Annotated in this window: 119 protein-coding genes, 5 tRNA genes, 2 pseudogenes, 1 riboswitch and 1 other annotated feature (1 of these 128 running past the window's edge); of the genes and pseudogenes, 56 read left to right on the forward strand and 70 right to left on the reverse strand. The window is 49.0% G+C overall.

The features are described 5' to 3' along the window. Positions 1–137 (forward strand): annotated as a pseudogene (locus tag FEK46_RS23665) (hypothetical protein); the annotation flags it as partial. Between the two features lie 517 nt (positions 138–654). Continuing rightward, positions 655–1,788 (forward strand): acyltransferase, encoded by a 1,134-nt coding sequence (locus FEK46_RS09245; RefSeq protein WP_135559450.1) that lies wholly within the window; start codon positions 655–657, stop codon positions 1,786–1,788. A 101-nt stretch (positions 1,789–1,889) separates the two neighbouring features. Here FEK46_RS09245 and fliE read toward each other — a convergent pair whose 3' ends face one another. Further along, positions 1,890–2,204, reverse strand: a complete 315-nt coding sequence (gene fliE, locus FEK46_RS09250) for a flagellar hook-basal body complex protein FliE (protein WP_130259938.1) — start codon at positions 2,202–2,204, stop codon at positions 1,890–1,892. A gap of 214 nt (positions 2,205–2,418) precedes the next feature. Between fliE and fliF the strand changes: the two genes are divergently transcribed. The 14 genes from fliF to rcsA all read left to right on the forward strand — a co-directional run bounded on the left by fliF (position 2,419) and on the right by rcsA (position 13,782). Further along, the gene (gene fliF / locus FEK46_RS09255) at positions 2,419–4,077 is read left to right on the forward strand and encodes a flagellar basal-body MS-ring/collar protein FliF (protein ID WP_130223611.1); all 1,659 of its coding nucleotides are present in this window, start codon (positions 2,419–2,421) and stop codon (positions 4,075–4,077) included. Beyond that, positions 4,070–5,065, forward strand: a complete 996-nt coding sequence (fliG, locus tag FEK46_RS09260; RefSeq protein ID WP_032184453.1) for a flagellar motor switch protein FliG — start codon at positions 4,070–4,072, stop codon at positions 5,063–5,065. The genes fliF and fliG overlap by 8 nt, the downstream gene beginning before the upstream one ends. Next, positions 5,058–5,744 carry a flagellar assembly protein FliH gene (gene fliH / locus FEK46_RS09265; RefSeq protein ID WP_130259939.1) on the forward strand — a complete coding sequence of 229 codons (687 nt, stop codon included), beginning with the start codon at positions 5,058–5,060 and terminating at the stop codon, positions 5,742–5,744. Before fliG ends, fliH begins: the two co-directional genes overlap by 8 nt. Then, positions 5,744–7,114: a flagellar protein export ATPase FliI gene (gene fliI / locus FEK46_RS09270; RefSeq protein WP_135559449.1), complete on the forward strand. Its 1,371-nt coding sequence runs from the start codon at positions 5,744–5,746 to the stop codon at positions 7,112–7,114. Before fliH ends, fliI begins: the two co-directional genes overlap by 1 nt. Before the next feature lie 21 nt (positions 7,115–7,135). After that, positions 7,136–7,579 (forward strand): flagellar export protein FliJ, encoded by a 444-nt coding sequence (fliJ, locus tag FEK46_RS09275; RefSeq protein WP_130208591.1) that lies wholly within the window; start codon positions 7,136–7,138, stop codon positions 7,577–7,579. Beyond that, positions 7,576–8,703 (forward strand): flagellar hook-length control protein FliK, encoded by a 1,128-nt coding sequence (locus FEK46_RS09280; RefSeq protein ID WP_135491543.1) that lies wholly within the window; start codon positions 7,576–7,578, stop codon positions 8,701–8,703. The genes fliJ and FEK46_RS09280 overlap by 4 nt, the downstream gene beginning before the upstream one ends. Before the next feature lie 104 nt (positions 8,704–8,807). Further along, the gene (fliL, locus tag FEK46_RS09285) at positions 8,808–9,272 is read left to right on the forward strand and encodes a flagellar basal body-associated protein FliL (protein WP_135491544.1); all 465 of its coding nucleotides are present in this window, start codon (positions 8,808–8,810) and stop codon (positions 9,270–9,272) included. Positions 9,273–9,276: 4 nt separating this feature from the next. Then, positions 9,277–10,281: a flagellar motor switch protein FliM gene (gene fliM, locus FEK46_RS09290; protein WP_135559448.1), complete on the forward strand. Its 1,005-nt coding sequence runs from the start codon at positions 9,277–9,279 to the stop codon at positions 10,279–10,281. Beyond that, positions 10,278–10,691, forward strand: coding sequence for a flagellar motor switch protein FliN (gene fliN / locus FEK46_RS09295; RefSeq protein ID WP_135559447.1), 414 nt, complete (start codon positions 10,278–10,280; stop codon positions 10,689–10,691). The genes fliM and fliN overlap by 4 nt, the downstream gene beginning before the upstream one ends. A 2-nt stretch (positions 10,692–10,693) precedes the next feature. Continuing rightward, positions 10,694–11,059: a flagellar biosynthetic protein FliO gene (fliO, locus tag FEK46_RS09300; protein ID WP_135407268.1), complete on the forward strand. Its 366-nt coding sequence runs from the start codon at positions 10,694–10,696 to the stop codon at positions 11,057–11,059. Beyond that, positions 11,059–11,796: a flagellar type III secretion system pore protein FliP gene (gene fliP, locus FEK46_RS09305; RefSeq protein ID WP_130208599.1), complete on the forward strand. Its 738-nt coding sequence runs from the start codon at positions 11,059–11,061 to the stop codon at positions 11,794–11,796. Before fliO ends, fliP begins: the two co-directional genes overlap by 1 nt. A gap of 9 nt (positions 11,797–11,805) precedes the next feature. Continuing rightward, the gene (gene fliQ / locus FEK46_RS09310; RefSeq protein WP_000187358.1) at positions 11,806–12,075 is read left to right on the forward strand and encodes a flagellar biosynthesis protein FliQ; all 270 of its coding nucleotides are present in this window, start codon (positions 11,806–11,808) and stop codon (positions 12,073–12,075) included. An 8-nt stretch (positions 12,076–12,083) separates the two neighbouring features. Then, positions 12,084–12,869, forward strand: coding sequence for a flagellar biosynthetic protein FliR (gene fliR / locus FEK46_RS09315; protein ID WP_130259943.1), 786 nt, complete (start codon positions 12,084–12,086; stop codon positions 12,867–12,869). A gap of 289 nt (positions 12,870–13,158) precedes the next feature. Next, a complete protein-coding gene (gene rcsA, locus FEK46_RS09320; RefSeq protein WP_130208603.1) occupies positions 13,159–13,782 on the forward strand; it encodes a transcriptional regulator RcsA in 624 nt (207 codons plus the stop codon). 43 nt (positions 13,783–13,825) lie between these two features. Here the strand turns inward: rcsA and dsrB are convergent, their stop codons facing one another. Then, positions 13,826–14,014 carry a protein DsrB gene (gene dsrB, locus FEK46_RS09325; protein WP_000867217.1) on the reverse strand — a complete coding sequence of 63 codons (189 nt, stop codon included), beginning with the start codon at positions 14,012–14,014 and terminating at the stop codon, positions 13,826–13,828. A gap of 163 nt (positions 14,015–14,177) precedes the next feature. On the opposite strand from dsrB, the gene yodD reads away from it, so the two are divergent. Then, on the forward strand, positions 14,178–14,405 hold the full coding sequence (yodD, locus tag FEK46_RS09330) for a peroxide/acid resistance protein YodD (RefSeq protein WP_000844800.1): 228 nt from the start codon (positions 14,178–14,180) through the stop codon (positions 14,403–14,405). Between the two features lie 296 nt (positions 14,406–14,701). Beyond that, the gene (locus FEK46_RS09335) at positions 14,702–15,517 is read left to right on the forward strand and encodes a mannosyl-3-phosphoglycerate phosphatase-related protein (protein ID WP_135407110.1); all 816 of its coding nucleotides are present in this window, start codon (positions 14,702–14,704) and stop codon (positions 15,515–15,517) included. Here FEK46_RS09335 and dgcQ read toward each other — a convergent pair. The 3 genes from dgcQ to FEK46_RS09350 form a co-directional block, all read right to left on the reverse strand. Then, complete coding sequence (dgcQ, locus tag FEK46_RS09340) at positions 15,514–17,208, reverse strand: cellulose biosynthesis regulator diguanylate cyclase DgcQ (RefSeq protein WP_130208607.1); 1,695 nt, start codon at positions 17,206–17,208, stop codon at positions 15,514–15,516. The two genes, FEK46_RS09335 and dgcQ, sit on opposite strands and share 4 nt — an antisense overlap. A gap of 315 nt (positions 17,209–17,523) precedes the next feature. Beyond that, positions 17,524–17,706, reverse strand: coding sequence for a DUF2158 domain-containing protein (locus FEK46_RS09345; protein ID WP_130208609.1), 183 nt, complete (start codon positions 17,704–17,706; stop codon positions 17,524–17,526). Positions 17,707–17,784: 78 nt separating this feature from the next. Then, complete coding sequence (locus tag FEK46_RS09350) at positions 17,785–18,702, reverse strand: DUF808 domain-containing protein (protein ID WP_130216453.1); 918 nt, start codon at positions 18,700–18,702, stop codon at positions 17,785–17,787. A gap of 171 nt (positions 18,703–18,873) precedes the next feature. On the opposite strand from FEK46_RS09350, the gene yedA reads away from it, so the two are divergent. Further along, on the forward strand, positions 18,874–19,794 hold the full coding sequence (yedA, locus tag FEK46_RS09355; protein WP_130216451.1) for a drug/metabolite exporter YedA: 921 nt from the start codon (positions 18,874–18,876) through the stop codon (positions 19,792–19,794). Here the strand turns inward: yedA and vsr are convergent. From vsr to drpB, 4 genes are read right to left on the reverse strand one after another with little or no spacing between them, the layout of a single operon-like run. Then, the gene (gene vsr, locus FEK46_RS09360; protein WP_130259948.1) at positions 19,783–20,253 is read right to left on the reverse strand and encodes a VSPR family DNA mismatch endonuclease; all 471 of its coding nucleotides are present in this window, start codon (positions 20,251–20,253) and stop codon (positions 19,783–19,785) included. The two genes, yedA and vsr, sit on opposite strands and share 12 nt — an antisense overlap. Further along, entirely contained in the window at positions 20,234–21,652 is a 1,419-nt protein-coding gene (dcm, locus tag FEK46_RS09365) for a DNA-cytosine methyltransferase (protein WP_135407114.1), read from the reverse strand. The genes vsr and dcm overlap by 20 nt, the downstream gene beginning before the upstream one ends. Positions 21,653–21,694: 42 nt before the next feature. Then, positions 21,695–22,414: a phosphohydrolase gene (locus FEK46_RS09370; RefSeq protein ID WP_135492739.1), complete on the reverse strand. Its 720-nt coding sequence runs from the start codon at positions 22,412–22,414 to the stop codon at positions 21,695–21,697. Positions 22,415–22,453: 39 nt separating this feature from the next. Further along, positions 22,454–22,735: a cell division protein DrpB gene (drpB, locus tag FEK46_RS09375; protein ID WP_246769576.1), complete on the reverse strand. Its 282-nt coding sequence runs from the start codon at positions 22,733–22,735 to the stop codon at positions 22,454–22,456. Between the two features lie 648 nt (positions 22,736–23,383). Here drpB and ompC point away from each other — a divergent pair. Continuing rightward, complete coding sequence (gene ompC, locus FEK46_RS09380) at positions 23,384–24,565, forward strand: porin OmpC (RefSeq protein WP_130208623.1); 1,182 nt, start codon at positions 23,384–23,386, stop codon at positions 24,563–24,565. An 89-nt stretch (positions 24,566–24,654) separates the two neighbouring features. On the opposite strand, the gene FEK46_RS09385 is transcribed toward ompC, so the two are convergent. Then, positions 24,655–25,188, reverse strand: coding sequence for a universal stress protein (locus tag FEK46_RS09385; RefSeq protein ID WP_240731116.1), 534 nt, complete (start codon positions 25,186–25,188; stop codon positions 24,655–24,657). Positions 25,189–25,751: 563 nt separating this feature from the next. Here FEK46_RS09385 and hchA point away from each other — a divergent pair. Then, positions 25,752–26,603 carry a glyoxalase III HchA gene (gene hchA, locus FEK46_RS09390; RefSeq protein ID WP_131161099.1) on the forward strand — a complete coding sequence of 284 codons (852 nt, stop codon included), beginning with the start codon at positions 25,752–25,754 and terminating at the stop codon, positions 26,601–26,603. A 291-nt stretch (positions 26,604–26,894) separates the two neighbouring features. Next, positions 26,895–27,959, forward strand: a complete 1,065-nt coding sequence (locus FEK46_RS09395) for a glycosyltransferase family 9 protein (RefSeq protein WP_135559455.1) — start codon at positions 26,895–26,897, stop codon at positions 27,957–27,959. 83 nt (positions 27,960–28,042) lie between these two features. Here the strand turns inward: FEK46_RS09395 and FEK46_RS09400 are convergent. Both FEK46_RS09400 and mtfA read right to left on the reverse strand, forming a co-directional pair. Further along, positions 28,043–28,118 (reverse strand) — tRNA-Asn (locus tag FEK46_RS09400). Positions 28,119–28,218: 100 nt separating this feature from the next. Beyond that, positions 28,219–29,016, reverse strand: coding sequence for a DgsA anti-repressor MtfA (gene mtfA / locus FEK46_RS09405; RefSeq protein ID WP_130259958.1), 798 nt, complete (start codon positions 29,014–29,016; stop codon positions 28,219–28,221). Between the two features lie 93 nt (positions 29,017–29,109). Between mtfA and FEK46_RS09410 the strand changes: the two genes are divergently transcribed. From FEK46_RS09410 to amn, 3 genes are all read left to right on the forward strand, one after another. Beyond that, positions 29,110–29,199 (forward strand) — tRNA-Ser (locus tag FEK46_RS09410). Between the two features lie 307 nt (positions 29,200–29,506). Then, positions 29,507–30,823 carry a shikimate transporter gene (gene shiA / locus FEK46_RS09415; RefSeq protein ID WP_135559446.1) on the forward strand — a complete coding sequence of 439 codons (1,317 nt, stop codon included), beginning with the start codon at positions 29,507–29,509 and terminating at the stop codon, positions 30,821–30,823. A 101-nt stretch (positions 30,824–30,924) separates the two neighbouring features. Continuing rightward, complete coding sequence (gene amn / locus FEK46_RS09420; RefSeq protein ID WP_135407118.1) at positions 30,925–32,379, forward strand: AMP nucleosidase; 1,455 nt, start codon at positions 30,925–30,927, stop codon at positions 32,377–32,379. 94 nt (positions 32,380–32,473) lie between these two features. On the opposite strand, the gene FEK46_RS09425 is transcribed toward amn, so the two are convergent. Next, a tRNA-Asn gene (locus tag FEK46_RS09425) sits at positions 32,474–32,549 on the reverse strand. A 130-nt stretch (positions 32,550–32,679) separates the two neighbouring features. Further along, positions 32,680–34,137, reverse strand: coding sequence for a toxic metabolite efflux MATE transporter YeeO (gene yeeO / locus FEK46_RS09430; protein WP_286364556.1), 1,458 nt, complete (start codon positions 34,135–34,137; stop codon positions 32,680–32,682). A gap of 160 nt (positions 34,138–34,297) precedes the next feature. On the opposite strand from yeeO, the gene FEK46_RS09435 reads away from it, so the two are divergent. Beyond that, positions 34,298–34,373, forward strand: a tRNA-Asn gene (locus tag FEK46_RS09435). A gap of 36 nt (positions 34,374–34,409) precedes the next feature. On the opposite strand, the gene cbl is transcribed toward FEK46_RS09435, so the two are convergent. After that, a complete protein-coding gene (gene cbl / locus FEK46_RS09440) occupies positions 34,410–35,360 on the reverse strand; it encodes an HTH-type transcriptional regulator Cbl (protein WP_130208637.1) in 951 nt (316 codons plus the stop codon). A gap of 101 nt (positions 35,361–35,461) precedes the next feature. Then, a complete protein-coding gene (nac, locus tag FEK46_RS09445; protein ID WP_130208639.1) occupies positions 35,462–36,379 on the reverse strand; it encodes a nitrogen assimilation transcriptional regulator NAC in 918 nt (305 codons plus the stop codon). 324 nt (positions 36,380–36,703) lie between these two features. On the opposite strand from nac, the gene FEK46_RS09450 reads away from it, so the two are divergent. Next, positions 36,704–36,779: transfer RNA gene (locus FEK46_RS09450), tRNA-Asn, on the forward strand. A gap of 55 nt (positions 36,780–36,834) precedes the next feature. Here FEK46_RS09450 and ldtA read toward each other — a convergent pair. From ldtA to pduF, 7 genes are all read right to left on the reverse strand, one after another. Further along, positions 36,835–37,770, reverse strand: coding sequence for a L,D-transpeptidase (gene ldtA, locus FEK46_RS09455; protein ID WP_130259961.1), 936 nt, complete (start codon positions 37,768–37,770; stop codon positions 36,835–36,837). Positions 37,771–37,831: 61 nt separating this feature from the next. Next, positions 37,832–38,911: a nicotinate-nucleotide--dimethylbenzimidazole phosphoribosyltransferase gene (gene cobT / locus FEK46_RS09460; protein WP_135407123.1), complete on the reverse strand. Its 1,080-nt coding sequence runs from the start codon at positions 38,909–38,911 to the stop codon at positions 37,832–37,834. Between the two features lie 24 nt (positions 38,912–38,935). After that, a complete protein-coding gene (gene cobS / locus FEK46_RS09465) occupies positions 38,936–39,679 on the reverse strand; it encodes an adenosylcobinamide-GDP ribazoletransferase (RefSeq protein WP_135559445.1) in 744 nt (247 codons plus the stop codon). Beyond that, complete coding sequence (cobU, locus tag FEK46_RS09470; RefSeq protein WP_130222270.1) at positions 39,676–40,221, reverse strand: bifunctional adenosylcobinamide kinase/adenosylcobinamide-phosphate guanylyltransferase; 546 nt, start codon at positions 40,219–40,221, stop codon at positions 39,676–39,678. Before cobU ends, cobS begins: the two co-directional genes overlap by 4 nt. A 134-nt stretch (positions 40,222–40,355) precedes the next feature. Beyond that, on the reverse strand, positions 40,356–40,790 hold the full coding sequence (locus FEK46_RS09475; protein WP_135559444.1) for a cobalamin biosynthesis protein: 435 nt from the start codon (positions 40,788–40,790) through the stop codon (positions 40,356–40,358). A gap of 217 nt (positions 40,791–41,007) precedes the next feature. Next, positions 41,008–41,183: riboswitch (cobalamin riboswitch) on the reverse strand. 83 nt (positions 41,184–41,266) lie between these two features. Further along, positions 41,267–42,181: a regulatory protein PocR gene (pocR, locus tag FEK46_RS09480; protein WP_135407131.1), complete on the reverse strand. Its 915-nt coding sequence runs from the start codon at positions 42,179–42,181 to the stop codon at positions 41,267–41,269. A 204-nt stretch (positions 42,182–42,385) separates the two neighbouring features. Beyond that, entirely contained in the window at positions 42,386–43,195 is an 810-nt protein-coding gene (gene pduF / locus FEK46_RS09485) for a propanediol diffusion facilitator PduF (RefSeq protein WP_130257612.1), read from the reverse strand. A 511-nt stretch (positions 43,196–43,706) separates the two neighbouring features. Here pduF and pduA point away from each other — a divergent pair. The 19 genes and pseudogenes from pduA to FEK46_RS09580 all read left to right on the forward strand — a co-directional run bounded on the left by pduA (position 43,707) and on the right by FEK46_RS09580 (position 58,234). Further along, a complete protein-coding gene (gene pduA / locus FEK46_RS09490; protein ID WP_001183614.1) occupies positions 43,707–43,991 on the forward strand; it encodes a propanediol utilization microcompartment protein PduA in 285 nt (94 codons plus the stop codon). Beyond that, complete coding sequence (gene pduB / locus FEK46_RS09495) at positions 43,988–44,788, forward strand: propanediol utilization microcompartment protein PduB (protein WP_135559443.1); 801 nt, start codon at positions 43,988–43,990, stop codon at positions 44,786–44,788. The genes pduA and pduB overlap by 4 nt, the downstream gene beginning before the upstream one ends. A gap of 18 nt (positions 44,789–44,806) precedes the next feature. Next, a complete protein-coding gene (gene pduC, locus FEK46_RS09500; RefSeq protein ID WP_130259966.1) occupies positions 44,807–46,471 on the forward strand; it encodes a propanediol dehydratase large subunit PduC in 1,665 nt (554 codons plus the stop codon). A gap of 9 nt (positions 46,472–46,480) precedes the next feature. Further along, positions 46,481–47,149, forward strand: coding sequence for a propanediol/glycerol family dehydratase medium subunit (locus tag FEK46_RS09505; RefSeq protein ID WP_130208657.1), 669 nt, complete (start codon positions 46,481–46,483; stop codon positions 47,147–47,149). A gap of 14 nt (positions 47,150–47,163) precedes the next feature. Beyond that, on the forward strand, positions 47,164–47,682 hold the full coding sequence (pduE, locus tag FEK46_RS09510; protein ID WP_131161073.1) for a propanediol dehydratase small subunit PduE: 519 nt from the start codon (positions 47,164–47,166) through the stop codon (positions 47,680–47,682). A gap of 9 nt (positions 47,683–47,691) precedes the next feature. Next, positions 47,692–49,532 (forward strand): annotated as a pseudogene (locus tag FEK46_RS09515) (diol dehydratase reactivase subunit alpha). Next, entirely contained in the window at positions 49,522–49,872 is a 351-nt protein-coding gene (locus FEK46_RS09520; RefSeq protein WP_135559442.1) for a glycerol dehydratase reactivase beta/small subunit family protein, read from the forward strand. The pseudogene FEK46_RS09515 and the gene FEK46_RS09520 overlap by 11 nt, the downstream one beginning before the upstream one ends. 19 nt (positions 49,873–49,891) lie before the next feature. Next, on the forward strand, positions 49,892–50,167 hold the full coding sequence (gene pduJ / locus FEK46_RS09525) for a propanediol utilization microcompartment protein PduJ (RefSeq protein ID WP_001057752.1): 276 nt from the start codon (positions 49,892–49,894) through the stop codon (positions 50,165–50,167). A gap of 23 nt (positions 50,168–50,190) precedes the next feature. Then, positions 50,191–50,613 (forward strand): BMC domain-containing protein, encoded by a 423-nt coding sequence (locus tag FEK46_RS09530; protein WP_165488980.1) that lies wholly within the window; start codon positions 50,191–50,193, stop codon positions 50,611–50,613. A gap of 2 nt (positions 50,614–50,615) precedes the next feature. Further along, positions 50,616–51,248 carry a phosphate propanoyltransferase gene (locus FEK46_RS09535; RefSeq protein ID WP_135559441.1) on the forward strand — a complete coding sequence of 211 codons (633 nt, stop codon included), beginning with the start codon at positions 50,616–50,618 and terminating at the stop codon, positions 51,246–51,248. After that, positions 51,245–51,736, forward strand: coding sequence for a microcompartment protein PduM (gene pduM / locus FEK46_RS09540; protein ID WP_135410121.1), 492 nt, complete (start codon positions 51,245–51,247; stop codon positions 51,734–51,736). Before FEK46_RS09535 ends, pduM begins: the two co-directional genes overlap by 4 nt. 3 nt (positions 51,737–51,739) lie before the next feature. Further along, complete coding sequence (locus FEK46_RS09545) at positions 51,740–52,015, forward strand: EutN/CcmL family microcompartment protein (RefSeq protein ID WP_130208669.1); 276 nt, start codon at positions 51,740–51,742, stop codon at positions 52,013–52,015. Positions 52,016–52,026: 11 nt separating this feature from the next. Further along, positions 52,027–53,034, forward strand: a complete 1,008-nt coding sequence (pduO, locus tag FEK46_RS09550) for a two-domain cob(I)yrinic acid a,c-diamide adenosyltransferase PduO (protein WP_135559440.1) — start codon at positions 52,027–52,029, stop codon at positions 53,032–53,034. Further along, entirely contained in the window at positions 53,031–54,416 is a 1,386-nt protein-coding gene (gene pduP, locus FEK46_RS09555) for a CoA-acylating propionaldehyde dehydrogenase PduP (protein ID WP_135559439.1), read from the forward strand. Before pduO ends, pduP begins: the two co-directional genes overlap by 4 nt. A gap of 10 nt (positions 54,417–54,426) precedes the next feature. Next, on the forward strand, positions 54,427–55,539 hold the full coding sequence (locus FEK46_RS09560; protein WP_135494131.1) for a 1-propanol dehydrogenase PduQ: 1,113 nt from the start codon (positions 54,427–54,429) through the stop codon (positions 55,537–55,539). Further along, a complete protein-coding gene (locus FEK46_RS09565) occupies positions 55,536–56,897 on the forward strand; it encodes a 4Fe-4S dicluster domain-containing protein (protein WP_135559438.1) in 1,362 nt (453 codons plus the stop codon). Before FEK46_RS09560 ends, FEK46_RS09565 begins: the two co-directional genes overlap by 4 nt. Next, positions 56,882–57,436: a propanediol utilization microcompartment protein PduT gene (gene pduT, locus FEK46_RS09570; protein ID WP_130208679.1), complete on the forward strand. Its 555-nt coding sequence runs from the start codon at positions 56,882–56,884 to the stop codon at positions 57,434–57,436. The genes FEK46_RS09565 and pduT overlap by 16 nt, the downstream gene beginning before the upstream one ends. Continuing rightward, a complete protein-coding gene (gene pduU, locus FEK46_RS09575; protein ID WP_130208681.1) occupies positions 57,436–57,786 on the forward strand; it encodes a propanediol utilization microcompartment protein PduU in 351 nt (116 codons plus the stop codon). The genes pduT and pduU overlap by 1 nt, the downstream gene beginning before the upstream one ends. Before the next feature lie 4 nt (positions 57,787–57,790). Beyond that, entirely contained in the window at positions 57,791–58,234 is a 444-nt protein-coding gene (locus FEK46_RS09580) for a EutP/PduV family microcompartment system protein (protein ID WP_130208683.1), read from the forward strand. A gap of 109 nt (positions 58,235–58,343) precedes the next feature. Here the strand turns inward: FEK46_RS09580 and FEK46_RS09585 are convergent, their stop codons facing one another. From FEK46_RS09585 to dacD, 4 genes are all read right to left on the reverse strand, one after another. Then, positions 58,344–58,673 carry a DUF496 family protein gene (locus tag FEK46_RS09585; protein WP_000450409.1) on the reverse strand — a complete coding sequence of 110 codons (330 nt, stop codon included), beginning with the start codon at positions 58,671–58,673 and terminating at the stop codon, positions 58,344–58,346. A gap of 171 nt (positions 58,674–58,844) precedes the next feature. Further along, on the reverse strand, positions 58,845–59,903 hold the full coding sequence (locus FEK46_RS09590; protein ID WP_135559437.1) for an FUSC family protein: 1,059 nt from the start codon (positions 59,901–59,903) through the stop codon (positions 58,845–58,847). 202 nt (positions 59,904–60,105) lie between these two features. After that, positions 60,106–60,579, reverse strand: coding sequence for a DNA gyrase inhibitor SbmC (gene sbmC / locus FEK46_RS09595; protein WP_130208687.1), 474 nt, complete (start codon positions 60,577–60,579; stop codon positions 60,106–60,108). 118 nt (positions 60,580–60,697) lie between these two features. Next, positions 60,698–61,864, reverse strand: coding sequence for a serine-type D-Ala-D-Ala carboxypeptidase DacD (gene dacD / locus FEK46_RS09600; protein WP_130257598.1), 1,167 nt, complete (start codon positions 61,862–61,864; stop codon positions 60,698–60,700). A gap of 211 nt (positions 61,865–62,075) precedes the next feature. Here dacD and sbcB point away from each other — a divergent pair, with 211 nt between their 5' ends. After that, entirely contained in the window at positions 62,076–63,500 is a 1,425-nt protein-coding gene (gene sbcB, locus FEK46_RS09605) for an exodeoxyribonuclease I (RefSeq protein WP_130259982.1), read from the forward strand. A gap of 75 nt (positions 63,501–63,575) precedes the next feature. Here the strand turns inward: sbcB and plaP are convergent, their stop codons facing one another. The 6 genes from plaP to yefM form a co-directional block, all read right to left on the reverse strand. Next, positions 63,576–64,934, reverse strand: coding sequence for a putrescine/proton symporter PlaP (gene plaP, locus FEK46_RS09610; protein WP_000019197.1), 1,359 nt, complete (start codon positions 64,932–64,934; stop codon positions 63,576–63,578). Continuing rightward, complete coding sequence (gene yoeI / locus FEK46_RS09615; RefSeq protein ID WP_010723108.1) at positions 64,924–64,986, reverse strand: membrane protein YoeI; 63 nt, start codon at positions 64,984–64,986, stop codon at positions 64,924–64,926. The genes plaP and yoeI overlap by 11 nt, the downstream gene beginning before the upstream one ends. A 214-nt stretch (positions 64,987–65,200) precedes the next feature. Next, the gene (locus tag FEK46_RS09620) at positions 65,201–66,130 is read right to left on the reverse strand and encodes a LysR substrate-binding domain-containing protein (RefSeq protein ID WP_131161060.1); all 930 of its coding nucleotides are present in this window, start codon (positions 66,128–66,130) and stop codon (positions 65,201–65,203) included. 45 nt (positions 66,131–66,175) lie between these two features. Continuing rightward, a complete protein-coding gene (locus FEK46_RS09625) occupies positions 66,176–67,000 on the reverse strand; it encodes an SDR family oxidoreductase (protein ID WP_130208695.1) in 825 nt (274 codons plus the stop codon). An 82-nt stretch (positions 67,001–67,082) separates the two neighbouring features. Next, the gene (gene yoeB, locus FEK46_RS09630; RefSeq protein WP_135559436.1) at positions 67,083–67,337 is read right to left on the reverse strand and encodes a type II toxin-antitoxin system mRNA interferase toxin YoeB; all 255 of its coding nucleotides are present in this window, start codon (positions 67,335–67,337) and stop codon (positions 67,083–67,085) included. After that, the gene (gene yefM / locus FEK46_RS09635) at positions 67,334–67,585 is read right to left on the reverse strand and encodes a YoeB-YefM toxin-antitoxin system antitoxin YefM (RefSeq protein ID WP_087906931.1); all 252 of its coding nucleotides are present in this window, start codon (positions 67,583–67,585) and stop codon (positions 67,334–67,336) included. Before yefM ends, yoeB begins: the two co-directional genes overlap by 4 nt. A gap of 283 nt (positions 67,586–67,868) precedes the next feature. Here yefM and hisL point away from each other — a divergent pair, with 283 nt between their 5' ends. The 9 genes from hisL to hisIE all read left to right on the forward strand — a co-directional run bounded on the left by hisL (position 67,869) and on the right by hisIE (position 75,098). Then, positions 67,869–67,919, forward strand: coding sequence for a his operon leader peptide (hisL, locus tag FEK46_RS09640; RefSeq protein WP_001364200.1), 51 nt, complete (start codon positions 67,869–67,871; stop codon positions 67,917–67,919). Then, positions 67,895–68,018 (forward strand) — a sequence feature (His leader region). (Overlaps the previous gene by 25 nt.) A 46-nt stretch (positions 68,019–68,064) precedes the next feature. After that, positions 68,065–68,964, forward strand: a complete 900-nt coding sequence (gene hisG, locus FEK46_RS09645) for an ATP phosphoribosyltransferase (protein WP_130208697.1) — start codon at positions 68,065–68,067, stop codon at positions 68,962–68,964. Between the two features lie 5 nt (positions 68,965–68,969). Next, complete coding sequence (gene hisD / locus FEK46_RS09650; protein WP_135559435.1) at positions 68,970–70,274, forward strand: histidinol dehydrogenase; 1,305 nt, start codon at positions 68,970–68,972, stop codon at positions 70,272–70,274. Beyond that, positions 70,271–71,341 carry a histidinol-phosphate transaminase gene (gene hisC, locus FEK46_RS09655; RefSeq protein ID WP_131161058.1) on the forward strand — a complete coding sequence of 357 codons (1,071 nt, stop codon included), beginning with the start codon at positions 70,271–70,273 and terminating at the stop codon, positions 71,339–71,341. Before hisD ends, hisC begins: the two co-directional genes overlap by 4 nt. Continuing rightward, complete coding sequence (gene hisB / locus FEK46_RS09660; protein ID WP_130208703.1) at positions 71,341–72,408, forward strand: bifunctional histidinol-phosphatase/imidazoleglycerol-phosphate dehydratase HisB; 1,068 nt, start codon at positions 71,341–71,343, stop codon at positions 72,406–72,408. The genes hisC and hisB overlap by 1 nt, the downstream gene beginning before the upstream one ends. Continuing rightward, positions 72,408–72,998, forward strand: a complete 591-nt coding sequence (hisH, locus tag FEK46_RS09665) for an imidazole glycerol phosphate synthase subunit HisH (RefSeq protein WP_130208705.1) — start codon at positions 72,408–72,410, stop codon at positions 72,996–72,998. Before hisB ends, hisH begins: the two co-directional genes overlap by 1 nt. Further along, entirely contained in the window at positions 72,998–73,735 is a 738-nt protein-coding gene (gene hisA, locus FEK46_RS09670) for a 1-(5-phosphoribosyl)-5-[(5-phosphoribosylamino)methylideneamino]imidazole-4-carboxamide isomerase (protein ID WP_135559434.1), read from the forward strand. Before hisH ends, hisA begins: the two co-directional genes overlap by 1 nt. After that, on the forward strand, positions 73,717–74,493 hold the full coding sequence (hisF, locus tag FEK46_RS09675; RefSeq protein ID WP_000880155.1) for an imidazole glycerol phosphate synthase subunit HisF: 777 nt from the start codon (positions 73,717–73,719) through the stop codon (positions 74,491–74,493). The genes hisA and hisF overlap by 19 nt, the downstream gene beginning before the upstream one ends. Further along, complete coding sequence (hisIE, locus tag FEK46_RS09680) at positions 74,487–75,098, forward strand: bifunctional phosphoribosyl-AMP cyclohydrolase/phosphoribosyl-ATP diphosphatase HisIE (RefSeq protein ID WP_000954922.1); 612 nt, start codon at positions 74,487–74,489, stop codon at positions 75,096–75,098. Before hisF ends, hisIE begins: the two co-directional genes overlap by 7 nt. 200 nt (positions 75,099–75,298) lie before the next feature. Here hisIE and FEK46_RS09685 read toward each other — a convergent pair whose 3' ends face one another. From FEK46_RS09685 to wza, 37 genes are all read right to left on the reverse strand, one after another. Further along, positions 75,299–76,279 carry an IS110-like element IS621 family transposase gene (locus tag FEK46_RS09685; protein ID WP_135559433.1) on the reverse strand — a complete coding sequence of 327 codons (981 nt, stop codon included), beginning with the start codon at positions 76,277–76,279 and terminating at the stop codon, positions 75,299–75,301. 277 nt (positions 76,280–76,556) lie between these two features. Further along, positions 76,557–77,537 carry an LPS O-antigen chain length determinant protein WzzB gene (gene wzzB, locus FEK46_RS09695; protein WP_135559454.1) on the reverse strand — a complete coding sequence of 327 codons (981 nt, stop codon included), beginning with the start codon at positions 77,535–77,537 and terminating at the stop codon, positions 76,557–76,559. Between the two features lie 144 nt (positions 77,538–77,681). Continuing rightward, positions 77,682–78,848 carry a UDP-glucose 6-dehydrogenase gene (gene ugd, locus FEK46_RS09700; protein ID WP_138194674.1) on the reverse strand — a complete coding sequence of 389 codons (1,167 nt, stop codon included), beginning with the start codon at positions 78,846–78,848 and terminating at the stop codon, positions 77,682–77,684. A 244-nt stretch (positions 78,849–79,092) separates the two neighbouring features. Next, entirely contained in the window at positions 79,093–80,499 is a 1,407-nt protein-coding gene (gndA, locus tag FEK46_RS09705) for an NADP-dependent phosphogluconate dehydrogenase (protein WP_135559432.1), read from the reverse strand. Positions 80,500–80,609: 110 nt separating this feature from the next. Further along, positions 80,610–81,017, reverse strand: a complete 408-nt coding sequence (locus FEK46_RS09710) for a WbuC family cupin fold metalloprotein (RefSeq protein WP_135491590.1) — start codon at positions 81,015–81,017, stop codon at positions 80,610–80,612. After that, complete coding sequence (locus FEK46_RS09715; RefSeq protein ID WP_135559431.1) at positions 81,008–82,219, reverse strand: glycosyltransferase family 4 protein; 1,212 nt, start codon at positions 82,217–82,219, stop codon at positions 81,008–81,010. Before FEK46_RS09715 ends, FEK46_RS09710 begins: the two co-directional genes overlap by 10 nt. Further along, a complete protein-coding gene (gene wecB, locus FEK46_RS09720; protein WP_135491591.1) occupies positions 82,219–83,349 on the reverse strand; it encodes a UDP-N-acetylglucosamine 2-epimerase (non-hydrolyzing) in 1,131 nt (376 codons plus the stop codon). Before wecB ends, FEK46_RS09715 begins: the two co-directional genes overlap by 1 nt. Continuing rightward, positions 83,346–84,452, reverse strand: a complete 1,107-nt coding sequence (locus FEK46_RS09725) for a capsular polysaccharide biosynthesis protein CapF (RefSeq protein WP_135559453.1) — start codon at positions 84,450–84,452, stop codon at positions 83,346–83,348. Before FEK46_RS09725 ends, wecB begins: the two co-directional genes overlap by 4 nt. Position 84,453: 1 nt before the next feature. Next, positions 84,454–85,488 (reverse strand): UDP-N-acetylglucosamine 4,6-dehydratase/5-epimerase, encoded by a 1,035-nt coding sequence (gene fnlA / locus FEK46_RS09730; RefSeq protein WP_135491592.1) that lies wholly within the window; start codon positions 85,486–85,488, stop codon positions 84,454–84,456. A gap of 11 nt (positions 85,489–85,499) precedes the next feature. Then, positions 85,500–86,294, reverse strand: a complete 795-nt coding sequence (locus FEK46_RS09735) for a glycosyltransferase (protein ID WP_135491593.1) — start codon at positions 86,292–86,294, stop codon at positions 85,500–85,502. Between the two features lie 15 nt (positions 86,295–86,309). Then, entirely contained in the window at positions 86,310–87,332 is a 1,023-nt protein-coding gene (wzy, locus tag FEK46_RS09740) for an O26 family O-antigen polymerase (RefSeq protein ID WP_135559430.1), read from the reverse strand. A gap of 65 nt (positions 87,333–87,397) precedes the next feature. Then, the gene (gene wzx / locus FEK46_RS09745) at positions 87,398–88,660 is read right to left on the reverse strand and encodes an O26 family O-antigen flippase (RefSeq protein ID WP_135559429.1); all 1,263 of its coding nucleotides are present in this window, start codon (positions 88,658–88,660) and stop codon (positions 87,398–87,400) included. Beyond that, a complete protein-coding gene (gene rfbC / locus FEK46_RS09750; RefSeq protein WP_135491595.1) occupies positions 88,660–89,202 on the reverse strand; it encodes a dTDP-4-dehydrorhamnose 3,5-epimerase in 543 nt (180 codons plus the stop codon). The genes wzx and rfbC overlap by 1 nt, the downstream gene beginning before the upstream one ends. 4 nt (positions 89,203–89,206) lie before the next feature. After that, positions 89,207–90,085, reverse strand: coding sequence for a glucose-1-phosphate thymidylyltransferase RfbA (rfbA, locus tag FEK46_RS09755; protein ID WP_135559428.1), 879 nt, complete (start codon positions 90,083–90,085; stop codon positions 89,207–89,209). A gap of 58 nt (positions 90,086–90,143) precedes the next feature. After that, positions 90,144–91,043, reverse strand: a complete 900-nt coding sequence (rfbD, locus tag FEK46_RS09760) for a dTDP-4-dehydrorhamnose reductase (protein ID WP_135559427.1) — start codon at positions 91,041–91,043, stop codon at positions 90,144–90,146. Beyond that, positions 91,043–92,128 carry a dTDP-glucose 4,6-dehydratase gene (gene rfbB / locus FEK46_RS09765; RefSeq protein WP_138194676.1) on the reverse strand — a complete coding sequence of 362 codons (1,086 nt, stop codon included), beginning with the start codon at positions 92,126–92,128 and terminating at the stop codon, positions 91,043–91,045. The genes rfbD and rfbB overlap by 1 nt, the downstream gene beginning before the upstream one ends. A 372-nt stretch (positions 92,129–92,500) precedes the next feature. Beyond that, positions 92,501–93,394, reverse strand: a complete 894-nt coding sequence (gene galF / locus FEK46_RS09770; RefSeq protein ID WP_000183029.1) for a UTP--glucose-1-phosphate uridylyltransferase GalF — start codon at positions 93,392–93,394, stop codon at positions 92,501–92,503. 174 nt (positions 93,395–93,568) lie between these two features. Next, positions 93,569–94,963, reverse strand: coding sequence for a colanic acid biosynthesis protein WcaM (wcaM, locus tag FEK46_RS09775; RefSeq protein WP_135559426.1), 1,395 nt, complete (start codon positions 94,961–94,963; stop codon positions 93,569–93,571). A gap of 10 nt (positions 94,964–94,973) precedes the next feature. Then, positions 94,974–96,194 (reverse strand): colanic acid biosynthesis glycosyltransferase WcaL, encoded by a 1,221-nt coding sequence (wcaL, locus tag FEK46_RS09780; RefSeq protein ID WP_130206915.1) that lies wholly within the window; start codon positions 96,192–96,194, stop codon positions 94,974–94,976. After that, complete coding sequence (gene wcaK, locus FEK46_RS09785) at positions 96,191–97,471, reverse strand: colanic acid biosynthesis pyruvyl transferase WcaK (protein WP_135559425.1); 1,281 nt, start codon at positions 97,469–97,471, stop codon at positions 96,191–96,193. The genes wcaL and wcaK overlap by 4 nt, the downstream gene beginning before the upstream one ends. 179 nt (positions 97,472–97,650) lie before the next feature. Then, on the reverse strand, positions 97,651–99,129 hold the full coding sequence (gene wzxC / locus FEK46_RS09790; protein ID WP_135559424.1) for a colanic acid undecaprenyl disphosphate flippase WzxC: 1,479 nt from the start codon (positions 99,127–99,129) through the stop codon (positions 97,651–97,653). Position 99,130: 1 nt separating this feature from the next. Beyond that, positions 99,131–100,525, reverse strand: a complete 1,395-nt coding sequence (wcaJ, locus tag FEK46_RS09795) for an undecaprenyl-phosphate glucose phosphotransferase (RefSeq protein ID WP_135559423.1) — start codon at positions 100,523–100,525, stop codon at positions 99,131–99,133. A 54-nt stretch (positions 100,526–100,579) separates the two neighbouring features. Then, entirely contained in the window at positions 100,580–101,950 is a 1,371-nt protein-coding gene (gene cpsG, locus FEK46_RS09800) for a colanic acid biosynthesis phosphomannomutase CpsG (protein ID WP_135559422.1), read from the reverse strand. Positions 101,951–102,142: 192 nt separating this feature from the next. Continuing rightward, positions 102,143–103,579 carry a mannose-1-phosphate guanyltransferase gene (gene cpsB / locus FEK46_RS09805; protein WP_135559421.1) on the reverse strand — a complete coding sequence of 479 codons (1,437 nt, stop codon included), beginning with the start codon at positions 103,577–103,579 and terminating at the stop codon, positions 102,143–102,145. Between the two features lie 2 nt (positions 103,580–103,581). Next, on the reverse strand, positions 103,582–104,805 hold the full coding sequence (wcaI, locus tag FEK46_RS09810; protein WP_135559420.1) for a colanic acid biosynthesis fucosyltransferase WcaI: 1,224 nt from the start codon (positions 104,803–104,805) through the stop codon (positions 103,582–103,584). Beyond that, the gene (gene gmm, locus FEK46_RS09815) at positions 104,802–105,281 is read right to left on the reverse strand and encodes a GDP-mannose mannosyl hydrolase (protein WP_135407274.1); all 480 of its coding nucleotides are present in this window, start codon (positions 105,279–105,281) and stop codon (positions 104,802–104,804) included. The genes wcaI and gmm overlap by 4 nt, the downstream gene beginning before the upstream one ends. 2 nt (positions 105,282–105,283) lie before the next feature. Next, a complete protein-coding gene (fcl, locus tag FEK46_RS09820) occupies positions 105,284–106,249 on the reverse strand; it encodes a GDP-L-fucose synthase (RefSeq protein ID WP_135559419.1) in 966 nt (321 codons plus the stop codon). A 2-nt stretch (positions 106,250–106,251) separates the two neighbouring features. Further along, positions 106,252–107,373, reverse strand: coding sequence for a GDP-mannose 4,6-dehydratase (gmd, locus tag FEK46_RS09825; RefSeq protein WP_000048207.1), 1,122 nt, complete (start codon positions 107,371–107,373; stop codon positions 106,252–106,254). Between the two features lie 26 nt (positions 107,374–107,399). Further along, positions 107,400–107,948 carry a colanic acid biosynthesis acetyltransferase WcaF gene (wcaF, locus tag FEK46_RS09830; RefSeq protein WP_135491604.1) on the reverse strand — a complete coding sequence of 183 codons (549 nt, stop codon included), beginning with the start codon at positions 107,946–107,948 and terminating at the stop codon, positions 107,400–107,402. A gap of 15 nt (positions 107,949–107,963) precedes the next feature. Further along, positions 107,964–108,710 carry a colanic acid biosynthesis glycosyltransferase WcaE gene (gene wcaE, locus FEK46_RS09835; protein ID WP_135559418.1) on the reverse strand — a complete coding sequence of 249 codons (747 nt, stop codon included), beginning with the start codon at positions 108,708–108,710 and terminating at the stop codon, positions 107,964–107,966. A gap of 125 nt (positions 108,711–108,835) precedes the next feature. Next, a complete protein-coding gene (gene wcaD, locus FEK46_RS09840) occupies positions 108,836–110,056 on the reverse strand; it encodes a colanic acid polymerase WcaD (protein ID WP_135559417.1) in 1,221 nt (406 codons plus the stop codon). Beyond that, positions 110,031–111,248, reverse strand: a complete 1,218-nt coding sequence (gene wcaC / locus FEK46_RS09845) for a colanic acid biosynthesis glycosyltransferase WcaC (RefSeq protein WP_135559416.1) — start codon at positions 111,246–111,248, stop codon at positions 110,031–110,033. The genes wcaD and wcaC overlap by 26 nt, the downstream gene beginning before the upstream one ends. Beyond that, on the reverse strand, positions 111,245–111,733 hold the full coding sequence (gene wcaB / locus FEK46_RS09850; protein ID WP_000888753.1) for a colanic acid biosynthesis acetyltransferase WcaB: 489 nt from the start codon (positions 111,731–111,733) through the stop codon (positions 111,245–111,247). Before wcaB ends, wcaC begins: the two co-directional genes overlap by 4 nt. Before the next feature lie 2 nt (positions 111,734–111,735). Further along, a complete protein-coding gene (gene wcaA / locus FEK46_RS09855; protein ID WP_000654503.1) occupies positions 111,736–112,575 on the reverse strand; it encodes a colanic acid biosynthesis glycosyltransferase WcaA in 840 nt (279 codons plus the stop codon). A 92-nt stretch (positions 112,576–112,667) separates the two neighbouring features. Further along, entirely contained in the window at positions 112,668–114,830 is a 2,163-nt protein-coding gene (gene wzc / locus FEK46_RS09860) for a tyrosine-protein kinase Wzc (protein ID WP_130260012.1), read from the reverse strand. Positions 114,831–114,832: 2 nt separating this feature from the next. Then, positions 114,833–115,276, reverse strand: coding sequence for a low molecular weight protein-tyrosine-phosphatase Wzb (gene wzb / locus FEK46_RS09865; protein ID WP_130206940.1), 444 nt, complete (start codon positions 115,274–115,276; stop codon positions 114,833–114,835). Positions 115,277–115,281: 5 nt separating this feature from the next. Continuing rightward, positions 115,282–115,343, reverse strand: partial view of a polysaccharide export protein Wza gene (wza, locus tag FEK46_RS09870; RefSeq protein ID WP_000978094.1) — the 3' end only. 1,078 nt of this gene lie beyond the right edge of the window; only the last 62 of its 1,140 coding nucleotides appear in the window; its start codon lies off the right edge, out of view — the gene reads right to left on this strand; its stop codon occupies positions 115,282–115,284.

The following is a 115,343-nucleotide window of genomic DNA, read 5'->3' on the forward strand; positions in this document are numbered from 1 at the left end:
CTGAATTACCGATCCACTACAATCAACTTTATCTCAAACATGGCTTCACTGCCTGCGAGCCCTTCGCTGATTATAAACCGGATCCAAATAGCCGTTTTATGACCTTGAACTTATATGAAAATCATCAATTGTCATGACTGGTAGCCCAACCAACTGCGGCAGGGAATGCTGATTATGTGTTTACAACTCTTTTTTGTGCTTGCAGGCAGCTTCATATAAAGGTTCGATCACTTCATACTAATGAATACTCATTACCTTCCGGTGCGGCCCCGAAAGTGATTAATCAGTCGCCCATTACCTATTGTTCCAATGTAAATAGGACATCATACCCCCACTCTCACCATTGCTCGTACTGCCAACAACTTAGCTTTAGTGCACTCACCCCACTGTAAGCAAGTTAAATAACTCTGACAAAAACAGGGAACGTGCCATTTGCTCGTTATTTCTGCATTTTTATGAATATTGATTAAGTAATACCACCGGGGAATAAAATAACAAAATCGAGAATTAATATCACCTAAGTTAAATGATAAAGCACAGTTGTTTTCTATGGGATTACAATCTGATACTCTAGCTGAACTCTAAAGTAATCCATACCCATTCATATAGATTACTGATTATTTTTAACATTTGCTGAAGAAGAGTTTTGTTCATATGAACCTGTCATTTTCATTTATTTTAGCATTTTTCTGTATCGTAGGTGCATTAATCGCATTCAGCTTGCCAATATTTAAATTTCTTGATAACGACATTCAGCCAAACAGAGTCAATAGACTTGATGGCATGCGTTTTTATCTTGCATCTTTTGTTATATTCCATCATATGGACTGCGCTTACTCATATTTCACAACTGGCCAATGGGCTCCGATATCCCAATGGCTTTTAATTATGGGGAAGAATGGCGTAGCATTGTTTTTTATGACAACCGCTTATATATTTTGGGGAAAAATTAGGGACAAAGATAATATAGACTGGATTGATTTATATAAAAAAAGACTCCTTAGAATTGTCCCGTTAGCTTTCTTTTGCTCATTCCTGGCTATTTCTCTCCTTTTCATATTTACGGAAAAAATCCCATTCACCGCAACGACTATATCTAATTTACTGACCTGGTTTGATGGTGGTTTATGGGACAATAAATTACCAGTGACGGCTTTTCATACTCCCTTTATTGTATTAGCCGGAGTTACGTGGACATTAAAATGGGAATGGATGTTTTATTTCTCTCTTCCATTGCTATTTATTCTCAATAAAAGACCTATGGAACTGAGCATTGTCCTTTTTGCATTTTCATTTTATTTCTTACCTTCCTTCACGAATACAGCATATCTTTGGTCATATTTCTTTGCAGGAATGCTTTGTAAGGAATTGAAAGAAAGGGTTATCCTATCAAAGACCACTGCAAATTGTATTTTATTATCTACAATACTGCTGACCTATCTGTCAGCACCTACATTATATAGCTCGCCAGAAACTGCTTTCCTTGCTATTATTTTCTTTTGTATCATCTCTGGAGCCGAACTATTTGGTGCATTAACAACCAGAGCAGCTAAAAGATTAGGGGCGATTAGCTACAGTTTGTACCTCACGCAGGGGTTAGTACTTTTCCCAGTTTACAACTATCTGGCATCTGCAAAAATGATAGCTATTGGCCCCTTACTACTTTCGATACTTATTATAGCCTTCTTCGCTATTTGCCTTCTATCCACTTTCACTTACCATTTTATAGAGTTACCATTTATCAAAAAAATAAAGACTAACTCACCATCCTCATTACATGAAATATAAAAAATAATGAGAGTGTACTTATCTGCATTCACTAACCGCCTACCCAGGTTTCATAGACCAGTTGTTTTTGTTGTATCGGCAGGACGCCTCAGTTACAAAACCTACACTTGCATGGACATCATTTCCTGGTACGCCGCCACCAGCTTATTACGCACCTGAATCCCCATTTGCATTGAAACTGAGGCTTTTTGCATATCGGTCATCACATCGTTTAGCGCTACGCCGGGTTCGCCGAGGGTGAATTTTTCTGCCTGAGTGCGGGCGGCGGTTTGCGTATCACTTATACGATCGAGCGCGGCATGAAACTGTCCGGCAAAACTGATGCCAGGTTGTGGTAGTGATTCCTGCGCACGGGCACTCATCGCCGTAGCCTGTAACTGGCTGATAACCCCTTCAATCCCCTGTATGGCTGACATATTCATCTCCTGGACCATTTCTGGTAGCAGAGATTAACAGTAAGTCAATAAGATAAAGGCGTTAAATAACGATAAAAAACCGGGTTAATTGGCGCATAGAAAAAAATAAAACCACAAATAATGAGGCCGTCAATTTTTCGAGTTTGCTGACCCGGGAGTGCGTCTTGTTCCACTTTGCTAATAACGCCGTCTTTCATCTGCCGCGAGGTGCACGATGAATACGACTGCAGCCCAGACAAAATCTCTTGAGTGGCTTAATCGCCTACGCGCGAATCCGAGAATCCCTTTGATTGTTGCTGGTTCCGCTGCAGTGGCAGTGATAGTCGCGTTAGTTCTATGGGCAAAAGCCCCTGATTACCGCACGTTATTCAGCAACCTTTCCGATCAGGATGGTGGCGCGATCGTCAGCCAACTGACGCAGATGAACATCCCTTACCGCTTTAGTGAAGCCAGTGGTGCAATTGAAGTTCCGGCGGATAAGGTTCACGAATTGCGTCTGCGTCTGGCGCAGCAAGGCTTACCTAAAGGCGGGGCGGTCGGCTTTGAGCTGCTCGATCAGGAAAAGTTTGGTATCAGCCAGTTCAGCGAACAGGTGAATTATCAGCGAGCGCTGGAAGGCGAACTTTCTCGTACCATCGAAACCATCGGCCCGGTAAAAGGGGCGCGCGTGCATCTGGCGATGCCGAAACCGTCTTTATTTGTTCGTGAGCAAAAATCCCCTTCCGCATCGGTAACGGTGAATTTATTGCCAGGACGAGCGCTGGATGAAGGGCAAATTAGCGCCGTTGTGCATCTGGTTTCCAGTGCAGTAGCTGGGCTGCCACCGGGTAACGTTACACTGGTGGATCAAGGTGGGCATCTGTTAACCCAGTCCAACACCAGCGGGCGCGATCTCAATGATGTTCAGTTGAAATATACCAGCGATGTCGAAGGCCGCATTCAGCGTCGTATTGAAGCAATTCTGTCGCCTATTGTCGGCAACGGCAATATTCATGCGCAAGTCACAGCGCAGCTGGATTTCGCCAGTAAAGAGCAAACAGAAGAGCAGTATCGCCCTAATGGCAATGAGTCACAGGCAGCACTTCGTTCCCGTCAACTGAATGAAAGCGAGCAAAGCGGTTCCGGTTATCCGGGCGGCGTGCCGGGGGCATTATCTAATCAGCCCGCGCCCGCAAATAACGCGCCGATCAGTACGCCTCCGGCAAATCAAAACAATCGCCAGCAACAGACGAGCACCACCAGCAATAGTGGACCGCGCAGCACACAGCGTAATGAAACCAGCAACTACGAAGTCGATCGCACCATTCGTCATACCAAAATGAACGTCGGCGACGTGCAACGTCTGTCTGTCGCGGTAGTGGTGAATTACAAAACGCTGCCGGATGGCAAACCGTTGCCACTGAGCGCCGAACAGATGAAACAAATTGATGATCTGACCCGCGAGGCAATGGGCTTTTCGGAAAAACGCGGTGATTCGCTCAATGTCGTCAACTCGCTGTTTACCAGTAGTGATGAAAGTGGTGGTGAGTTGCCGTTCTGGCAACAACAAGCGTTTATCGATCAGTTACTGGCTGCCGGACGCTGGTTGCTGGTGATACTGGTGGCGTGGCTGCTGTGGCGTAAAGCGGTGCGTCCGCAATTAATCCGCCGCGCTGAGGTGGTGAAAGCCGTTCAGCAACAGACACAAACTCGCCAGGAGACGGAAGATGCAGTGGAAGTACGCCTGAGCAAAGACGAACAACTGCAACAACGCCGCGCTAACCAACGTCTGGGGGCTGAGGTAATGAGCCAGCGCATCCGCGACATGTCTGATAACGATCCGCGCGTAGTGGCGCTGGTCATTCGCCAGTGGATAAATAACGATCATGAGTAACCTGACAGGCACCGATAAAAGCGTCATTCTGCTGATGACCATTGGCGAAGACCGGGCGGCAGAGGTATTCAAGCACCTGTCCCAACGAGAAGTGCAAACCCTGAGCGCGGCAATGGCGAACGTCTCGCAGATCTCCAACAAACAATTAACTGAAGTACTGGCAGAGTTTGAACAAGAAGCCGAACAGTTTGCCGCACTGAATATTAACGCCAATGATTATCTGCGTTCAGTGCTGGTCAAAGCGCTGGGCGAAGAGCGTGCCGCCAGCCTGCTGGAAGATATTCTCGAAACCCGCGACACTGCCAGCGGTATTGAAACGCTCAACTTTATGGAGCCACAGAGCGCCGCCGATCTGATTCGCGATGAACATCCACAGATTATCGCCACCATTCTGGTGCATCTGAAACGCGCTCAAGCCGCCGATATTCTGGCGTTGTTCGATGAACGTCTGCGCCACGACGTGATGCTACGTATCGCCACCTTTGGCGGCGTACAACCTGCTGCACTGGCTGAACTGACAGAAGTGCTGAATGGCCTGCTCGATGGCCAGAACCTCAAACGCAGCAAAATGGGCGGCGTGAGAACAGCAGCCGAAATTATCAACTTGATGAAAACTCAGCAGGAAGAAGCGGTTATTACCGCCGTACGTGAATTTGACGGCGAGCTGGCGCAGAAAATCATCGACGAGATGTTCCTGTTCGAAAATCTGGTGGATGTCGACGATCGCAGCATCCAGCGTCTGTTGCAGGAAGTGGATTCCGAATCGTTACTGATCGCGCTGAAAGGTGCAGAACAGCCACTGCGCGAAAAATTCCTGCGCAATATGTCGCAACGTGCTGCCGATATTCTGCGCGACGATCTCGCCAACCGTGGTCCGGTGCGTCTGTCGCAGGTGGAAAACGAACAGAAAGCGATTCTGCTGATTGTGCGCCGCCTTGCCGAAACCGGCGAGATGGTGATTGGCAGCGGCGAGGATACCTATGTCTGATAATCTGCCGTGGAAAACCTGGACACCGGACGATCTCGCGCCACCACAGGCGGAGTTTGTGCCGCTGATGGAGCCAGAAGAAACCGTCACTGAAGAGGTCGAACCCAGCCTTGAGCAGCAACTGGCACAACTGCAAATGCAGGCCCACGAGCAAGGTTATCAGGCGGGGATTGCCGAAGGTCGCCAGCAAGGCCATGAACAAGGCTATCAGGAAGGTCTGGCTCAGGGGCTGGAACAAGGACTGGCACAAGCAAAATCCCAGCAAGCGCCGATTCATGCCCGGATGCAGCAACTGGTCAGCGAGTTTCAGACCACCCTTGACGCGCTTGATAGCGTGATTGCTTCACGCCTGATGCAGATGGCGCTGGAGGCAGCGCGTCAGGTGATCGGCCAGACGCCAACGGTGGACAACTCGGCACTGATCAAACAGATTCAACAGTTGTTGCAGCAAGAACCGCTATTCAGCGGCAAACCGCAGCTACGCGTGCACCCGGATGATCTGCAACGTGTTGATGAGATGCTCGGCGCAACCTTAAGTTTGCATGGCTGGCGCTTGCGCGGCGACCCGACCCTGCATCCTGGCGGTTGTAAAGTCTCCGCTGATGAAGGCGATCTCGACGCCAGTGTCGCCACCCGCTGGCAAGAACTCTGCCGTCTGGCAGCGCCAGGAGTGGTGTAATGACCACGCGGCTGACTCGCTGGCTAACCTCGCTGGATAACTTCGAAGCCAAAATGGCGCAGTTGCCTGCGGTGCATCGCTACGGGCGATTAACCCGCGCCACCGGGCTGGTGCTGGAAGCCACCGGATTGCAACTGCCGCTCGGCGCAACCTGTGTCATTGAACGTCAGAACGGCACCGAAACGCACGAAGTAGAAAGCGAAGTGGTTGGCTTTAACGGTCAACGGCTGTTTTTAATGCCGCTGGAGGAAGTGGAAGGCGTGCTGCCCGGCGCACGCGTTTACGCCAGAAATATCTCCGGCGATGGGCTGCAAAGCGGCAAGCAGCTACCGCTCGGTCCGGCGTTATTAGGTCGCGTTCTGGACGGCGGTGGTAAACCGCTCGATGGTCTGCCCTCCCCCGACACGACTGAAACAGGCGCCCTGATTACCCCGCCGTTTAACCCGTTGCAACGTACACCGATTGAGCATGTGCTGGATACGGGCGTGCGCCCAATTAATGCCCTGCTTACCGTTGGGCGCGGGCAGCGTATGGGGCTGTTTGCCGGATCTGGCGTTGGTAAAAGTGTGCTGCTGGGAATGATGGCACGCTACACGCGTGCCGATGTGATCGTCGTTGGTTTGATTGGTGAACGTGGGCGAGAAGTAAAAGATTTTATTGAGAATATTCTCGGTGCCGAAGGGCGTGCGCGCTCCGTGGTGATTGCCGCTCCGGCGGATGTTTCTCCGCTCCTGCGAATGCAGGGTGCCGCCTATGCCACGCGCATTGCCGAAGATTTTCGCGATCGTGGTCAGCATGTATTGCTGATTATGGACTCCCTCACCCGCTACGCGATGGCCCAGCGTGAGATTGCGCTGGCGATAGGCGAACCACCCGCCACCAAAGGTTATCCGCCGTCGGTATTCGCCAAATTACCGGCGCTGGTCGAACGTGCCGGAAACGGAATCAGCGGCGGCGGCTCGATTACCGCGTTTTATACCGTGCTCACCGAAGGCGATGACCAGCAGGATCCGATTGCTGACTCCGCGCGGGCGATCCTCGACGGTCACATTGTGCTTTCTCGTCGTCTGGCGGAAGCCGGGCACTATCCGGCAATTGATATTGAAGCCTCAATCAGCCGTGCAATGACGGCGTTGATCAGCGAGCAGCATTACGCGCGGGTACGTACATTCAAGCAGCTGTTGTCGAGTTTTCAACGTAACCGCGATCTGGTCAGCGTCGGCGCGTATGCCAAAGGCAGCGATCCAATGCTCGATAAAGCTATCGCCTTGTGGCCGCAGCTGGAGGGCTATTTGCAACAAGGCATTTTTGAACGCGCGGACTGGGAAGACTCTCTCCAGGGGCTGGAACGTATTTTTCCGACGGTGTGATTACGCAGGAGATAACAGCAGATGGCAGAACATGGCGCCCTGGCGACCCTGAAAGATCTGGCAGAAAAAGAGGTGGATAATGCGGCCCGCCTGCTGGGTGAAATGCGTCGCGGATGTCAGCAGGCGGAAGAACAACTCAAAATGCTGATCGATTATCAAAACGAATATCGCAGTAACCTGAACAACGACATGAGTGCAGGAATGACCAGTAATCGCTGGATCAACTACCAGCAGTTCATTCAGACGCTGGAAAAGGCCATTACCCAGCACCGCCAGCAGCTTAATCAGTGGACGCAGAAAGTTGACATTGCTCTGAACAGCTGGCGAGAAAAAAAACAACGTTTGCAGGCCTGGCAGACCCTCCAGGAACGGCAATCCACGGCGGCCCTGTTAGCAGAAAACCGCCTCGATCAGAAAAAGATGGACGAGTTCGCCCAGCGCGCCGCCATGAGGAAAACTGAATGATTCGTTTAGCGCCCTTGATTACCGCTGACGTTGACACATCCACATTGCCCGGTGCTAGCGCCACTGACACGGCACAGGATTTTCTTGCGTTGTTGAGCGGGGCATTAGCAGGAGATGCAGCACCAGGCAAAGCTTCGCCATTGCTTCAGGTTGCAGTGGATACCCCACACGCGCAAGGTAAAGAACGCGCCAACGAAATTCTGGCCGGGGTATTGCCGTCTGATTTACACATCGCTACTGACGAAACGCTGGCTGAAATAACCGCAGCACGACCCGATACAACGCCGCTGACGACGGCTCTGGTTAATACGCTGGCAGCCATGCCAGAAAAGGAGACGGTCGCCGACGATAAAACGGATGACCTTAATGAAGATGCTGTCGCCAGCCTGAGCGCCCTTTTTGCTATGCTGCCCGGTTTTGACAATACCCCCAAAGTGACTGATGCGCCTGTCACAGCGTTACCGACGCAGAAGCAAGCACTCTCAACAAAACTGACTACCGCGCAACTCGCAACAGCACAACCTGACGACGCCCCTGGTGCGCCAGATCAGCCATTAACACCGCTGGTCGCTGAAGCCCAGAGTAAAGCGGAGATCATCAGCACGCCTTCACCTGTTACTACTGTCACCAGTCCGCTAATTACTCCGCACCAGACGCAGCCACTGCCCACCGTCGCAGCGCCTGTTTTGAGCGCACCGCTGGGTTCCCACGAATGGCAACAATCCTTAAGCCAGCATATTTCGCTGTTTACCCGCCAGGGGCAACAAAGTGCCGAACTGCGTTTGCATCCGCAAGATTTAGGCGAAGTGCAAATCTCCCTTAAGGTGGATGACAACCAGGCGCAAATTCAGATGGTTTCACCGCATCAGCACGTGCGCGCCGCTCTGGAAGCGGCTTTGCCGGTACTGCGCACACAACTGGCAGAAAGCGGAATTCAGTTGGGGCAGAGCAATATCAGCGGTGAGAGTTTTAGCGGTCAGCAGCAGGCAGCTTCCGAGCAACAACAAAGTCCACGCACAGCAGGCCATGAACGCCTGACAACCGAGGATGACGATGCATTGCCAGTTCCAACAACTCTTCAGAGAGTTTCATCGGGCAATAGTGGCGTCGATATTTTCGCCTAACGTCAGAGGTAGCACCTTAATCCGCGTCTTTTCCCCGCTTTGCCACACTTAAGACGCAGGATAATTAGCCGATAAGCAGTAGCGACACAGGAAGACCGCAACACATGACTGATTACGCGATAAGCAAGAAAAGCAGGCGATCGCTTTGGCTCCCGATCCTGGTATTCATCACTCTCGCGGCTTGTGCCAGCGCGGGTTACAGCTACTGGCATTCGCAACAAGTGACCGCTGGCGACAAAGCGCAGCAACACGTCGTGCTCTCACCTGTCTTCTATGCGCTAGACACTTTTACAGTCAATCTTGGCGATGCAGATCGCGTGCTTTATATCGGTATAACGCTGCGACTGAAAGATGAAGCCACCCGTTCGCGGTTGAGCGAGTATTTGCCGGAAGTCCGCAGTCGCTTGCTGTTACTGTTTTCGCGCCAGGATGCCGCCGTGCTGGCAACGGAAGAAGGCAAGCAACAACTGATTGCCGCAATTAAAGCCACACTTTCCCCCCCGCTTGTTGCCGGGCAACCGAAACAGGATGTCACCGACGTGCTGTATACCGCTTTTATTCTGCGATAACGACATGGGCGATAGTATTCTTTCTCAAGCTGAAATTGATGCGCTGTTGAATGGTGACAGCGAGGTCAAAGACGAACCGACAACCAGTGTTAGCGGCGAAAGTGACATTCGTCCGTACGATCCTAATACCCAACGACGGGTTGTGCGCGAACGGTTACAGGCGCTGGAAATCATCAATGAACGTTTTGCCCGCCATTTTCGTATGGGGCTGTTCAACCTGCTGCGCCGTAGCCCAGACATTACCGTCGGGGCCATTCGCATTCAGCCGTACCATGAATTTGCCCGCAACCTGCCGGTGCCAACCAACCTGAACCTTATCCATCTGAAACCGCTGCGCGGCACAGGGCTGGTGGTGTTTTCGCCGAGTCTGGTGTTTATCGCCGTGGATAACCTGTTTGGCGGCGATGGTCGCTTCCCTACCAAAGTAGAAGGTCGTGAGTTTACTCATACCGAACAGCGCGTCATCAATCGCATGTTGAAGCTGGCACTTGAAGGCTATAGCGACGCGTGGAAGGCGATTAATCCGCTGGAAGTCGAGTACGTGCGTTCCGAAATGCAGGTGAAATTTACCAATATCACCACCTCACCGAACGACATTGTGGTTAACACGCCGTTCCATGTGGAGATTGGCAATCTGACCGGCGAATTTAATATCTGCCTGCCATTCAGCATGATCCAGCCGCTGAGGGAATTGTTGGTTAACCCGCCGCTGGAAAACTCGCGTAATGAAGATCAGAACTGGCGCGATAACCTGGTGCGCCAGGTTCAGCATTCACAGCTGGAGCTGGTTGCCAACTTTGCCGATATTTCGCTGCGCCTGTCGCAGATTTTAAAGCTGAAGCCCGGCGATGTCCTGCCGATAGAAAAACCCGATCGCATTATCGCCCATGTTGACGGCGTTCCGGTACTGACCAGCCAGTACGGCACCATCAACGGTCAGTATGCGTTACGGATAGAACATTTGATTAACCCGATTTTGAATTCTCTGAACGAGGAACAGCCCAAATGAGTGACTTGAATAATCCGGCCGATGACAACAACGGCGCAATGGACGATCTGTGGGCTGAAGCGTTGAGCGAACAAAAATCAACAAGCGGCAAAAGTACGGCTGAAGCCGTGTTCCAGCAGCTTGGCGGCGGCGACGTCAGTGGAACATTGCAGGATATCGACCTGATTATGGATATTCCGGTTAAGCTGACCGTCGAACTGGGCCGCACACGAATGACCATCAAAGAGTTGTTGCGTCTGACGCAAGGGTCAGTCGTGGCGTTGGACGGTCTGGCGGGCGAACCACTGGATATTCTGATCAACGGTTATTTAATTGCTCAGGGCGAAGTTGTCGTAGTCGCTGATAAATATGGCGTGCGGATCACCGATATCATTACCCCGTCCGAGCGGATGCGCCGCCTGAGCCGTTAGTGATGAATAACCACGCTACTGTACAACCTTCCGCGCCGGTTTCTGCTGCTCCGCTCCTTCAGGTGAGCGGCGCGCTAATTGCCATTATTGTCCTGATCCTCGCTGCGGCCTGGCTGGTAAAAAGGCTGGGATTTGCTCCCAAACGTAATGGCACGAACGGGCTGAAAGTCAGCGCTAGTGCCTCGTTGGGGGCGCGTGAACGGGTTGTGGTGGTCGATGTGGAAGATGCGCGACTGGTGCTCGGTGTTACTACCGGGCAAATCAATCTGCTGCATAAACTTCCCCCTTCTGCGCCAACGGAAGAGTTACCTCAAGCCGATTTTCAGTCGGTCATGAAAAATTTGCTTAAGCGTGGCGGGAGAGCCTGATGCGTCGCCTCTTGTCTGTCGCACCGGCCCTTCTCTGGCTGCTTACTCCCCTCGCCTTTGCTCAACTGCCTGGCATCACCAGCCAGCCGCTGCCTGGCGGTGGACAAAGCTGGTCACTCCCAGTGCAGACGCTGGTGTTCATCACCTCGCTGACTTTTATTCCGGCAATTTTACTGATGATGACCAGCTTCACCCGCATCATCATTGTTTTTGGTTTATTGCGTAACGCACTGGGAACGCCCTCCGCGCCGCCCAACCAGGTTTTGCTGGGGCTGGCGCTGTTTTTGACCTTTTTTATTATGTCTCCGGTAATCGACAAAATTTATGTCGATGCGTACCAGCCATTCAGCGAAGAGAAAATTTCAATGCAGGAGGCACTGGAAAAAGGGGCGCAGCCACTGCGTGAGTTTATGCTGCGCCAGACCCGCGAGGCGGATTTAGGGTTGTTTGCCAGGCTGGCGAATACCGGCCCGTTGCAGGGACCTGAAGCAGTGCCGATGCGCATTTTGCTCCCGGCCTACGTGACCAGCGAGTTGAAAACCGCCTTCCAGATAGGCTTCACGATTTTCATTCCGTTTTTGATTATCGACCTGGTTATTGCAAGTGTGTTGATGGCATTGGGGATGATGATGGTTCCCCCCGCGACCATTGCCCTGCCGTTTAAACTGATGTTGTTTGTACTGGTGGATGGCTGGCAATTGCTGGTCGGCTCGCTGGCACAAAGCTTTTACAGCTAGAGAGGCCAAATGACACCCGAATCGGTCATGATGATGGGGACAGAAGCGATGAAAGTCGCGCTGGCACTGGCTGCCCCGCTGTTGCTGGTGGCGCTGGTCACCGGTCTTATCATCAGCATTTTGCAGGCCGCCACGCAGATTAACGAAATGACGCTGTCGTTCATTCCGAAAATCATCGCCGTATTTATCGCCATTATTATTGCCGGACCGTGGATGCTCAACTTGTTGCTGGATTACGTTCGTACCTTATTCACTAACCTACCGTATATCATCGGGTAATCGATGCAATGTTGCAGGTAACAAGCGATCAATGGCTTTCCTGGTTAAGCCTGTATTTCTGGCCATTACTGCGCGTGCTGGCGCTGATCTCCACCGCGCCCATTTTGAGCGAACGCAGCGTGCCAAAACGGGTAAAACTGGGCCTCGCAATGATGATCACGTTCGCCATTGCTCCGGCAATACCCGCCAACGATGTGGCTATTTTTTCGTTCTATGCCCTATGGCTGGCGGTGCAGCAAATCCTGATTGGCATTGCTCTCGGCTTTACCATGCAATTTGCCTTCGCCGCTGTGCGCACCGCTGGCGAAATTATCGGTCTGCAAATGGGGCTGTCATTTGCGACATTTGTCGATCCTGGCAGTCATCTCAATATGCCCGTCTTAGCGCGCATTATGGATATGCTGGCGCTACTGTTGTTCCTGACATTTAACGGTCATTTATGGCTGATTTCGTTGCTGGTCGATACATTTCACACTCTACCCATTGGTGGCGAACCGCTGAACAGCAATGCATTTCTGGCACTCACCAGGGCAGGGAGTTTGATTTTTCTTAACGGGTTGATGCTGGCGTTACCGCTCATTACCCTGTTGCTGACGCTGAATCTCGCATTAGGTTTACTGAATCGTATGGCCCCGCAATTATCAATCTTTGTTATTGGTTTTCCATTAACGTTGACTGTCGGCATCTCATTAATGGCGGCATTAATGCCGTTAATTGCTCCTTTTTGCGAACATTTATTTAGTGAAATTTTTAATTTGCTGGCAGATATTATCAGCGAATTACCTGTAATATGATTCCCTAATGTTTATCTTGTTATCCTAAGGATTATCCGAAAAATAATACCAGCGAACATCTTCCAGGATACTCCTGTGGCGAAATATTTGTTTTAACCTCACTCACATATCGCAACATTTACTTTACTTTAAGACAATTCCAGGCAAATTATACAACGCTTTACGGGATAGTAAGTCCGCCTGAAAAATCGCGAGAGTGGCGCATTAGGTGACCCATGTCGTTCCGTTTAGTCATGATGAAATATTCAGGTAAGGGGAATTATCGTTACGCATTGAGTGAGGGTATGCCATGTCAACGATTATTATGGATTTATGTAGTTACACCCGGTTGGGTTTGACCGGGTATCTGTTGAGTAGAGGGGTGAAAAAAAGAGAAATCAACGACATTGAAACCGTTGATGACCTTGCCATCGCTTGTGATTCACAGCACCCTTCAGTGGTGTTTATTAATGAGGACTGTTTTATCCACGATGCTTCTAACAGTCAACGTATCAAGCACATCATTAATCAACATCCCAATACGTTATTTATCGTTTTTATGGCAATTGCCAATGTTCATTTTGATGAATATCTATTGGTCAGAAAAAATTTATTGATCAGCTCAAAATCGATTAAGCCGGAATCTCTTGATGATATCCTTGGCGATATTCTGAAAAAAGAGACAACGATGGCCAGCATTTTAAATATGCCAACGTTATCATTAAGCCGGACCGAATCAAGTATGTTGCGAATGTGGATGGCTGGCCAGGGAACGATTCAAATATCTGACCAAATGAATATTAAAGCCAAGACCGTTTCATCGCATAAAGGCAATATTAAACGTAAGATCAAAACGCATAATAAACAGGTTATCTACCATGTCGTCCGACTGACCGATAATGTGACAAATGGTATTTTTGTTAACATGCGCTAAGGCATACTGACTGGTGGGATACCACCAGTCAGGCTGGCAGAAATTACTCGGCTTTCTCCACAAAGATACCATCCTGATGCCCTGCTTCATTAAAGAACCAGATGCCGAGCGGGTAGTCTTCCAGCGAAACCAGGTACATTGTGCCTTCACTAAACTCCTCAACTGCCAGTACCACGCCAGGACGACGCGGACCGCCATCCGTTTTGACTGTTACCCGATCATTCACCTTCATCGTTTTCCTCCTGTGGCTTTGTGCCAGTTTAGAACAATTTCGTTTTTCTGACAGCGCCGGGCGCGTGCGAGTGCTGATTTTCTCAACGGTCTATACTTAAGAAATGCTTGGCTGGCATGACGTGTCGGCAGCAACATATAAGCAACGGTTGCGAGGAAAGATGATGAAAACCGCAAAAGAGTACAGCGATACCGCAAAACGTGAGGTCAGCGTCGATGTCGATGCCCTGCTGGCGGCGATCAATGAAATTAGCGAAAGCGAAGTTCATCGCAGCCAGAACGATTCGGAACACGTTAGCGTCGATGGCCGTGAATATCATACATGGCGTGAATTAGCCGATGCCTTTGAACTTGATATTCATGACTTTAGCGTCTCTGAAGTGAATCGCTAAATGCGTGATAAAAAAATCCCGACCCTTGTTGGGGTCGGGATCAAACTTGCTTAAGCAAGAAGCACTTAAAAAATTCGTTACACCAGGAAATCTGATGCGTTCATCACCTTATCCGCAATTTTTTAGGCTGACAAGAAAATATTCTTGATATGAATGATTAACGTCACTAATGAATGGAAGTGTGATCCGCGTCACCCCTTGGAGGCTATGGCGTTCACGTGATCGCTCCCAAAAAACGATTTTTTATAATTCGTGCTGTTTTAAGAAATATCCGGCAAAGGGAGTACTGCGCGATCATGCTTTCAATTCATCAACCGCTGCTGATTTTCACCGATCTTGATGGCACCCTGTTGGACAGTCATAGCTATGACTGGCAACCTGCCGCCTCCTGGTTAATCCGCCTGCGGGAAGCGGAGATCCCCGTGATCCTGTGTAGTAGTAAAACCTCGGCTGAAATGCTGTACCTGCAAAAGATGTTAGGTCTGCAAGGGTTGTCACTCATTGCAGAGAACGGTGCGGTGATCCAACTGGATCAACAATGGCAGGATTTGGACGATTTTCCGCGCATCATCTCGGGTATTGCTCATAGTGAGATCAGCCAGGTATTAAATACGCTGCGTGAGAAAGAACACTTCAAATTCACCACCTTTGATGACGTCGATGATACAACCATCGCTGAATGGACTGGCTTAAGCCGCAGCCAGGCCGCACTGACGCAGTTGCATGAGGCTTCGGTCACGCTTATCTGGCGCGACAGTGACGAGCGGATGGCACAATTTACCGCTCGCCTGAATGAACTGGGCTTGCAGTTTGTGCAAGGTGCGCGTTTCTGGCATGTGCTGGATGTCTCAGCCGGGAAAGATCAGGCAGCCAACTGGATCATTGCGGCATATCAGCAATCGCGTGGAAAACGTCCGACCACGCTTGGCTTAGGCGACGGCCCAAATGACGCACCATTACTGGAAGTGATGGATTATGCGGTGATCGTAAAAGGGCTAAACCGGGAAGGCGTGCATTTGCAAAATGAGGATCCGGCCCGTGTCTGGCGGACACAGCGAGAAGGACCGGAAGGATGGCGCGAAGGGCTGGATCACTTTTTCACGGCCAGTTAAAGGCTATCACTCGCGCAGACCTGATTGCGCCCCGCTTGTTTTGCGAGATACAACCGCCGGTCGGCCAGAGACTGTAATTGCTCAAAATCATAATCGCCGGTTTCCTCGCTGCTACTCACCCCCAGCGAAGCACTGATGCGTAGGGTCGTGCTCTTGGCGATCAACATCTCTTTTTCATTCAGCTTCAGGCGAATACGTTCGGCCACTTCCGTTGCCTGCGCCAGGTTAGCGCCAGGCAGAATCACACAAAACTCCTCGCCGCCCACGCGGCCTGCAACGTCCTGTGAACGCAATGAACGACTGATTAATCCGGCAGCATGCGACAGCACACGATCGCCTGCCTGATGACCAAAGCGGTCATTAATCGCTTTAAAATGGTCAAGGTCGACCTGTATGACAGAAAACGGATGTTTGTGTATCTGACACAATTCGGCAAGCGGACGCGCTTTTTCGAACAATGCGCCACGGTTATACAAGCGCGTTAAGGTGTCATGCCACGCCTGCCACTGCAACGAGCTTTGCAGGACATACATATTGCTGACCATCTGGCGAATCACATACCATGAGATAAGTAACATCGTCGTAAAGAGCGCCCACAGAAGGGTTAACGCAATGCTGATGCTGCCGAAATCACCACGCACACCTTCACTAAGCGTATGAATGCGCACTAATGCGCCGTCAAAATGGTCCAGTCGCTCCCAGCTAACATAGCGACTGTTCATCCTAATACCACCGCGCGTATCGTGTTCCATAGCCTGCGCCAGAGATGCCAGCTCTCGAGGATCAAAAAGGTCCTCCGCCGAGTGTTCCGGGTTAGATGAAGTCAATAATTTTAGTTTGCTGTCGTAGAGCTGGTATTCTCCATCCAGTTTTTTATCAATAGCGTTTTTTAGAAATTGCTGCATCGAGCGCACAGGGATACTCATTCCCAACACGCCATACCAGTAATTATTACTGTCGACCGGTACGCTTACGGTGACCTGCGGTTCAGTAACATTGTTATGGTCATGCTGAGAGGTAAACCAACGTACGCCACGTTGACGATTTTCTCGTTCTGATTGGCCGATAAACCAGGGTTGTGTGACAAATTCGTAGTAACGTGTAGGGATATTTCGGGTAAACAACGTCGGCTGCGTCGAAACGTAGAATCCGGCGCGTGAGACATACATTGCCTGTTCAACCATCGAAGTAGAGTTGTGCGCCAGTCGTAGTAAGTAGCCGACCTCCAGTGCGGCAGTAATTTCATTGTCGAGTAATTCATTTTCGCGAGAAAGCTGATTTCCCTCGCTCACTAACGCATCCGAGACACCGTTTACTGACAGAGTGCGTCGTCTGTTGAGTTCGATTTGCCAGGCGTGCTCGTCACGATGTTGTTCAAACTCGACAACAGCGTTACGCATAGAGGTGAAATCCAGCGGCGCAACAAGGGCTTCACGCATTCCATTACGCAAAAAAATCAGTTTATCGACGTTATATTGCAATTGCTTGTCGAGCGCGTTGGCAACGTTTTCCAGATGATTACGCTGACTGGAGATATAGGCGTCTTCCAGCACCACGACTTCACGCCAGGTGAGCAAAGTGGAGAAGATCAACACCACGATAAAACACAGATTAACGACATGACCTGGCCCCAGGCGGCGCGCGAGTTTTTTTAGCCAGCTCTGGTTTTCCATTTTTGTCTCGTGCTGCACCCTGACGACTCCCAACCTGCTTTTTAATGATTCTGGCATAACCTGGCGATAGCGTACCGCCAAACAACGATAATTTTATAATGTTGGCATGATACGAGGCATCAGGCCTTCGATATTGACGCTGGCAGGACTGCCGGATGCGGCGTGAACGCCTTATCCGGCCTACTTTTGATTCTATCGCCAGATATCGATTATTTGTATAACCCAGGCATGATAAGACGCGACAGCGTCGCATCAGGCATTCCATGCAGACGCTGGCACAACTGCCGGATGCGGCGTGAACGCCACATCCGGCCTGGTGTTAATTGCACACTTTCAAACTTCTTCCGACGAACAACTCCCCTCCCCCGGAACAAGCTCGGTTTCATGAAAAGCTTCCCGCTTGACCCCATAACCGTCATACCACCGACACTCAACCATACCGCTGGAATACCCGGTGACAATCATCCGCGGGCCGCCCTCTTTTACCGTGACTTCCTCACTAACCATAAAGCTCATACTCGCCTCCTTTTTTCGAGTGAAACTTGTTCACCTTAGTCGAGGATGGCGAATTTTGCATAACAGCCAATGTGAATTTTAATGTGCCTGGCCGCGCATTTTCGCTACCACTTTCACTCCCAGCACCACGATGCCACCGATGATAAATCCAAGAATCAGATTTAAAACAGTCGGTAATATCATCGCCACCAGCGCGTTCTGCTGTCCGGCAAAATGTTCAATGGCATGATGCAGCGGCGCGATGCCATGCACCACAATGCCGCCACCAACCAGGAACATCGCCAGCGTGCCGACAACCGATAATGCTTTCATCAGCCAGGGCGCGATAATCAACAGCCCCTTACCCAACGCCTGCATCAACGTACTGGACTTTTCTGCCAGCCAGTAGCCCAGGTCATCAATCTTAACGATAATCCCCACCAGGCCATACACGCCAATCGTTACCACCAGAGCAATCCCTGAGAGCACCAGCACCTGATTAATCAGCGGCGCTTCCGCCACAATACCCAGCGTTATGGCGACAATTTCCGCAGACAAAATAAAATCGGTGCGAATGGCCCCTTTTATTTTGTCCTTTTCAAACTTGAGCGGGTCTTGCTCCGCCAGTTTTTCCAGACGCTGCTGACTCTGCGCCGGATCCTCTTTGTGTTTACGCGCCTCCAGCATATGTAACACTTTCTCTACCCCTTCAAAGCAGAGAAACGCACCACCAATCATCAACAGTGGCGTAATTGCCCACGGGATAAATGCACTGATGATCAGCGCCAGCGGCACCAGAATCACTTTATTGATTAGCGATCCCTTCGCCACGCCCCAGACCACAGGAAGTTCCCGGTTGGCACGCACGCCTGAAACTTGTTGCGCGTTGAGCGACAAGTCATCCCCTAATACGCCGGCGGTTTTCTTCGCCGCCAGCTTGCCCATCACGGAGATATCGTCCAGCAAAGTGGCGATATCATCGAGCAACGTCAATAAACTACTCCCGGCCAAAAGCATTCCCTCTCATTTTTTCGTTGACGCGCTAAGTATGAAGCAAAATCGGCTTGCCTGATACTGTGCTTCACAGGTCAACATTTTTTTAACAATCAAGCACAATTATATCTCTCGCCAGCAGAATGATTTTCACGTTTACTATGAACCACCTTTTTATTTCCACCGTGAGGGATTATGCGTTTCCGCCAGTTGTTACCGCTTTTTGGCGCGCTGTTTGCGTTGTATATCATTTGGGGCTCGACCTATTTTGTCATTCGGATTGGCGTTGAAAGCTGGCCACCGTTAATGATGGCGGGAGTGCGATTTTTGGCAGCAGGTATTTTATTGATGGCGTTTTTACTGCTGCGTGGGCACAAATTGCCGCCGCTGCGTCCCCTGCTCAACGCCGCGCTTATTGGCCTGTTACTGCTGGCTGTCGGTAACGGTATGGTGACGGTTGCCGAACATCAAAACGTCCCTTCCGGCATTGCCGCCGTGGTGGTGGCAACTGTGCCACTCTTTACTCTTTGCTTCAGCCGCCTGTTTGGCATTAAAACGCGCAAACTGGAATGGGTGGGTATCGCCATTGGGCTTGCCGGGATCATCATGCTCAATAGTGGCGGTAATTTAAGCGGTAACCCGTGGGGTGCAATGCTGATTTTAATCGGCTCAATTAGCTGGGCGTTTGGGTCGGTTTATGGCTCGCGCATTACCTTGCCGGTAGGGATGATGGCAGGCGCCATTGAGATGCTGGCAGCAGGCGTAGTGTTAATGATTGCGTCGATGATTGCGGGTGAAAAACTGACAGCAGTCCCTTCGCTTTCTGGTTTCCTTGCAGTCGGCTATCTGACGCTGTTTGGCTCGATTATCGCCATCAACGCTTATATGTATTTAATCCGCAATGTCAGTCCGGCTCTGGCCACCAGCTACGCCTATGTTAATCCCGTGGTCGCGGTATTGCTGGGTACGGGTCTGGGCGGCGAAACGCTGTCGAAGATTGAATGGCTGGCGCTAGGAGTGATTGTTTTCGCCGTGGTGCTGGTCACGTTGGGGAAATATCTCTTCCCGGCAAAACCCGTTGTCGCTCCCGTCATTCAGGATGCATCAAGCGAGTAAATGAATCCCCAGAGTGTCGATCTGCGCGCTGGCGCCCTCGCCGCAGATCCACTCTTCCAGACGCTCGGTAAGTGCCGCGTCCGTTAATTTCTCCCGCCCGCGTAACGCACATTCCCAGACAATCAACACACGCCAGCCGAGTTCCTGCAAACGACTGATATCGCGCCGATCGCGCTCGACATTTTTACCTATCTTCTCAAGCCAAAAATCTGTTCGCGTGGCGGGGACGTTAAACAGATAGCAATGGTGATGGTGCCAGAAGCAACCGTGGGCAAATATCACACAGCGAAATTCATCAAGGACAAAATCCGGACGTCCGGGAAGACTGGCTTCCTGAACACGAAACGCCAGCCCCTGCTCAGTTAACAGGCTGGCGAGACGTTTCTCGATTGCCGTATCGCGCGTGGCAATCGCGCGCATATTTTTGCTGCGCGTGGCCTTATCGTGAACGTCGGCCATGTTGTGTTTCTCGCTGACGCAACGCCACCGCTTGTCTGATTTTTGGCTCGAGCAGTTTTGCCACCGCGGCAAAAACCGGTACTACCACCGAATTACCGAACTGACGATAGGCTTGCGTATCAGAAACCGGTATACGGAATTTTGCTTCTCCCGGCGCTTCAAAACCCATCAGGCGCGCGCATTCACGAGGCGTTAATCTGCGTGGGCGATGTTGCTGATTCTGCGGATCGTCAAAGTCTTTCTCACCTGTCGCCATATCCCAGCCGCGATCGATTAAGATTTCCGCGCCGTCTTTATAATAACGGGCAGAAAGCGTGCGCGTGACACTTTGCGGATTGTTCGGATAAACCATCCCATAACCGAAGCCGTTACCGCGCGCCTGATGCTTTTTCGCATAGCGATAGAGATACTTCCATAGCACCGGCGTCAGGATATATTTCGCTTCGACCATCGGGTCCAGCAACTGCGCCAGCGTCACTCGCTGCACCGGGAAACAATCGCTAATATCACGCAGGGTGAAATCTTCTTTCAGATTAAGATCGCGACGGAAGCCCACCAGCACGATGCGCTCACGGTGCTGCGGTAGAAAATGTTTGCCATCGATGATTTTCGGATCGTCCGGGCCGTTATCTTCTGCGTCGGCAACGTCATAGCCCAGTTCGTCCAGCGTCTGCATGATGATGCGAAACGTTTTACCCTGGTCGTGGCTTTTCAGGTTCTTAACGTTTTCGAGCACAAAAATCGCCGGACGACGAGCGTCGATGATGCGCACCACATCAAAGAACAACGTCCCCTGGGTATCGCAGGCAAAACCGTGCGCCCGCCCAAGCGAGTTCTTTTTCGATACGCCAGCCAGTGAAAACGGCTGGCAAGGAAAACCGGCTAGTAAAACATCGTGTTCAGGAATGTGCTGACGGATATGTTCCGCCGCCGCGTCATCACTTACGCCCTCTTTATGGCTCAGGGTAATGTCGCGGATATCTTCATTAAAATGATGAGTCGCCGGGTCGCAATAATGGTTGGCTTTATAGGTGCGCACCGCATGTTTATTCCATTCACTGGTAAATACGCACTGACCGCCAATTGACTCAAAACCGCGACGGATACCACCAATCCCGGCAAAGAGATCGATAAAGCGAAACGCATAATGCGGATGATGTGCTGGCGGTTTGGGTAGCAACGTTTGCAGGTGGGCGAACTCATTTTCACTTAAACGGTGCCATACCGAATCATTAGCCAGAGCACGTTTTAAAATCGCCGCGCTCCAGTGGTTCTCACCCACACCATTAAGTTGCGCCACCAGCGTTTTAACATCATAAATTTGCAGCAGTTTCTCCAGCATTGCCTGTGCGGCATTCCCGGTGCTGTATGAATCGGTTACTGAAATATTTTCCTGCATAGATTTAACCGGCCATATGAGATGGCCGACAGGTTAACATAATTACATCGGTTTAGGGCCACGCGCACAGTCAGCTGGCGAAAACGCATCAATCACGTTGTGATCGATACCTTCATTCTCCCCCGCCAGTTCAGCACTAAGTTTGGCCATAAACTCCACCAGAAAACGGGCGTTGTGTTGCGCCAGTTGTTTACCTTTTGTGGTTTGCATCGTTTGAGGTAGTTTTAGCAGCTTGGTCTGGAAGTGGTCCAGCGCGTAACGTTTATCATCGAGCGGGCGATGCTGCGCGAACGGATCTTCGCCATCAAACAGCGCCACACCTAACGCGCCTGAAACCGCAAACACACGCGCCAGGCCAATCGCGCCTAATGCTTCCATCCGGTCCGCATCCTGCACGATTCTAGCTTCCGCCGTTAAGGGCGTAATTTGCGCACTGAAACTGTGTGCGGCAATAGCATGACAAACGGGCTCTATTTTCTCCGCTGGAAATTGCGCAAACTCTTCACATAGCAGGCGACGCGTCTCTTCTGCTGCCAGCATTGAAGATTGCTGCCGTTGCGGATGATTTTTCGCCAGACTCACGATATCGTGAAAATAACAGGCGGTTAAAATCACCAGCATGTCCACGTCTTCATCTACCGCCAGTTTTTGTGCCGTCGCCCAGACGCGGCGAAAATGACACAGGTCATGGGCCGCGTCCTGATACTGATGATGGCTCTTCAACCAGTTCTCGAATTGTGCCTGCCAGTGTTGTAAGTCCATATGCGCTCCGCTGCCAAAGAGCCGCAACCTTAGCAGTTTTTACTCATAGCGTCTGCTACGTACGGGGCGAGGTCGCGTGTACCAGGCAATGCCGCCTAACAACGCACCGACCATGGCCATAAACAAAAACCCCACTAACGCACCTAGCCACTTCCCCGCAGTTGAACCTAAATCACTTTCAAATCCAGACACGGGGGCATCGGGGATGCGGCTCATTACCCAGATGTAACGCGCCATTACCCAGACAAAATAACCACACCAGGTATAGAAAGCCCATAAAGCCAGTTTGCCGCCAGGGCTACGAGAGAGTCTTTCTTCCATTGCTGTCGAACCATACTCCATTTTGAGATAACCCGGAAAATTCAGACTTATACTGTTATGTGATAAAAGTCACATTTTTCCACATCGGTCGAGCCAGTCAAGTCTCACTCATTTTTTGAACAAATATATGAATCTTAACCACTGACATTATGTGCAGAAAAAACAAGTCGGAAGGCATTTGTTTTTTGTTTGGGCATAATTGATTAATTCATATTTTGAATATATTGGCATTGAATACAATTATACCTTTTTTGTTTTCTGTGTCATGATGACTACGTTATTAGCCTTTTATCGTCTTGTTTATATTTTTTGGGCCGGCATGATGCCGGCTTTTTTTATGCGTTCATTAATGTGCAGTAGATCACACTCAGTCTTTAGTTCAACAATCATTGATGTAATCCATCCTTCCAAAAGAACAATAACCAATTGATATACAAATATAAATATGATGAATACTTATGTCTGAAATTCATAATTATGAATTATACTAAATAGAATAGAAACATTTTGAAATCTTTTAAATACATTTGTTACATGTAATCTTTAAAATAAAATGAACTTCATAGAATAGTATCCAAATGTGCTTTTTTTTGGATAACGGCACTTATTGATATATTCATGAAGATTATAATCACAAGGGAATACATAATGAAAAGAAAAGTTCTGGCAATGCTGGTCCCGGCGTTATTAGTTGCTGGCGCAGCAAATGCGGCTGAAGTCTATAATAAAGATGGTAATAAACTGGATTTATACGGAAAAGTAGCAGGTCTGCACTACTTCTCTGATGACTCTGGCAGTGATGGCGACATGTCATATGCCCGTATCGGTTTCAAAGGTGAAACCCAGATCGTTGACCAGTTCACTGGCTATGGTCAGTGGGAGTTTAACATTGGCGCAAATGGCGCTGAGAGCGACAAGGGCAATACCGCAACTCGTCTGGCATTTGCAGGCTTAGGTTTCGGTCAGAACGGTACTTTCGACTATGGTCGTAACTACGGTGTCGTATATGACGTTGAAGCATGGACCGATATGCTGCCAGAATTTGGTGGCGATACGTACGCTGGTGCCGACAACTTCATGAACGGTCGTGCTAATGGTGTTGCAACCTACCGTAACAATGGTTTCTTTGGTCAGGTTGATGGCCTGAACTTTGCTCTGCAATATCAGAGTAATAATGAAAGCAGTGGACCATTCGGTCAGGAAGGTTCTGGTAAGGGACGTAGCATTACCAAAGAAAATGGTGATGGTTTCGGTATGTCAACTTCCTATGACTTCGACTTCGGTTTAAGTCTGGGTGCTGCATATTCTAACTCTGACCGTACCGATAACCAGGTTCACAAAGGTTTGCATGATACTCGTTACGGGGATCGCTTCGATGCAACTGCTGGCGGTCAAACAGCAGAAGCATGGACCGTTGGCGCTAAATACGACGCTAATAACGTTTACTTAGCAGCCATGTATGCTGAAACCCGTAACATGACTGGTTACGGTGATGCTGATGCTATCGCTAACAAAACCCAAAACTTCGAAGTTGTTGCTCAGTATCAGTTCGACTTCGGTCTGCGTCCGTCCATCGCTTACCTGCAATCAAAAGGTAAGGATTTAGGCGGTGTAAATAGTGATAACTTTGACAGCCAGGGTAATCATCATTACACCAACAAAGACCTGGTTAAATATGTTGATATCGGTATGACCTACTATTTCAACAAAAACATGTCCACCTATGTTGATTATAAAATCAACCTGCTGGACAACGGCGACGACTTCTACAAAGAAAACGGCATCGCGACCGACGATATCGTTGCTGTGGGCTTAGTCTACCAGTTCTAATCAGCCAACGCGCCGCGGCACGTAACTGTAAAACATAATATCGGCCTGAGTTCGTCCCTCATCGAATTCAGGCTTTTTTATATCCCACATCAAATCACCAACAGCGGCACGCTAAACTGCCGTAGCATGTCGATAAACCCTAATTCCTGCGTAGCTCCCAGCACAATAACATCAGCCAGTTGTTGTTCAGCAAGTTCCTTTATCCCTTCCGGAAGAGTGCCGAAATGAACATATGTATGAATAAATCCTTCAGGCAAAACCAGTTGTTCTGCTATATGAGCTAAACGGCACACAGCCTGCCCACGTAGACCTTCTTTAAAACGATGCATATCAGAAATATACCCACGCTCGAGAACTCTTAAATATTCCGGTATAAAGCCAAGTAAGTGAACATGTCCAGAAGAAACATTGGCGAAAAATTGCGCGTGCAAAAACGCTTGCTCTCTATCATCCCGAGAAAAAACATTCACCGGAATAACAATATTTCGGTACATAGGTATTCCCTGAAAAAATTCAATATAATCAACTGCACTTGAATTATTAGTGCATATTTCTAATACTATATTTAAGTCGTTTTTTTTGGAAAAGTTATCGTTGCTGCCCCACTTTAGTCTCCAGGCCATTCCCTCTGACAAATTGTGCAAAGAGTACATCTGATGACAAGTAATTAATCATATCTGTCATCAGTTAAACCTTAATCTGGATCATCATTCTTTCGCGATAATCTCTCGTGCCAGACAGTTTTACGATTATTTTTTTGCTAATAATCTCATTTTCTTAACTTACACTCTCATAGCATGGCCCGGCGAGATTCTTCGCTTCAGCATTTACCTGTTTTAAGCAGGCCTCAGGCGAATCATCCTATTGTAGGCACATCTGGCGCCGCTCTAAACTTCACGTGAGCACAAAAAATCACCACAATTAAAAATTGTGCTACCGTGAATCAATATCCTGATTTCTGAAAAATAGACTAAAATAAATTAACACCAATTACGACCACTTTACGCAATAAGGAGAAATCGGCATGATTAATATTCGACACAAGTGCAGCATAATCATCGCACATTCCCCCCTTGCATACCGCTTTCGATATATTGACTCCAATTTACCACCTGGTTAAAAATAGCAACCAGCTCAGTCGCGAATATAGTGACTAACCTACATAAGTAACAACAAGGAATATACTATGACTGTTCAACAAAGTAAGAATCCGCAAATCGATATGGCTGAAGATAATGCTTTCTTCCCGTCAGAATATTCGTTAGGCCAATATACCAGCCCGATTTCTGATCTTGATGGGGTAGACTATCCAAAATCGTATAGCGGAAAGCAAAAAATTCTGGTAATCGCCGCCGATGAACGCTATTTGCCAACTGATAATGGTAAGCTCTTCTCAACAGGAAACCATCCGATTGAAACGTTGCTGCCGTTATATCATCTGCATGCTGCTGGTTTCGAGTTCGAGGTTGCGACGCTTTCTGGCCTGATGACAAAATTTGAATATTGGGCTATGCCGCGTAAAGATGAAAAAGTGATGCCATTCTTTGAGCAGCACAAATCTCTGTTCCGCAATCCGAAAAAATTGGCAGATGTTGTTGCCAGCCTCAACGCAGACAGCGAGTACGCAGCAATCTTTGTTCCTGGCGGTCACGGTGCACTCATTGGTTTACCAGAAAGCAAAGACGTGGCTGCCGCTCTGCGGTGGGCAATCGAAAATGACCGTTTTGTTATCTCCCTTTGCCACGGTCCGGCAGCCTTTCTGGCGCTTCGCCACGGCGATAACCCATTAAATGGTTATTCAATTTGCGCATTCCCTGACGCTGCAGACAAACAAACACCAGAGATTGGCTACATGCCGGGTCATCTGACCTGGTACTTTGGTGAAGAACTGAAGAAAATGGGCATGAACATCGTCAATGATGATATTACCGGCCGGGTACACAAAGATCGTAAACTTTTAACCGGTGACAGTCCTTTCGCAGCAAATGCGTTAGGCAAACTGGCAGCACAGGAGATGCTGGCCGCATACGTAGGTTAATCGGCTGACACTTACTGTGGAATAAAAGTGGGGGTAACTCTCCCCCACTTAACAAACATGAAAACGACCACCTCCAATTACTGACGTTTTAACGCTTCCCTTCACTTTATGCACCCCAGACTGAAGAATGCGACACAAGCTGTTTTTAAACAAAATGATAATTCTCGAAAATGATTAACACATAAACAATAAATATATAGTATATTCCACGTTATTATTTATCGATTTTAGAAATCAATCATTTCTGTTAAACTTCACCACGTTTTAACCAGAATGGAAGCGAGGTTGGAAATGTCATTTGTATCATTTTTCAGACGTATTGCATTTGCGTATTATGATTATCGCTGCAAAAATACTGATATTGCAAACAGTGGATTCGTAGTTATTCACATTCCCGATCAAATTGGGGATGCAATGGCTATTTACCCAATAATCCGATCGCTTGAAATGCATAAAATAAAACACTTATTGATTGTCACATCAACAATTAATAAATTTGTTTTTGATGCACTTCATCTGGAACAAACAAAATTAACATTGATCAGTATGACAATGCAGGATCATGCCAGTATTAAAGAAATAAAAAAATTAGCAAAAAACATCAATGAACAATATGGAACTCCTGATCTTTGTATTGAAGCAATGCGCAAGAAAAACCTGAAGACGATGATATTTATTAGCCATTTACGAGCCAAAACAAATTTACAGGTTGTGGGTTTAACAATGAAATGTTATTCACCGATATGTAAGTCAGCGTCGAAAATGGATCAGTCACTACGCGCCCCAGTACCGCTGACATGGGCCTTCATGATGCGAGAAGTTGGATTTCCGGCGCCCCCGCCCATATTTGAATTGCCCCTCAGCGAAATAGTGCTAAAAGAAGTACGTTGTGAGATGCATTCATTAGGTTCATATATTGCTCTTAATTTAGAAGGTAGCGTGCAAGAGAGAACATTTTTATTAACAATGGCACAAAAAATCATTGAGATGATTAAAATGCAATCAGACATGCCAATTGTCATTGTTCATGGTCCGAAAGGTTCGGAAACAGCCCTGGAACTAACCCGGCTTTTTGATAACGTTTATCATTTGTCGTTATCACCTTCAATAATGCGGTCTGCAGCAATCATAAGAGATGCCTTCCTTGCAATAACGCCAGACACATCTATTTTACACATGGCAAGTGCTTATAATGTTCCTGTCATCGCCGTGTATGCTGATTATAAGACTCGCTGGCCTGCCATGGCCGGCATTTCAGAGACGATTGTGGTAGGAAAGGCTATTGATCATCTAAATTTGGATGAATTCAGCAATGCGCTGAAAAGGATTATCGCGAAAATTTCAGTCACAGCGTAATGAAAGCTCTAACAAAAATTCAAACACTAAAGTACGTTTGCAGAAAAGCAAAAAGCCCGCTCGAAAGCAGGCTTTTTTGAATTTGGCTCCTCTGACTGGACTCGAACCAGTGACATACGGATTAACAGTCCGCCGTTCTACCGACTGAACTACAGAGGAATCGTGAGAACGAGGCGAATATTACTTAGCAGCGCAGCGAGTGTCAACACTAAAATTCGTAAGTCATTTCAATCGGTTAATTAAGCAACAAAATTTATATTTAATGAACATTTGGTACTGAATTGGTGTCTCGCCCATTGGCATTTCGTAGCCGTTGTAATGGATCCTGCTTATAAAATTGGCAGAAACGTTGCCACAGCGAGGGGAAGCGTGGCGCAAAAAGTTCCGGTGCACTAAAAAAGTATTCGGAAAGTACGGCAAAACATTCTGCAGGGTCACTGGCAGCATAAGCATCGATGCTGGAGGCATTTTCGCCCACTAACTCAATTTCTTCCTGAATGTTATCCATCGCCGCATGAAGATCGTGTTCCCATCCAGCGACTTCACGCAAAGAAATGAAGGGAACCCCACTGGCGCGATCGCCATTTCGTGTATCCAGCTTATGTGCAACTTCGTGGATAATCAGATTAAAGCCCGAGGCATCGAAAGAATCTTGTATATCGAGCCAGTTCAGCACGATTGGGCCTTGCTGCCAGCTTTGTCCTGATTGAACGATACGTTGATTATGCACCAACCCTATATCGTCTTCCCATTCATCGTCTACCACAAATGGCGCAGGGTAAATTAGCACTTCATGAAAACCATCCAACCATTCCAGTCCAAGCTCCAGAACAGGCAAGCAGAAAAGTAAGGCGATGCGACTACTTTTCAATGCATCAAGTTCAAATCCTTGCAGCGGGACCAGTCTTTTTTGCTGCAAAAAACGTTCGGCAAGAGTGACTAGTTTGCTTTGCTCCTGCTCTGTCAGACATGTCAAAAGAGGTATCGCCAGAGCTTCCTTCCATGGCAGCGTATCTTCATGATCTGTTTCTTGTACTTTCCAGGGCCACTTAATCATCGTTTTGCTCGCAAACTCGTCACTTGAACAAAATTGCACGGACAGGGACTGTTAAAATGCCAAATTTCCTGGCATCATGGCAACCATCTGAACGGAGAGATGCCGGAGCGGCTGAACGGACCGGTCTCGAAAACCGGAGTAGGGGCAACTCTACCGGGGGTTCAAATCCCCCTCTCTCCGCCAATCATTCAAGCAATTAGCTCGCCTGGTGTCAGTGACACAAATCCCATTAGGAAAATTCAAAAAAATCCATCAGAGAAAAATAGCATCAGCCGAGCGTGCGTTGCGGCTTTAGCATTCACATTTTTCTGTTCAACGCGGTTGTAATATGTAACTGCCCCTCCCGGCCCTTCATCCTCAGTTCCTGGCATAAAAACATTTGCAGATGCTTTCTGTCGCGGTAGTCTCATAAGGTTCGTTTATAGATCGACGGCAATGTGAGTTACCTTTTCCATACTAATTATAAAAAGACAGTACAAACAGGATCACTATGGACTCCACGCTCATCTCCACGCGTCCCGATGAAGGAACGCTTTCGTTAAGTCGCGCCCGACACGCTGCGTTAGGCAGTTTCGCGGGTGCCGTCGTCGACTGGTATGATTTTTTACTCTATGGCATTACTGCCGCATTGGTGTTTAATCGCGAGTTTTTCCCGCAGGTAAGCCCGGCAATGGGAACGCTCGCTGCATTTGCTACCTTTGGTGTCGGTTTCCTTTTTCGTCCGCTCGGTGGTGTCATTTTCGGCCATTTCGGCGACCGACTGGGGCGTAAACGCATGTTGATGCTTACCGTCTGGATGATGGGCATCGCCACAGCATTGATCGGCATTCTCCCTTCGTTTTCAACTATTGGCTGGTGGGCTCCAATTTTGCTTGTGATGCTGCGAGCTATTCAGGGATTTGCTGTTGGCGGAGAATGGGGAGGCGCTGCGTTGCTGTCCGTTGAGAGCGCGCCAAAAAACAAAAAAGCCTTTTACAGTAGCGGCGTGCAGGTTGGTTACGGAGTAGGTCTACTCCTTTCAACCGGACTGGTTTCATTGATCAGTATGACGACAACTGACGAGCAATTTTTGAGCTGGGGTTGGCGCATTCCTTTCCTGTTTAGCATCGTACTGGTGCTGGGTGCATTGTGGGTGCGCAATGGCATGGAGGAGTCCGCTGAATTTGAACAACAGCAGCATAATCAAGCGGCGGTGCAAAAACGCATCCCGGTTATCGAAGCTCTGTTACGACATCCCGGTGCTTTCCTTAAGATTATTGCACTGCGACTGTGCGAGTTGCTGACGATGTATATCGTTACCGCCTTTGCACTTAACTATTCGACCCAGAATATGGGGCTGCCGCGCGAATTATTCCTCAATATTGGTTTGCTGGTGGGTGGATTAAGCTGCCTGACAATTCCCTGTTTTGCCTGGCTTGCCGATCGTTTTGGTCGCCGTAGGGTTTATATCAGCGGCGCAATAATCGGAACGTTAAGCGCATTTCCTTTTTTTATAGCGCTTGAGGCACAGTCCATTTTCTGGATCGTTTTCTTCTCCATTATGCTGGCGAACATTGCGCATGACATGGTGGTTTGCGTGCAACAGCCGATGTTCACCGAGATGTTTGGTGCCAGTTATCGCTACAGCGGCGCTGGCGTCGGATATCAGGTTGCCAGCGTGGTAGGCGGTGGATTTACACCTTTTATTGCTGCTGCTCTGATTACTTATTTTGCAGGAGACTGGCATAGCGTCGCCATTTATTTGCTGGCAGGCTGCCTGATTTCCGCAATAACTGCGTTGTTAATGAAAGACAATCAACACGCTTGATAGCCTGGCGAAGATCGTCCGATCTTCGCCTTACACTTTTGTTTCACATTCCTGTGACATACTATCGGAAATGCGGTAATTGTATGGAACAGGAGAGACGTATGAATAATAAGGGCTCCGGTCTGACCCCAGCTCAGGCACTGGATAAACTTGACGCGCTGTATGAAAAATCTGTAGTCGCTTTACGCAACGCCATTGGCAGATATATTAAAAGTGGCGAACTGCCTGATGAAAACGCCCGAAAACACGGTCTTTTTGTCTATCCATCGCTGACCGTGACCTGGGACGGTAGCGCAACAAACCCTCCCAAAACACGCGCGTTTGGTCGTTTTACTCACGCTGGCAGCTACACGACCACCATCACCCGCCCTGCTCTCTTTCGTTCATATCTTAATGAACAATTAACTCTGCTGTACCAGGATTATGGTGCACATATTTCCGTGCAACCGTCAGAGCATGAAATTCCTTATCCCTATGTCATCGACGGCTCAGAGCTGACGCTTGATCGCTCAATGAGCGCCGGATTAACTCGTTATTTCCCGACAACCGAACTGGCACAAATTGGCGATGAAACGGCAGACGGCATTTATCATCCAACGGAATTCTCCCCGCTATCGCATTTTGATGCACGCCGGGTAGATTTTTCCCTAGCACGGTTACGCCATTATACGGGTACGCCAGTCGAACATTTTCAGCCGTTCGTCTTGTTTACCAACTACACACGTTATGTGGATGAATTCGTTCGTTGGGGGTGCAGCCAGATCCTTGATCCTCATAGCCCCTACATTGCCCTTTCTTGTGCTGGCGGGAACTGGATCACCGCTGAAACCGAAGCACCGGAAGAAGCAATTTCCGACCTCGCATGGAAAAAACACCAGATGCCCGCATGGCATTTAATCACTACCGATGGTCAGGGTATTACTCTGGTTAATATTGGCGTGGGGCCGTCAAATGCCAAAACTATCTGCGATCATCTGGCGGTGCTGCGCCCGGATGTCTGGTTGATGATTGGTCACTGCGGAGGATTACGTGAAAGCCAGGCTATTGGAGATTACGTACTTGCGCATGCTTATTTACGCGATGACCACGTGCTTGATGCGGTTCTGCCTCCCGATATTCCTATTCCGAGCATTGCTGAAGTACAACGTGCACTTTATGACGCCACCAAACTCGTCAGCGGCAGGCCGGGTGAGGAAGTTAAACAGCGGCTACGCACTGGAACTGTAGTAACCACTGATGACAGGAACTGGGAGCTACGCTACTCAGCTTCTGCACTGCGTTTTAATTTAAGTCGGGCCGTGGCAATTGATATGGAAAGTGCCACCATTGCAGCACAAGGATATCGTTTCCGCGTACCATACGGGACGCTACTGTGTGTTTCAGATAAACCGTTGCATGGTGAGATTAAACTTCCCGGTCAGGCTAACCGTTTTTATGAAGGCGCTATTTCCGAGCACCTGCAAATTGGCATTCGGGCGATAGACTTGCTGCGCGCAGAAGGCGACCGACTGCATTCGCGTAAACTGCGGACCTTTAATGAACCACCGTTCCGATAATGAGTTCAGATCCTTTGCGTCAGGAAAAGATGTGAAGGATTTGATTAAGTAACAAAGTAAAAAGCCCGCTATAAAAGCGGGCTTTTCAGAAATTTGGCTCCTCTGACTGGACTCGAACCAGTGACATACGGATTAACAGTCCGCCGTTCTACCGACTGAACTACAGAGGAATCGCGAGAACGGGGCGAATATTAACGATGCCCATCCACAATGTCAAAGCCTGTTTTTTAATTTTGAATTCGTTTGCTGAAATAATCTGCGCTTTGTCGTTTATTCCGACACATCTGGCTTTTTTTCATACTATTTATGCTCAGGACGAGGGTATTTCCATAGCCATCGCCCTGTCACCATTCGCCAGTAAAACAGCACCGCCCGCACGGCCCAGTCGGCAAACATCCCCATCCAGACGCCAACCACACCCCAGCCAAGCATGATTCCCAGCACATAACCGACTATCACCCGGCATCCCCACATGCTCAGCATAGAAACCCACATGGCGTAGCGAGCATCTCGAGCACCTTTAAAACCAGCAGGTAGTACCCAGGAGGCGGACCAAATCGGCATAAATAAAGCATTCAACCAAATCAGAATCACAACGACATGTTTAACCTGCGGATCCTGGGTATAAAACGACGCCATAATCCCGGCAAAGGGGGCGGTTAACCAGGCTATTGCCGTTAATCCAATAGTGGACAGCCAGAAAACATGCCTCAATTGAATTTCTGCTTGTGCTATCTGCCCTACCCCCAACCTTCGACCCGTAATGATTGTAGAAGCAGATCCAAGTGCACTTCCTGGTAAATTGATAAGAGCTGCAATCGAAAAAGCGATAAAATTCCCGGCAATAACACTCGTCCCCATCCCGGCAACGAACATTTGTGTTAATAACCGGCCACTGGTAAATAATACGGATTCCACACTTGCAGGAATACCAATCCCCATGACTTCCCAGATAATGCTGAAATTCAATAGCTTAAAATAGCTTTTTAACGAGATCCGTAGCGCAGGATTAAAACCAATCGCCAGAACCCACAAAATGGCGACTGCGCCAATATAACGGGAAATAGTTAATCCCAGTCCTGCCCCGACAAACCCTAACCCCTGCCAGGAGAAAAGACCGTAAATCAATATGCCGCTAATGATGATATTAAGGATATTCAAACTACCATTTATAAGAAGCGGTATTTTCGTATTCCCTGCGCCGCGAAGTGCTCCGCTGCCAATCAAGGTAATTGCCGCCGCAGGATAACTGATGACTGTCAGCTCCAGATAAGTCAGCGCCAGTGCTTTTACCTCCGGTGTGGCCTCACCTGCAACAAAATCGATAATTTGCTCACCAAAATGATGAATAAGCGCTGCCAACAGTACGGCAAACAATGTCATGATCACTAATGACTGCCGTGTCGCTACCCTCGCTCGCCGTCGATCACGCTTACCGAGACTAAATGCCACAACGACTGTAGTACCAAGGTCGATAGCTGCAAAAAAAGCCATAATGACCATATTAAAACTGTCCGCCAATCCAACGCCTGCCATCGCATCTTTTCCCAGCCAACTGACCAGAAACGTGCTCAGTACGCCCATCAACAGGACACAGGCATTCTCCATAAAGATAGGAACAGCAAGCGGGGTTATCTCACGCCAGAACAACACCTTGTAGCTCTTACGTTTTGCGTGCCAGCGAGTGCCGTGAACAAACTGGCGTAAAGCTGAGGAGATATTCAAAACTGACCTTAATTGCAGAAAGTGAAACCACATTTCAAATAATGAGGGAGAATCAGCAAAGCTGCAAAGATTTTCGCCAGCAAATTGTCTGCAAATGCAACAAACTGTTGATAGAAACGGCAAACGGTTGAGAAATTTAAAAATCAGGTTTGACAAAAGATTTTTCGCCGTTAAGATGTGCCTCAACAGCGATTCCTCTGTAGTTCAGTCGGTAGAACGGCGGACTGTTAATCCGTATGTCACTGGTTCGAGTCCAGTCAGAGGAGCCAAATTTCTGAAAAGCCCGCTTTATAGCGGGCTTTTTGCTATATCTGATAATCAATTTCCTCTTCACTATTTTCCATCACCTGTCGCTTAATATCCTCAACCGACAGTCCTGCATTGCACAGTTCCAGAAAACGCCAGACATAGTTACGCTGTAATTGTCCTCGTTTTAGTCCCAACCAGACGGTATTAGCATCGAAAAGATGGCGCGTTTCCAGACGGATTAAATTCTCTTCCTCTTGTTCGCCACTGGATTGTTCGGCGACCAATCCAATCCCCAGGCCAAGGGCTACGTAGGTTTTGATAACATCAGAGTCCTGCGCACTCAATACAATATCTGCCAGCAAACCTTTGCGGACAAATGCGTCATCAATCCGCGAGCGACCAGTAATCCCCTGTCGGTAAGTGATCAACGGCCACTTCGCTATTGATTCCAGCGTCAATGGCGTAATTTTTGTTAAGGGATGATTATCTGGAACGAGCAAACTATGATGCCAACGAAACCATGGGAAGGCGACGAGTTGCGGATCATTGCTCAGACGCTCACTGGCGATGCCAATATCGGCCCCGCCATTTTGCAGCAACGTCGCAATTTCCTGTGGTGTTCCCTGGATAAGCTCAAGCCGCACTTCCGGGAAAAGTTCGCGAAAGGCTTTAATGACCTTTGGCAAGCTGTAGCGTGCCTGAGTATGCGTCGTTGCGATAGTGAGAACGCCAGATGTATTGTTGGTAAAGAGATCGGCAAGTCGACGAACATTACTGGCTTCATTCAGAATGCGTTCTGCAATTACCAGCAATGCTTTGCCCGGTTCAGTCATACCAAGCAGTCGTTTTCCCCGACGAACGAATATTTCTATACCAAGCTCATCCTCCAGCTCTCGAATATGACGGCTGACACCTGACTGTGAGGTAAAAAGCATATTCGCAACCTCTGTCAGGTTGTAATCCTGACGTGCAGCCTCGCGGATTATCTTTAGTTGTTGGAAATTCACGGTAAACTCCGGGCAGATCAGACATTCCGCTATTGTTAAAGTCTAACGCCCGGCATAACAAATAATAAAAACCCGCATCTTATTCCATCCAGATATAACGTTTAGCTAACCAATTGCCATTGTCTTTTTTCCATGACTGGAGGAGTGATCACTGACAATAACAGCTCTTTCACTGCTTGTGCCTGTGGCGACAGTTTTGCTCTGGCAGGTAAATTTAATGACAAAGAGAGACTCATTGACGGTGTGGTAATACGTGACATCCATCCGTTAACTGCGTCACATAACGAGCGCGCGGCTGATTCTGGTAACACTGCAACCCCCATGCCGCTGGCAATCGCTGCGGTAAGCGTGGCGATAGACTCAATTTCACCGATGACTTTTGCCGTGAGTCGCCGTAAAGAAAAAGCCTCATCAACGCGGAGTCTTACGGCACTGTAATCGCTGGGAAGAAAGAGATTCATTTGCGCTATAGCATTAACATCAACGCTTTGCCCTGGAAAATCCTGTGTTCCGACAAGAAAAAGATCTTCTTTTAACAAAGCCTGGCTGGATACACCTGCCACAGGGGAATGCTCGTAAATTATCGCCATATCAAGCTGGCTATTTATAAGTTTATCATTAAGAACAGCGCCGCTGTTTTCATGTAGATAGATAATCACTTCCGGAAATTCAGCACGTACCGCCTGTAATAAGGGCATGGTGATAGACGACGCGGCGGTTCCTGGCGCAAAGCCAATTGAGACTTGACCCGATAATGTCTGACCTACGTTATGAACTGCCAGTTGGGCCTGTTCACACTGACGTAAAATTGCCCGCGCATGGGTATAGAGAATTTTTCCGGCATCTGTTGGAGTAACGCCACGTTTAGTGCGAATCAAAAGTTGTTGATCCAGCTCGCCTTCCAGTGTGGCGACCTGCTGACTGAGCGCAGGCTGCGCGATATGTAACACTTCAGCAGCCTGGGTCAGGCTACCAATGTCTACAATTTTTACGAAGTATTTCAGGCGTCTGAAGTTCATGTTGCCTCCGGTTTTTAAAAATCGGCCCAAGTGCCGGTATTACTCACAACCAGATTGCAAGATGCTTGCCAGTTTAAATTTAGCGCTAATGCGAAAGCTAATCGCCTGTCAAATAAGAGATTATGATTGTTTTGTCCTTTCGTCCGGGTTACAGAACGAGCGTTCATTGCCCCATAAAAGGATGGCATGCACTACAATGGAACATTACAAAAATGATTGAATGTTCATCGCTTTGTCGAAATTGCCAGCAAACGAACAAAAAAATGCATTTCCCCCTTTGACATCGCGGAACGCTGCCATTAATATGCGCCCCGTTCACACGATTCCTCTGTAGTTCAGTCGGTAGAACGGCGGACTGTTAATCCGTATGTCACTGGTTCGAGTCCAGTCAGAGGAGCCAAATTCAAAAAAGCCTGCTTTCAAGCAGGCTTTTTGCTTTCTACGTAACAACTATTTTAAAACATCTGCCTCGCCCCAGAATTAACTTGCACAGGCATTCCTGAACGACGCTGCAAAGCTGCGTTTGCGCGATTTACATCAACTTCTTGTCCATTGATAAATGCCTGCAATGAAGGCGTTACCGGCAATGGCACTTTTCTGTCGGACTCATATTCCGCCCGATTACGCGATAACGGTTCATGAACTTCCAGCCACTTTGAGCCATCCAGTTCCGTTGTGTATTTCACCGGCTGATCGATAATTTGCACGCGCGTCCCGACTGGAACATTATCGAACAAATACTTTATGTCATCATTGCGCAGACGAATACAACCCTGACTCACCCGTAAGCCAATGCCAAAATTGGCATTGGTACCGTGGATGGCATAAAGCCGACCAATATAGATGGCATAAAGCCCCATAGGATTATCGGGTCCAGCTGGGACAAATGCGGGCAGGCTCTCCCCTCGTTTTGCATATTCACGGCGAGTATTAGGGGTCGGTGTCCAGGTTGGTGCTTCTTGTTTGCGTTCAACGGCCGTCACCCAATTGCGCGGCGTTTCACGCCCGGCCTGACCAATGCCGATAGGAAACACTTCCACAGTATTACTGTCTGGCGGGTAGTAATAAAGACGCATCTCAGCGACGTTAACCACAATCCCCTTGCGTACAGTGGCAGGCAGAATCAGTTGCTGCGGAATGGTGAGTTGCGAACCAGACTTTGGTAAGAAAACGTCAGCCCCTGGATTCGCCTCCAGCATATTACTCAGACCTTGCCCATACTGTGCAGCAAAGGTTTCCAGCGGCTGGGTATTGTGATCAGGAACCGTTATTGTCAGTGGTTGCCCGACTAAACGGCTACCCTCTGGAGGGAGTGGATAAGTTACCGCCAGACTATTATGGCTGGCAAAAAGCAGAACAAATGAACAAAGAATATTTACACGACGCATCATGTCCCTTTCCTAAGTCGCGAAAGCTATCCGATAATTATAGCTTTTATCTGACTTTTCGTTTTTAACTGTTCAATTCAGAAGTCGTCTTCCACGGTAGAACAATATTACTGGCGGCAAGTTCTCCCATGTTGCTGTATATCGCGCAGGCGGCTTCGATGATGGGCATCGCCAGCGCTGCGCCACTCCCCTCACCTAAACGCATTTCCATATTGAGATAAGGCTCCAGCCCCAAATGTGACAGCGCTATACGCGCCCCTTTTTCTGCCGACAGGTGAGAAGGAATGAGATACGGTTTGATTGCAGGACACATCCGGCAGGCGGCAAGTGCAGCGGCGTAAGAAAGAAATCCATCCAGCAACACGGGTAAACCGCAGGAAGCGGCACCTAACATTACGCCAGCCATTCCGACCAAATCAAACCCACCGACTTTGGCCAGCACATCAATACCATCCAGTGGATTCGGTTGATTCAATGTTATTGCCCGACGAACAACATCAACTTTATGCGCCAGTTTATCTGTCGGCAGGTTTGCGCCAATACCGACCACTTCTTCAGGATCGCGTCCAGTAATCGCACTGACTATCGCCGCTGCCGGTGTGGTATTTGCCATCCCCAGTTCACCCACACCAAACAGCGTGACGCCATTTCTCGCTAACTCGCGCGTATATTGTATGACGTCCAAAAGCAACTCTTCAGCCTGACAGGGGCTCATTGCCGGACCCGAGGCAATATTACCGCTACCTCGTGCGACACGCATGTTAATAAGCCCTGGGATAGGCTCAACGGTATCAATCCCAACATCAATCACGTGAACTTTAGCGCCCGCTTGTGCTGCCAGCACACACACACCAGTTGTTCCACGTGTCATATTTTCAGCCTGGATGGCTGTCACTGCTTTCGGAGAAATAGCGACACCTTCATCCCAGACGCCATGATCGGCACACATAACCAGCACTGCTTTTTGGCCCACATGAGGCACACCATTCAGTCCCGGCATTCCTGCCAGTTGTACGGCAAGCGCCTCCAGTCTTCCCAGACTACCGACAGGTTTGAGTAACCCATCAATATACCGTTGGGTACGCGACATAGCGGCAGGATCGATGGCAGGGATCGTATTCAATAATTCGGCGAGTGTTTGCATGTAGCGTCTCTTCGGTAATCAGTCTTATAGCAGTGCCAGCAGGAAGACCAGTTCACCAAGTTCTATGGCTGCTCCTAGCGTATCGCCGGTTTGCCCGCCCAGAGTCCGTTTGAGAAGCTGGCCGAGGACGAAAATCGCCACCATCGTCACCACCATAGCAGCCACACCATGCATACCCGGCAATAATACGGCAGCAAAAATAGCGGCTAAACCGAGGGTGACACAGGTTTGTCGCCCGTCAATTTTGCCAATGAACACATTACCAAGCCCTTCTTCCCGGGCATAACAATGACGATACATCAACAATGCGGCAGTCCCACGGCTAACCGCACATGCAGCCGCCAGCGATGCAAGGATCGGTTCGCCACGCAGTGCCAACTCGCTTAGCACCAGAATCTTTGCCAGAACCACAAAAATCAGCGCCAGACCACCGTGAGTACCCAAACGGCTATCACGCATGATTTCCAACATGCGATCGCGGCTACGTGCAGAAAATACGCCATCACAGGTATCTGCGAGGCCGTCCAGGTGGAATCCCCCTGTTATCAGCGCCAGCACCAGCACGCTAAACAGAGCCGCCAGCGGTATGCCACACCATGCCTGCAACGCCATGAAGACCACTCCACTAATGGCGCCAAGCAATAAACCAATTAAGGGAAAAGCAATGATACCGCGAGAATAATGCTCGAAATCCAGCCCCTGGGACCAACGACGCGGTACAGGCAGACGCGTAATAAAAGAGAGCATCGCCCAAAATAATTTACTCATTTGATTTTTACTCCAATACCCGAAACCACCAGCCATACTTCATCTGCCGCAGCGGCCAGCTGCTGATTTACCCGCCCGGCAATATCACGAAAATGTCGCGCCAGACGATTCTCCGGCACAATCCCCATGCCCACTTCATTGGTCACTAATACGACCTTTGCAGTACAACGTTGACAGGCGGCAATCAACGACTGAATCTCACCGTTAATCGCCTGCTCCATCGCGTCATAATCCCATTTTTCAGGATCTTTATCGCCGCCATATTCAAACAAAAGATTAGTCACCATTGTTGTAATGCATTCCAGCAACACGGCAGCCTGCGGGTTAATGTCTGCGTTAATTAACTCATCAAGATTTTGCCAGCGTTCCACCGTGTGCCAGTGCGCCGGGCGGCCTTGCCGATGGTGTTCAATCCGTGCGGCCATCTCATCATCAAAAATTTGCGAAGTAGCGATATACAGGACCTGTGGAGTGTCCCCAATAAGCGCCTCGGCGTGCCGGCTCTTCCCGCTCCGTGCGCCCCCCGTCACCAAAATCATCATACGGACTCCCGGTTCAATTGTATGATGGTATTCATTGACCAGAGCAATGGATGTTCCACTGTTACTGACCGTAATAACATTTCTTCGATTAATACTGCGCGTATTAAAAATAAAAATCCAGCATTCTCAATCCATTACGAATGGGGGAGGCATTGTGAAATAGCCCAATTCCCCTGCGTTAACGACCGACAAAATGTGTCATTAGCAACGGTTTCTCTGAATTGACACATTTCATTCAGATAATGGATTAACGCTACAGCCCCACCAGCCGTGCCATTCAGCAAACGAGCATTGTGCTCTGCTATTAAGATTACCGTCACGCCATCAGGCAGAGGGAGCCTTTCTGGGATGAGTGTCCCGCTTTCAGCAATCAATAACAGCACTGAATAATCGCTATACGCATCTGATAATGATTGTTCTGGCCCACCGTTAAAAGGCAGGAAACCTTGCTGCCAATCCTCACCGACAAAACAGGTAATAGGCAACATTTCAGCCAGATGTTTAGCGAGTTCAATATCGCCAGATGAGAGGCAAAAAAGAGCTATCGATTCAGGTTTTATCGTTTTCATGACCACCACCCTCCGCTTAGTTTCCTGTAATAACGGTCAGGTTGATATGCCACAAAAAAAGATTGCCACACCATAAGTGCAGCCCTGGTGCCTGTCGACACGACGATGAATGAAATAAATGCTGCCGCCATCCCCTGATCCTTTCAGGGTGGTAGGGGTATAAAGACGCGCCAGTGCTCAACCGGGCGCTTCCAGACAACCCACTTCCCACCGAAGTTGTTGGTATTAACTGACAGGCTGGTCTTCTGGCTTAGCGTCATCCTCCCCCGACCTTCCCGATCTCACGATCAGTGGCATTTTCGGGGTTGTCAGCATTACAGCAGCGGGGGCTGCGAGGGATTTCCACCCTCTTCCCAGGCACAAATGTGCCAAACATGTCAGCGTATGTTATGAGCTGATTTCAATTTTCCCATAACACGTAAATGAATTATTACTGCCAGAGTATATTTAATCATCCCTCATTTTTTACATTGAATTTATGCCGTTTCCGCAGCCGTATTTTCGCTAATTTGCTGACGGAAAACCTGCGGCGTTACCTGATAGGTCTGTCGAAAAACTTTGCAAAAATAACTGGTTTGAGAGAAGCCTAAATTACGCGCAATGCTGGCGATGCTCCAGTCACTATGGCACAGCAACTCACGGGCGCTGGCCATGCGTTGTTGGTTTACCCATGCATTAAAACCAATCCCATGATATTTCTTAAACAATTTACTGAAATAATAAGGGCTTAGATAAACATGCGAGGCAACATCCTCCAGGCGTAAATCGTCTGATAAATGCGCATCAATATAGCGCAATGCTTTTTTCATTTTATTATCGTGGGGATTAGACGCACGGGTCTGACGAACTGAATCCGAATGAGGTTTATTCTCTTTAATAACGACAAAATTGAGTTGCTTTTTGAGGCAATTTTCCACAATCAACTTCAACAAATCAGCAGAGGCCATAACTCGCGAGTAATCCATCTCCGGGACTTTGCGAAATTCATTAAGTAATTCGGGATCTGCTTGCCAACGATCATCGACATTCAGAATATCGATCAAATCGACATCACCATTACGCAGGCGGACTTGTCCACACAACACAAAGCCGACTAAATGCCCGGCAATCACCAAAGGAATAGAGAAATCGGTTAATCCTGCATGGCAACGGTAAATACAAGGTTGATCGGATTTAGAAGCTTCCAGGCCTCCACAACGATCGCTCATGCGGCAGCGAGTGCTAAGCTGTGGGTGTTGCCGCATCATCTGACAAAACGGGGTGAAGTTAAAAAGTTCGGAAATTTCATCACCGTGGATATTGACCACGACAACCGCAAGGCTGGTCGCCTGCGCAAAATCCTGCGCGATTTTATTAATGAGTTCTGAATTAAGTGTCGCCGCAGAAATCATGATAAAACCTCCCAGTTAATTTATTGTTATTGTAAAAAACAATTGTTTTACATTTAATCTTCACATCATCCCTGATGATTTACTGACGAGAAGCACAAAGGACAATAACAAAAGCCTCCATGAAGCGGGAGACTTTTTAATAAGTTCGGAAAGCAGATCACAAACAGTAAAAAAATAAACGTTTATAACCGCCAGGTTATTTCGCTATTCGCGGATATCTTTAGGCGTAACACTATTGACAGGTAAATTTTGTGCAATGAGAAAGCGATAAATCGCCGCACCAACGCAGGCACCAATGACCGGGGCAATAATGGGTACAATGAAATAAGGAATATTGCGTCCGCCAGTCATCGCTATTTCTCCCCAACCCGCAAGCCAGGTGAAAATTTTTGGCCCAAAATCACGCGCTGGATTCATGGCAAAACCGGTTAATGGTCCAGTAGAAGCACCAATAACAGCAACCAGAATACCAATCAGTAAAGGTGCAAGAGGCCCCTTCGGTACACCGTTGCCGTCATCGGTCAACGCCATAATCAATCCCATCAACATAGACGTGATGACTATTTCAACCAGTGCCGCCTGCCATACATTTATTGCCGCTGCCGGGTAAGTACTGAAGATACTGGCGAGTTGTAAACTTTCTGCACTTCCACGAACCATATTGTGGGCAGATTCAAAATCGGTAAACAAATTGCTGTATAAAAAATATGCCAGAACCGCACCACCAAAGGCACCCGCTAATTGCGCCACACAAAATGGCAGCACTTTACGGCCAGGAAAAGCGGCGAACAACCATAGAGCAATCGTAACCGCTGGGTTGAGATGAGCGCCGGAAATTCCTGCCGTAAGATAAACAGCAAGTGAAATACCTAACCCCCAAATAATACAAATCTCCCACAGCCCCAGACTTGCCCCAGCAAGTTTGAGGGCACACAAACAACCAATGCCAAAAAAGAGGAACAGTCCGGTGCCCAAAAACTCGGCAACGCATTGCGCCTTGAGTGAATCATTCATAGTGACACCTTTTTTACAAAGTTTTTCTTTATCAGCCAACAGAATTGCTGATTGTTGTGTATATCGAGGGCAACTATAAAAATTGCTCTGCGGAAAATATTGCCAACATGCATGACAGACTCGTGGAAAAATCGTGCTGACATAGCAAATTATTGTCATTGCCTAAGCATGCAACACAGCGTTAATCAGTGTTGAAAGTAATAATTACCGCCAAACTTTCACAATAAAAAATTGTCATCATGACATAATAAAATTTAAACAAATATCACAGTTCCCTTCCGCGAACCAAACCCAACGAAATATTATTCGCGATTAACCCGCTCAGCCAACGCAATTAATTCACATTGAAACACCCACAAAACAACCAATAAATTAATAACATATAGTTTATAAAAGCAATTTTATAATATTTGTCCTCTATTTATTTTTCTCATTGGCCGATTAAGTCAGCCATTCTTTTTCCTCGCTTTTTTTTATAGTCATATCGTCAAAAAATCCAGGCGAGGTCTTTATGCAACAAGAAGCGTTAGGAATGGTAGAAACCAAAGGCTTAACTGCCGCCATAGAGGCCGCAGACGCCATGGTGAAGTCGGCAAATGTATTGCTGGTTGGCTACGAAAAAATAGGTTCCGGGCTGGTGACCGTCATCGTTCGTGGTGATGTCGGGGCTGTAAAAGCGGCAACAGACGCAGGTGCCGCCGCCGCGCGTAACGTCGGTGAAGTAAAAGCCGTACACGTTATTCCCCGCCCACATACCGATGTCGAAAAAATCTTACCAAAGGGAATTAACCCATGAGTAGCAATGAACTGGTCGAACAGATCATGGCGCAGGTCATCGCTCGCGTAGCGACGCCAGAGCATGAGGTTCTCCCGGAAACCACTCATCAAACACGAGAGACGGCTATGGCAGAAAAAAGCTGTACGTTAACGGAATTTGTTGGCACCGCTATTGGCGACACTGTAGGTCTGGTCATTGCGAACGTTGATAGCGCCCTGAAACTTGAAAAACGCTATCGCTCCATTGGCATTCTGGGTGCACGTATTGGCGCAGGTCCACACATTATGGCCGCTGATGAAGCGGTAAAAGCTACGAACACTGAAGTTATTAGCATTGAACTTCCTCGCGATACCAAAGGCGGTGCCGGACACGGCTCATTAATCCTCTTAGGTGGCAACGATGTTTCCGACGTGAAACGCGGTATTGAAGTTGCCCTGAAAGAACTCGACCGGACCTTTGGTGATGTCTATGCCAACGAAGCCGGGCATCTTGAACTGCAATATACCGCCCGCGCCAGCTATGCACTGGAAAAAGCGTTTGGTGCACCACTGGGACGGGCTTGCGGCGTTATTGTTGGCGCTCCAGCCGCTGTGGGTGTTCTGATGGCCGACACCGCGCTGAAGTCCGCCAATGTGGACGTGGTGGCATACAGCTCGCCTGCTCATGGCACCAGCTACAGCAATGAAGTCATTCTGATTATCTCGGGTGACTCCGGCGCAGTCCGTCAGGCGGTCATCTCCGCACGCGAAATCGGTAAAACCGTACTTTCGACTCTCGGCGATACACCGAAAAACGATCGCCCTTCCTACATCTGAATTCCCTGAGGCTGATTCATGAGATCGAAAAGATTTGAAGCACTGGCCAAACGCCCAGTCAACCAGGACGGTTTCGTTAAAGAGTGGATTGAAGAAGGCTTCATTGCGATGGAAAGCCCGAACGATCCAAAACCGTCAATCAAAATTGTTAACGGCGTCGTCACCGAGCTGGATGGAAAACCCGCCAGCCAGTTTGACCTGATCGACCACTTTATCGCCCGTTACGGCATCAATCTCGCGCGCGCCGAAGAAGTCATCGCGATGGATTCGGTCAAACTTGCCAATATGCTGTGCGATCCAAATGTCAAACGTAGCGATATCGTTCCCCTTACCACAGCAATGACGCCCGCCAAAATCGTCGAAGTGGTTTCGCAGATGAACGTGGTAGAGATGATGATGGCGATGCAGAAAATGCGCGCCCGTCGAACACCATCACAACAGGCTCACGTCACTAACGTCAAAGATAACCCGGTACAAATTGCCGCCGACGCAGCCGAAGGCGCATGGCGCGGGTTTGATGAACAGGAAACCACCGTTGCCGTTGCTCGCTATGCGCCGTTCAACGCCATCGCTCTGCTGGTAGGTTCACAGGTAGGGCGCCCGGGCGTCTTGACCCAGTGTTCACTGGAAGAAGCCACCGAACTGAAACTCGGTATGTTAGGCCACACCTGTTACGCCGAAACGATTTCTGTTTACGGCACGGAACCTGTTTTCACCGATGGCGATGATACCCCGTGGTCAAAAGGATTTCTCGCGTCATCTTATGCTTCTCGCGGCTTAAAAATGCGCTTTACTTCCGGCTCCGGCTCTGAAGTACAGATGGGTTACGCGGAAGGCAAATCAATGCTTTATCTCGAAGCTCGTTGCATTTACATCACCAAAGCCGCAGGCGTACAGGGGCTGCAGAATGGTTCCGTAAGCTGCATCGGTGTTCCATCAGCTGTGCCGTCAGGCATCCGCGCAGTGTTGGCGGAAAACCTAATTTGCTCATCGCTGGATCTGGAATGTGCCTCCAGTAATGACCAGACCTTTACCCACTCAGATATGCGCCGTACCGCGCGTTTCCTGATGCAGTTTCTGCCGGGTACTGACTTTATCTCTTCCGGTTTTTCCGCTGTGCCGAACTACGACAACATGTTTGCCGGTTCAAACGAAGACGCCGAAGACTTCGATGATTACAACGTCATTCAGCGTGACCTGAAGGTTGATGGCGGTCTGCGACCGGTGCGCGAAGAAGATGTTGTCGCTATCCGCAATAAAGCCGCACGCGCTTTACAGGCTGTCTTTGCCGGTATGGGATTACCCCTTATTACCGATGAAGAAGTCGAAGCGGCGACCTATGCCCACGGTTCGAAAGATATGCCAGAGCGCAACATTGTAGAAGACATCAAGTTCGCCCAGGAAATTATCAATAAAAACCGTAACAGTCTGGAAGTGGTGAAAGCCCTGGCGCAAGGCGGTTTTACCGATGTCGCTCAGGACATGCTCAACATGCAAAAAGCGAAACTGACCGGCGATTATCTCCATACCTCAGCCATTATCGTCGATGACGGACAAGTGCTCTCTGCGGTCAATGACGTCAATGATTACGCCGGACCGGCTACAGGTTATCGCCTGCAAGGGGAACGCTGGGAAGAGATCAAAAATATTCCCGGTGCACTTGATCCCAACGAAATTGACTAAGGGTGAGAAATGGAAATTAACGAAAAATTACTGCGTCAGATTATCGAAGACGTGCTGGCAGAAATGCAAACCAGCGACAAGTCCGTTTCATTTCGCGCACCTGTCGCCGCAACAGTCTCTTCCGCGCCGGATACCGGAAATTTTTTAACTGAAATTGGCGAAGCCCAACAAGGCACTCAGCAGGATGAAGTCATTATTGCTGTAGGCCCGGCATTTGGCCTGGCGCAGACCGTCAATATTATCGGTATTCCGCATAAAAACATCTTGCGTGAAGTGATTGCCGGTATTGAAGAAGAAGGCATTAAAGCGCGTGTCATTCGTTGTTTTAAATCGTCCGATGTCGCATTCGTAGCAGTCGAAGGCGATCGCCTTAGTGGTTCCGGCATTGCTATTGGTATTCAGTCAAAAGGCACCACGGTTATCCACCAGCAGGGGCTTCCCCCTTTGTCTAACCTGGAACTTTTCCCGCAAGCGCCTTTGTTGACGCTGGAAACTTATCGCCAGATTGGTAAAAACGCCGCGCGTTATGCGAAGCGTGAGTCTCCACAACCAGTTCCGACCCTCAACGATCAAATGGCGCGGCCTAAATACCAGGCCAAATCAGCCATTTTGCATATCAAAGAGACGAAGTACGTGGTCACTGGCAAAAAACCGCAAGAACTGCGCGTGACGTTTTAACAAAGGAAACCTTCATGAATACCGATGCAATTGAGTCGATGGTCAGGGACGTGTTGAACCGCATGAACAGTCTACAGGATGCAGCTCCTGTTTCTGCGACACCCAACGCGTCAATACAGAACGCCAAAGTGACGGATTATCCGCTGGCAAATAAACATCCGGAATGGGTTAAAACGGCGACCAATAAAACGCTCGACGATTTCACTCTGGAGAATGTACTCAGCGATAAAGTCACCGCCCAGGACATGCGCATAACCCCTGAAACATTGCGTATTCAGGCCGCGATTGCCAGAGATGCTGGTCGCGATCGTCTGGCGATGAATTTTGAACGTGCCGCCGAGCTTACCTCAGTGCCGGATGATCGCATCCTTGAAATCTATAATGCGTTACGCCCTTATCGTTCAACTAAGCAAGAACTCATTGCCATTGCTGACGATCTTGAACGTCGTTATCAGGCCAAAATTTGCGCTGCATTTGTCCGCGAAGCTGCAGAACTCTATGTCGAGCGTAAAAAACTGAAAGGCGACGATTAAGGACGAACTATGCGATATATAGCAGGCATTGATATCGGCAATTCATCTACAGAAGTTGCTCTGGCGACGCTCAGTACGTCTGGAGAATTGTCATTCGTGAGCAGCGCCCTTGCGGAAACCACCGGAATTAAAGGTACGTTGCGTAACGTATATGGCATTCAGGAGGCGCTCGCACAGGCAACGAAAAAAGTCGGCATCAATGTCAGCGATATTTCGCTTATTCGTATCAACGAAGCAACTCCTGTCATTGGCGATGTGGCGATGTGGCGATGGAAACCATTACGGAAACCATCATCACCGAGTCAACCATGATTGGTCACAACCCAAAAACGCCAGGCGGAGTGGGACTGGGCGTGGGGCTCACCATCACTCCACAAGAGTTGTTAACACGTCCGGCGGATACACCGTACATTCTGGTCGTGTCATCGGCATTTGATTTTGCCGATATCGCGACCATGATAAACGCCTCCGTGCGTGCCGGATATCAACTGACTGGCGTTATTCTGCAACGTGATGATGGCGTGCTTGTCAGTAACCGCCTGGAAATCCCTTTACCCATTGTTGATGAAGTCCTCTACATCGATCGTATTCCGCTCGGCATGCTGGCCGCTATTGAAGTCGCCGTTCCCGGGAAGGTTATCGAAACCCTGTCTAATCCGTATGGGATTGCCACTGTTTTCGCCCTCAATGCTGAAGAGACTAAAAATATCGTTCCTGTTGCACGAGCACTCATAGGCAACCGTTCTGCAGTAGTGGTGAAAACACCTTCTGGCGACGTTAAAGCCCGTTCGATACCCGCCGGAAACATCGAGCTGCTTTCTGCCGGACGTACAATACGAGTTGATGTTGCTGCTGGTGCCGATGCCATTATGAAAGCGGTCGGCGAGTGCTCAAAACTGGAAAACGTAACGGGAGAACCGGGCACCAACATCGGCGGTATGCTGGAACATGTTCGCCAGACTATGGCGGAGCTGACCAATAAACCCAGCCACGAAATTTTTATTCAGGATTTACTGGCGATAGATACCTCTGTTCCCGTCAGCGTAACCGGTGGGCTGGCTGGTGAATTTTCACTGGAACAGGCAGTGGGTATCGCTTCAATGGTGAAATCCGACCGACTGCAAATGGCGATGATCGCCAGTGAAATTAAGCAAAAACTGCATGTTGATGTTCAGGTCGGAGGCGCTGAAGCAGAAGCTGCAATTCAGGGAGCCTTGACTACCCCAGGAACCACACGCCCTCTGGCAATTCTGGACTTAGGCGCAGGTTCTACCGATGCCTCCATCATCAATCAGAAAGGGGAAATGATAGCCACTCACCTTGCGGGAGCGGGCGACATGGTGACGATGATTATTGCCAGGGAACTGGGCTTAAATGATCGTTATCTGGCAGAAGAAATCAAAAAATACCCGTTGGCAAAAGTAGAAAGCCTGTTCCATTTACGCCATGAAGACGGCAGCGTTCAGTTCTTCCCTACTCCGCTGTCCCCTCATGTATTTGCCCGCGTTTGTGTGGTGAAACCTGACGAACTGGTGCCTATTCCCGGCGATTTAACACTGGAAAAAGTACGTGCTGTTCGCCGCAGTGCGAAAGAGCGCGTCTTCGTAACCAATGCCCTGCGCGCGCTACGTCAGGTAAGTCCAGGCGGAAATATTCGCGATATTCCGTTCGTCGTTCTGGTCGGCGGTTCTTCGCTGGATTTCGAAGTACCGCAGTTAGTCACCGATGCATTGGCGCATTATCGATTGGTCGCCGGACGGGGGAATATCCGTGGTAGTGAAGGCCCGCGCAATGCGGTAGCTACCGGGCTACTGATTTCCTGGCACAGGGAGTTGGCTCATGGAAAGTAAAGAACATACGCCCGCTATTGTCGTTACGGAAATAGGTGACTGTATCAGTACATGGACTGAGGTGCTTCTTGGCATTGAAGAGGAAGGTATCCCCTTTCGCATTCAACATATTCCGTCAGGCGAAGTCATCGATAGCGCCTGGCAGGCTGCTCGTCAGTCCCCCCTGTTGGTTGGCATAGCCTGCGACCAGGAAAAGCTGATTGTGCATTACAAAAACTTACCGGCATCAGCGCCACTGTTTACGCTGATGTATCAACAAGATAACCATGCCCGGCGCAGCATCGGCAATAACGCTGCCCGCCTGGTAAAAGGCATTCCCTTCAGGGAATGCCACTCATAATCCACAGGAGAAACGCTGTATGAACAACGCACTAGGACTGGTTGAAACAAAAGGGTTAGTTGGCGCAATTGAAGCCGCAGATGCCATGGTTAAATCCGCCAACGTGCAACTGGTTGGCTATGAAAAGATTGGTTCGGGTCTGATTACGGTGATGGTCCGTGGCGATGTTGGCGCAGTAAAAGCCGCCGTTGATGCAGGAAGCGCCGCCGCAAGCGCCGTTGGCGAAGTGAAATCCTGCCATGTCATCCCGCGGCCACACAGCGATGTTGAGGCCATTTTACCTAAATCTGCATAACCCCATTCGCTAAGGAGCACAGCGTGAAGCAATCACTGGGATTACTTGAAGTCAGTGGTCTGGCACTCGCCATCAGTTGCGCAGATGCTATGGCAAAAGCCGCGTCCATCACGCTGGTTGGCCTTGAGAAGACCAATGGCTCAGGCTGGACGCTCATTAAAATCACCGGTGACGTCGCCTCGGTTAATGCGGCGATCGCGACGGGTGCCAGTTTCGCCGAACAGCGAAATGGCCTCGTCGCACACAAAGTAATTGCCCGCCCGGGTGAGGGAATACTGCCCCGCCCAACAGAAACAATGAATATGACGGTGGCAGTAAGCGAAACGCCAGCAACAGTCGCCCCCCCAGAGATTATCAGCTGTAATTTGTGTCTTGATCCCGCGTGTCAACGGCAAAAAGGTGAGCCACGTTCACTTTGTCTGCACTCTGATAAGCGAGGGGAGTAGCAATGGATAAACAAACCTTGCAGGAGACTGTTAGCCAGGTTCTGGATGAAATGCGCGAACGCCCTATCCCTCTGGGCATTTCCAGTCGTCATATTCATCTTTCAACGGCGGATTATGTGCGCCTTTTTCCTGAACAAGCGATCAGCGAGAAAAAGTCATTACTGCAACCTGGTCAATTCGCTGCTGAACAGGTTGTTACGCTGGTGGGTCCAAAAGGCAAATTACACAACGTTCGCTTGTTAGGGCCACTACGTAACTCAAGCCAGGTGGAGATTTCCCGGACTGACGCCAGAACATTAGGGATCACCGCCCCGCTACGTATGTCTGGCGATCTCAGCGGCACACCGGGGATTCGTCTGATAAGCCCGTTTGCAGAGCTGGAAATCGCTTCTGGCGTTATTGTCGCACAACGGCACATTCATATGTCTTCGCTAGATGCCCTGATTTATGGCGTTACACATGGCGATAAAGTGGCGGTCGCCATTGAAGGTGATGAACGACGACTGATATTCGATAACGTTGCTGTTCGCGTCTCACCAGATATGCGCCTTGAAATACATATTGATACCGACGAGGCCAACGCCTCAGGCGCTGATAATCCAGCCGTTTTTGCCACGCTGGTGTCATTGCCATGAATAACAAACTGATGCAACACATTGTTGAAGAAGTGATTTTTCGCCTGAAACAACGTGCGGGGAAAACACTCGCGCTGACGGTTTCGCAACTGCGAGAAGCCCGCGTTAACGAAATAGTTCATCAGTATGCTTCGTTACAAATTCGATTCGTCGATTTACCGTTGCTGCGACAACTTGCGGAGAACGAAACGTCAGATCGAGCGGTAATCCACATTCACGAGGCGTTAGCCTGGGGAATACACATTCAATTGTCGTTGCAGAGTCATTTCCTGAACGCCATCAAATTGAAGTCTCTCGCTCATCTACCGCTAACCTGGTGCGACGAACAAGGACAACCAATCTACCTTCATCGTGGTCAACTTTTAAGTTATGCCGACGTAGTGCAGTTATGCGCAGGGATAGTAGTGTTGCAACGGAAATGTTGTGTGACCGCACTTGCGCGTGAAGCGGCAATGACCCGAAACATTCAGTTAATCAGGCAGGAGTAACCCATGCATCTGGCTCGAGTCACTGGCGCGGTGGTATCCACGCAAAAATCACCATCCCTGGTCGGGAAAAAACTGCTGCTGGTTCGCCGGGTCAGTGCTGACGGCGAACTGCCTCTCACGCCATTAACCGGTGACGAAGTTGCCGTTGATTCAGTCGGTGCAGGCGTCGGTGAGTTGGTACTCCTCAGCAGCGGCTCCAGCGCCAGACATGTTTTTAGCGGCCCCAACGAAGCCATCGACCTGGCAGTGGTCGGCATTGTAGATACGATTTCGCGCTAAGGAATTGAAAGATGGCGATTTATACCCGCACAGGTGATTCAGGAAGTACGTCTCTATTTACCGGACAACGCGTGAGTAAAACTCATCTACGCGTCGAAGCCTACGGCACACTGGATGAACTGAACGCGACACTCAGTCTGTGTTATTGCGCCACCGCCATCGAAAGCCATCGCATATTACTGGAAGCCATTCAGCAACAGATATTTTGGTTTAGCGCCGAACTCGCCAGTGAAAGCGAGCAGCCATCAGCGCAGCAGCGTTACATCAGTACGGAAGAAATTGCCGCACTTGAAAAAGCGATCGATAGCGCAATGAGCGCTGTTCCTCCAGTTCACTGTTTCATTCTGCCAGGACGTTGTGAAGCCGCGAGCCGCATGCATTTCGCCCGCACCGTGGCCCGGAGAGCTGAAAGGCGTCTGGTTGAACTGACAAAGGAAGCCTCCGTCCGCCATGTTTTGCTGCACTATATTAACCGGCTTTCCGATTGCCTGTATGCCCTCGCCCGCGTGGAAGACAACGTTGCTCATCAGAACCTGATGATTCAGGAAATCACAAAACGTTATCACGCAGCCAACCACATTCCAGCATTGAAGGAACGCACGATGTCGCTCACTTTTCAGGATCTTCATCAGCTCATTCGTAGCGCGGCAATGCGCGCGGATGAACTGCATATTCCCGTTGTCATCAGCATTGTTGATGCCAACGGGACAGAAAGTGTTACCTGGCGGATGCCTGATGCACTTCTGGTCAGCAGTGAACTGGCACCGAAAAAAGCCTGGACCGCCGTGGCGATGAAAACGGCAACACACAAGCTTACGGATACCGTGCAACCGGGTGCGCCGCTTTACGGACTCGAAAGCCATATGCAAGGCAAAGTCGTCACTTTTGGTGGCGGCTTCCCCCTCTGGCGTGACGGAATATTGCTTGGAGGGCTTGGGATTAGTGGTGGTAGCGTTGAACAAGACATGGATATTGCCCAAAGCGCAATGACGGCAATTAACGTGGGAGAAAACCAATGAATAACTCTGAATTAGAAACACTGATCCGCAATATTCTGCGCGAGCAGCTAGCACCCACGACATCACAAACGCAAAGAAACGGTATTTTCCAGACTGTCGATGAAGCTATCAGCGCTGCACACCAGGCCTTTTTGCGTTTTCAACAGTGTCCTCTTAAAACCCGCAGCGCCATTATCAGCGCTATTCGCGAAGAATTAATGCCCCTTCTTACAGAACTGGCGAAAGAGAGCGCTAACGAAACGGGAATGGGAAATAAAGAAGATAAGTACTTAAAAAACAAAGCGGCACTCGATAACACACCTGGAATTGAAGATTTAACCACCACCGCACTGACCGGTGATGGTGGCATGGTTTTGTTTGAATACTCCCCGTTTGGAGTTATTGGCTCGGTCACGCCAAGTACCAATCCCACGGAAACCATCATTAACAACAGCATCAGCATGCTGGCAGCTGGTAATAGCGTCTACTTCAGTCCACACCCGGGAGCCCAAAACGTCTCGCTGAAATTGATCGCCATAATCGAAGACATCGCGTTTCGCTGTAGTGGCATTCATAACCTGATCGTTACTGTATCTGAACCGACCTTTGCTGCCACCGAACAGATGATGGCGCACCCTAAAATCAGCGTTCTGGCGATTACCGGCGGTCCGGGCATCGTCGCCATGGGAATGAAAAGTGGCAAGAAAGTGATTGGTGCCGGTGCGGGTAATCCCCCCTGCATCGTCGATGAAACGGCAGATATTGTGAAAGCTGCCGAAGACATCATCAACGGAGCCTCGTTTGATTACAACCTGCCATGTATCGCTGAAAAAAGTCTGATCGTCGTGGCGTCAGTGGCTGATTATTTGATTCAACAGATGCAAAGTTTTGGCGCCCTTCTTCTTAGCCATGAACAAACTGAAAAATTGCGTGCTGTTTGCCTGCCAGACGGCGTCGCCAACAAAAAACTGGTCGGCAAAAGTCCATCAACCTTGCTCGAGGCCGCAGGCCTCCCTTTGCCGGTAAAAGCGCCGCGCTTACTGATTGCCGTTGTTGACGCCGATGATAGCTGGGTTACCAGCGAACAACTCATGCCAATGCTACCCATTGTGAAGGTCAACGATTTTGATAGCGCCCTCACACTGGCGCTGAATGTAGAAGACAGTTTGCATCACACCGCAATTATGCACTCGCAGAACATCTCACGGCTCAACCTTGCTGCGCGCGTTATGCAAACCTCTATCTTTGTCAAAAATGGCCCCTCCTGGGCTGGTATTGGCGTCGGTGGCGAAGGTTTTACGACCTTCACCATTGCTACACCGACCGGAGAAGGGACAACGTCAGCCCGGACTTTTGCCCGCTCACGACGCTGTGTGTTAACCAGCGGCTTTTCCATTCGCTAGAGAAACGGAAATGAATACTTTTTCACTACAAACGCGTTTATACAGCGGACCGGGAAGTCTCAAAGTGCTTAGTCGTTTCACCAATAAGCACATCTGGATTATTTGCGACGCCTTTCTGGCGCGATCGCCATTGATTGATACCTTGCGCCTGGCGCTACCCGACAGCAATCGCCTCAGTATTTTTAGCGAAATAACGCCCGATCCAACTATCCAGACAGTGGCAAAAGGCATCTCTCAGATGCAAACTTTGCGCCCGGATGTGGTTATCGGTTTTGGCGGCGGCTCTGCACTGGACGCCGCAAAAGCAATTGTCTGGTTTAGTCGCCAGTGTGCTATCGAAATTGAAACCTGCGTCGCTATTCCCACCACCAGCGGCACCGGTTCAGAAGTGACCAGCGCCTGTGTCATCAGCGATCCTGAGAAAGGAATTAAATATCCCCTTTTCGATAACGCACTTTATCCGGATATCGCGATCCTTGATCCATCTCTGGTCGTGAGCGTGCCACCGGCGATAACAGCCAATACCGGAATGGATGTTTTAACCCATGCGCTTGAAGCCTATGTTTCTCCCCGCGCCAGTGACTTCACGGATGCACTGGTCGAAAAAACCGTGCAAATTGTTTTTCAATACCTGCCCACTGCAGTGAAGAAAGGCGATTGTATTGCCACCCGCGGTAAAATGCATAATGCCTCTACACTTGCCGGAATGGCCTTTAGCCAGGCCGGACTGGGATTAAATCATGCGATTGCCCATCAACTCGGTGGGCAGTTTCATTTGCCCCACGGTCTGGCGAATGCGCTCCTGCTGACGTCAGTTATTCGTTTTAATGCTGGCGATCCTCGCGCCGCCAAACGCTACGCCCGGCTGGCTAAAACGTGTCATTTATGCCCGGACAATGCCAATGACACCGCAAGCCTGAATGCACTCATTCAACATATTGAACAGCTCAAAAAAGCGTGTTCAATACCGACTCTCGCCAATGCGCTGAAAGAAAAAAAAGCAGAATGGTCATCACGTATTCCCGATATGGTTCAGGCGGCGCTGGCGGATGCTACATTGCGTACCAACCCACGTGTGGCTGATACCAATGCTATTGCAGAATTGCTTGAGGAGTTGTTATGAACGTCGAGTTTACGTCCTGCGACGGTCAGACGATCCGCGAGCGAGTACAAGCAGCAGGCGTTGTTGGTGCTGGTGGCGCAGGATTTCCGACACATATCAAGCTACAAGCACGTGTTGATACGTTCCTGGTGAATGCGGCGGAATGCGAACCCATGTTGAAAGTGGACCAGCAGTTAATGGCACAGCAAGCCAGCCGCCTGCTTCGCGGTGTTCACTATGCAATGAAAGCCACCGGGGCCAGTAGCGGAATCATCGCGCTGAAAGAAAAGTATCAACTGGCAATAAACGCCCTCACACCATTACTACCGCCTGATATCCGCCTGCATATTTTGCCCGACGTTTACCCCGCAGGAGACGAAGTGCTGACCATCTGGATGGCAACAGGTCGCCGCGTTCCACCAGCCGCGTTGCCCGTTAGCGTCGGCGTAGTCGTCAATAACGTCCAGACTGTGCTGAATATTGCCAGAGCTGTTGAGCAGCAGTATCCGGTAACGCGCCGCACGCTAACCGTTAATGGTGCAGTTGCTAAACCCGTAACGGTGACAGTTCCCATCGGGATCTCTTTACGCGAGGTACTGGCGCTGGCGGGAGGCGCAACAGTAGATAATCCTGGTTTTATCAATGGCGGTCCGATGATGGGGAGTTTGATCACATCGCTCGATACGCCAGTCAGCAAAACCACTGGCGGCTTGCTGGTTTTACCCAACTCTCATTCACTGATCCAACGTCGAATGCAGGATGACCGTAGCGTACTTGCCGTCGCGAAAACCGTTTGTGAACAATGCCGCTTATGTACCGATCTCTGCCCACGCCATTTAATTGGTCACGAACTATCACCACATTTGTTAGTACGTGCAGTTAACTACCAACAGCTCGCTACGCCGCAACTGTTACTGACAGCGCTCACCTGTTCGGAGTGCAACGTCTGCGCCAGCGTTGCCTGCCCGGTAGGTATTTCACCCATGCGCATAAACCGCCTGCTTAAGCAGGAACTACGCGCAAAAAACCTCCACTACGAAGGTGCCTTAAATCCTGAGGATGCCATGGCAAATTATCGGCTGATTCCAGTAAAACGGCTGGTGGCAAGATTGGGATTAGCCACGTGGTATCAGGACGCGCCATTGTCTGAACACGTACCACAACCCGAAAAAGTGACACTATTGTTACGTCAGCACATCGGTGCCAGCGCAATTCCGTGTGTACAAAACGGCGATCGCGTCGTTCGTGGGCAGTGCGTAGGTCAAATTCCACACGGCACATTAGGTGCCCCTGTTCATGCCAGTATTGATGGCATGGTCAGCGATGTGACAGAAAACGCGATTACGATAGTGAGAGGTCAATCATGTCGAAAGCGGTAGGTATTTTAGAACTTAGCAGTATCGCGAAAGGAATGGAAACCGGCGATGCCATGCTGAAAAGCGCCAACGTTGAATTACTGGTCAGCAAAACGCTTTGCCCCGGTAAATTTCTGCTGATGCTCGGAGGCGATGTCGGTGCAGTACAGCAGGCCATCAGCAGCGGCGCTTCCCTTGCAGGTGAAATGCTGGTCGACAGTCTGCTCCTTCCTAATATTCATCCCACTATCCTGCCCGCAATCAGCGGTCTGAACCATGTTGACCAGCGACGGGCTGTCGGTGTAGTCGAAACCTGGAGTGTAGCGGCCTGCATTGACGCTGCCGATTGTGCAGTGAAAGCGGCAAACGTCACGCTCGTACGGGTACATATGGCCTTTGGTATTGGCGGTAAATGCTACATGGTAGTGGCAGGCGATATTTCTGATGTTAATAACGCGGTATCTGTCGCCAGCGAGCGAGCGGGGGAAAAAGGTTTGTTGGTCTATCGCTCGGTAATTGCCCGTCCGCATGAAGCCATGTGGCGTCAGATGGTGGAGGGATAATGTCAACTCAGCACACGACTGAACGAATGATTCAGGAATACGTCCCCGGTAAACAGGTCACGTTGGCACATGTTATTGCCAATCCTGGAAAGGATCTGTTTAAAAAATTAGGCTTACCGGACACCGTTTCCGCTATTGGCATTCTGACGATTACCCCCAGCGAAGCATCTATCATCGCATGTGATATCGCTACAAAATCAGGCGCTGTAGAGATTGGTTTTCTTGATCGTTTTACCGGTGCCGTAGTGCTGACTGGCGATGTTTCTGCTATCGAATATGCACTTAGCCAGGTTACCCGCACGCTGGGCGAAATGATGCGCTTTACCGCCTGCCCCATTACGCGGACCTGACACTATGCGACGCATGATGCTCATTGGCCCCAGCCAGTGCGGAAAAACATCACTCACGCAATGCCTGCGCGGAGAGAATATTCAGTATCAGAAAACGCAGGCAATCGTCTGGTCACCGGCCACCATTGACACTCCCGGGGAATACCTCGAAAACCGCAGTCTTTACAGTGCGCTGCTGGTCAGCGCCTGTGAAGCAGACATTATCGCGCTGGTGCTTAATGCGGACGCGCCGTGGTCCCCTTTTTCGCCAGGCTTTACCACGTCAATGAATCGCCCGGTCATTGGGGTAGTCACCAAAGTGGATTTAGCCAGTGAAGAACAGATATCTTTGGTGAAATGCTGGCTACGGGAAGCCGGAGCTCGAAAGGTGTTAATGACCAGTGCGGTAGATAACATCGGGGTTGCAGAACTTCTTGCCTTATTGCATACAGAAGAAGGCAGTCGTTAAGCCAGAGATTTCAATATGTTATGAGATGGGAATGATGACTTACAACAGTGAGAAAAGAATCAATGAACAATGAGGATTGCCCGGCAATCCTCATTGAATAAAGTAGAAATTACTTCGCTTCGCCGTTTTTCATTTCGCCCATAGCTTTCAGCTTTTTGGAGATATCGCGGCGTTCTTTGGAGAGCTCAGCATTTTTGATGATGTAATCATCAACACGATCTTCATAGTCGCCTTTCATGCTGGCGATGATGCCCTGAATTGCTTCAACGCTCATACCAGGTTTGATGTAGTCGCTCAGGTTGTCGAGCAGCAGGACACGTTTCTGGTTGTCACGGATCTTTTTCTCAACGTCCTGGATTTCACGTTGCAGTTTGTTCTTACGACGGAACAGGCGAACAAATTCCAGTACGTCCTGGAATGAAGGCTTGGTAGTTTCCATTTTTATACCCCTGATAATGTGAGAGTCAGATTCGTTTAAGCAACCGCTATTCGTTAGCGCCAACATTACTCATAGCTGCCGCAGATGACAATGCTTTTATCCCTATTCACTATCATACCCTTTATCCTTGCTGAATCGAAGCAGCAGCAATTTGATTCTGAAGGTCGGAATTTATTTGCGTAAAGCCCGACAAATCAGATTTGACAGCAACTCCAGTTGATGCGCCGTTTCCATGTTTAGCCATACATAGCCATAAATCGGCGTCTCAACGACTTTCAGATCATGATGATTAGCGAGCAACTGGCGCAACTCTTCCACAGCATCGTTCAGTTTTTCTGTATTAGCAAAAACCGGCTGTGGATTACCTTCGTACAGGGCATGAACAAGAGTCAGCACTATTTGCTGCATCATTTGCTGTGTGTCGCGCAGTTTTTGCGCATTCAGTAGCACAAAATGACTGGGCCTCGTGGCCCAGTAAGCATTGATTTGCAGCTCCAGCATACAAACCAGATTACGGTTAATCGTCTGGATACCTTCATATATCGATTTTGGAATACGGGTTTCTTTGCTGGCGGGTGCAATCAGCCCACGCATTTTCACGGCATCGGTCAGGAGTTTTTGCAGATGGCTTTCCAGACGTGGGCGTTCGAGTAAGTTTGGTGAGAATGCTGATTGATAGACCCGATTATATTCGGTCAGACTTTTCGCCAGTTGAATGCGCCAGTGGATGAAGGCCCGTTGTGGCCAGATACCGGTAAACAACATTGCCAGTAAAGAGCCGAGGATCACATCGCCGCTTCGCCATAATGCCGTATCAATTTCACCTGTCGGGGAACCAACAACAATCGCCAGCGTCACACCAATCAATAAGCCTTGATAAGGTTTCTTGCCCAGCGCCAACCAGCCGCAAAGGAACATCGCCGCCGCGCACCAGACCAACATCAGAGGTAACGAAATTAACTCCAGTTGCAGGGCTATAAGACCTAAAATCGAGCCGAACACCGTACCGCCAATACGTTCGAATGCTCGAGGGACGACGTTACCCCAAAACGAGATAGGCCCCATGATCACCACCATAGTGACCAGTGGCCAGGTGCTTTCCGGGATAGTAAACAGGCGAATAATGAGAAAAGTCAGCAGGAATGCTAGTGCGACGCGAGTACCATGCACGATACGGTAATGACGGTACACACGAATTTCAAACGGACTAAGGCACTTATCAGCTCGCACGCTGGAACTCCGTTAAATAAGGATAAAGTTAACTCAGAACGATTACTGCGGCCAGACACTAAACCAGGTGTCCAGCCGACTTACAAAAAGTAATCCGGAACATTCCCGAAGGGATTATCAGAAGTCTGAAGGCCAATTTTACCCTTTTACATGACGAAAAACAGCGAAGCAATCAGGTTAACACCCTGTTGTTGCACCAGCATTAACCCATTTTCGGCTGCACTGCGACATACATTTCAATATCCCAATAGCCGTCTTCCGCTCCGTTATTAAGATAAACTTCGAAACAGGGCTTAGGTGACATCTGATAAGCACTGTCTTGCAAGAGAGTATTAAAAAACTGATACCATGGCGTAGAAAAATCATCGCCTTCTACGCGGGCAACGGCAACCGCATATTGCCCACCGGAGATTTCCGTCAGGATCACGCCTTCACTGTTTTCCGGTAGAGTGAAATTGTTCTCCAGGGAAACCACCGTGTCACAACGTAACTTTTCGGCAGGTGTTTCATCTGGGTTATCGTAATAGACGGCAAGCCATTCCTTAGGCACAACTTTTTTGTTGTCTACCCACATCATCAACTGCTCAAAACCTTTCTTCACCGTTTGTTCCCACGGGCCAACGAGATGGAAACCTGCAACGGTACGTTTATCTTCCTGCTTAATCTCGTAGTTCATGACGCCTCCATATACACTGTTTTTTTGTACAGTATATTTTGCAATGTAAATACCACAAGGAATGAGTGTTGATTATGCGAGCAGACTCGCACTCCTGCCAGTCGGCGCTAAATAAAGGTCAGGATTTATGGTGGAAATAATCGCTCAACCTGGAAAACATACCGCCTTCACCGACAGATTCCAGGGTAACCAATGGCCAGTGCGCAACCAATTTATCGCGGTCGTACAGCTCAATTTCCCCTACCCGCTTGTGAGCAGCAATTGGCGCAGTGAGTTCTTTACCATCAAGGGTATATTTTGCTTTGATATTAGGGATCTCCGCTTTCGGCAGCACCATCCAGAATTCTTGTTCCGTTCCCAGTGCGATGTTTTCTTTATCACCATACCAGATGCGCTCCGTACCGACCTTTTTCCCACGGTGCAAAATTTGCACCGTAGTAAAGTTTTGCTGCCCCCAACGCAGTAATTTTCTAGCCTCTTCTTCGCGAGCTTTTGCGCTGTCGGCCCCCATTACCACTGCAATGAGACGGCGTTGCCCATCCACCGCCGAAGCAATGAGATTAAACCCGGCCCCGGATGTATGCCCGGTTTTCAGGCCGTCAACGTTCATGGTTTTATCCCACAATAGCCCGTTTCGGTTTTGCTGGGTGATGCCGTTCCAGGTAAGGCTTTTTTCGCTGTACATATGGTAAAACTCAGGTTCGCCGTGGATGATGGCGCGAGAAAGCACGGCTAAATCATAGGCTGAGCTATGCTGGCCCGGCGCATCCAGACCGTGAACCGTTTCAAAATGGGTATCCTGTAAATGCAACTTTTCAGCGTAATTGTTCATCATTGTGACGAACTGCCGTTGCCCCCCGGCAATATAATCTGCAAGCGCCACACAGGCGTCATTGCCGGAATCCACAATTAATCCACGGCTTAAATCACGTACCGATACGCGATCGCCCTCTTTCAAAAACATCAGTGAAGAGCCGACAAAAACAGGATTATCTTTCGCCCACGCATCGCGTCCCACAGTGACAATATCGTCTGGTGTTATGCGATGGCTATCGATAGCGCGATCGACGACATAGCCCGTCATTAGCTTAGTCAGGCTGGCAGGGTTACGTTGTTGGTGCTCATTACCCGCCGTGAGGATCTGTCCGGTTGTGTAATCCATCAAAACCCATGATCCCGCATGAATCTCCGGAGGTTGGGGTGAAAAGGGAATATTTTCCGCCGCAAAACCAGACGATAAATTAAAAACGAACAAAGAAGCAGCAATAATAAGACGGCGTTTCAACAGCAAATCCTCAGGTGTTTCCAATAGCTGTTCTTTTTACGGAAATCCTGATGAACTGGCTGGAATAAAGTGCAAGAAAATGTGACATTTATCTCATTTTAATCTGACATTATCTGTTTTCACACGCAGCCAAAATATCGCTCTAAAGCTGATTAGCACGGTGATATTTGATACTCTGGCATACAACAGAAATAACGGATTTAACCTAACGATGAATGACGGTAAGCAACAATCTACCTTTTTGTTTCATGATTACGAAACCTTTGGCACGCACCCCGCGTTAGATCGCCCAGCGCAGTTTGCCGCCATTCGCACTGATAGCGAATTCAATATTATCGGCGAACCTGAAGTCTTTTACTGTAAGCCTGCGGACGATTATTTACCCCAGCCAGGGGCGGTGTTAATTACCGGCATCACTCCACAGGAAGCGCGTGCAAAAGGGGAAAACGAAGCTGCCTTTGCCGCCCGTATTCACTCGCTTTTTACCGTACCGAAGACCTGTATTCTTGGTTACAACAATGTGCGTTTTGACGACGAAGTTACACGCAATATCTTTTATCGTAATTTTTACGATCCCTATGCCTGGAGTTGGCAACATGATAACTCTCGCTGGGATCTGCTTGACGTGATGCGTGCCTGTTATGCCCTGCGCCCGGAGGGGATTAACTGGCCTGAAAATGAAGATGGTTTACCGAGCTTTCGACTTGAACATTTAACCAAAGCTAATGGTATTGAACATAGCAACGCCCACGATGCGATGGCCGATGTGTACGCCACTATTGCGATGGCGAAGTTGGTGAAAACACGTCAACCACGGCTGTTTGATTATCTCTTTACCCATCGTAATAAGCACAAACTGACGGCGTTGATTGATGTGCCGCAGATGAAACCGCTGGTACATGTTTCCGGTATGTTTGGCGCATGGCGCGGCAATACCAGCTGGGTGGCGCCACTGGCGTGGCATCCTGAAAATCGCAATGCCGTGATTATGGTGGATTTGGCAGGAGATATCTCGCCACTCCTGGAGCTGGACAGCGACACGCTGCGCGAGCGTCTGTATACCGCAAAGGCCGATCTGGGCGATAACGCCGCAGTCCCGGTTAAGCTGGTGCATATCAATAAATGCCCGGTGCTGGCGCAGGCGAATACGCTGCGCCCGGAAGATGCCGACAGGTTGAGAATTAATCGTCAGCATTGTCTCGATAACCTGAAAATTCTGCGTGAACACCCGCAAGTGCGTGAAAAAGTGGTTGCGATATTTGCTGAAGCCGAACCATTTACACCTTCAGATAACGTCGATGCACAGCTCTATAATGGCTTTTTCAGTGACGCCGATCGCGCCGCAATGAAAATTGTCCTGGAAACCGAGCCGCGTAATTTACCGGCACTGGATATCACCTTTGTCGATAAACGTATTGAGAAACTGTTATTCAATTATCGGGCGCGTAACTTCCCGGGGACGCTGGATTACGCCGAGCAGCAACGCTGGCTGGAGCACCGCCGTCAGGTCTTCACAGCAGAATTTTTGCAAGGTTATGCTGATGAATTGCAGATGCTGGCACAACAATATGCCGATGACAAAGAGAAAGTAGCGCTGTTAAAAGCGCTTTGGCAGTACGCAGAAGAGATCGTCTGAAACAAAAAAGCCGGAGCGATATAAACTCCGGCTTTTTTAGATTTACCGGATGATTATGTCATCCGGCTTTAAAGATTATGCTACGTCTTCGTACTGCGGAACCGGGTTGCGGAAGCTCTTAGTCACGCAAGCCAGGTAAATCAGACCGATAGCCGCCCAGATCAGCCCCAGAACCATTGAGCTTTCTTCCAGGTTAACCCACAGCGCACCTACAGTCAGCGCACCACACATCGGCAGGAACAGATACTGGAAGTGATCTTTCAGCGTCTTGTTACGTTTCTCACGGATCCAGAACTGCGAGATAACCGACAGGTTAACGAAGGTGAACGCCACCAGCGCACCAAAGTTAATCAGCGCCGTTGCCATTACCAGGTCAAAGTTGATTGCCAGCAGAGCAATCGCACCAACCAGGATAATGTTCATGGCCGGAGTACGCCATTTCGGGTGTACATAACCGAAGAAGCTTTTCGGGAACACGCCGTCACGACCCATTACGTACATCAGACGCGCTACGCCTGCGTGCGCCGCCATACCGGACGCCAGTACGGTAATGGTGGAGAAGATCAGCGCGCCAACCTGGAACGCTTTGCCCGCAACGTACAGCATGATTTCAGGCTGTGACGCATCCGGATCTTTAAAGCGAGAGATATCCGGGAAGTACAGTTGCAGGAAGTAAGTTGCAAAGATGAAGATCATGCCGCCAATCAGCGCGGTCAGGAAAATCGCACGCGGGATCACGCGCTCTGCATCTTTGGTTTCTTCCGACAAGTTGCTGATGCCGTCAAAGCCGGTAAAGGAGAAACACAGAATCGTCGCACCGGTAATCATCGGGATGACATGTGCATCACCGGACCAGAACGGACGCGTGCTCGCCAGCGTACCAGCGCCTTCACCTTCAAATACGCCATACACAACCATGCCCAGAATCACCGCGATCAGCACTACCTGCAACACCACGATTACAGTGTTGAAGTTCGCTACGGATTTCAGACTACGCAGGTTAAAGGCGGTCATAAAGGCCACCAGCGCCACCACAAACATCCACGATGGGATGGAAGGCACCAGAGCTTCAAAATAGATTTTCGCCAGCAGAATGTTGATCATCGGCGCGAACAGGTAGTCGAGCAGAGAAGACCAACCCACCATAAAGCCGACAGTCGGGCTAATGGATTTCTGGGCGTAAGTGTATGCAGAGCCAGCAGAAGGATAGCGGCGAACCAGCTTCCCGTAGCTCAGAGCCGTAAACAGGATCGCAATCAATGCGAACGCATAGGCTGTCGGCACATGACCATCCGTGAGGCCTGAAACGATACCAAAAGTATCAAACAGCGTCATCGGCTGCATATAGGCAAGACCCATCATTACAACCGGAACTAACGTAAGCGTTTTACGCAATTCCACGCGAGAGGTGTTTGGAGTAACGTTATGCGACATGGTCATTCTCCTTTACGGTGATAACCGTCGCGTAAGCAAAAAATTGCCCCATTTTTTTGGATTCCTCAGCGACAACAACTGTCGATTTTTAGTAAATATCTATCCGGTACGAAGCCCGGCCTCTTGGTATGAATGATTGGTTTGAAGCAAAAAATAACCGACGCGGATGAAACGTCGGTTTTTAGTCATTTTTTGACAGCGGCGCATTGTGCCTAAATGGGGGGTAAATGACAAGAGAATGAGAGGCTTGTCATATAATTTTTTATTTAAATGGCTGATTTTCCGTCATCATATTTTGCATAAACACCAGCAATAGCACTATTTGCTAAAATCTCATCACGCCACCACGCACTGGCAAGCCCTGCGGTTTGTTCATTCCAGCCAATCCATACGGGTTCAAAGAGGGATTGCGCAACCACTTTCTTCTCAATTAACGCGCCACTATCAAGAAAGCGTTGCGCCAGATAGCGCGGTAAATAACCACAACCAAGACCGCTGATTTGTAATTCCAGTTTGGTTTTAAAATCAAATACGGTAATGGCCTCTTGTTCGTCGAGAAGTTGTGATGCCGTAGATGCGCCAGCCTGCGCGGTATCACCTACGATAATCGCCCGATAGCGTTTAATGATACGGCGATTTAACGGTTCCTCTTCCAGAGCTAACGGATGATGAGGTGCAATCGCGAAAACTTGTTCCAGACAGCCCAACCGAGAGAAACCATATTCGCTGGAAGATGGCGGTTCATGCATCGCGCCAACAATAATATCCGCTCGCCCCTGAGTCAGGGCATCCCAGGAACCGCCCAGAACGCCATTGATAAACTTCAGACGCGTGACGCTGTGATGTTGATAAAAGGCTTCAATGAGTGGCGCAAGCAGTGAAAAGGGAAAGGTATCATCAACCCCGATTACCAGATCGTTTTCCCAACCTTCATGGAGTTTGATCGCCTGCTTTTCCAGTTCATGCACAGCATGGAGAATTTCCCGCCCCTTCTCCAGCAACATTTTTCCGGTGCGGGTAAACTTAGCGCGGTGACCACTACGATCAAGCAATTGAATATTAAGGTCGCTTTCCAGCTTGTGAACAGTGTAACTGAGGGCAGATGGCGTCTTATACAGTTTGGCTGACGCCGCCGCAAAACTGCCCTCTTTTTCTAAGGCATCAAGGATCATCAACACGTCCAGCAGTGGTTTCATACACGCCCCCTTGCGGTGTATGCGGCATTCTGCTGGCGTGATGCTTTACTCCAGCGGCATTACCAGTGGATCGGGATACTGGTATTCAAATCCCAATTCATTACAGATCCGGCTGCCATCAATAATTTTACCTTTGCCGCTGTCCAGGCTATTCCTGAACTGCGGAGGTTCCAGTCCCAGTAAGCGGGCCATCTGTGGATAGAAAACATTACGCGCAGGGTGAGCTGGCGCACATATATTATAGATGTGCCCGCCTTTAGGTGCCTGTAACAACAGAGTGATAGCGCCAATAACATCTTCCAGGTGGACTAAATTCACACCATGTTCTCCATCCGGCGCAGTTTTTCCGGCAAAGAAACGGCCGGGATGACGCCCAGGCCCGACCAGACCAGCAAGACGCAAAATATCAACCGAAGTACCGGGTAAATTGTGCAGCCAGTCTTCCAGCTCTTTTAACACTCGTCCACTATGGGTCAGCGGATTACGCGGAGTGTTTTCTTTCACTGTGCCTTGCGCATCACCGTAAACAGATGTTGAGCTGGTAAAAATAATGCGGGGAATGTGATAAGCCAGCGCGCTATCCACCAGCTCCTGTACCGCTTGTAAATAGAACTCATCTCCGGGGCCGCTACGACGTGCCGGAAGCGTAATGACCAGCGCGTCAGCATCCATCAGGGCATCCAGATCGTCAGAGTCGCAAACTAAATCGGGCTCCATGCGAAGCAGATAGCTATCAATGCCACTCATTTGGGCCGCTTCTACGCCATCTTGTGTAGTTTTACTCCCAGTGACTTGCCAGCCTCGTGCTGAAAGTGACATCGCCAGCGGCATGCCTAACCACCCTAACCCGACAATTGCGACCTTTTTCATCCGTTTTCTCCTGATACACCTTAGATCTATAAGGCTACGCCAGCGTATCAAAACTGACAATTCATTCTATGAATGAATCTCTTCAATAATGATAACGAGATGCTGCAATAAGCAGTGAGTCGTCAGTAACCGCGTATACCAGGCGATGCTCCTCAGTAATGCGTCGGGACCAGAAGCCTGACAAATTATGTTTCAGGGGTTCTGGCTTCCCCTTACCTTCAAAGGGTGCTCTGCGGGTTTCTTTGATAAGTTCATTGGTCTTTTTAACAATTCGCTTATCTGTTTCCTGCCAGTACAGATAATCATCCCATGATTCCTCAGACCAGATTAGTTTCACTCAATAATGTCCTTTTCCGTTCCTTTGCCTGATTTCAGGCTATCGATTGAGTCCATCAATCTCCGGGCATTAGTGGGGGAGCGCAGTAGATAAGCCGTCTCTTCCAGCGAGTTGTATTCTTCGAGTGACATCAGAACACAAGCCTCTCCATTCTGACGAGTAATAAGGATCGGGGCATGATCTTCAACGGCTTTCATCATTGTTGCCGACAAATTCTGACGCGCTTCGCTGTAGCTAATTGTACGCATGTCAATCTCCTCTTTTGTACAGTTCATTGTGCAATGATGAGTGGCAATAAACTATTTATTAATTAGCCAGTAGCTCAAAGCATTGTCAGCGAGACGAAAAATCCAGGCTTCGCTATTTTTGGTGCCGTCAGGTTAGAGGACAGTCCTCTTAGCCCCCTCCTTTCCCCGCTCATTCATTAAACAAATCCATCGCCATAAAATATATAAAAAAGCCCTTGCTTTCTAACGTGAAAGTGGTTTAGGTTAAAAGACATCAGTTGAATAAACATTCACAGAGACTTTTATGACACGCGTTCAATTTAAACACCACCATCATCACCATCATCCTGACTAGTCTTTCAGGCGATGTGTGCTGGAAGACATTCAGATCTTCCAGTGGTGCATGAACGCATGAGAAAGCCCCCGGAAGATCACCTTCCGGGGGCTTTTTTATTGCGCGGTTGATAACGGTTCAGACAGGTATAAAGAGGAAAAAGAAAATGACAGACAACACTCGTTTACGCATAGCTATGCAGAAATCAGGACGTTTAAGTGATGACTCACGCGAATTGCTGGCGCGCTGTGGCATAAAAATTAATCTTCACACTCAGCGCCTGATCGCAATGGCTGAAAACATGCCGATTGATATTCTGCGCGTGCGTGACGACGACATTCCCGGTCTGGTAATGGACGGCGTGGTAGACCTTGGGATTATCGGCGAAAACGTGCTGGAAGAAGAGTTGCTTAACCGCCGCGCCCAGGGTGAAGATCCGCGTTATTTTACCCTGCGTCGTCTGGATTTCGGCGGCTGCCGCCTTTCACTGGCAACGCCAGTTGATGAAGCCTGGGACGGCCCGCTCTCCTTAAACGGTAAACGTATCGCCACCTCTTATCCTCACCTGCTCAAGCGTTATCTCGACCAGAAAGGTATCTCTTTTAAATCCTGCTTACTGAACGGTTCTGTCGAAGTTGCGCCGCGTGCCGGACTGGCGGATGCGATTTGCGATCTGGTTTCCACCGGTGCCACGCTGGAAGCCAACGGCCTGCGCGAAGTCGAAGTTATCTACCGCTCGAAAGCCTGCCTGATCCAGCGCGATGGCGAAATGGAACAATCCAAACAGCAACTGATCGACAAACTGCTGACCCGTATTCAGGGTGTGATCCAGGCGCGCGAATCGAAATACATCATGATGCACGCACCGACCGAGCGTCTGGATGACGTCATCGCCCTGCTGCCAGGTGCCGAACGCCCAACTATTCTGCCGCTGGCGGGTGATCAACAGCGCGTAGCGATGCACATGGTCAGCAGCGAAACCCTGTTCTGGGAAACCATGGAAAAACTGAAAGCGCTGGGTGCCAGTTCGATTCTGGTCCTGCCCATTGAGAAGATGATGGAGTGATCGCCATGAGCTTTAACACAATCATTGACTGGAATAGCTGTACTGCGGAACAACAACGCCAGTTGTTAATGCGTCCGGCGATCTCCGCTTCTGAAAGCATTACCCGCACTGTTAACGATATTCTCGATAACGTGAAAGCACGCGGCGATGACGCCCTGCGTGAATACAGCGCGAAGTTTGATAAAACCACGGTTACCGCGCTGAAGGTGTCTGCTGAGGAGATCACCGCCGCCAGCGAACGCCTGAGCGACGAGCTAAAACAGGCGATGGCGGTGGCAGTAAAGAATATTGAAACCTTCCACACTGCGCAAAAACTGCCGCCGGTAGATGTAGAAACTCAGCCAGGCGTACGTTGCCAGCAAGTCACGCGCCCGGTAGCTTCAGTTGGTTTGTATATTCCTGGCGGCTCCGCCCCGCTCTTCTCAACGGTATTAATGCTGGCGACTCCGGCGCGTATTGCAGGCTGTAAAAAAGTGGTGCTGTGCTCACCGCCGCCGATTGCCGATGAGATCCTTTACGCGGCGCAGCTGTGCGGCGTGCAGGATGTGTTTAACGTCGGTGGCGCACAGGCCATTGCCGCACTGGCGTTTGGCACAGAATCCGTGCCCAAAGTAGACAAAATCTTCGGGCCAGGTAACGCCTTTGTCACCGAGGCAAAACGCCAGGTAAGCCAGCGTCTTGACGGTGCGGCAATCGATATGCCCGCAGGCCCGTCGGAAGTACTGGTGATTGCTGACAGCGGCGCTACGCCGGATTTCGTGGCTTCTGATTTGCTCTCCCAGGCAGAACACGGCCCGGACTCACAGGTGATTTTACTGACGCCCGACGCCGATATGGCGCGTCGCGTTGCCGAGGCCGTCGAACGCCAGCTGGCGGAACTGCCGAGAGCTGAAACCGCCCGTCAGGCACTGAGCGCCAGCCGCCTGATCGTAACCAACGATTTAGCGCAGTGCGTAGAGATTTCCAACCAGTACGGCCCGGAGCACCTGATCATTCAGACCCGCAACGCCCGCGAACTGGTCGATGGCATCACCAGCGCCGGTTCGGTATTTCTTGGTGACTGGTCACCGGAATCGGCAGGTGATTACGCCTCCGGCACCAACCATGTACTGCCGACTTACGGTTACACCGCCACCTGTTCCAGTCTCGGACTGGCAGATTTCCAGAAGCGCATGACCGTGCAGGAACTGTCGAAAGAAGGTTTCTCCGCGCTGGCTTCGACCATAGAAACACTGGCCGCCGCCGAGCGCCTGACCGCCCACAAAAATGCCGTTACTTTGCGTGTTAACGCCCTTAAGGAGCAAGCATGAGCACCGTGACTATTACCGATTTAGCGCGTGAAAACGTCCGCAACCTGACGCCGTATCAGTCGGCGCGTCGTCTGGGCGGTAACGGCGATGTCTGGCTGAACGCCAACGAATACCCCACAGCCGTGGAGTTTCAGCTCACTCAGCAAACGCTCAACCGCTACCCGGAATGCCAACCGAAAGCGGTGATTGAAAATTACGCACAGTATGCAGGCGTGAAGCCGGAGCAGGTACTGGTCAGCCGTGGCGCGGACGAAGGTATTGAACTGCTGATTCGCGCTTTTTGCGAACCGGGCAAAGACGCCATCCTCTACTGCCCACCAACGTACGGCATGTACAGCGTCAGCGCCGAAACCATTGGCGTTGAGTGCCGCACAGTGCCAACGCTGGACAACTGGCAACTGGACTTACAGGGCATTTCCGACAAGCTGGACGGCGTAAAAGTGGTTTATGTTTGCAGCCCCAACAACCCGACCGGGCAACTGATCAATCCGCAGGATTTTCGCACCCTGCTGGAGCTAACGCGCGGTAAAGCCATTGTGGTTGCCGATGAGGCCTATATCGAGTTTTGCCCGAAGGCATCGCTGGCTAGCTGGCTGGCGGAATATCCGCACCTGGCTATTTTGCGCACACTGTCGAAAGCTTTTGCTCTGGCGGGCCTTCGTTGCGGATTTACGCTGGCAAACGAAGAAGTCATCAACCTGCTGATGAAAGTGATCGCCCCCTACCCGCTCTCGACGCCAGTTGCCGACATTGCGGCCCAGGCGTTAAGCCCGCAGGGAATCGTCGCCATGCGCGAACGAGTGGCGCAAATTATTGCTGAACGTGAATACTTGATTGCCGCACTGAAAGAGATCCCCTGCGTGGAGCAGGTTTTCGACTCTGAAACCAACTACATTCTGGCGCGCTTTAAAGCCTCCAGCGCAGTGTTTAAATCTTTGTGGGATCAGGGCATTATCTTACGTGATCAGAATAAACAACCCTCTTTAAGCGGCTGCCTGCGAATTACCGTCGGAACCCGTGAAGAAAGCCAGCGCGTCATTGACGCCTTACGTGCGGAGCAAGTTTGATGAGTCAGAAGTATCTTTTTATCGATCGCGATGGAACCCTGATTAGCGAACCGCCGAGTGATTTTCAGGTGGACCGTTTTGACAAACTCGCCTTTGAACCGGGCGTGATCCCGGAGCTGCTGAAGCTGCAAAAAGCGGACTACAAGCTGGTGATGATCACCAATCAGGATGGTCTTGGAACACAAAGTTTCCCGCAGGCAGATTTCGATGGCCCGCACAACCTGATGATGCAGATCTTCACCTCGCAAGGCGTGCAGTTTGATGAAGTGCTGATTTGTCCGCACCTGCCCGCCGATGAATGCGACTGCCGTAAACCGAAAGTAAAACTGGTGGAGCGTTATCTCGCTGAGCAAGCGATGGATCGTGCCAACAGTTATGTGATTGGCGATCGCGCGACCGATATTCAACTCGCGGAAAACATGGGAATTAATGGTTTACGCTACGACCGCGAAACCCTGAACTGGCCGATGATTGGCGAGCAACTCACTAAACGAGACCGTTACGCCCATGTAGTGCGCAACACCAAAGAGACGCAGATTGACGTTCAGGTATGGCTGGATCGCGAAGGCGGCAGCAAGATCAACACCGGCGTTGGCTTCTTTGATCATATGCTGGATCAAATCGCCACCCACGGCGGTTTCCGCATGGAAATCAACGTTAAAGGCGATCTCTATATCGACGATCACCACACCGTCGAAGATACCGGCCTGGCGCTGGGCGAAGCGTTAAAAATTGCCCTCGGCGACAAACGCGGTATTTGCCGCTTTGGTTTTGTGCTGCCGATGGACGAATGCCTTGCCCGCTGCGCGCTGGATATCTCTGGTCGCCCGCACCTGGAATATAAAGCTGAATTTACCTACCAGCGCGTGGGCGATCTCAGCACTGAAATGATCGAGCACTTTTTCCGTTCGCTCTCTTACACCATGGGCGTGACCCTGCACCTGAAAACCAAAGGTAAAAACGATCACCACCGTGTAGAGAGCCTGTTCAAAGCCTTTGGTCGCACCCTGCGCCAGGCCATCCGCGTGGAAGGCGACACCCTGCCCTCGTCGAAAGGAGTGCTGTAATGAACGTGGTGATCCTTGATACCGGCTGCGCCAACCTGAACTCGGTGAAATCAGCCATTGCGCGCCACGGTTATGAACCAAAAGTCAGCCGTGACCCGGACGTCGTGTTGCTGGCCGATAAACTGTTTTTACCCGGCGTTGGCACTGCGCAAGCGGCGATGGATCAGGTACGTGAGCGCGAGCTGTTTGATCTCATCAAAGCCTGTACCCAACCGGTGCTGGGCATCTGCTTAGGGATGCAACTGCTGGGGCGGCGCAGCGAAGAGAGCAACGGCGTCGATTTGCTGGGCATCATCGACGAAGACGTGCCGAAAATGACCGACTTTGGTCTGCCGCTGCCGCATATGGGCTGGAACCGCGTTTACCCGCGGGCAGGCAACCGCCTGTTTCAGGGGATTGAAGACGGTGCGTACTTTTACTTTGTTCACAGCTACGCAATGCCGGTCAATCCGTGGACCATCGCGCAGTGTAATTACGGCGAACCGTTCACCGCGGCGGTACAAAAAGATAACTTCTACGGCGTGCAGTTCCACCCGGAGCGTTCTGGTACCGCTGGCGCTAAGTTGCTGAAAAACTTTCTGGAGATGTGATGATTATTCCGGCATTAGATTTAATCGACGGCACCGTGGTGCGTCTCCATCAGGGCGATTACGGCAAACAGCGCGATTACGGTAACGACCCGCTGCCGCGCTTACAGGATTACGCCGCGCAGGGTGCCGAAGTGCTGCATCTGGTGGATCTGACCGGGGCAAAAGATCCGGCAAAACGTCAAATCCCGCTGATTAAAACCCTGGTGGCGGGCGTTAACGTTCCGGTGCAGGTTGGCGGCGGCGTGCGTAGCGAAGAAGACGTAGCGGCGTTACTGGAAGCAGGCGTTACGCGCGTGGTGGTCGGCTCCACCGCGGTGAAATCACCAGAAAGGGTGAAAGGTTGGTTTGAACGTTTCGGTGCCGATGCCTTAGTGCTGGCGCTGGATGTCCGTATTGACGAGCAAGGCAACAAGCAGGTGGCGGTTAGCGGCTGGCAAGAGAACTCGGGCGTTTCGCTGGAACAACTGGTGGAAACCTATCTGCCCGTCGGCCTGAAACATGTGCTGTGTACCGATATCTCGCGCGACGGCACGCTGGCAGGTTCTAACGTCTCTTTATATGAGGAAGTCTGCGCCAGATATCCGCAGGTGGCATTTCAATCCTCCGGCGGCATTGGCGACATTGATGATGTCGCTGCCCTGCGTGGTACTGGCGTACGCGGCGTAATAGTTGGTCGGGCATTACTGGAAGGTAAATTCACCGTGAAGGAGGCCATCGCATGCTGGCAAAACGCATAATCCCATGTCTCGACGTTCGTGATGGTCAGGTGGTGAAAGGCGTACAGTTTCGTAACCATGAAATCATTGGCGATATCGTGCCGCTGGCAAAACGCTACGCCGAAGAAGGTGCGGACGAGCTAGTGTTCTACGATATCACCGCTTCCAGCGATGGACGTGTGGTAGATAAAAGCTGGGTATCACGCGTGGCGGAAGTGATCGACATTCCGTTTTGTGTGGCGGGCGGGATAAAGTCGCTGGATGACGCCGCGAAAATTCTTTCTTTTGGCGCGGATAAAATTTCCATCAACTCTCCTGCGCTGGCGGACCCGACGTTAATTACTCGCCTGGCCGATCGCTTTGGCGTGCAGTGTATTGTGGTCGGTATTGACACCTGGTACGACGCCGAAACCGGTAAATATCATGTGAATCAATATACCGGCGATGAAAGCCGCACCCGCGTCACTCAGTGGGAAACGCTCGACTGGGTACAGGAAGTGCAAAAACGCGGTGCCGGAGAAATCGTCCTCAACATGATGAATCAGGACGGCGTGCGTAACGGTTACGACCTCGAGCAGCTGAAAAAAGTGCGTGAAGTTTGCCACATCCCGCTGATTGCCTCCGGTGGCGCAGGCACCATGGAACACTTCCTCGAAGCCTTCCGCGATGCTGACGTTGACGGCGCGCTGGCGGCTTCCGTATTCCACAAACAAATAATCAATATTGGTGAATTAAAAGCGTACCTGGCAACACAGGGCGTGGAGATCAGGATATGTTAACAGAACAACAACGTCGCGAACTGGACTGGGAAAAAACCGACGGGCTGATGCCGGTGATTGTGCAACACGCGGTATCCGGCGAAGTGTTAATGCTGGGCTACATGAATCCGCAAGCGCTGGACAAAACCATCGAAAGCGGCAAAGTCACCTTCTTCTCGCGCACTAAACAGCGACTGTGGACCAAAGGTGAAACGTCCGGCAATTTCCTCAACGTAGTGAGTATTGCGCCGGACTGCGACAACGACACATTGCTGGTGCTGGCAAATCCCATCGGCCCGACCTGCCATAAAGGCACCAGCAGCTGCTTCGGAGATACCGCTCACCAGTGGCTGTTCCTTTATCAGCTGGAACAACTGCTCGCCGAACGCAAATCTGCCGACCCGGAAACCTCTTACACTGCCAAACTATATGCCAGCGGCACCAAGCGCATTGCGCAGAAAGTGGGCGAAGAAGGCGTGGAAACCGCACTGGCAGCGACGGTACATGACCGCTTTGAACTGACCAACGAGGCATCGGACTTGATGTATCACCTGCTGGTGCTGCTGCAGGATCAGGATCTGGACTTAACGACGGTAATTGAGAACCTGCGTAAACGGCATCAGTGAGTTGCAGGCTGACCGGATGTGATGTAACTGTCGCATCCTGAGCCATTGCCCGATGCGCAAGCTTATCAGGCCTACTATTCGCTCTGCACACGTAGATACTTGTTACGGCCTGCAAGTTTTTTCCTGGTCCAGTCCCCCGGATTGCAGGCATGCCAGACACAGCGCCGTCAGGCGCTGTTGTTTCATCCCTTCCGCGATTTTTACGCCGCTACCGGATTATGCCGTGACGCATCGAACGGCACCCCTGACCTCAGCACTCCATACGCCACCTGTGCCAGCTTGCGCATCATCGCGCCGAGAATCACCTTTCCTTTCTTGCCATTAGCCGCCAGACGGTCGCGGAACGCCCGTCCCCACTCAGTCTTACTGGTGGCTACCATTGCGGGCATATACAACGCCCTGCGAAGCGACACATGTCCGGCTTTACTCAACCGGCTTGCCCCTCTCACACTACTGCCTGATTCATAACGCCGTGGTGTCAGACCCGCAAAAGCGGCGAACTGTCTGGCATGGGCGAAGCGGTCCTTCAGACCGATATAAGCCAGCAATACCGCAGATGTTTTCTCTCCGATACCCGGGATGCTTTCCAGCAGTTTCCTGCGGTGTTTCATATCCGGATCATCGTCTGTCAGGTCTTTTATCTGCTTCTCAAGACGCTTCAGCTCTGCTTCAAGCCACAGAAGGTGAGCATCAATGCTTGGCCTCTGGACTTCCCGCGCCGTTTCAGTGCGATTCAGTTCCTGCGTGTGCATATCTGTCAGCGCCTGGTGGCGTACTACCAGGGCACGCAACGCGCGTTCAAGCGGGTGGGGCGCTTCCCAGGCTGCAGGACGCTTCTGACGACAGAACTCTGCCAGCATGCGCGCATCCACGGTATCAGTCTTGTTACGCAGTCCTTCACTCTGAGCGAAAGCTTTACCCAGTGCGGGATTAATGACTGACACTATGTAGCCAGTATCGTAAAGGCACTCTGCGACAGGTTCCATATAGGTGCCGGTCGCTTCGATGCAGATATGCGCATGGTCAATCTTGTGACCTTTCAGCCAGCTCACCAGCTCATCGTGCCCTTTAGTGGTGTTAGCGAATTTTTTGGTGCGATGACGACCATCAGGACGCAACACATCGACATCCAGTTTCTCTTTAGCGGTGTCGATACCGATATAATGAAGTTCATGTTCCATAGTGAAACCAACCTTGCAAATACGGATTACCGGGAAAACCGGTCCATGATACTGTCCGGTTTATCACTTTGGGAGAAAGGCAGTCCGCTGCATAAATCTACAACACAGGTTAGAACCCAAGGCTGGATACGGCATGCGGACTGCAGGCAGAGAAAACTGGCCGATTTTCTCTGCACTGGAGGGATAATACAAGGCTGGATAAGATGCGCCAGCATCGCATCCGGCAAAAAAAGGGCAAGGTGTCACCACGCTGCCCTTTTCTTTAAAACTCAAAAGATTACTTCGCGTTGTAATTACGCAGCGCATTACGCCCCAGCACAATTCCCGCGCCAACCATGCCGCCCAGCAGCACCGCCAGAATCAAGGTAATTGCTTTCTTCGGGCTATCGCGACGAATTGGCAGCGTGGGTTTCATAACGTAACGGTAGGCATGAATATCAAGATCGTCAACCTTCAGACTTTCGATATCCAGCAGGTTTTGACGAGTCTGATAATAGTTTGGCGAGAACACAAGCGGACGAGTCGCTTCGTGCTTAATCATCGACTCCAGTGCTTCGCTACCTAACAAAAGCAACGTGTCCTGAGTAATATTTTCACCAGTCTGCTGAATCTGCGGCTTTATTACCTGCGCCTGATTCGCATACTGCAACGCTTCCTGAATCTGGCGGATACGCAGCGTTTTTTGCTCCTGAGCCACCACTTCCTGAGTTTTCAGGGAGTCCTGCAAGGTTTTCATACCCAAAGCGATATTATCCTTCAGGTCCTTTTCCAGCTCTTCATTCACTCGGTCATCAACCTGTTGAATGTATTCAGCCAGCTTTTTCTGTGCATCCGCTGCAGTGTGCCCGACATAAGAAACAGCTAACGGTAACGGCTGGTTTTTAACAGCAGGTTCGATAGTCAGTTTTTCGCGTTCTTCCTGATTATCCAGCGTTTCCGCTAATGCAGAGAAAGCAGAACTGAAGCGACCAATTAACGCCTCCTGTAAATCAGCTACTTTTGGCGCAGCCTGGCCATAAATTACATTCATGGCGTTGTTATAGCCGGCAATTTGCCCCACATCAGGTTGAGTGACAATGGCTGTTGATGTCCATTGCTCTTTCGCTACTGCCAGGTATCCAATAGCCAACACGATAGCCACAATGACTGTGGCGATAATGGTTATCTTCCCGCGCCACAGTTGTACCAGTAAATCAATTAAATCAATCTGTTCCGGGTCATTGTTGTGCCCAGAAATATTATTATTTTCAACTTTCATCATTACCCTAACAGACGGAAAATTTCAGGTCGCCATAGTTTAGCGATAATCCGTATGAATGCCATAGGATAAACAATAAATATAATGAATTATTACATGAACATCGATACCAACTACCGCCAAAAATCATCTGATTACAGATAGTTAGTCGCTACCGAAAAGATCGCGGGTGTAGACCTTGTCTGCTGCATCTTTAAGCTCTTCTGACATTCGATTAGAGATGATGACATCAGCCTGTTGCTTAAACGTCGCGAGATCACGTTCCAGTCGTGAATTGAAAAACATTTCTTCCTTCATAACCGGTTCATAGATAATCACTTCTACCCCCTTAGCTTTGATACGCTTCATGATCCCCTGAATGGAAGACGCACGGAAGTTATCTGAACCGCTCTTCATAATTAGGCGATATATCCCTACGACTTTGGGCTTACGCGACAAGATAGCATCGGCAATAAAGTCTTTGCGGGTGCGATTAGCTTCAACGATGGCAGAAATGATGTTGTTTGGCACAGACTGGTAATTTGCCAGAAGCTGCTTTGTATCTTTCGGCAAACAGTAACCACCGTAACCAAATGATGGATTGTTGTAATGATTGCCGATACGCGGATCAAGACAAACACCTTCAATGATTTGACGGGTGTTCAATCCCAGGCTTTCTGCATAACTGTCCAACTCGTTAAAGTACGCCACGCGCATGGCGAGGTAAGTATTGGCAAAAAGTTTAATGGCCTCTGCTTCTGTTGAATCAGTAAACAGAGTCGGGATATTTTGCTTAACTGCCCCTTCCTGTAATAACGCGGCAAACCGCTGTGCACGTTCAGAACGTTCGCCTATCACAATACGGGAAGGATGAAGGTTATCGTAAAGGGCTTTGCCTTCCCGGAGGAATTCAGGGGAGAAGATAATGTTCTCAGTCTTGAATTTTTTTTGCATCGCGGCCGTAAAACCTACAGGAACCGTAGACTTAATAATCATTACTGCATGAGAGTTTATTTCCGTAACATCTTTAATTACTGATTCTACGCTAGATGTATTGAAATAATTGGTTTTAGGATCATAGTCGGTCGGGGTTGCGATGATTACATAATCAGCATTCCGGTAGGCTTCTTTTTTATCTAACGTGGCATTAAAAAGTATTTTGTCTGATTGCAAAAATTGCTGAATTTCTTTATCAACAATAGGAGATATCCGATCATTTAGCATTGCAACGCGAGATGGTAAAATATCTAATGCTACAACGTTATGATTTTGTGCGATTAATAGCCCATTAGACAGGCCAACATAACCGGTTCCGGAAATGGTGATTTTCATTTCATGCTCTCAGAATTAACTTAACTATGAATCATGATGTTTTAGCACCCTGATAAGAGTTAAAAGTTTTAACGCCACGATGAAGCTTGGTCAACGAAACGAAAAACATTTCAGATTTTCTTTATAAGAATAGCTGCTATTTATTAAGTTAGTATTAAGCAATGAAATTAAATCAATAAGATTGATAGTAAAAAAAAGCCCGGCGATAAATGCCGGGCCTTAGTTCAATACTGATTAAATCAGATTAATCCAGCCATTCGGTGTGGAATACACCTTCTTTATCAATGCGCTTATAGGTATGCGCACCGAAATAGTCACGCTGTGCCTGGATTAAGTTTGCAGGCAGTACTGCGGCACGATAGCTGTCATAATAAGCAACCGCTGCAGAGAAGGTAGGTACTGGAATGCCGTTCTGCACCGCATAAGCAACAACATCACGCAGAGCTTGCTGGTAATCGTCGGCAATTTTCTTAAAGTACGGGGCTAACAGCAGGTTAGCAATCTTCGGATTTTCGGCGTAAGCATCCGTGATTTTCTGCAGGAACTGAGCACGAATGATACAACCGGCACGGAAGATCTTCGCGATTTCACCATAATTCAGATCCCAGCTGTACTCTTCAGACGCCGCACGTAGCTGCGAGAAGCCCTGCGCGTAAGAAACAATCTTACCCAGATAAAGCGCACGGCGAACTTTTTCGATGAATTCAGCTTTATCACCTGCTGGCTGCGCTTGCGGACCCGACAGTACTTTAGACGCGGCTACGCGCTGATCTTTCAGGGAAGAGATATAACGAGCAAACACAGACTCAGTAATCAGCGACAGCGGTTCGCCGAGATCCAGCGCGCTCTGACTGGTCCATTTACCCGTACCTTTGTTCGCTGCTTCATCCAGGATCACATCAACCAGGTAATTACCGTCTTCATCTTTCTTGGTGAAAATGTCTTTAGTGATGTCGATCAGGTAGCTGCTCAGTTCACCGTTATTCCACTCGGTAAAGGTTTGTGCCAGTTCTTCGTTAGATAGATTCAGACCACCTTTCAGCAGAGAATAGGCTTCAGCAATCAGTTGCATATCACCGTATTCAATACCGTTGTGAACCATCTTCACATAGTGACCTGCGCCATCGGCACCAATATAGGTAACGCACGGTTCTCCATCTTCAGCCACGGCGGCGATTTTGGTCAGGATAGGTGCAACCAGTTCATAGGCTTCTTTCTGCCCACCAGGCATGATAGAAGGTCCTTTCAGCGCGCCCTCTTCACCACCGGAAACACCCGTACCGATGAAGTTAAAGCCTTCTGCAGAAAGCTCGCGGTTACGACGAATGGTATCCTGGAAGAAGGTATTACCACCATCAATGATGATATCGCCTTTATCAAGATATGGTTTCAGGGAATCAATGGCAGCATCCGTGCCTGCACCTGCCTTCACCATTAACAGGATGCGACGAGGCGTTTCAAGAGATTCAACGAACTCTTTCACCGTATAGTAAGGAACCAGTTTCTTGCCTGGATTTTCGGCAATCACTTCTTCCGTCTTTTCACGAGAACGGTTGAAAATAGAGACGGTATAACCACGGCTTTCGATGTTGAGCGCAAGGTTGCGTCCCATCACTGCCATACCGACGACGCCGATCTGTTGCTTTGACATTGTTTACTCCTGTCAGGGGTGGTCACCGCGGGTTGCGCGGCTTAAAGAAGCTAAGATGGTAACCCAGCATGTATAGAATAAGATAGAAGAATAAACGGTGGTGTATCGCCCTATAACCACTTAGAAAAAGCCTTAGCTTTCAGTGGGTCAAATGGTCCCTCCTTTATCTCCAACATAAGGGCTTTCGGTGACAGGCATTTGACACTATGTATATCACCTGGGGAAAATTCCACGACGCTTATTCCCGTACCGTCTCCAACAACAAACTGTTTTTGGATCTCACCATTTTTTTCATACAAACACACTTCTAATTGCCCTTGCATGACGACAAACATTTCCCACTGATGCGGTAACTCATGCCAATGGGGTTCAACATAACTGTCGCGTACAAATGCAATAAGTAAACGTTGAACCTTCTCTTGATGAGATGCGTGCAATAAATAATGAGCGCGCAAACGTTCAGAATTTGCTGCAGTGTGAAAAAGTTCATCCAAAATATTGCCATCAACTAAACGCATTCTCCTGCCTCCAGTCGGACTTCGATAGTATGTGCCGCCGATTCAACTGAAAATTGAGATTTTAACAACACATTAGCGTTCTGACCTAACTGCTTTCTTAAAGCCGAATCCGTAAGAAGCAATTGTGCAGATTCAAACAGTTTATCATCTTCACCATTAACATGAATGAACCCAGCCCTGTGCTTATTAATTACATCCATTAGATCATTACCGCCATTCACACTCCCAAGGATCGGGATTGATTGAACCATATACCCTAGTAATTTCCCGGGAAAATTATGTGAAGAATGGCGAGACGAAAGAGAGAACAGGCCAACATCAACTTCAGATAAAATTAATTTAAACTCTTCCTGGTTCACTGAAGGTAGATGAGTGAAATTAGTTAAATTCCATTCTGCAGCAAGAGAATTAATCAGGTCAACTTCATCACCCTGCCCTATAAACAGGAAATGAGCATCATGATAACGCATCATATTACGCGCAAGGCGCATTAAGTTTGCCATATCCTGAGCATGCCCAATATTCCCGCCATAGAAAAAAATGACTTTATCTTTTAGAGCGTATTTTTGACGAAGTGAATGATAATCATCGCCGGCAGACACAGGAGTCATTGAGGCCCAATTACGTAAAACTTCACACGGATAACCTTTATTGGCCTGACGAAATATCTCAAGGTTCTTATCAGACATTAACCCAATCCGGTCAGCCTGTTGATATGATTTTTTTTCAAAATACCTGAAATATTTTTCAATCGGCGAACCGGCTTTCAACATACCTGCATCAATGACCCACTGTGGAAACATATCCCTTAGGACCAGATAGCTTGGGCACCGGCATCGCTCTTTAATTTTTTTAACCAAGCCTCCCCAAAAAATAGATGGAGAATAATAAACGATACCATCAAATGTATCATGTTGGATGAGGTGCTTTAATGCGTGCCATGCACGAAAAGATAAAAGAGTTTCATTTATGGCACGTTTAGCCTTACCTATATCCTTTAAAGGTCCACTTTTGAAACGCCAAACCTTTATACCATCAGTCGTCATGCTAACAGAATAGATTGCCTGTAATGTGTTGTCAGGCGTAATTACAGTTACATCATGGCCTCTGCTCAGCAATTCCAGGCCTAACTCATGAAACATTTTAGCCCCAACACGTGTGCTATGGGGCAAATAATCATCAATGATTAATGCAAGTTTCATTAGTATTGCTTCCAGACAACCCGTTTAACGTAGTCAGTATATGAATGGATAATACGCACAACTTTATCTGAAACATTTGGCATACTATAGTCACTGACCTGACGAAGTAAGCGTACTTCTCCACGAGGCTGTGTTGCAATAATTTCTAATGCCTGTAACACACGATCAGACTCAAGACCAACCATCATTACAGCCCCTTCTTCGAAGCCTTCAGGGCGTTCGTGCGCTTCTCGTATATTGAGCGCAGGGAAGTTCATAATGGAGGACTCTTCTGTAATAGTCCCGCTATCCGATAAAACAGCACGTGCATTTTTTTGCAGATGGTTGTAATCGTGAAATCCTAATGGCTTAAGTAGCAAGATATTTTTATGGAATTGAATACCGTTTTCGTTGATGCGGTTACGAGTGCGCGGATGAGTAGAAACAACTACCGGGATATCATATTTTTCAGCCACGGTATTAAGTATATTTGCCAGTTTCGCAAGCTGTTTAGGTGTATCAACATTTTCTTCTCTGTGGGCACTTACCACAAAGAAATTCCCAGGTGTTAAATTCAGGCGAGAAAGTACATCGGAACCATCAATCTGCGGCATATAATGAGTGAGTACTTCAAACATTGGGCTACCGGTTTTAATAATCCTATCGGCTGGTACACCTTCAGCCAAAAGATATTCACGCGCGATATCACTATATGTCATATTGATATCAGCGGTGTGGTCAACTATTTTTCTGTTAGTTTCTTCCGGTACGCGTTGATCAAAACAACGATTCCCAGCCTCCATATGGAAGATCGGAATTCTTCGACGCTTTGCTGGTATTGCTGAAATACAGGAGTTAGTATCGCCAAGAACTAACATGGCTTCTGGTTTTTCCTGTTCAAGGACCTCATCAACTTTAATGATAACTTGTCCAATAGTCTCTGCTGCATTTTTACCTGCGGCATTAAGAAAATAGTCAGGTTTGCGAACACCCAAATCCTTGAAAAAAACCTCATTCAATTCATAATCGTAGTTTTGCCCAGTATGAACAATAAGGTGATCACAATATTCATCTAATTTTGCAAGAACACGCGAGAGTCGAATAATTTCTGGACGAGTCCCAACAACCGACATGACTTTCAATTTTTTCACGATAAAACTCTCGCTATAGTATCTGGTTCAGAACGATTAAATATTTCATTTGCCCAAAGCATAACAACTAACTCATCCGAGCCATTATTAGTAATATCATGAGTCCATCCTGGAACTGTTTCAACAATTTTAAAATCATCGGATGAAACATTAAGTTCATATCGTTCACCCGAGACAATATTTTCAAATTTGAAACAAGCGCTTCCTCGGATGACAATAAATTTCTCATTTTTGGAATGATGATAATGACCACCCCGAGTAATTCCTGGATGTGCAGTAAAGAACGAAAACTGGCCCGCATTTTTCGTTTTCAATACTTCACAGAACACCCCTCTGTCATCACTATAAGAAGGAACCGTATACGCAAACTGTTCAGGGGATAGGTAACTCAGCCATGTTGAGTACAATGCACGTGTAAATCCATTACCTACATCTTCGGTGATTAATGTTTGGCGACTTTCTTTAAATCGGTAAATTAATTGTGCCACCTCACCAACAGTGACAGAATAAATTGGACCAAATGTTCTGTAACCAGTTTCGTTCGCTCCCTCTAATAGCTTTAATATGTCAGAACAAAAGTCATCTATATACACCAGATTTACAACTGCTGAAGGATCATTAATTGTAATAGCTTCATCATTTGCAATACGATGGCAGAAAGTAGCTATGAAAGAGTTATAATTTGGCCGACACCACTTACCGAATACATTTGGCAAGCGATAAATATAGTATTTCGCATTTGTCGTTTCCCCATACTGCTGAATGATTTTTTCCGCAGTTGCTTTACTCTTTCCATAGGCGTTATCACATTCAGCCTGGATGGAAGAACTCAGCATGATAGGAGTATCTTTATTATTTTTTTTCAGAATATCAACAATCTGTTGAGTTAAATTGCTATTTCCCTCTTCAAATTCACTCTCCTTCTCTGGACGATTTACTCCAGCAAGATGAAAAATGAAATCTGCCTGCTTGAGTCCCTGCTCTAAATCCGCCATAGAAGAGTTACGATCTATCGTAATAAGTTCGTTATATCCAGCTTCCTTAAGGCGGAAAACCAAATTGCGACCGATAAACCCTTCAGCGCCAGTAACTAAAATTTTCATATTATGAATCCAACTCATAATCTTCACCAGAACGAAGTGCCCGGATAAAAGGAAGTTTTAGCAGTAATTTTTTCATTCCCTCAACATCTAATCTCTCAGTATTATGAGAGTTATAATCTTCCACTTCCGAGATACGACGGTCACCATGTTCCACATATTTTCCATAGTTCAAATCGCGGAGATCTGGTGGAACACGATAATAATCACCCATATCTTCCGCTGCAATCATTTCCTCTCGGCTCAATAATGCTTCGTAAAGTTTTTCCCCGTGTCGAGTTCCAATAATATTGATTGGATGCTCATGGGCATTTAGCAATTCCTTAAGTGCAATGGCTAATGTTTGAATTGTTGCCGCAGGTGCTTTCTGAACGAAAATGTCACCATTATTTCCATGCTCGAAAGCATAAAGGACCAGATCGACAGCATCCTCAAGCGTCATCATGAAACGAGTCATATTGGGATCGGTAATGGTCAATGGTTTACCAGCTTTGATTAGATCAACAAATAATGGGATGACCGATCCACGTGAAGCCATTACATTTCCATAACGAGTTCCACAGATAACTGTTTTTGAACTGTCAAGATTACGTGATTTTGCAACAATGACTTTTTCCATCATTGCTTTAGATATGCCCATTGCATTGATAGGATAAACGGCTTTATCGGTACTCAAGCACACTACGCGTTTAATCCCATTTGCTATAGCAGCCTCCAGAACATTTTCTGTACCCAGAACATTTGTCTTAACCGCCTCCATAGGGTGAAATTCACATGAAGGAACTTGTTTAAGGGCTGCTGCATGATACAGAAAATCGGCACCACGCGTTGCATTTAGAACGGAATTATAGTCTCGCACATCACCTATATAAAATTTTAATTTTGAGTTATTATATTTTTTCCGCATATCATCTTGTTTTTTTTCATCCCTGCTAAATATTCGTATTTCAGCAATATCTGTATCTAGAAAACGCTTAAGTACGGCATTACCAAAAGAACCAGTGCCACCAGTGATAACGAGTGTTTTATTCTTAAACATATTTTCACCTTTTACAGATATTTTTTATAGTCGTAATATGAACTTTTCATATAGCCATATTTTGTTTTAGAAGCGACTTTCGCCAAAGTTGCACTTTCTTCATGATGGACAATAGCATCAGGCTCATAGAAAATCTTCCCATTTACTTCCATTAATTGGCCAGCCAAATATGCTTCCTCACCATATAAAAAAACTTTATTATCTAATTCATCAAAATATTTGAAGAAGGAAGGCATGAGGACATAACAGGCTCCAATACCCATATGTATATAACCTCTACCCTGATCAAAGGAATTATTTCTCCCACCTTTCAGATAATTTAAAAACCTGCTTCCCCACGTTAAAACTAAAGCAGCGATATAATTTGAAAAATATATATCATACAAAAACTTCCTAAACTTACTTACTCGCTTACGGCAGTGTGGGTTCTGGTGATAGCCATCCTTTGTAATCACATTCGGAGCAATAACTAAAGCATCGTCAGGATATGTAGTCTGTGATATTATTTGCGTAAAATTACTCTCATAAACCAAATCATTATTCCCAACAACTATCGGGTAATTTCTTGGTAATCCTTTAAGGCCAAGATTCAATCCACCAAAATATCCCAAATTGACATCACTTTTAATTAATCTGACCTTCTCTTTATATTTACTCTCAATGCCATCCAACTTTTTTAGTTCTCGCTCATTAGAACAGTTATCTACAACGATTACAAAGCTATCTTTTTCTTGATTAATAACGCTCTTAATTAATGCTTCTGTATAATCAGAGTTATTATAATTTACACAGATAAAATAAAACATATATCCTCATAAGTGTCATAATGAGTATGGTAACCCAAATACAATGTAATCATAATCGATTTGGAGTGTATAATATATTGACAATGCCAAAGTGAATAACAGTAGATATGAATAAAGTATATATCGGGTAGGTCTACTTATATACTGTGCGATAGACATCATTACCAGATACTTCAATAATAGTGCATTTCTAAAAATCCTATTTATTTCATCGATATATAAAAGCAACGGTGAAAACACAGAAAGAAATAATAATAGCGAGAATATTATATCAATCCATCGCTTAGTATGTAAATCAGTTATTATTATTTTTTTTCTGAAGTAATATAACAAAAAAAGATCAAAAAGATAAGGACCTGCCCATATAACAAGAGAGTGAATCTTAATACCATCTGCTATATATGCATGTAACGTCCTGGTGCTAAATAACAAAATTAATATTTTAATTAAGAGTGGCACTACAATAAAAGACAGCACCAACCCCAAAACCATTAACTTATTATAGCCCCTCCAGGTACGAAATTGGATTATTACCCATGCCAATACATAAACAATACCTAAACTATGGAAAAGAGGTGCTATAAAGACAAAACAAAGAGAGTTAAATTTACGCTCTTTTTCTAACTCGATAAGAGAATTTATGACAAATAGAAAAAGAAATGTATTCCTGATTTGAACAATATCAATTGGCATTGGACACAACATGTAAAGTAGCAAACCAAATGCTGTATACTTGCTGTATTGTATTAATCGCAGGAATGTTATCCCAAGGAATAAACCGAGCAAGCCAATTATGACATCATGGGTTCCGCCGAAATACTTAACTCCATAAATTAACCAGCGATAACCAATCTCGGCATAAAGTTCATTGACATTAAATATATCAACATACGCTTCATAGTCTTGATTCTGCCTATTAATGATAAATAAAGTAGTAATAATAAGTACAATTACCAAATTACTTAGCTTGCTTGCTCTAGCGTAGTTGAATGCAATAACCCATAAACCTAAAACCATCACAAATATGATGTAATACATTCTTTCCCCGCAATTTATTCAGTCTATAGCCATGATGATTTTGCACTATCAGTTCTTACCGGGAATTATAATCGTCTCACTTTATAAATTCTAAGTATGAGAATAAGTAAGATAAACTCAGCAAATACATAAGCAATTGCAGTGCCTATTTCAGCAAAGAAATAACTCAGGCATAATGATAAAATAATAGTTGAAACACCCGTAATGGCCACTATATAAGAAAATTCTTTTTTATACCCTCTTATGGACAATCCAACCGAGCCAAACATAAAATTGTATATCCCCATAAATATTGCAAAAGACATTATTGATAAAGGGATAAACGCGCTTCTAATTTCAGCGATACTTTGAATCTTATATCCCAATATAGTACCCAACACCCCTAAACTCAGGACAATGAAAACCATGAACTTTAGCTGAATATTTGTGCTTGCATATAGCAGGCTTTTATATTCCCCAACTTTGTATGGTTCTAATTTCGATTCATGTTGCTTTATCAACCTCGTGAAATAGTATTGATTTAACGGTGTTGCTATAGACTGAATACATTTAATAATTTTCTCTGCCGTCGCGTACAGAGACGTTGCAATAGGTGAAGCAAGAACGCCAAGAATAATAATATTACTGTTTCTGTATAGAATAACAAATATATTAGCAATGAACAGATGATAGCCTGTGCATATATATTCGAGAATTTCTGCCCGTTGAATTTTAGATTTATTAGTCTTATTTTGATAGAATATATATATTAACGACAGCACGCCAGATAAAAAATACGAACCAGACACACAAATGACATAATAATAACTCGTCAAATGGCCTGCTGGTCCATTATAAAGATAAATAAGACATAATGACATACCACGAGCAATTAGTACAAAAACAGCCAATGGCCTATTGTTATTCGTAGCCTGAAAAAAATAGTTAGATTGTAATATCATCCCTAATGGGTACAATAAAAATAATGCCAAGTATACACTTAATGTTTTATTAATTAAATATGTTATAAATAAAAGACATATTCCTGAAATAACAAATAAGCATATCCTACAGATTAGCGTCAGAATGTAAACTTTAAATATCTCATCTTTTGTTACACTTGAAATAACCTTCTGCACGCTTATAATATCAAAACTGTATAGCGAAAATATAAGCACATATAGTGCTAGTACTTCACCAACAGCAATACTTGAAAAGATGTTTTCCCCTAAGGTAATAAGAAAAAATGGGAATACCAACACAGGAAATATGGCATTCGCACCCTGAATTATTGCCAACTCCAATACTGAATGATATTCCTTTATTTTTTGAAGTTTTTTTTTCAACATCAATGGTCATTTAGCCTCAAAATTGATGAGCCTTTTTTATCTTTTTCTGAGATTGATATCGGTTTATTTGGCCAATCAATCATCAAAAAAGAATCATCCCATTTTATGCAACCTTCTGATTCAGGATGATAATAATTCGTCGTCTTATAAACAAACTCCGCCGTCTCGCTCAGCACCAAAAAACCATGCGCAAACCCCTCAGGGATCCACAACTGACGCTTATTCTCTGCAGATAAATTAACACCAACCCATTTGCCAAACGTAGGTGACGATTTTCGAATATCAACCGCAACATCAAAAACTTCACCAACAACGCAGCGCACCAGTTTCCCTTGAGCATAAGGTTCTAACTGGTAATGAAGCCCACGTAATACGCCTTTACTGGATTTAGAATGATTATCCTGAACAAATTCAACCTTACGCCCTACAGCCTCTTCGAAAACTTTCTGATTAAAGCTTTCCATAAAGAAACCACGCTCATCACCAAAAACTTTTGGTTCAAAAATCAGCACATCAGGAATTTCAGTTTTAATTACGTTCATTTTATTAATAACCTTTAATCATTTTCAGCAGATACTGACCATAAGCATTTTTCTTCAGCGGTTCGGCTAATACTTTCACCTGCCCAGCATCAATAAACCCTTTACGATAAGCAATCTCTTCCGGGCAGGAAACTTTCAACCCCTGACGCTCTTCAATGGTGGCAATAAAGTTACTTGCTTCAATAAGGCTTTGATGCGTCCCCGTATCCAGCCACGCATAGCCACGCCCCATCATAGCGACAGACAAACGTCCTTGTTCCATATAAATACGGTTAATATCGGTAATTTCCAGTTCGCCACGGGCAGAAGGCTTAAGGTTTTTCGCCATTTCCACGACGTCATTGTCATAGAAATAAAGCCCAGTAACCGCATAGTTACTTTTTGGTTCCAGCGGTTTTTCTTCCAGGCTAATTGCCGTGCCGTTATTATCAAACTCCACGACACCATAGCGTTCAGGATCATTAACGTGATAAGCAAATACCGTTGCACCGCTTTCTTTGTTAACCGCAGCGTCCATTAATTTTGGCAAGTCGTGTCCATAGAAGATATTATCTCCAAGCACGAGTGCACAATCATCGCCACCAATAAAGTCTTCACCAATGATAAACGCTTGCGCCAGGCCATCCGGACTCGGTTGTACTTTATACTGTAGATTAAGCCCCCACTGGCTCCCGTCCCCCAACAATTGTTGGAAACGCGGTGTATCCTGTGGCGTACTAATAATCAAAATATCGCGAATACCCGCCAGCATCAGTGTTGAGAGCGGGTAATAGATCATAGGCTTGTCATAAATCGGCAACAGTTGTTTACTCACTGCCATCGTCACAGGATAAAGACGAGTGCCGGAACCACCAGCCAGAATAATACCTTTACGCGTTTTCATTTCACCATTCCTTTTAATTCATCCCGCTCTGGCATCATAAGCGAGATGCAAAAATTTGTTAAATTGCCGTAGTCGTAAATAATTCGTTGAGCATACGTTTCACGCCCACCTGCCAGTCAGGCAAGACAAGCGCAAAGTTCTGCTGAAACTTTTCTGTATTGAGGCGAGAGTTATGGGGGCGACGGGCTGGTGTGGGATAGGCCGTTGTTGGCACGGCGTTGAGTTTGTTAAGAGCTAGGTTGATCCCTGCTTTGCGTGCTTCTTCAAATACCAGAGCGGCATAATCGTGCCAGGTTGTTGTACCGCCAGCAACCAGATGGTACAACCCAGCAACTTCTGGTTTGTCTATTGCTACGCGAATGGCATGAGCGGTGCAATCAGCCAGCAATTCGGCACCTGTTGGTGCGCCAAACTGATCGTTTATCACAGCCAGTTCTTCGCGTTCTTTTGCCAGACGTAACATTGTTTTGGCGAAGTTATTTCCTTTACCTGCATATACCCAGCTGGTACGGAAAATAATATGCTTTGCGCAATGTTCTTGTAACGCTTTTTCTCCGGCTAGTTTAGTTTCACCATAAACATTCAAAGGTGCTGTTGCATCCGTCTCCTGCCACGGTATTTCACCGGTCCCCGGAAATACGTAGTCAGTAGAGTAGTGAATAACCCAGGCGCCGACTTCATTAGCTGCCTTTGCAATCGCTTCGACACTTGTCGCGTTAAGTAATTGTGCAAATTCCGGTTCTGATTCAGCTTTGTCTACTGCGGTGTGAGCGGCTGCGTTGACTATAACATCAGGCCGAATGCTTCTTACGGTTTCAGCTACACCTTCGGGATTACTAAAATCACCACAATAATCAGTGGAGTGAACATCAAGAGCAATCAGATTACCCAGCGGTGCCAGAGCACGCTGCAATTCCCAACCAACCTGCCCTGTTTTGCCGAATAGGAGGATATTCATTACTGGCGGCCCTCATAGTTCTGTTCAATCCACGATTGATAGGCGCCACTTTTCACATTATCAACCCATTTTGTATTGGACAGGTACCATTCCACTGTCTTTCGAATCCCGCTCTCAAACGTTTCTTGCGGTTCCCAGCCCAATTCACGGCTAATTTTATCGGCATCGATTGCATAACGGCGATCATGCCCTGGGCGATCAGCAACATAAGTAATTTGCTCACGATAAGATTTCTCTTTCGGTACTATCTCATCCAACAAATCACAAATAGTCAGCACAACATCGATGTTTTTCTTTTCGTTGTGTCCGCCAATGTTATAGGTTTCCCCCGCTTTACCTTCAGTAACTACGGTATACAACGCTCGAGCATGATCCTCTACATACAACCAGTCGCGGATCTGATCTCCTTTGCCATAAATAGGTAATGCCTTACCTTCCAGTGCATTAAGAATAACCAGTGGAATAAGCTTTTCCGGGAAATGATAAGGACCATAGTTGTTCGAGCAATTAGTCACAATTGTCGGTAAACCATAAGTACGTTTCCATGCGCGAACCAAATGATCGCTTGACGCTTTAGAAGCAGAATACGGACTACTTGGCGCGTATGCTGTCGTTTCCGTAAATAACGGCAACGTTTCATTGCTATTTACTTCATCCGGATGGGGTAAGTCACCATACACTTCATCAGTAGAAATATGATGAAAGCGGAAGTTTTTTTTCTTTTCATCATCCAGACCAGACCAATAATTGCGCGCTGCTTCTAAAAGTACGGAAGTTCCTACAATATTAGTTTCAATGAATGCCGCCGGGCCAGTTATTGAGCGGTCAACGTGGCTCTCAGCCGCCAGGTGCATCACCGCATCTGGCTGGTGTTGTGAAAAAATACGAGCCATCGCTGCGGCATCGCAGATATCTGCATGCTCAAATGAATAACGTTCAGAATCAGAAATTTCAGCGAGCGATTCCAGATTTCCGGCGTAGGTTAATTTATCGACATTAACAACACTATCTTGCGTATTATTTATTATGTGACGAACAACAGCAGAACCAATAAATCCTGCGCCACCAGTAACAAGTATCTTCACTTTTTTATTCCATATAGCCAGAGAGCATGCTGTGAAATAGACTGCTCCAGATTTGATTAATAGATGCATTAATGCACGCTACCGCCCCTGGCTTAACAGCTACCAGAGCACTGCGTACATTTCCACGATGTGACGAGCGTAACCCACTCGTGCCAAATCCGAAAAATTCAAACGCTAATTGTCTTACCAAACAGCTGTAGAAACAAGGAAAATCCTGGAAAAATTTGAACTATGATTGCAAGCTAACATACTGTTTTTATTATATTTATAAAAACAACAACGGCAGTGAGATTCAATGAGCAAAACTTATGCTACGAATCTTCACTGCCGTTTTTAATTACTTACTGACCGACACTTCCAGTCAGGAATTTGTTACTCGCTTAACAACTTCTCAATGCCTTTGCGGAACTTAGCGCCTTCCTTCAGGTTACGCAGCCCATACTTCACAAACGCTTGCATATAACCCATTTTCTTACCACAGTCGTAACTGTCCCCAGTCATCAGCATTGCGTCAACTGCTTGTTTTTTTGCCAACTCAGCAATGGCATCAGTCAACTGAATACGTCCCCATGCTCCAGGTTGAGTACGCTCCAGCTCAGGCCAAATATCGGCAGAAAGCACATAACGCCCTACAGCCATGATGTCTGAGTCCAGGGTCTGCGGCTGATCCGGTTTTTCGATAAATTCAACAATGCGGCTAACTTTGCCTTCACGATCAAGCGGATCTTTGGTCTGGATGACGGAGTATTCAGAGAGATCGCCCGGCATGCGTTTTGCCAGAACCTGGCTGCGGCCAGTTTCGTTAAAGCGCGCAATCATTGCGGCCAGATTGTAACGCAGCGGATCGGCACTGGCGTCGTCGATAACAACATCCGGCAGCACCACGACAAACGGGTTATCGCCAATGGCTGGTCTGGCACACAAAATCGAGTGGCCCAGACCTAAAGGTTCCCCCTGACGCACGTTCATAATGGTCACACCTGGCGGGCAGATAGATTGTACTTCCGCCAGCAGCTGGCGCTTCACGCGCAGTTCAAGGAGAGATTCTAATTCATAAGAGGTATCGAAGTGATTTTCGACTGCGTTCTTGGACGCATGAGTTACCAGGAGGATTTCTTTGATCCCTGCAGCCACAATCTCGTCAACAATGTACTGAATCATTGGCTTGTCGACGATCGGTAGCATCTCTTTAGGAATCGCCTTAGTTGCAGGCAACATATGCATCCCAAGACCCGCTACAGGAATAACTGCTTTTAAATTCGTCATTATTTCATCCACCTGTAAAATGGTTGCTGAATTATAGCTTGTTCGATTTTTTTCGCCAGCATCAATTCCCCTGAATTGATTACTGATTTACTTCCGATGTTACGCCGCTTCGCTCAAGATTGCAGTAGCGTTATTCTTAAGTATGGTTCTATTTTTCCAGGAATGGTCGCAAATCTACCTGCCCCGTTCCGGCAGCTTAAAGTTAATATTTTCCACATTAACGACATGGTGATTAATCCTGTCGATATCGACTGAACTTTGTCCTTTTTCATTCACCGCATGAACATTTACCAGCGACAGTAGCGTCTCGTTCTTTGCCATAAAGACACCACGAACGTCCTTTCGCAGGTCGAAATTCATGGTCAATGCCGGCCCCGCAGTGGATTCTTGCATTACGTTGATATTACGCATAAAAATGTGTTGCGGCTTGTTGTGAAGCTCCAGCGAAGAACGCTTTATTTCAATGTTGGTCAACGCCACGAATGAGACGGCATTCCCTGCGGAAATTTGGATTCCGCGCAATTTCCAGGCAATGTTAGTGTTATCAAGATGAATATTATTCAATCTGAAGTTTTGTGGTATTGAGAGATACTTACCTTTAATGACTCCGTAACCGATTAACATTCCGGCACTCTTTGTCATTTCTATATTGTCAATAACAAAGTTATCACATCCATATATCGCTACCGTGGCGTTATCAATACCCGCTTTCTTGCTGAAAGCTGGCGTAATATTATGAGCCTTGATATTACGAATGATGAAGTGTTTGCCGTTCTCAACATGAATCAGTTGCCGACAATCCGATCCCGTGATATTCGCCACGACAAAGTTTTTAACCGACTGGTCTTCCGGGTAGTTATTATTGTAAGTACTTCCTGCCAGTCCTATGCCAATACCCCAGTTGATTTTGCCGTTAGTACAGTTGATGCGCTCGATGACATGGTCAGATATCAAAATGTCGCGATCATTGATTGCTACATTCCATTCAATAGCGTCGCCCTGTAAGTCGCTGAACTTACAATTGGTGATGTTGGCACCGATAATCTGGTTATGAAATCCCTGGCGTAAAATGGCGTAATTAGCGTGGCTAACAGTCAGGTTATCGATAGTCAGGTTGCGCATGACACGTTTATTTTTGCCGCCGATATAAATCTGCGTTACCGGGCCAAAGCCGCTCATCGCCAACCCTTTAATGGTGCAGTCAGAACCGCGCACATCAAGGGTGATGTTATGCATACGGCCGCCCTCCTCCCCTGTCACCTGGCTGCCGTCCTGTAAGACAAATCGCCCTCTGCCGTTGCCGCGCAGGCTTCCAAGGATGTGTAACGTTTTGCCACGAGGAATGAAGATGCCGGTGTTGATATTGTCACAAACCAATCCGGCAGGCACGACGACCGTTTGCCCTTCGCTGAAAGCCTGTTTAAATGAGGCGATCCAGTCGTGTGGATTGTAGTCGTTGATATTAACGCTTTGTCGGGCAGGAAGTGCACGGGCGAAAGGGGTATGAAGGAAGGCAAGCGCCGAGCTTGCCGTCAGGAAGGTGCGTCGGGAGAGTTTTTTAAATGGCATGCGTTCTCCTCTATAAAGCTTGCAACAAGCTGGCGAGTTCTCGGTTAATCACCTGCTGGTTAAAATCGTGTTCGACTTTTTCGCGCGCGCGTTTGACGACCGGAGCCAGTTCGTCGGTGTCCAGTTGGCTAAACGCCGCCAGTCGTTGCGCCAGTGCACAGGCATCGTTCTCAGGTACCAGCCAGCCGGATTTATCGGCCTCCACCAGTTCCGGAATTCCGCTATGCAGAGTAGAAACCACCGGAATGCCGACCGCCATCGCCTCCATCAGCGCCACCGGAATGCCTTCCATATCACCGTCCGCGCCCGTAACTGATGGCAGCAGGAAAACATCCGCGTCGTCGAGCATCGCCTTCACTTCGTGGCTCGGTTTAAAGCCCGGCATCTCCACCACATCTTCCAGTTGATATTGTTCGATGAGGGTACGCAGCCGTCGTTCCCACGGGCCAATGCCGAGGATGCGATAGCGAAATGCCACGCCCTGCTCTTTCAACTGACGGCAGGCTTCAATCGCCACGTGCAGGCCTTTTTTCTCGGTTAAGCGTGCGACGGAAATGATTTCCAGCGGTGTTGCGGGCGCTTTCACGGGACGCGGGCTAAAGCGCGTCATATCTACGCCCATGCGCGATACGGCGATTTTTTCCCTTGGGCAGCCCATTTTTTGCAGCCTTCCGGCCCACAGATCGCTTATCGGTAACATCAGGTCGCCACGGCGAAACAGTTGTTGATATTCGGGAGTGTAGTGGTTGAGCACTTCCCGACTGGAGATATCAATGCCATGGAAGATAGTCGCAATTTTGCCGCGAATGACACCCAGTTCGCGTAGTTTTGCTGCGGTTACCCCCGCTGGGCCAAAATGAGCGATAAAGACATCAGCATGAAACGGTGTTGAGACCTGGCCGCAAATGGCAGACAAAATCAGGTTTCGCGACTCTGCGCCATAGCGTTTGAGGTTGAGCGCCTGCCAGGTATTTTTACGATGAATGCCGCGTAAGGTCTGGCTGGCGCGATGACGCAGCTTCGCCACTTTGCCCGTAGGTTCGTCCTGTAACCAGCGGGTTCTGGCGGCAAGGTTATATTTCGTCCATGCCGCGTGAGTGTTCTGGGTGTCGCCTTTTTGCAGCGCGACAATCTCCACCTCAAAACCCATATCAATAAACGCGGTAATTTGGTTGAGAACGAAGGTTTCCGACGACAGCGGAAATTTCAGTAAAAAGAAGCCGACCTTCATTTCGCCTCCCCGATGCGCTCAAGCACAGATTGCACCACCTGCATTCCTGTCTGACGCTCACGACTGACGGCTTCGCTAAGTCGCGCGTTCAGCGCCGGAAGCTGGCCTAAGGTATCCGCAACCATCGCTTGCAGGCTGCCGTCCAGTAAATGACGGATATCAATTGCCATCTCTGGCAGTCCCAGCTGCTGCATAATCCCGGCGGATTTATGTTCGTAGTTGATGGCAATCGCCGGAGTGGCAAAGTTCATTGAGATAATGGCGGAGTGCAGGCGCGTACCGACGGTGAGTTCACAGGCACCAAGAATTTTGCCCAGTTCCAGATCGTTGAGTTCATCCATCACCACGTGGTAACGGGCAGGATCGCTGATGTGCTGGCGCAGATTGAGCGCCACCATGCGGTCGTCTTTGTTATAGCTGTCGATGCCCGTACAGGTGGAGAGCGCAATGACCTGATAGCCTTCGTCGAGAATGCGATTAACCACTCCGGCAAAAGCTTTTTCATACGCTTGCTGAGTGGTGCCGAGACGTTTGTCGAACGGTGCCAGTTCGCGCAGGGTAATTGCCACCGTTTTCTGTTGTGCGGCAACGTCCAGCCAGTGTTGAACAGCATAGCTGGCGGTGAAATCTTCTGTGTGGTGATCGACCAGCCACGCGGTATCGACGCCATGTTCAACTTTTGCGGTAGTGATATTGCTGCGTTTCATCAGTTCAAGACTGACCGATTCGCGCAGGATCAGCGCGTCGCAGTGACCAAAGACGTAGTTCGCCAGTTGGTTAAATTGCTCATCCTGGAATGGACCGACGCTATGACCAATCATAAACAGCGGCTTTTTTGCCATAAACGTGCAAAGTGCGTGTTCAAACTGCGGCACGCCGTAGAGATCGACAAAAAACGATCCGCCGACCTGGATAATGGCGTCGTAACCTGACAGCAGGCGCACGAAGTCGGTGAATCCCTGGGCGATAGCGATATTACGCAGCTTGCCAGTGTCGGTCACACGGGAAAGCAATACCTGATGCTGGTAGCGGCGACGGAGGACTTTTTTAACGCGCCCGACAACGCCCGCCGCGCTGTTGTGTTGTTTCATTTGCAGGAACAGCGGATCGCCCATTACCGGGCGATTGAGCAGCCAGGAAGAACTGACCGGATAGCGGCTCATCACGTCCACTTCGGCGTGTGGATTGAGGATGTTGATGGCATCAAGTAGGCCGCGCAAGATGGCGCTGTCGCCGCGATTGCCGCAAGTGTGGTTGCCCAGAATAAGTAATTTCATTTTTTCCTCATAAATTTGATGCCAGGTGAGGCTGTGTTTGTTGTGTTCGTTGCCGCTTTTTGCCTGATGCAACGCTTGCGCGTCTTATCAGGCCTACAGGTCCCGAGCACAGAACCGTAGGACGGATAAGGCGTTTTACGCCGCATCCGGCAACCGTTGCCGGAACTGAAAACAACAATTCACCCCGCCCGTAAAAGCATTTTCATTTTTTCGCTGCGACAAAACTGACGCTTCACTTCCACCACCAGCGGATGGCGCGACAGCACAATCATCACCACAAACGCCAGCACGCCCGCGGCTATTTGCACCGCCAGCAGCATCCCCAGCGCCAGTTGTGCTTTCAGCAATACGCCCAGCGCATAACTGACCACCAGCGTCGGCAGCGAGAGATAAAACGGCAGCCATAAACTCAGGATGTACTGGCGATAACTGGAGCCGAGCACCGGTTTAATCATCACGAAATAGCTCAGAATGGTGTTGATAATCTGCACCAGCAGGAAGCCAAGCGTGACGCCAATCGCGCCCGCCATCTGCCCACCAATAACAATCGCCGGAATAAACAGAAAGGTTTTGAATACGTTGAATTTAAAGCTGATATCGACCCGCGCTTTCGCCATCAGCAGCGAACCAATCGGGTTACCCACGGAGCGCAGAAGCCCCACAATACACAGCAATTGCAGCACCGGAATAATGCTGTTCCACTTTTCACCAAAGACCAGCGGTACAAAGTTATTCGACACCACCATCAGCCCGAGCAGCGCCGGAAAGTTGATAATTCCCACCACCGACAGCAGCTTGTAGAAGTTAATGCGCAGCTTTTCGGTGTCGTCCTGAATTTTGGCAAACGCCGGAAACAACACGCGGGTGATGATTGGGTTCAGTTTCATCGGCGGCACAACGGCCACGTTGTACGCCAGGTTGTATCCTCCTGCCACGCCCGCGCCAAGAATACGCGCCAGCACCAGCGTCGAAAGGTTGGTGTTGAGATAGTTGATGATGCTGTCCGCCGTCAGCCAGGCGCCAAAGCGTAAGTTCGGTGCCACCGACGCCAGCGAGAAATGCAGACCGGGGCGATAAATTTTGCGACCAAAGTAGCCAAACAGCAGCGTTCTTACCGCACTATTGACCAGATAACCGAGGATCGCGGTCATCGCCAGCGGCCAGAAATGGGCGCTAACCACCGTAAAAGTGAAGCCCGCCAGCACCGCGCTGGTTTCGATCATGCCGATTTTGTTGAACTCCAGCTCCTTCTGCATCAACGCGCGGAACTGCTGCCCGTGGGGGATCACCACAAACGCCAGCGACAATGTTTTAATCAACGGTGCCAGGTCCGGGTTATTCAGCACGTCACCAATGGCATCACTCAACAAAAACACCGCCACGCACACCACGATCCCCAGCCCGACGTTCAGCCAGTACAGCGTGGTGAGTTCCAGGTGACTGATTTCTTTTCGCTGAATAATCGAGTTAGCGATACCGAAGTCAGAAAGCGTATCTGCCAGCGCGATGATCACCAGCGACACAGTAAGCAAACCGAACTGGTGGTTGTCGATAATCCGCGCCAGCACGGTCATCTGCACCAGCCCGAGGCCGATAATGATCACCGTGGCAATCGCCGACCACTTTGCGCCGCTGATGGTTTTTTCACGTAAGCTCATATCAATATGCCGCTTTGTTAACGAAGCCTTTGAATACCGTCAGGAAAACGATTTTGATATCGAACCAGACGCTCCATTCGCGGATGTACTCAAGGTCGAACTCGACGCGTTTTTCCATTTTCTCCAGCGTGTCGGTTTCGCCGCGCCAGCCATTAATCTGCGCCCAGCCAGTAATGCCCGGTTTCACCTTATGGCGCAGCATGTAGCCTTCAATGAGCTGGCGATATTGTTCGTTATGCGCCACCGCGTGCGGACGTGGACCCACAATCGACATCCCCCCGGTCAGCACATTGATAAACTGCGGCAATTCGTCCAGCGAAGTGCGACGCAGAAAGTTCCCCACTTTGGTGACGCGCGGATCGTTCTGCGTCGCCTGAGTCACCACTTTGTCGTTCTCCATCACTTTCATGGAACGGAACTTCCACACTTTGATCGGTTTGCCATCCATGCCGTAGCGAGTCTGGCGGAAAATAACCGGCCCCGGTGAACTGAGTTTCACCGCCAGCGCAATGCAGCACAGCACCGGGGAGATCAGCAGCAGGATCAGCGTTGCCAGCACAATGTCTTCCGCACGTTTTAGCAGGCGGTTAACTCCGGAAAGCGGCGTGTCATATAGCGGCACCACCGGTACGCCGTTCATCTCTTCGATACGGGAATGAAGAATATTGAAGGTAAAAACATCAGGGATCAGCAGCACCGAACAGGTGGTATCCGCCAGTTGATGGACCAGTTTTTTCACGCGCGCGCCGTCGCACATTTGCATCGCAATATAGACGTTATGAATCTTGCCCGCTTTCGCATCCTCGACCAGCTGTTGCAGATTGCCCGCCCAGTCGTTAGAAACGCCGCCTGGTTTCGGGTCGTGGTATACGCCCACCACTTCAAACCCTAACCACGGCTGATTACGGAAGCTCTCCATCAGCATTTGTCCGGCGGCTAAATCCCCCGCCACCGCGACCATGCGCTTGTTATAGCCATGGTTACGCAGCCAGCCCGCCCCAATGCGAATACACGAACGGCAAACCACCAGTCCGATACTTGTCAGCGCATACCACGCCAGCCAGATTTTCAGTTGCGTGTCGAATTCATTATTGAACGCCACCAGTCCGGCGCTGAAAATCACGCTTAAGGTCCAGTTTTGTAGCAACAGGGCAAATTCTGTCGCTGCCCGAACACCGCGCCATGAGCGATAAAAATCGGTGATGCCGCCCAGCATCTGGAACACCACCAGCGTAATCAGCGCCACCAACAGGTGCATGTAGAGGAATGACAGTCCGCTGACTTCGCAAACCAGCCATAGTCCGGCAAACATGATGGTGATATCTGAAAAGCGTTGCACCATAGAGATTAACGATGCATTGGTTTTCGCTCGCTCGCGCTTTTTTAGATTTGTCATCGTTGTTCCTGTTATTAGCCCCTTACCCGCAATGGGGTAAGGGAAGATCCGACATTACTCGTTCAGCAACGTCAGCAGAGTTCGCGTTCGCGCTTCCATCAGCGGCACATCACCGCGCGATTCCACATTCAGGCGTACGACCGGTTCGGTGTTGGAAGAGCGCAGGTTAAAGCGCCAGTCGGTAAAGGTCATGCTGATGCCATCAGTGCGATCCACTGCCAACGCCTCACGGCTAAAATGCTGTTCGACGCGGTTAATCGCCTCAACGGGTTGCGCCAGTTTGCTGTTGATCTCACCGCTTGCCGGAAACGCCGCCATCCGGTCGCGCACCAGTTCGCCCAGCGTTTTCTCTTTCAGGCACACCAGTTCGGCTACCAGCAGCCACGGGATCATGCCGCTGTCGCAGTAAGCAAAATCACGGAAGTAATGGTGGGCACTCATTTCGCCACCGTAGATGGCGTCTTCCTTGCGCATACGTTCTTTAATAAAGGCGTGTCCGGTTTTCGACATCACCGGCGTGCCGCCTGCGGCAGTCACCACATCAACGGTGTTCCAGGAAAGACGGGGATCGTGGATGATCTTCGCGCCGGGATTTTTTTCGAGGAACGCTTCTGCCAGCAGTCCGACAATGTAGTAGCCCTCGATAAACTGCCCCTTTTCGTCAAACAGGAAACAGCGGTCAAAATCGCCATCAAAAGCAATGCCCATATCTGCGCCGTGTTTAATGACTCCATTGCGAGTGTCGTCGCGGCATTCCGGCAGCAGCGGGTTAGGAATACCGTTGGGGAAATTGCCGTCCGGCGTGTTGTGCACTTTGATTAACTCCACAGGCGCGCCGAGGGCTTTAAAGCGGGCTTCAATGGCGTCCACCACCGGACCCGCTGCGCCATTCCCGGAGTTAATCACCAGCTTGAGCGGCGTGAGGTTTTTGACGTTGATATAACCGAACAGGTGATCAACGTAAGCGTCACGCAGATTGATTTGCTGATAGCGACCACGTTTGGTTTCATCGACGGGAGGAAAGTCGTTGGCTTCTGCCAGACGCTGGACATCGCGCAGTCCGGTATCACCGCTGATCGGGCGAGCCCCTTCGCGCACCAGTTTCATGCCGTTATAATCCATCGGATTATGGCTGGCGGTGACTTCAATGCCGCCAGCCACGCCGAGATGGAACGTGGCGAAATAGATCTCTTCGGTGCCGGACATGCCAATATCCAGCACGTCGACGCCCGCATCCTGTAAACCTTTTGCCAGCGCCAGTTTTAAGTTTTCGCTGGTGAGGCGGACATCGCCGCCTAACACAATGGTTTTCGGTTTGAGAAATTCGCCATAGGCACGCCCAATACGCCAGGCAATATCTTCATTCAGTTCTTCGCCTAATTTTCCGCGAATATCATAGGCTTTAAAGCAGGTTAATTTTTTCATGTCGTTACCCTTTTTCAGGCAATAGTTGGCCCTGACCGAAGCGGCCAATTTTGTTTTTGTCGTTATTTACATCGCGGTTTCGCATTCATTGCCTGATGCGACGCTGCCGCGTCTTATCAGGCCTACAAACCCGAACCGTAGGTCGGATAAGGCGTTCACGCCGCATCCGACAGCCAGCGCCTGATGCGACGTTTACCCCCGTCCGTAGCGATCCGCGAAGCGCACCACATCATCCTCTTCGAGATAAGAGCCGGAGCGCACTTCAATTAAATCGAGCGGAATTTTCCCCGGGTTTTCCAGGCAGTGCGTCGCCCCCAGCGGAATATAAATGGACTCGTTTTCACCAAGCAGTTTGATATCACCGTTGATGGTGACTTTTGCCGTTCCCGCGACAACCACCCAGTGTTCCGCACGGTGATGGTGCATCTGTACCGACAAGCCCTCACCCGGTTTCACGGTGATGCGTTTCACCTGGTAGCGATCGCCCGCGTCGATAGAGTCATATTTACCCCACGGGCGATACACTTCGCGATGCACCCGATGCTCATGGCGACCATCGGCTTTGATCTGCTCGACCACTTTTTTCACATCCTGCACCGCATTACGGTCGGCAATCAGCACCGCATCTTTGGTCTGTACTACCACCAAATCTTTCACCCCGACGGTGGTGACCAAGCCAGATTCGGCATACACATAGCTGTTTTCAGTTTTGTGATTAATCACATCGCCGTGGCAAACATTGCCTTCCGCAGTGTGAGCGCTGATCTCCCATAAAGAGGACCAGGAACCGACATCGCTCCAGCCCGCATCCATCGGCACCACGACGGCATCTGCCGTACGTTCCATGACCGCGTAATCCACCGACTCTTCCGGGCAGGCGAGAAACGCTTCTTCATCCACGCGAATAAAATCGAGATCCGGATCGACGGCGCTCATCGCTTTTTCACAGGCATCGAGAATATCCGGGCGATATTTTTTCAGTTCTTCGAGATAGCGTCCGGCGCGGAACAGGAACATACCGCTGTTCCAGTAATATTCGCCGCTTGCCACATAGGCCTGAGCGGTTTCCAGATTCGGTTTTTCGACAAACTGCGCCACTTCAAAGGCCACCGTATCCTGCTCACCCGCCGACACTTCACCGCGACGAATATAGCCATATCCGGTTTCTGGTAGATCCGGCACAATGCCGAAAGTCACCAGTTTGCCCGCTTCGGCATACGGCATGGCGTTACGCACGGCGGCGCGAAAAGCATCTTCATCGGCAATCACATGATCCGCCGCCAGCACCAGCATTAATGGGTCGCTCTCCGGGCTATGACGTTTTGCCGCCAGCGCCGCCAGCGCAATGGCTGGTGCAGTGTTTCGCCCTGCCGGTTCGAGAATAATGTTCTCGGTGAGTTTGTTCAGTTGACGTAGCTGTTCCGCGACAATAAAGCGGTGCTGCTCATTGCAAATCACCACCGGGCTTTCGCACTCCACGCCGTTCAGGCGGCAGATAGTGGTTTGCAGCATGGTGAGATCGCCTTTCAGGCATAAAAACTGCTTGGGGTAAAGTACGCGGGAAAGCGGCCATAAGCGGCTACCGGAGCCACCTGCCATCACAACTGGATAGAGTTTCGACTGCGCCATAATTATCCCCGAATATCATTTATAAATTGACGTAACACGTTCTCTTTATCGAGCGTGCGTTCGGCATATTCACGTGCCACCGTGTTGTGTTTGGGCAGCAGGAGCGCCTGACGAATCCCCTCCACCAGCGCCTCGACCGATTCCGGTTCTACGCAAACCGCGATCCCCGGAAGGGTTTCGCAAAGCTGCCCCAGTTCTGTGTGGGCTTCTGCGGTAATCACCGCGTTACCGCCTACCGCCAGAATATTGGTCAGTTTCGACGGCAATACGGCATCTGCCGCGCCGCGTTTTTGCACCACCAGATGGCAATCGCCCATCTTCAGCAGTGCGGGTAAAGCGTCATACGATTGCAGCGGGAAAAATTGCATGTTGCGCAGTCCACGCTGCTGCGCCATTTTTTCCAGCCGCGCTTTGCCGCCGCCCTGCCCGACAATGGCAAAAATCAGCGGTTCATCGCGCAGGCGATCGGCAGCTTCAATAACGTTTTCCAGCCCCTGCTTTTCCCCAATATTGCCGGAGTAAAGAATGATTGATTTGTTATCCGGCAGGCCAAGTTGGTTACGAAGGGCATCAACATCGGCGTCTGCAACATGTTGAAAACGGGCGATTTCCGACCAGTTGGGGAAGAAGATGACGTTTTCCGCCGCCACGCCTTTTTCGATGGCTTTATTCATCATCGAACGCGAAATCGTGGAGACGTTATCAACGTGATGCAGTCCGCTACGTTCGAAGGCCGTCGCCAGCTGTGCCACTTTGCCGCCTTTGCCTTTTCCGGCAAGGCCCAGCCCCAGCATGGCATCCACTTCGTAATCCTGAATATGCAGCACGGTGCGCGCGCCAGAGAGTTTCGCCAGCAGGCGCATTCCCGGTGTGCAAAACAGTGTTGGTACTACGCCGATAATGCGATCCGGCTTCCAGCGACGTTGCGCCATCAGCGGAAAGAAACTGCTGGCGGCAAAACTGCCGAGATGCAACAGGCGTTTCAGGGTGCTCGGCTGTTTTGGCACGTACAGCGGGCAGCGCCACACCGTGGCGGCCCCCTCTTCTCGTTTGTACCGCCAGGCGGAATAGTTCTCGCCCACCTGCCATTGCGGGTAGTAAGGCGGTGCGGTAATGACCCGCACCTCATGACCTTGTGCCGCCAGCCATTCCACCATCTCGCCGGTGTATTTGCCGATGCCGGTTAACTCCGGCGAGTAGTTAATGCCGTAGACCAGTATTTTCATAATCCGGGTACTCCGGCATGCTTCTCAGCGAGAAAATAGGCGCGGCTGTTAGCGTGAACTTCGTCACTGGCGAGCAGCGCGTCCGGCGTCAGCCAGCGGTAATCGTCATGCTGCTCATCCGGCAGTAACAGCTCTTCTTCCGCTACTCTGAAGCGAAAACCGAGCACCACATAGTGAGTGGTGAAATCCGTGCCGGAGAAGTTATCGTCATAAAAGTGCTGCCAGACACCGTAAAACTGGCCTGCTGTTATCGGCAGACGCGGCCCCAGTTCCGCCATCGTCAGCCGCTCAAATGCGGCTTCCAGCGTTTCGTCTTTCTGCACGCGCCCTCCCGGCACAAACCAGTAACCCTGCGCCGGGCGGTTGGTTCTTTTGCCAAGCAGAAACTCGCCGCGACTGTTCTCGACAATAAAGTCGAGAGAGACAAGCGGAGTGGAGCGCACTACCGTGGCAAAGTCTTCCTGACGTAAAAACATCATTACCCCCGAAAGCGGTCTTGATTCTCAAGGAACCACTGGTAAGTGCTGGCAAGCCCCGCTTCCAGTGAGATTTCGTGATACCAGCCAAGCTGATGCAGGCGCGTCACATCCAGCAGTTTGCGCGGCGTACCATCCGGTTTGCTGGCATCAAAAACCACCCGGCCTTTGTAACCCACCACTTTGGCGATAGTTTGCGCCAGCTCGCGGATGGTGCAGTCAACGCCCGTACCGACGTTAATGTGTGACAGCATCGGCTGGGTGTTTTCCAGCCAGACTTCGTGCGCCAGCTCCATCACATGAATGCTTGCCGCCGCCATATCATCGACATGCAGAAATTCGCGCATCGGTGTACCACTGCCCCACACCACCACGTCCGGCGCATTCTGTGCCGTCGCCTCGTGGAAGCGACGCAGCAATGCTGGGATCACATGCGAGTTACTCGGATGGAAGTTGTCGTGTGGCCCGTACAGGTTGGTCGGCATGACTGAGCGGTAATCGCGTCCATACTGGCGGTTGTAAGATTCGCACAGTTTGATCCCGGCGATTTTGGCAATGGCATAAGGCTCGTTGGTCGGCTCCAGCGTGCCCTGTAACAACTCGCTTTCTGCCATCGGCTGTTTTGCCAGTTTCGGGTAGATACAGGACGATCCGAGAAACAGCAGTTTGTTCACGTCGTTCTGATGCGCGGCGTGAATGATGTTGCTCTCAATCATCATGTTCTGGTAGATGAAATCCGCCGGATACGTGTTGTTGGCAACAATACCGCCCACTTTCGCCGCTGCCAGATAAACCTGGTCAATGCGCTCGCTGGCAAAGAAATCATGCACCGCGCAGCTTTCCAGCAGGTTCAGTTCGTCGCGGGTGCGTAATACCAGCTCCACATCACCGCGCTGTTCGAGCTGCCGCCTGATGGCGGAACCGACCATCCCGCGATGACCAGCGATAAAAATGCGTTGTTTACTCATGCTTATGACTCCAGCGCGATCGCCACGTCGTAGCCGTGAGATTTCAGCAGAGAATGTTTTTTCGCCGCTTCGAGATCATTAGCCACCATTTCAGACACCATCTCTCTGAGAGTGATTTCCGGTTTCCAGCCCAGTTTTTCGTGCGCTTTGGTCGGGTCGCCGAGCAGCGTTTCAACTTCAGCCGGACGGAAGTAACGCGGGTCAACGGCGATAATCACATCACCCGGTTTAACGCCCGGCGCGTCATGCCCAGTGACGGAAACCACAATGCCCTTCTCTTCAACACCCGTGCCTTCAAAGCGCAGTTTGATGCCCAGCTGTGCTGCTGCCATTTCTACGAACTGACGCACGGAGTACTGAACGCCGGTGGCAATAACGAAATCTTCCGGTTGTTCCTGTTGCAGCATCATCCACTGCATTTTTACGTAGTCTTTGGCATGGCCCCAGTCACGCAGGGAATCCATATTGCCGAGGTACAGGCACGACTCCAGCCCCTGGGCGATGTTGGCGATTGCGCGGGTGATTTTGCGGGTAACGAAGGTTTCGCCGCGGCGCGGGGATTCATGGTTGAAGAGAATACCGTTGCAGGCGTACATGCCGTAGGATTCGCGGTAGTTAACGGTGATCCAGTAGGCGTACAGTTTGGCGACCGCATACGGAGATCGCGGGTAGAACGGCGTGGTTTCTTTCTGCGGAATTTCCTGCACCAGACCGTACAGTTCAGAGGTGGAAGCCTGATAAAAACGGGTTTTCTTTTCCAGACCGAGGAAGCGGATCGCCTCCAGCAGGCGCAGCGTACCCATCGCATCAACGTCTGCGGTATATTCCGGTGACTCGAAAGAAACCGCAACGTGGCTCATTGCGCCCAGGTTGTACACTTCATCCGGCTGCACTTCACGCAAAATGCGCGTCAGGTTGGAGGTATCACTCAGGTCGCCATAATGCAGATGGAATTTCGGATTGCAGGTGTGCGGATCCTGATAAATGTGATCCACGCGCTCGGTGTTGAATGACGATGCACGACGCTTAATACCATGCACCTCGTAACCTTTTTCCAGCAGAAGTTCTGCCAGGTAAGAACCGTCTTGTCCGGTTACACCGGTGATGAGAGCGACTTTTGACATGTCTTATTCCTCTGTATTTTTTGAATTTATTCAGTTTCAACGCGTTCGCGTATCACCACTGCGGGATTCCCCCGGCAAACCATATTTGCCGGAAGCGATTTAAAAACACTGCTTCGCGCACCCACGACGGTGCCGTCGCCGATCGTGACGCCAGGCGCGACAAAGACATCTGTCGCCAGCCAGCATTTCTCGCCAATCACAATAGGCGTGGCGTTAATGGTGAAATGTCGACTTGCGTGGTCATGGCTACCGGTGCACAAATAACTTTTTTGTGAAATCACTGAATGTGCACCAATGGTTATTTCGCCGAGGGTATATAAATTGACGTCATCGCCGACCCACGCGTAATCACCTAAAGTTAATTTCCACGGATAGGTAATTTTTACTGACGGACGAATAACTACGTTTTTTCCTATTTTTGCGCCGAATAAACGTAATAAAAAAGCCCGCCAGCGATACAATACTTGTGGCGACCAGGCAAATATTGTTGCCTGTACTGCCCACCACAATTGCACTTTAATAGCGTTGCCGCCCCGGAACCCTTTCGGCACCGAGAAACCGCTTAAATCTTGCATTGTTTTCCCTTATATTCAGCTTTTGTTATATAAGGCTTTCGTCTTTGAGGTAGTGCGCTGGCGTAAATGCCAGGATAATTCTGCCCAGAAGCCAGGCACATGTAATATTTGTCGTTGGACTTTTTTCGCATCGGCACACAATTCCATATTATTGGTGGTAGATACCCCACCCATGGAAAATTCAGACACCAGGCCATTGAGTTTTTTAAATGCATAACCAGCTTTATACATTTTGGCCGCCAGCGCGTAATCGGAAGAAACTTTATATTCCAGGTCATAACGCCATTTTTTCAAGCCTGATACCGGGAAAAATATCGCCTGATGACTGGCGGGCAAGCTGTGATAAATATACCAACCCGGTTTGGCGCTACGTTTAATTTTATGTCCGTCGCCAAAATCCAGCAGCGCATCGCCGGTGATCATCACGTTATCTTTTTGCATTTTTAACTTACGGACAAAATGTGCGGCATCCTGATGGAAAATATCGCCCGAGTTGAGAAACAACGCGAACTTGCCTTGCGCCATTTCTATGCCTTTGTTCATAGCGTCATAGATACCGTTATCTGGCTCGCTGACAAAGCGTAGGTTATAGATACCATTGAGATTTTCCAGATACTCACGGGTACCGTCGTTGGAACCGCCATCGACAACAATCCATTCGAAGCTGATATCGTCCGCCTGCGCCAGATGCGCCAGCGAGGCATGTGTTTTGACTATCCCTTCGAGGTTACGAAACGCGACAGTGATTATGCTAAGCAACATGTTTTACCTCGTTATCCCCGTCCTACTTCAAGCTGCATGTGCGTTGATTTTCCTCGCTCACCCCAGTCACGTACTCGTGTACGGTCCTGGGGATTCGCTGCGTCACCAACTTCCTGCAACTCGAATTATTTAGGGTGTATATTTAACGCTTTTCGCAAAATAAACGGACAGACGATTAAAAATGCATATTCCGGGCTAAATATCGAACCGGTAAAAAACAGCGATACCGGAGTAAAAAGATATAATTGCACGCGAAAATTGCGGTTATCACCAAAAGCGTTGATCATCATTTTCATTACTTTCCCCATGTACCACAGCGATAAAAACACTGCGAACCAGGAAAAATAAATAATCAGCAGATACAAACCATTGTCTATGGTTTTTCCAACATCCGCACCGTTAAATATTCCGAATGATGCGACATATTCATAAAGTGAGCCAAATCTGACTACACCGTCAATATGGGTCAAAGAATAACCGACCATCACCAGCGGACCGACAATACGATAATATGATGACGATCCTTCTGTGCCCAAATCTCCCAGACGGGTGGAAATATAAGGAAACGCGATTACCACACCAACCAGGAATACAGCCAGAGAAATCAATGCTAACGGTAACTTTTTCTTAATCGCCTCTTTATTCAGATATTGAAATGCCCACTCCAGCAAATAAAACAGGATAAAGGTCATAACCCCTGAAAACGATCCAGATAATATTATTCCTGCGAGAATCATAGCATCTGTTTTAGGCGTTTTGATACCAAACTGTTTGATACTGAGCCAAATTGAGATTAATGCCAGAGCGAAAAATGCCGGTTCGAAATAAAGTGCTGTCGTGCGCTTGCCGCCGAATTTAATGAAATTCAGTACATAGCTGTTGCTGTAAATCAGATATTTCGAAATCGACTCCATAATACTGCTGCCGCCGGTGAGGATAATTTGCGCCATCTCCACCGCCGCCAGCGCCACCACCAGCCCGACCACCAGATAAAAGAAACGCAATATCTTGCGATGGTTGTGTGGCGAAATTGTTTTAAAACGAATACTCCACACCATACCAATAATGATCACAATATAGACAAACAGCATGGTTGAAGTGACGTATTTACTGGCATCCAACGACTGACCAAACAGGTAGTTAAACGCCGTGAGTCCCGCACCAATCCCCAGGGCAATCATCAATTTTTTAACGCTAATGCGTTCTAAAAACAGCAGTAACAAGACAGGTAAAAAAGTGACGATGGTGATGGGGAAACTTTCGCCAAGCTGGGTGATTTTGACGTTAACCAGCAGGTAGATCAGCGGCAGCAGCAGGTAGCTACAGATTCTGATAGACGTTGACATACTCCTCCAGCATCTGTTGTCCACTGTAGGCGGCGCGGCTGCGTTGGCTGAACTCAGCCAGCGTGGTACCAAATATCGCCTGCGCGATTTCCGGTTTGCTTAACTGCACCAGTTGCAGCACGTCTTCTTCGCTGACCGTTTTACCGCCGGATTTTTGCAGCACTTCCCGCGCCGCATCGCTATGGGTGGCGATTACAGGCACACCAATCGAAAGCGCCTCACACAAAATCAGCGGGTAGTTATCGACGCGAGAACTGAACACCAGCGCATCCATCTGACTGAGCGCGCTCATTAACTTACGTTTGTCGGTTTCAAAGCCGTGATTGACCACGTTACCAGCGGTGAACGGCGAGAACTTACCGAAGGTATGCAGTTCGATTTTGTTGCCCAGCGCCATCATCTCGCGCACCAGTCGCTGGTTAGTTTTGCCGTCGTAACGCAGGTCATGCGCCACCACCGCGATTTTCGGCTTGCCCTGAGTTTCGCGCACCGGAGGCAAGTCCGCCAGAATCGCCTCGGTTGCCATATCAATGCCATTATTGATAATCCGGCAACGCCCTGGACCGTACAGGCTATTGAAAGCATCAGCCACATGCTGGCTGGGGGAAATAAACTGACAGCCCAGTGCCAGCATCTCACGGAATAACTGGCGTTTGCCCGCCACCAGCTGGTGCGCGCGATCAATCTTCACCGGCGGATAATTATTTAAGGTCGGGCATTTCTGGCAGCCCGTTTTCCAGCCTTCACAACCATCAGTAAAGGCGCAGCGCCCGGTAACACTCCAGTGGTCGTGCAGCGTCCAGACCAGAGTGACGTCCGGTTTATGGTTTTTCACCTTTTCGCAAAAGCGCACCACGCTGTTAAGATTCAACCAGTAGCTATGCAGCACATGGAAATGCAGGACCACCGGTCCCGGGGTGCGAGTAATGGTGCGATATAACTCATTGAAATTGCCAAACAGATCGCGATTAAACAGACGAAACAGGGCAATGTTCGCCATCGCGGTCATCCGCGGCGTATGTTTGATGACCTGCGGATAGTTTTGATGACTGACGCTCTCTTTGCCGCCTTTGCCGTAGCCGTAGACAAAATGTGATGCCAGCCCCTGTTGCAGCGCACGCTGGTGGAGATCTAACGCCACACCTGCCGCCCCGCCTTCCGCCAGTCGCACATTAAATTGCAGAATATTCATTTAATTACCTTCACTCGCGCTTTTTCTCCCACCACCAGCGCGTTGTCCGGGACAGAGTCGAGCACCACGCTGCCCGCACCCACGGTGACGTTGTTACCAAGCGTGATATCACCAAGAATAATGACGTTGGCACCGAGTTCGACGCCGTTGCCAATGTGTGGACATGCCATATTATCGGCACCCCGATTGCCGATAGTGACACCGTGGCGAATGGTGAAATCATCCCCCGCTACCACGTTTTTATTGATCACTACGGCGTAACCGTGATGGATAGTGAAACGGCGGCCAATGGTTGCGGCAGCCTGGATTTCATAACCGAAAAAGCATTCGGTGATAATGCGATACAGCACCAGCAACGGGACCGCCCACAGATTGTTGAGGACGTTCTTTTTGCGCCACACCGAACAAAAATGAGCAACGCGATAGGCAAGAACCATGCAGCACGGGCGTAAACTCCAGCTGTTGGCACGCAGATCTTCCAGCATCCTTAACGCCCCCGAATACCATCAGCCAGACGTTTGCCATTCCGCACCGACAGCAGTGTCAGCAAAGTGCGCCAGGTCATACGTTTATTGCGGATCTGGTAGAGGGTAAACAGCTGGTATTTTTTGCTGGCACGGTCGAATTTGTCTTTGTGCTTGCGGTAAAAGTGGAAGTATCCGGAGAATTTTTTCGGTGACGAGGTGATCTGCATTTCGCCGTGATTGATATGCAGGATCTGCGTCGCCTCTTCCACTTTCCACGGTTCGCCGTACTCCACCACCATCCGCAGGAAGATGTCGTAATCCTGTGCCGCTTTCAGTTCGGTATCGAACAAACACTCTTTGAAACGCCATGCCCAAGTAAAAACCTGATTGCCAATGATATTGCGTTTGTAAAACAGGCGGCGTGAATACGGCGATTTGGGATACAGCGGTAAGCTTGCCGGTTGGGAATAGACTTCGCCCTGGCAAACGTAGTCGTTAGCGTACAAAAAGGCGTGAGTGACCAGTTGCTGTTTATGGGCGAGGAAGACGCTCAGGCGGTTGGGTGTCCATTCATCATCATCATCGATCCCGGTGATGTATTCCCCTTGCGCCAGCATAATCGCCTGGTTACGTACCGCGCACGCCCCGCTGTTAATGTCGTTGTGGATGTAAGTGATACGCGGATCGTTGAGGGCGGTGACGTACTGTTGCAGCTGTTCCCAGGAGGTGGAGCAATCATCCACGATGATCATCTCCCAGTTGCTATAGTCCTGGCGCAGGACCGATTTTATCGCCCGAATCGCCAGTTGTTGGCGGTTCCAGGTCGGCATATAGATTGAGATCAGCGGATTGTCTTTCATAGTTTGTTCTCCCGGCTTATGAGCTGGTTTGCTTGCCGGATGCGGCGTGAACGCCTTATCCGGCCTACGGGGCGGTGCGAATGCAGGTGTCGTTATTTCGCGTCCGACTTATATTCGTATTCGTAATAGCCATAATCCTGATACGCGCTGGCGCGGCGGAAGATGGAGTTCAGAATCACCCCTTTCACCGGAATACCGTTTTGCTCAAAGCGGCTCAGACTGGTTTCCACTTCTTTCAAGGTGTTGACCGCATAACGCGCCACCATCAACGTGGTTCCGACATGACGCCCGACAATTGCCGCATCGGTCACTGCCAGAATCGGCGGCGTATCAATCAACACCAGGTCGTAGTTTTTACTCGCCCAGTTCACCAGTTCGGCAAAGCGTTCGCTCATCAACAGTTCAGAAGGATTTGGCGGCACCTGACCGCGCGGGATCAGGTCAAATTTGGCAATAGAGGTCGGTTTTGCAGCGGTAGTAATATCGCCCTGACCAATCAGAATTTCAGACAGGCCATTAACGTTATTGGTGCCCAACAGCTCGTGGGTGTAGCCTTTGCGCATATCGCAGTCGATCAACAACACCCGTTTATTGGTCTGGCTGATCACCGCCGCCAGGTTGGCGCAGACAAAGGTTTTACCGATTGACGGGCTAACCCCGGTCATCATCAACACATTGTTCTGCGCCTGCATCATCGCGAAGTGCAAACTGGTACGCAGACTGCGGATGGCTTCAATCGCCAGATCGGTTGGATTCCCCACCGCCAGTAGCTGGCTCTGTTTATAGCGTTTAATCCCTTTGATGGTTTTGACGCTATCGCGCGCTTTTTGCCATTCCGACAGCGGGATGCTGGCATAGACGCTGATACCGTGCTCTTCCAGCACCTGCGGGCTTTCGATACCGCGATTAAACAACGAGCGCAGCAGTACACCCACGATAGAGAGCATCAAGCCAAGGATAATCGCGCCGAGGATAATCAGCCCTTTCTTCGGTTTCAGCACGCCAGGCTGGGTGATTGCCGGGTCAACAATGCGCACATCGCCGACGGTACTGGCTTCGGTGATTTTCAGCTCCTGCTCTTTATTCAGCAGTTGCATATAGACCTGCTGACCAGACTCGACATCGCGGGTCAGACGGACAATTTCCTGCTGGGTTTTCGGCATCGCCGTTACGCGACCGTTAAGTTTGGCCTTTTCATCTTCCAGCGCCTGACGTTTCTCCAGCAGCGTACGATACGCCGGGTGAACTTTGGTGAACAGCTTAGAAATTTCCGCCTCTTTAAAGGTCAGTTCGTTCAGCTGCGCATCGATGTTCACCATCGAATCGAGCACCGCTTTTGCTTCCAGCGGCAGATCAACAGAATCTTTATCCTGACGGAAGGCATTCAGTTTGTTTTCGGCAACATCGAGGCGGCTACGTACTTCCGGTAACTGTTGCGCGAGGAAAGCGAGGCTTTTCGACGCTTCCGCCGATTTGCGCTCAATATTTTGTTCCTGATAGTTACGGGCGATGCTGTTAAGAATGTCGCGGATCTGTTCGCGATCTTCACCGGTATAAGTCAGGCTCAGTACGCCTGCGTCTTTGCCGTTCTCCGTTACCGTCAGGCTGTTTTGCAGTTGATTGATCATCCCCAGCGTGGAGTATTTGGTGACGGTAAACTCACTGCCCGGGCTGGCGTGAATAGCTTCAACCATCAGCGTGACGCCTTCTTTTGTCAGCATCTGGCCCGCTTGCCCACGGGCGCTAAAGCCGCCATCGCTGCTCAGAGTGTAGTTTTTATCGTCCAGCACATTAAGCGTAAACACCTGATCCGCCATCTCTTTCGGACGGTTAAAGGTAGTCACTTTCACTGTCTCGTTCTGACGACCCATCAGGCGATCCCAGCCCGCACCGAAAATCGGGAACGTGTTTTTGCTCACCGCAATATCGAGGTCGAGATCGTCCACCGTTTTACCAAGCACCAGACGCGAACGAATCAACTGGATCTCAGCGTCCGATGCTGGCGGTTTGTTGGCTAATGCCGATCCGATATCCTGCACCAGCGAATTGCCACCGCTTTGCTCAATTTGTACCAGTGCGTCGGCACTATAAATCGGCGTAGCGAAGAAGGTGTAAACCACGGCACAGAGGGCGAATACGGCGGTGATGCCAATCACCCACCAGCGCGCTTCAATGACGGTGCCGACCAGGCGACCGATATCGATTTCATCACTGCCCGTTACCGGAGCGGCATGTTGTTTTACTTTTTCTGTCATTCTTATACCTGCTCTGCGTTCAATGCCTGCGCCCACTGGCGGGCAGACCGTTCAAGTAATGTGTACACCGCTGCAAACGTTTCCCGACTTTTGCGATACGGATCGGGGATTTCACATTCGTTATCCCAGTGACCAAACAGCATCACTTTGCCGCGCATCTCAGGTGCCATCTCGCATAAGCGTTCGATATGGCGCTTTTCCATGGTCAAAATCAGGTCATAGTTGCGACACAGGCGGCGGCTGATTTGTCGTGCACAGTGGCCTTCCAGAGACAGTTGATGTTCTGCGGCGACGCTGATAGCGGTAGGATCAGCGCCCTTACCGACCAGCGCGCCGAGGCCAGCGGACTCCACTTTCAGCTCCGGATGATAACGTTGCAGTAAGCGTTCCGCCGTCGGGGAACGGCAAATATTGCCGACACAGACAACTAAGATGCTGTTAAACATGACGATTACCAGTTATGAATGTCGCTGGCTGTATCCGTCATGTAACGGACACCGCTAATAGTTGGCA

It is taken from the genome of Escherichia sp. E4736, assembly GCF_005781225.1.
In the GTDB taxonomy this organism is placed as follows: domain Bacteria; phylum Pseudomonadota; class Gammaproteobacteria; order Enterobacterales; family Enterobacteriaceae; genus Escherichia.

Coding starts and splice junctions, on each gene's coding strand:
- amn (WP_135407118.1), top strand. CDS start 30,925: ATGAATAATAAGGGCTCCGGTCTGACCCCAGCTCAGGCACTGGATAAA.
- hisA (WP_135559434.1), top strand. CDS start 72,998: ATGATTATTCCGGCATTAGATTTAATCGACGGCACCGTGGTGCGTCTC.
- gmm (WP_135407274.1), bottom strand. CDS start 105,281: ATGTTTTTACGTCAGGAAGACTTTGCCACGGTAGTGCGCTCCACTCCG.
- hisB (WP_130208703.1), top strand. CDS start 71,341: ATGAGTCAGAAGTATCTTTTTATCGATCGCGATGGAACCCTGATTAGC.
- fliP (WP_130208599.1), top strand. CDS start 11,059: ATGCGTCGCCTCTTGTCTGTCGCACCGGCCCTTCTCTGGCTGCTTACT.
- FEK46_RS09735 (WP_135491593.1), bottom strand. CDS start 86,294: ATGTTTTATTTTATCTGTGTAAATTATAATAACTCTGATTATACAGAA.
- wcaF (WP_135491604.1), bottom strand. CDS start 107,948: ATGCAAGATTTAAGCGGTTTCTCGGTGCCGAAAGGGTTCCGGGGCGGC.
- vsr (WP_130259948.1), bottom strand. CDS start 20,253: ATGGCCGACGTTCACGATAAGGCCACGCGCAGCAAAAATATGCGCGCG.
- fliN (WP_135559447.1), top strand. CDS start 10,278: ATGAGTGACTTGAATAATCCGGCCGATGACAACAACGGCGCAATGGAC.
- yodD (WP_000844800.1), top strand. CDS start 14,178: ATGAAAACCGCAAAAGAGTACAGCGATACCGCAAAACGTGAGGTCAGC.
- pduC (WP_130259966.1), top strand. CDS start 44,807: ATGAGATCGAAAAGATTTGAAGCACTGGCCAAACGCCCAGTCAACCAG.
- FEK46_RS09245 (WP_135559450.1), top strand. CDS start 655: ATGAACCTGTCATTTTCATTTATTTTAGCATTTTTCTGTATCGTAGGT.
- wcaD (WP_135559417.1), bottom strand. CDS start 110,056: ATGTCAACGTCTATCAGAATCTGTAGCTACCTGCTGCTGCCGCTGATC.
- FEK46_RS09565 (WP_135559438.1), top strand. CDS start 55,536: ATGAACGTCGAGTTTACGTCCTGCGACGGTCAGACGATCCGCGAGCGA.
- hisF (WP_000880155.1), top strand. CDS start 73,717: ATGCTGGCAAAACGCATAATCCCATGTCTCGACGTTCGTGATGGTCAG.
- ompC (WP_130208623.1), top strand. CDS start 23,384: ATGAAAAGAAAAGTTCTGGCAATGCTGGTCCCGGCGTTATTAGTTGCT.
- pduU (WP_130208681.1), top strand. CDS start 57,436: ATGTCAACTCAGCACACGACTGAACGAATGATTCAGGAATACGTCCCC.
- sbcB (WP_130259982.1), top strand. CDS start 62,076: ATGAATGACGGTAAGCAACAATCTACCTTTTTGTTTCATGATTACGAA.
- galF (WP_000183029.1), bottom strand. CDS start 93,394: ATGACGAATTTAAAAGCAGTTATTCCTGTAGCGGGTCTTGGGATGCAT.
- FEK46_RS09335 (WP_135407110.1), top strand. CDS start 14,702: ATGCTTTCAATTCATCAACCGCTGCTGATTTTCACCGATCTTGATGGC.
- pduA (WP_001183614.1), top strand. CDS start 43,707: ATGCAACAAGAAGCGTTAGGAATGGTAGAAACCAAAGGCTTAACTGCC.
- FEK46_RS09475 (WP_135559444.1), bottom strand. CDS start 40,790: ATGAAAACGATAAAACCTGAATCGATAGCTCTTTTTTGCCTCTCATCT.
- pduF (WP_130257612.1), bottom strand. CDS start 43,195: ATGAATGATTCACTCAAGGCGCAATGCGTTGCCGAGTTTTTGGGCACC.
- wcaK (WP_135559425.1), bottom strand. CDS start 97,471: ATGAAATTACTTATTCTGGGCAACCACACTTGCGGCAATCGCGGCGAC.
- fliM (WP_135559448.1), top strand. CDS start 9,277: ATGGGCGATAGTATTCTTTCTCAAGCTGAAATTGATGCGCTGTTGAAT.
- FEK46_RS09685 (WP_135559433.1), bottom strand. CDS start 76,279: ATGGAACATGAACTTCATTATATCGGTATCGACACCGCTAAAGAGAAA.
- hisC (WP_131161058.1), top strand. CDS start 70,271: ATGAGCACCGTGACTATTACCGATTTAGCGCGTGAAAACGTCCGCAAC.
- shiA (WP_135559446.1), top strand. CDS start 29,507: ATGGACTCCACGCTCATCTCCACGCGTCCCGATGAAGGAACGCTTTCG.
- yedA (WP_130216451.1), top strand. CDS start 18,874: ATGCGTTTCCGCCAGTTGTTACCGCTTTTTGGCGCGCTGTTTGCGTTG.
- hchA (WP_131161099.1), top strand. CDS start 25,752: ATGACTGTTCAACAAAGTAAGAATCCGCAAATCGATATGGCTGAAGAT.
- fliE (WP_130259938.1), bottom strand. CDS start 2,204: ATGTCAGCCATACAGGGGATTGAAGGGGTTATCAGCCAGTTACAGGCT.
- wzc (WP_130260012.1), bottom strand. CDS start 114,830: ATGACAGAAAAAGTAAAACAACATGCCGCTCCGGTAACGGGCAGTGAT.
- ugd (WP_138194674.1), bottom strand. CDS start 78,848: ATGAAAATCACCATTTCCGGAACCGGTTATGTTGGCCTGTCTAATGGG.
- pocR (WP_135407131.1), bottom strand. CDS start 42,181: ATGATTTCTGCGGCGACACTTAATTCAGAACTCATTAATAAAATCGCG.
- FEK46_RS09520 (WP_135559442.1), top strand. CDS start 49,522: ATGGAAAGTAAAGAACATACGCCCGCTATTGTCGTTACGGAAATAGGT.
- FEK46_RS09370 (WP_135492739.1), bottom strand. CDS start 22,414: ATGGACTTACAACACTGGCAGGCACAATTCGAGAACTGGTTGAAGAGC.
- fliF (WP_130223611.1), top strand. CDS start 2,419: ATGAATACGACTGCAGCCCAGACAAAATCTCTTGAGTGGCTTAATCGC.
- FEK46_RS09580 (WP_130208683.1), top strand. CDS start 57,791: ATGCGACGCATGATGCTCATTGGCCCCAGCCAGTGCGGAAAAACATCA.
- drpB (WP_246769576.1), bottom strand. CDS start 22,735: ATGGAAGAAAGACTCTCTCGTAGCCCTGGCGGCAAACTGGCTTTATGG.
- fnlA (WP_135491592.1), bottom strand. CDS start 85,488: ATGTTTAAGAATAAAACACTCGTTATCACTGGTGGCACTGGTTCTTTT.
- wzb (WP_130206940.1), bottom strand. CDS start 115,276: ATGTTTAACAGCATCTTAGTTGTCTGTGTCGGCAATATTTGCCGTTCC.
- wzy (WP_135559430.1), bottom strand. CDS start 87,332: ATGTATTACATCATATTTGTGATGGTTTTAGGTTTATGGGTTATTGCA.
- FEK46_RS09345 (WP_130208609.1), bottom strand. CDS start 17,706: ATGAGCTTTATGGTTAGTGAGGAAGTCACGGTAAAAGAGGGCGGCCCG.
- FEK46_RS09620 (WP_131161060.1), bottom strand. CDS start 66,130: ATGAAACCACTGCTGGACGTGTTGATGATCCTTGATGCCTTAGAAAAA.
- yeeO (WP_286364556.1), bottom strand. CDS start 34,137: ATGTGGTTTCACTTTCTGCAATTAAGGTCAGTTTTGAATATCTCCTCA.
- nac (WP_130208639.1), bottom strand. CDS start 36,379: ATGAACTTCAGACGCCTGAAATACTTCGTAAAAATTGTAGACATTGGT.
- fliL (WP_135491544.1), top strand. CDS start 8,808: ATGACTGATTACGCGATAAGCAAGAAAAGCAGGCGATCGCTTTGGCTC.
- gmd (WP_000048207.1), bottom strand. CDS start 107,373: ATGTCAAAAGTCGCTCTCATCACCGGTGTAACCGGACAAGACGGTTCT.
- gndA (WP_135559432.1), bottom strand. CDS start 80,499: ATGTCAAAGCAACAGATCGGCGTCGTCGGTATGGCAGTGATGGGACGC.
- wcaA (WP_000654503.1), bottom strand. CDS start 112,575: ATGAAAGACAATCCGCTGATCTCAATCTATATGCCGACCTGGAACCGC.
- dcm (WP_135407114.1), bottom strand. CDS start 21,652: ATGCAGGAAAATATTTCAGTAACCGATTCATACAGCACCGGGAATGCC.
- hisG (WP_130208697.1), top strand. CDS start 68,065: ATGACAGACAACACTCGTTTACGCATAGCTATGCAGAAATCAGGACGT.
- fliH (WP_130259939.1), top strand. CDS start 5,058: ATGTCTGATAATCTGCCGTGGAAAACCTGGACACCGGACGATCTCGCG.
- FEK46_RS09280 (WP_135491543.1), top strand. CDS start 7,576: ATGATTCGTTTAGCGCCCTTGATTACCGCTGACGTTGACACATCCACA.
- pduB (WP_135559443.1), top strand. CDS start 43,988: ATGAGTAGCAATGAACTGGTCGAACAGATCATGGCGCAGGTCATCGCT.
- FEK46_RS09715 (WP_135559431.1), bottom strand. CDS start 82,219: ATGAAACTTGCATTAATCATTGATGATTATTTGCCCCATAGCACACGT.
- hisIE (WP_000954922.1), top strand. CDS start 74,487: ATGTTAACAGAACAACAACGTCGCGAACTGGACTGGGAAAAAACCGAC.
- FEK46_RS09545 (WP_130208669.1), top strand. CDS start 51,740: ATGCATCTGGCTCGAGTCACTGGCGCGGTGGTATCCACGCAAAAATCA.
- FEK46_RS09625 (WP_130208695.1), bottom strand. CDS start 67,000: ATGAAAAAGGTCGCAATTGTCGGGTTAGGGTGGTTAGGCATGCCGCTG.
- wcaL (WP_130206915.1), bottom strand. CDS start 96,194: ATGAAGGTCGGCTTCTTTTTACTGAAATTTCCGCTGTCGTCGGAAACC.
- fliQ (WP_000187358.1), top strand. CDS start 11,806: ATGACACCCGAATCGGTCATGATGATGGGGACAGAAGCGATGAAAGTC.
- FEK46_RS09560 (WP_135494131.1), top strand. CDS start 54,427: ATGAATACTTTTTCACTACAAACGCGTTTATACAGCGGACCGGGAAGT.
- FEK46_RS09385 (WP_240731116.1), bottom strand. CDS start 25,188: ATGGCCTGGAGACTAAAGTGGGGCAGCAACGATAACTTTTCCAAAAAA.
- wzxC (WP_135559424.1), bottom strand. CDS start 99,129: ATGAGCTTACGTGAAAAAACCATCAGCGGCGCAAAGTGGTCGGCGATT.
- cobS (WP_135559445.1), bottom strand. CDS start 39,679: ATGAGTAAATTATTTTGGGCGATGCTCTCTTTTATTACGCGTCTGCCT.
- dsrB (WP_000867217.1), bottom strand. CDS start 14,014: ATGAAGGTGAATGATCGGGTAACAGTCAAAACGGATGGCGGTCCGCGT.
- fcl (WP_135559419.1), bottom strand. CDS start 106,249: ATGAGTAAACAACGCATTTTTATCGCTGGTCATCGCGGGATGGTCGGT.
- fliJ (WP_130208591.1), top strand. CDS start 7,136: ATGGCAGAACATGGCGCCCTGGCGACCCTGAAAGATCTGGCAGAAAAA.
- rfbC (WP_135491595.1), bottom strand. CDS start 89,202: ATGAACGTAATTAAAACTGAAATTCCTGATGTGCTGATTTTTGAACCA.
- rcsA (WP_130208603.1), top strand. CDS start 13,159: ATGTCAACGATTATTATGGATTTATGTAGTTACACCCGGTTGGGTTTG.
- plaP (WP_000019197.1), bottom strand. CDS start 64,934: ATGTCGCATAACGTTACTCCAAACACCTCTCGCGTGGAATTGCGTAAA.
- sbmC (WP_130208687.1), bottom strand. CDS start 60,579: ATGAACTACGAGATTAAGCAGGAAGATAAACGTACCGTTGCAGGTTTC.
- fliI (WP_135559449.1), top strand. CDS start 5,744: ATGACCACGCGGCTGACTCGCTGGCTAACCTCGCTGGATAACTTCGAA.
- pduJ (WP_001057752.1), top strand. CDS start 49,892: ATGAACAACGCACTAGGACTGGTTGAAACAAAAGGGTTAGTTGGCGCA.
- wzzB (WP_135559454.1), bottom strand. CDS start 77,537: ATGAAAGTTGAAAATAATAATATTTCTGGGCACAACAATGACCCGGAA.
- FEK46_RS09725 (WP_135559453.1), bottom strand. CDS start 84,452: ATGAAAATTTTAGTTACTGGCGCTGAAGGGTTTATCGGTCGCAATTTG.
- fliO (WP_135407268.1), top strand. CDS start 10,694: ATGAATAACCACGCTACTGTACAACCTTCCGCGCCGGTTTCTGCTGCT.
- ldtA (WP_130259961.1), bottom strand. CDS start 37,770: ATGATGCGTCGTGTAAATATTCTTTGTTCATTTGTTCTGCTTTTTGCC.
- wcaC (WP_135559416.1), bottom strand. CDS start 111,248: ATGAATATTCTGCAATTTAATGTGCGACTGGCGGAAGGCGGGGCGGCA.
- FEK46_RS09535 (WP_135559441.1), top strand. CDS start 50,616: ATGGATAAACAAACCTTGCAGGAGACTGTTAGCCAGGTTCTGGATGAA.
- cpsG (WP_135559422.1), bottom strand. CDS start 101,950: ATGAAAAAATTAACCTGCTTTAAAGCCTATGATATTCGCGGAAAATTA.
- FEK46_RS09350 (WP_130216453.1), bottom strand. CDS start 18,702: ATGCTTTTGGCCGGGAGTAGTTTATTGACGTTGCTCGATGATATCGCC.
- hisH (WP_130208705.1), top strand. CDS start 72,408: ATGAACGTGGTGATCCTTGATACCGGCTGCGCCAACCTGAACTCGGTG.
- wcaI (WP_135559420.1), bottom strand. CDS start 104,805: ATGAAAATACTGGTCTACGGCATTAACTACTCGCCGGAGTTAACCGGC.
- pduP (WP_135559439.1), top strand. CDS start 53,031: ATGAATAACTCTGAATTAGAAACACTGATCCGCAATATTCTGCGCGAG.
- hisD (WP_135559435.1), top strand. CDS start 68,970: ATGAGCTTTAACACAATCATTGACTGGAATAGCTGTACTGCGGAACAA.
- rfbA (WP_135559428.1), bottom strand. CDS start 90,085: ATGAAAACGCGTAAAGGTATTATTCTGGCTGGTGGTTCCGGCACTCGT.
- mtfA (WP_130259958.1), bottom strand. CDS start 29,016: ATGATTAAGTGGCCCTGGAAAGTACAAGAAACAGATCATGAAGATACG.
- wcaJ (WP_135559423.1), bottom strand. CDS start 100,525: ATGACAAATCTAAAAAAGCGCGAGCGAGCGAAAACCAATGCATCGTTA.
- fliR (WP_130259943.1), top strand. CDS start 12,084: ATGTTGCAGGTAACAAGCGATCAATGGCTTTCCTGGTTAAGCCTGTAT.
- pduE (WP_131161073.1), top strand. CDS start 47,164: ATGAATACCGATGCAATTGAGTCGATGGTCAGGGACGTGTTGAACCGC.
- fliG (WP_032184453.1), top strand. CDS start 4,070: ATGAGTAACCTGACAGGCACCGATAAAAGCGTCATTCTGCTGATGACC.
- cobT (WP_135407123.1), bottom strand. CDS start 38,911: ATGCAAACACTCGCCGAATTATTGAATACGATCCCTGCCATCGATCCT.
- FEK46_RS09585 (WP_000450409.1), bottom strand. CDS start 58,673: ATGGAAACTACCAAGCCTTCATTCCAGGACGTACTGGAATTTGTTCGC.
- FEK46_RS09710 (WP_135491590.1), bottom strand. CDS start 81,017: ATGCGTTTAGTTGATGGCAATATTTTGGATGAACTTTTTCACACTGCA.
- cpsB (WP_135559421.1), bottom strand. CDS start 103,579: ATGGCGCAGTCGAAACTCTATCCAGTTGTGATGGCAGGTGGCTCCGGT.
- wzx (WP_135559429.1), bottom strand. CDS start 88,660: ATGTTGAAAAAAAAACTTCAAAAAATAAAGGAATATCATTCAGTATTG.
- wcaE (WP_135559418.1), bottom strand. CDS start 108,710: ATGTTGCTTAGCATAATCACTGTCGCGTTTCGTAACCTCGAAGGGATA.
- wcaB (WP_000888753.1), bottom strand. CDS start 111,733: ATGCTGGAAGATCTGCGTGCCAACAGCTGGAGTTTACGCCCGTGCTGC.
- FEK46_RS09505 (WP_130208657.1), top strand. CDS start 46,481: ATGGAAATTAACGAAAAATTACTGCGTCAGATTATCGAAGACGTGCTG.
- pduM (WP_135410121.1), top strand. CDS start 51,245: ATGAATAACAAACTGATGCAACACATTGTTGAAGAAGTGATTTTTCGC.
- rfbD (WP_135559427.1), bottom strand. CDS start 91,043: ATGAATATCCTCCTATTCGGCAAAACAGGGCAGGTTGGTTGGGAATTG.
- pduT (WP_130208679.1), top strand. CDS start 56,882: ATGTCGAAAGCGGTAGGTATTTTAGAACTTAGCAGTATCGCGAAAGGA.
- FEK46_RS09395 (WP_135559455.1), top strand. CDS start 26,895: ATGTCATTTGTATCATTTTTCAGACGTATTGCATTTGCGTATTATGAT.
- pduO (WP_135559440.1), top strand. CDS start 52,027: ATGGCGATTTATACCCGCACAGGTGATTCAGGAAGTACGTCTCTATTT.
- yefM (WP_087906931.1), bottom strand. CDS start 67,585: ATGCGTACAATTAGCTACAGCGAAGCGCGTCAGAATTTGTCGGCAACA.
- wcaM (WP_135559426.1), bottom strand. CDS start 94,963: ATGCCATTTAAAAAACTCTCCCGACGCACCTTCCTGACGGCAAGCTCG.
- cobU (WP_130222270.1), bottom strand. CDS start 40,221: ATGATGATTTTGGTGACGGGGGGCGCACGGAGCGGGAAGAGCCGGCAC.